The organism is Romboutsia sp. 1001216sp1 (genome assembly GCF_039841805.1).
Classification (GTDB): domain Bacteria; phylum Bacillota; class Clostridia; order Peptostreptococcales; family Peptostreptococcaceae; genus Romboutsia_C; species Romboutsia_C hominis.
Genome location: NZ_JBDPHA010000005.1, coordinates 57,672 through 173,014 on the forward strand (window position 1 = coordinate 57,672; position 115,343 = coordinate 173,014).

The following is a 115,343-nucleotide window of genomic DNA, read 5'->3' on the forward strand; positions in this document are numbered from 1 at the left end:
TACAACGGTTATAAGGTGTATGGTCCAGATGGTGGACAAGTTTGTATAGATATGGCAAATGATATAATAGCTGAAGTCAACAAAATAGAAGATTATAGCACTATAAAAGCTATGGATTTTGATAAAGCTGTAAATGAAAAATTAATAGTAGAACTAAATGGTGATGTAGATACTGCTTTTATAGATGCAGTTAAAAAGCAAGTTTTAAGACAAGACATAATAAATGAATATGGAAAAGATTTAAAAGTAATATTTACACCAATACACGGTACAGGAAACAAACCAGTAAGAAGAGCTTTAAAAGAAGTTGGCTTTGAAAATGTTAAAGTGGTAAAGGAACAAGAAAATCCAGATTCTAATTTCTCTACAGTAACATATCCAAATCCAGAAGAAAAATCAGTATTTAATATAGCAATAGAAATGGCTAAAAAAGATGGTGCTGATTTAATACTTGGAACAGACCCAGACTGCGATAGAGTTGGGGTAGTAGTTAAAGATGCTAATGGAAAGTATTTTGTATTAAATGGTAACCAAACAGGTTCATTATTAGTTAGATATATAATTGAAAGTTTAGTTGATAAAAACAAATTACCATCTAATCCAACAATAATAAAAACAATAGTAACATCAGAACTTGGAGCAGAAATAGCTAAGCATTACAATGTTGATTGTTTAAATACATTAACAGGATTCAAATTCATAGGAGAAAAAATGAGTGAATTTGAACAAACTAATGAAAAGACATTCATAATGGGATATGAAGAAAGTTATGGATACTTAATAGGAACTCATGCAAGAGATAAAGATGCAGTTGTAGCGTCTCTTATAATATGTGAAATGGCAGCTTATTATAAGTCAAAGGAAATGAGTTTATATGAAGCTTTAGTAGATACATACGAAAAGTTTGGATACTATAAAGAAGATTTAAAATCTCTAACTTTAAAAGGGATAGAAGGTATAGAGAAGATTAAAGAAATAATGAACTATTTCAGAACTAGCAATATAAAAGAAATAGCTAATATAAAGATAGACAAAATTCTAGATTACAAAGAAGGTATAGATGATTTACCAAAAGCTGATGTACTTAAGTTTATATTAGAAGATAAAACATGGATAGCAGTAAGACCATCAGGAACAGAGCCTAAAATTAAGTTCTATGTTGGAGTAAATTCAGATAGCCATAAAAAATCAGATAAGAAAATTGAAGATATAATGAATGCTATAAGCACATTAGTGGAATCGATATAATTTAATAAAATAAAAACTTAAAATGTTAGGGATTAATCTCTAACATTTTAAGTGTATAAAAGGAGTGATAGAATTGATACCAAAGAAAATCCATTATGTTTGGATAGGTGGACCTAAAGGAAACATAGAGAATATATGTATAAATTCTTGGAGAGAAAAAATGCCAGACTATGAAATAGTAGAATGGAATGAGCATAATGTTGATATAGAAAAAGCCATAAAAGGGAAAAAATTCTTAGAAATATGTTATGAAAAGAAATTATGGGCTTTTATATCAGATTATTTAAGAATAAAGGCTCTTTATGAACAAGGAGGTCTTTATATGGATACTGATATGCAAGTATTAAAAGATATAACGCCTTTACTTGAAAAGAGTGATATATTACTTGGGTATGAGTGCGAAAAATATATAAATGGAGCAATAATAGGTTCTACAAAAGGACACAAGTTCTTAAAAGAATTGCTTGATTTCTATGAAGAAGATATTATGAATGTAGATTTTTATACAATTCCTAGAATAATAACTTACATATTAGAGAATAAATATGAAAAAATAGATAGAAATAAATTTAGTGATAATATAGCAGTATACAATGAAGAATTTTTCTATCCATTTAGTTATAAAGAAGATTTTTATTATGACTGTATAACAGAAAATACTTATAGTATACATTGGTGGGGAAAAAGTTGGGCTAAGAAAAGAAGTTACTTCTTAGAGAGTAAACACTTAAAAGGAGTAGACAAACTTGTTAAGTGTGCAAAAATATTTGCAAGTAATACTTTACTAAGTATTAAAAGGAGAAGATAATTATGCTTGAAAGATTAGAGAAATTTCATATAAAGGAGATATTATTTACTTTAGCTTTAATAGCTATAATATCTAGAAAATATATAATGACATTTGCAAATAGAGTAGTAAATACAGGTCCATTAGGTTCACTTTTATTTTATGGTTCTATGGCTATACTAGGGCTTATGTTTTTTATGGATTTTAAGAAAAATATAACAGAAATAATCTTAGTGCTAATATCATCAGTAATATATGTATTTAATGGAGAAGGAGCTATATTGGTGCTAGTGCTTCTAGCAATAGCTGGAAAGAAAATATGTGATAAATATATAGCTAAGAATTATTTAATTATATCGACTATATTATTGATAATTACTCTTATTGTATTTAATGCATTTCCATGGCTACAAACTAATAGTGAAGTTCACTATAAATATATAAAGTTTTTAAATATATTCATACCTAGATTAGATTTTGGTCTTGGAAATCCTAACTTCTTATACTTATTTATGGTTCCAATATACGTGGCATATATATTTTTAAGATTTAAAAATTATAATAATATTGATAGAATAATTATGTTTGGTTCTATACTTTTTATATACTCTATAACTTATAGTAGAACAGGATGCTACTCATTATTAGGAGGGCTAATATTTGTTGAGATAATGAAAAGAATTGATATACAAAACAATAAGATATTATCAAATCTTTTTAAGGTTACTCCAATTTTATTAACTATTATAAGTGTAGCAATAGGTACTATACTTACAGACAATGTTTTATTAAATAAATTATTATCAAGTAGACCAAAACTTTGGAATGTATATTTACATCAACAAGGTAATTTCTTAAGTTTATTTGGTAATAAATATAGCAAAACTACCATAGCATTAAATGCTCTAGATAGTTCATATGTGTATATATTATGTACACTTGGAGTTATAGGATGTGCATTTTTAATGTTTTTATTATATCATGGTATAGACAGTTTTATAAAAAAATCTAAAAAAGAGTACTTAGTAGTAGTATTTATATTCTTAATGTATGGATTTACAGAAAATATGCTTGTAAACTCAGCATTTAGTTTTGGGATAGTGCTTTTAGTAAAGGAACTTATATTAGAAGACAAATTTAGATTTATATTTGACAAAATAAGGAGATAGGAGAATTTAATATGCTAGTATCATTAATAATGCCAACTTTAAATAGATATGATGAAATATATTTATTAATGGATAGTTTAAAAAGACAAACTTATAAAAATTTTGAATTGATAGTAATAGACCAAAATAAAAATGATAAAGTTAAAGAAATAATAGATAACTATGTTAATGACATGGATATAAAATATGTAAAAAGTGATAAGCCAGGATTAAGCTTAAATAGAAATATAGGTATTGATATGGCTAAGGGTCAAGTAATAGGATTTCCAGATGATGACTGTGCCTATGAAGATGACACTTTAGAAACAGTAGTAAACTTTTTCAAAGAAAACGAAGACTATAGATTATTTAGTTGCAAAACTATGGACTTTAATAAAGTTGATTATTTTAAAAAGATGTATGATGGTGAGTGTGAAATAACAACTACTAATATAATGGATACATTAACATCTATAACATTTTTTATAAACTTTAAAAATGATAAGTATACTAAATTTGATGAAAAGCTAGGTGTAGGTGGGATATTTGGTTCAGGAGAAGAAATAGACTATGTACTAGATCTAATGAACAAAGGATATAAAGGAAGATATTTTGGTGAGAAGATAATATTCCACCCAGCAAAAAAGCATTCTAAATCTAAGGAAAAATACCAAAGAGACTTTAACTATGGTAGAGGATTTGGAGCACTTTGTAAAAAGGAAATAGTTTATAGAAAAAACTATAAATTTATAAAAGTAATGGGATATAAAATAATAAGAAATATTGGTGGTATCATATTAAATAAAGATAGAGACTATCATGATGCTACTATAAAGGGCAGAATAGAAGGATTTAGACAATACAAATTGTAAAAATACGATGAGGTAAATTTATGAACAAAATAAAGATACTAATGAACATGGTTGTGGCTGCAGCAATATACCCATTTAAAAAATCTAATTTCAAAGGAAAAAATATTTGGTTAATTGGTGGACATGCAGGTGATATATATGATGATAACTCAAAGTTTTTATATGAATATATACTAAAAAATCATAAAGAAATAGATATTTATTGGGTGATAGATGAAAGTAGTAAGGTAAAGAATAAAATACCAGGCAAAAAGCTTATAAAAGGAAGCGTAGAAAATTATTTATATTATTACAATGCACAAGCAATAATATTCTCGCATGCACCATCAGCAGATATAGCACCATATAATTTTGCAGTACCTGTGTTAAATAGATTCCACAAAAAAACATTTAAAGTGTTTTTAAATCATGGAGCTATAAGTTTTAAAAAGAGAAAACCTATGAAAGCAAAGCTTAAAAAATTAATAGATGAATTAATGAAAAGCTACAATATGGCAACAGCAATATCTGATTTTGAAAGAAACATAATGGTAAATGAGTGGATGATGGATGATGAAGCTGTTTGTGTTTTAGGTAGCGCAAGACAGGACAACCTTCCACTAAATAAAGAAGCTAAAAGTAAAGACATATTGTATATGCCAACTTGGAGAGATTGGATAAAATTTGGTGAAGGTAAATTTACTGACACAGAATATTTTAAAAATATAATGATGTTTTTAAATGATGAAAGATTAAACAATGTGCTTGATGAAAAAAATGTAAATATTAAGTTTTATATGCACCATTTAATGCACGAATTTATAGATGATGTAAAATCCAATATAACAGGTAAAAGAATAGTATTTTTAGATAAAGATGTAACAGTAGCAGATGAAATAACATCTTCAATAGCTAATATAACAGATTATTCTGGAGTGGCGATGGACTTTTTATATATGAATAGACCGATACTTTTCTACCAATTTGATGTAGATAAGTATAAAAAAGAAGTAGATTCATATATAGACTTAGAAAATGAAATGTTTGGATACCTAGCATACAATAAGAATCAAGCAGTTGATGAATTAATAAAATTAATAGAAAGTAATTTTGAAGTTAAAAAAGACCAAGAAGATGCTAGAAATAAATTCTTTGCATATAATGATAACCAAAATTGTGAAAGAATTTATAACTGTATAATAAAGAAATTAAACAAATAATATAAAAGTATGAGGAAGATGATATGAAAAAAAGTTTAGTATCTATAATTACTCCCATGTACAATTCAGGAAAGTTTATAAAATATACAATAGAATCTGTTTTAAATCAAACTTATGATTATTGGGAAATGCTAATAATAGATGATTGTTCGACTGACAATGGTCCAGAAATTGTAAAACAATATATGGAAAAAGACTCAAGAATAAAATATATAAGAGTAGAAACTAACCAAGGAGTTTCTAATGCAAGAAATATAGGATTAAGTCAAATGCAAGGACAATTTATAGCATTTTTAGATAGTGATGACATATGGGAAAAAAATAAATTAGAAAAGCAAATATCATTTATGAAGAAAAATAATTGTGTAATATCTTTTACATCTTACGAACTTATAAATGAAGAAAATCAAAAACTAGATAAGGTTGTTAGAGTACCGAAAAGTGTAGATTACAAAACCCTACTAAAAGGAAATATACTAGGTTGTTTGACAGTTGTAATAGACAGATCAAAATTAGATTTTAAGGTAAAAATGAGTGGTGCTAAACATGAAGATTATGTACTATGGTTATCTATACTTAAAAAAGGATATTTAGCTTACGGAATAGATGAAGTTTTAGCACAATACAGAAAATCAGCAACATCTCTTAGTGGAAATAAAGTAAAATCAGCAATGTGGACTTGGAACATATACAGAAATATAGAAAAAATACCACTACATAAATCTATATACTACTTTATAAACTACGGAATAAATGGAATTAAAAAAAGTTAGGAAGGACATAAGATAAATGTATAAATATAAATTTACTATTTTTACACCAACTTATAATAGAGGGTATATATTAGCTAACCTTTATGAAGACTTAAAAAAGCAAACATATAAAGACTTTGAATGGCTAATAGTAGATGATGGTAGTACAGATAACACTAAAGAATTAGTTGAAGAATTTAAAAATGAAGGAATATTAAATATAAGATATATAAAGAAAGAAAACGGTGGAAAGCATACAGCTATAAATACAGGGGTAAGAGAAGCTAATGGAGAGTTTTTCTTTATAGTAGATAGTGATGATGGATTAATGCCTGATTCTATGGAATTAGTAGAAAAAGAATGGGAAAAGTTAGATAACAAGGAAGAGTTTTGTGGTGTAGTAGGTCTTTGCGCTAGAAAAGAAGATGGACAAACTCTAGGTACAGAGATTCCAAAAGAGCATAAAATAAGTCATTTTGCTCAGTTATATTATAAATTTGGAGTAAAGGGAGATAAAACTATAGTATTTGTAACTGATATATTAAAGAAGTATCCATTTCCTGAAAGAGAAGGAATAAAATTCCTACCAGAAAGTGTTGTATGGTATGAAATTTCTAAATATTATAAAGTAACATGTATAAACAAACACATGATAATAAGAGAATATTTAGAAGATGGATTAACTAAAAATATCCTTAAAAAAAGCGCCTTAAAAGGAAGAGCTTTAGAGTATTTATATTTAACAAATCAAAATACTTATCCAATAAAAGATTTTCCATACATGTGGATTAAGAATTATATAAACTTAGCTAGATATTCATTATTATCAGATAGCAAGTATTTTAAAGAAATAAATAAAATAGGGGATAAAATAATGTATATACTATGCTTCCCTTTAGGTTATTACAAATATTTAAAGCAAAGAAAATTTGTAAAGGAGTAACTTATTAATAGCAAATAAGATTGCTACTAGATAAGGAGAGTATAAAATATGAACGAACCATTAGTATCGATAATAACTCCTGTATATAATGCAGAAAGATTTCTAGGTGATACAATAAAATCGATACAAAACCAAACATATAAGAATTGGGAACTTGTATTAGTTGATGATTGTTCAAAAGATAAATCTTCTGATATGATAAAAGAATTTCAAGCTAATGATGACAGAATAAGATATATAAAGCTTGAGAAAAACTCAGGAGCATCTGTATCGAGAAATACAGGAATAAAAAATGCAAAAGGAAGATTTATTGCATTTGTAGATAGTGATGATATATGGCAACCAGAGAAGTTAAAAATACAAATAGAATATATGCTAGAAAATAAATTAGGGTTTACATTTACATCATATAGATATATGAAAGAAGACGGGAGATTAACAAAGAAGGTTGCAAAGGCACCTAAAAAAATAAACTACAAAGGACTATTAAAAAATACAATAATAGGATGTTCAACTGTAGTTATAGATAAAGAAATAGTTGGTGAGTTTAGTATGCCATTAGTAAGAAGAGGTCAAGATACGGCAACTTGGTTACAAATACTTAAAACACAAGATTATGCTTATGGTATAGAAAAAGATTTAGTAAACTATAGGCTAGTGGGAGATTCTTTATCAAGTAATAAAATAAAAGCACTTAAAAGAACATGGAATACTTATAGAAACGTAGAAAAATTAAGTGTACTTAAAAGTTCTTATGTATTTTGTTTTTATGTAATTAATGCAATTAGGAAAAGATTATAAAATATACACAAATTATATTTATAAAGAAATTTGAAATTTTCCTCCCTTAAACAAACTTAAGTGAAGGAAATTTTATATACATTTTGGAGGAGAAAGTCATGAAAATTGCAATAGCTGGAACAGGATATGTTGGTTTAGTGACAGGAGTATGTCTAGCTGAAGTAGGACATGAAAATGTAGTATGTGTTGATGTTGATGAAAAAAAGGTAAATCTTATGAAGTCAGGTATAGCACCAATATATGAAAAAGACTTAGAAGGTTTAATGAAGAAAAATTATAAAGAAGGAAAAATAGATTATACTACTAACTACAAAGAAGCATATAAAGATGCCGATGTAATAATGATAGCAGTTGGAACTCCAGAAAGAAGAGATGGCTCTGCAAATTTAGATTATATAAAGAAGGTATCTAAACAAATTGCAAACTCAATAAAAAAAGACACTTTAGTAGTTATAAAATCTACAGTTCCAATAGGGACTAATGAAAAAATAGAAAAGTTTATAAAAAATAACTTAAAAAATAATGTAAAAGTAGAAGTAGCATCAAATCCTGAGTTTTTAGCACAAGGAACTGCTGTAAGAGATACTTTACATGCATCTAGAATCGTAATAGGTGTAGAAAGTGATTGGGCTAAAGACAGATTAGAAAGTGTATATAGTCCATTTAATCAACCAATAGTAGTCACTAATAGAAATAGTGCAGAAATGATAAAATATGCATCTAATGACTTTTTAGCGCTTAAAATATCTTTTATGAATGATATAGCAAACCTTTGTGAAATAGTAGGAGCAAATATAGAAGATGTAGCTAAAGGAATGAGCCTAGATGAAAGAATAGGAGATAAATTCTTAAAAGCTGGTATAGGATATGGTGGTTCTTGTTTTCCAAAAGATACAAAAGCGCTTCACTGGCTGTCTACTCATAATGGATATGAGCTAAAAACTGTTAAAGCTGCAATAGAAGTAAATGAAGCTCAAAAACTTAGATTAGTAAAAAAATCAGCAGAGTTAATTGATAACTTTGAAAATCTAAAGGTAGCTGTATTAGGTCTTACATTTAAGCCAGGAACAGATGATTTAAGAGAAGCACCATCTATAGTAAATATTGAATATTTATTAGAAAGAGGTGCCAAGATAACAGCTTATGACCCTGTTGGTATAAATAATGCTAAGAAGATATTTAAAGATAATATATCTTATTCTACAAGTATAGATGAAGCAATAGAAGAAGCAGATGTTTGTTTCATAATGACTGAATGGAAAGATATTCTAAATTATGATATATCTAAATACAAAGAAAAAATGAATAAACCTTTAATACTTGATGGAAGAAATTGCTACAAAATGGAAGATATGAAAAGCTTAGGTATAGAATACTACTCTATAGGTCGTTAAGTAGAGATATTCAAATATTAGTATAAATCAAGAAAGGTAAATAATATGAAAACTATATGTTACTTAGCAGATGGGTCAAATCCACACACTATTAAATGGTGTGATTACTTTAAAACAAGAGGATATAATATACATGTTATATCCTTAAATGGTGGAAAAATAGATGGGGTTAAGGTACATGACTTTAGCGCTAATGTAGAAGAATTAAGAAATGAAAGTATATTAAAAAAATCAGGCTATATAAAGTATATAGGTGAAATTAAAAAGCTTGTACATGAGATAAAGCCAGGTATACTACATGCACAATATGCAAGTAGCTATGGATTTATAGGAAGTTTTTTAGGATATCATCCATACATAATATCTGTATGGGGAACAGATATATATGATTTCCCTAACAATGGAATAATACAAAAGCAAATTATAAAGCATAATTTTAGAAAATGTGATTATATATTTTCAAATAGTAGAGATATGGCAAAGGAAGCAAATAAATACACAAACAAACATGTAGATGTAACTTTCTTTGGTGTAGACATGGATAGATTTAAGCCTATAGATGTTAAAAAAGATGACACATTTACAATAGGAATAATAAAAAGCCTTGAGAAAAAGTATGGAATAGAATATCTTATAAAAGCATTTAAAGAATTAAAAGATGAATATCCAAATAAAAAACTAGCATTAAAAATAGGTGGTTCAGGAAAAAATGAAGAAAACCTAAGAAATTTAACTAAAGAATTAAAGTTAGAAGACAGTGTTGAATTTTTAGGGAGAATAGCACCTGATAATATTGCTAAGACTTTCTCATCTTTTGATGTTACAGTATTCCCATCATTAAGAGAAGGATTTGGAGTTGCAGCTATAGAATCTCAAGCTTGTGAAGTTCCTGTAATAGTTACTAATGTAGGGGGACACCCTGAATCATTAGACAACAATAAAACAGGATTTATAGTTGAGCCTAAAAGCCCTACACAAATAAAAGAAGCTATAATAAAGTTTATGAATGATGAAGATTTAAGAATAAAAATGGGAAAAGAAGGCCGCAAATTTGTTAAAAATAACTATGAAATAAATCTAAACTTTGGAGATATAGCTAAGATATATGAGAATATATTAAATAAATCTAAATAAATTATACATTTTTTATTATTAATGATATAATAAGCATAGTTAGTGGCTTAGTCTTAAATAAACGCTGTTTATAGGGGGCTAAGCCTTATTTTGTAATTTCTTTGCAAAATTTGTAGTATGGAGGGGATTTATTTGAGCAGTATGAATTTATCAAAAGATAATATATCAAGAGTCTTAATTATTGGTGGAGGATGTGCTGGTGAGATGGTAATACATGAACTAGAAAGAAATCCACAATTAAACAAAAAGGCTATAGCAATAATAGATGATGATTTATCTAAAATAGGCAAAAAAATTAATAATATAGAAATAGTTGGAACAAGGGATGATATAGATAAGGTTATAGAAGAATACAATATAGATGAAATTATATTTTCAATAGCAAATATATCAAAAAAAGAGAAAAAAGAAATAATGAACATCTGTAAAAATACAGAATGTAAAATAAAAACAATACCGGGGATTTATGAAATAATAGATGGAAAAGTTGATATAAAACAAGTTAGAGATGTAGATATAACGGATTTACTGGGAAGAACACCTATAGAAGTAGATTTTAAGATAATGGGTCAATATATACAAGATAGTACTGTATTAGTTACAGGAGGGGGAGGTTCAATAGGTTCAGAGCTTTGTAGACAAATATCTCGTTTAAGACCTAAAGAACTTATAATAGTAGATATATACGAAAATAACCTATACAATATCCAACAAGAGCTATTAAGAGCTTATGGAGATACCTTAAAAGTAAAAGCAATAGTAGCATCTGTAAGAGAAGAAAAAAGAATGGAAAAAATATTTGAAAAGTATAGACCAAATGTAGTATTTCATGCAGCAGCACATAAGCATGTTCCTTTAATGGAATTTAGCAAAGGAGAAGCTATAAAAAACAATATATTTGGTACTTTAAATGTAGCTATGCTTGCTAGCAAATATAATGTTAAGAGATTTTTACTAATATCTACAGATAAAGCAGTAAACCCAACTAATATTATGGGTGCTACAAAAAGAGCTGCCGAGATGATAATACAAACTCTAGATGAAAAAAGTGATACAGAGTTTGTTGCAGTTAGATTTGGAAATGTGTTAGGAAGTAATGGAAGTGTTATACCATTATTCAAAAAACAAATAGAAGAAGGCGGACCAGTTACTGTAACTCATCCAGAAATAATAAGATACTTTATGACAATAGAAGAAGCAGTAGGTCTTGTTATACAAGCAGGTGGTATGGCAAAAGGAGGAGAAATATTTGTACTTGATATGGGAGAACAAGTAAAAATATTAGACCTTGCTAAAAACTTAATAAAGCTTAGCGGACTAGAACCAGATATAGATATTGAAATAAAGTTTACAGGATTAAGACCAGGTGAAAAGTTATATGAAGAACTTTTACTAGAAGAAGAAGGGTTAAGTGATACAAGACATAAAAAAATATTTATAGGAAGTAGAATAGAATTTGATACAATGCAGCTATTTGAAGGATTGGACAAGCTTTATCATTTAGTTAAAGAAGAAGATGAAGATGGATTAGAAGAGGCTATGAAAGAGCTAGTATCAACATATAAAAATCCAGAAGAAGTAAATGTATTATAAAAAAGTAACAAAATTGTTACCATATATTTGAAAAAAATGTAAAATAGTGATACAATTAATTTATAAAAAATAATGAGGGGTGAATTATGGGGATAAGAAAAGAGAAGAGAAGCTTAATAACAAAGGCTACAAGTATGATGATACTTTCAGGTAGCTTACTTATAACTGCTAATAATCAAGAAGCTTATGCTGATACAGCATCGAGCCAATCATATATAAAAAGTACTATACAAAAAGGAACAGTATACAACTGTGGTTCATTAAATGTAAGAAAAGGACCAGGAACATCAAATTCGATTATAACAAAGGTATACTCAGGAAACACTGTTGAGATACAAGAGAAAAATAGCAATGGATGGTATAAAATAAAGACTCCAAATGGTCAAATAGGTTGGGTTAGTGGTGCTTATATAAGATTAGCATCAAATAATAACCAGGGTAGTAGTGTAGCTAGCAGCCAACCTACTCAAGCTATAAATAAAAATGGAGTGGTATATAACTGCGATTCATTAAATGTAAGAAAAGGACCAGGAGCATCAAATTCGATTATAACAAAGGTATACTCAGGAAATAGTGTTTATATACAAGAAAAACACAGTAATGGTTGGTACAAAGTAAAAACTTCAAACGGCCAAGTAGGTTGGGTAAGTGGATCTTATGTAAAAATACAAGAATCAAATAATAACCAAAACAACAATCAAAACAATCAAGTAACAAATAATAATAAAGCTAAGAAAATAGTAGATTTAGCTCATAAGCAATTAGGAAAGCCATATGTATGGGGTGCAGAAGGCCCAAGTAGCTTTGATTGTTCAGGATTAACATCATATGTATACAAAAATGGTGCAGGTGTAAAATTACCTAGAACATCTAAATCTCAAGGTACTGTTGGAAGATATGTTAGCAAAGCTAACTTAAAGCCAGGTGATTTAGTATTCTTTGCATCAAATGGAAAGACTATAAATCATGTTGGTATATATATAGGAAATTCGAAAATGATACATTCTCCTAAGCCAGGTCAGAATGTTAGAATAGATAGTATAAGTTCTGGATATTATGCGAAAAACTACTTTACAGCAAGAGCTGTATTATAGAATATAATAAACTTATATTAACTAAAGATAATATCAAAAAAATATTAGGGTATTTTATTAGGGCTAAAGCTCTGATAGAATACTCTTTTTTAGTAAAAATAAGCTATAAAAATATTAATTAAAATAAATATAGTAAATAAATTTTAAACTAATAGAAATTTTTGTGACATAGTATATAAATTGACTGGATAAATGTGTTTCTATATACTATAAATTAAGTTTAAAATTTGGATTTTATATAATAGGGGGAAGAAATGAAGAAACTAAAAGCATTTATAGTATCTTTTTTAATGATACTATCAGCATCAACTGTCAATGCATCAGCAAGTGACAAAGAGATGAGAGCAGCTTGGATATCAACAGTTTACAACATGGACTGGCCTAGTAGTAAAAATAATGAAACTGCTCAAAAAAGAGAGTACATAGAATTATTAGATAAGCTAAAATCTGTGGGAATAAACACAGCAGTAGTTCAAGTTAGACCAAAGGCAGATGCTATTTATAAATCAAGCATAAATCCTTGGTCAGAATACTTAACAGGTACACAAGGTAAAGACCCGGGTTATGACCCATTACCATTTTTAATAGATGAGGCGCATAAAAGAGGCATGGAGTTTCATGCATGGTTTAATCCATATAGAGTAACAACTAGCGGAACTGATTTAAGTAAACTAGCAAGTAGCAATCCAGCAAGGTTACATCCAGACTGGGTACTTAAGTGTAAAAATGGAAGAAATGAAGCGCTTATATACAATCCAGGGCTTCCTGAAGTTAGAAAGCATGTAGTGGATTCTGTTAATGAGGTTGTTAAAAATTACAATATAGATGGAGTTCACTTTGATGACTACTTCTATAGAAGTGGTATAGATGATAGTGACACTTATAATAAATATAAAAAGCCAGGACAAAGTATAGAGGACTGGAGAAGAGAAAATGTAAATACTTTATTAAAAGAAGTTAAAAATTCCATAAAAGAAATAAAGCAAAATGTAGAGTTTGGAGTAAGCCCAAAAGGTATTTGGAGAAATAAAGATAGTGATCCAACAGGTTCAGATACAAGAGGAGCCGAAAGTTATTCAGATGACTTTGCAGATACAAGAACTTGGATAAGACAAGGCCTAGTAGATTATGTAGTTCCTCAGCTTTATTGGCCTATAGGATACTCTGCAGCTGATTATTCAAAACTAGTTAGCTGGTGGGCAAATGAAGTAAGAGGATACGATGTAGATTTATATATAGGACAAGGTGTATACAAAAATGGTACAGGAGATTACCCAGGTCAAGATGTAGCAGGAGAAATTAAAGAACAAATAAACTTAAATAGACAATACAGTGATATAAAAGGAAGTATGTATTTCTCAGCACGTGATATAGTAAAAAATTCTAAACTTCAAAGTGACATGAAAGACCTTTATGTAAATAATATAAAAATAACAGAGCTTAAAGGAGAAGATAGATACGAAACAGCGTGTAAAATAAGCAAAGAAGGATGGAAAGAAGGAGCAAAAACTGTAATACTTACAAATGGTAATTCAGTAGTAGATGGAGTAACAGCTACACCACTTGCATCAGTAAATGATGCTCCAATATTACTAGTTCAAAAAGACGGTATACCAACTTCTACAAAAGATGAAATCAAAAGATTAAATCCCAGTAATATAATAGTTATAGGTGGAGAAGGTTCTGTAAATAATAAAGCAATGGATGAATTAAAATCTATATTACCAAGTGTGTCATTAACTAGAATAGGTGGCATAGATAGATATGAAACATCTCTTCAAATAGCTAAAAGAATATCAGAAAAAGTTGATATAAATAAGGTATATTTAGCAGGTGGATATGGTGAGGTAGATGCATTATCTATAGCATCACAAGCTGGTATAGATAAACAACCTATAATATTATCTGGAAAAGATAGTTTAAGCGAAAATGTATATAATTGGTTAAAGTCACAAGGTATACAAGAGGCTTATTTTGTAGGAGGAAAAACTGTATTATCTGATGAAGTTATAAAACAAGTAAATAAAATAACTTTAAATAATGTATTAAATAATAGAATATCTGGTGATGATAGACAAGAAACTAATGCAAAGATAATAGGAAAGTTTTATCCTCAAAATAAATACAACACATTACTAGTAACAAAAAGCAACCCACTAGTAGATGCACTAACAGCAGGACCATTAGCTGCAAAACTTAATTCTCCTATTGTTATCTTAGGAGATACTATTAGTGAAACTCAAAAGACTGTATTAGGTGTAAAAAATACACAAAGCATACACAAAATAGGTGGGGGAATAAATGATACTGCCTTTAATAATGTAGTAAATTTAGTTAAATAATAGTAGATTGTTAATAAAAAAGAGTTATTCTATTTAACTAGAATAACTCTTTTATTTATATAATTATAATAAAAACACCCTATAAAAGTTTATAGGGTGTTTTTAATTAAAAATCTATTTCATATTAGGATTATCTTTAGGCATTATATCCTTGAAGATAAAGTCATGTAGTATATCTAAACTATCTGGAGTAAATTCAAGTACCCATCCAGTTTGATGACTTATAATATGACCTGTACTGTGAACACCATCATCTATAGGGAATTCCATTTGCTTTAACTCTAAATTACCCATACTTAAAACTTTAGTACCTAATCCTATTATTTCAGTAGGACTCATGTTAGTTCTAACATAAGGAAGTATAGTATTTAATAACTCAGGGTATTTAGTTACAGGTAAATTCTTAACTCCGTTTATTAGACCTTGTATAACATTTCTTTGTCTTCTATCTCTTTCAAAAGCAGAGTCATTCTTTCTTATACGAGAGTAAGAAAGTAATTGGTATCCATTAAGTTTTTGGTTACCAGCATGTTCTATATACTTAATTTCACCTTTATTAGGGTCATTATCCCACTTATAAGTTTCTGGTATAAACTTATTCATTTCTTTTATTTCATTTTCTTTAACATCTACTTCAACGCCACCTAATGCATCAACTATATCCATAAATGAATAGAAGTTAACAGTAGCATAGTCTTGAATATCAACTTCGAAGTTTTTCTCAATAGTTTCTATAAGTAAGCTTTCTTTTCCATATGCATAAGCATGTGTAAGTTTTTGTTTTCCATGTCCAGGAATATCAACATATGCGTCACGAGCTAGTGATGTAAGTTTTAAACTCTTATTCTTGTTATCAATAGTAAGTATCATCATCGTATCAGATCTTGATGTTTTTTCACCAGGTCTTTCATCAGTACCTATTAATAGTATATTAGTAATTCCTTTTTCATTTTTATATTGATTGTTGTTCAATATATCTGAGTTTACACTAGAATCATGAATACTATTTAGTTTAAAGTATAGATATCCAAAGGCTGCTAAAGGAAAAGCAACAACTAGTACAGCCAAGAATATAACGAACTTTGCCAAAGGTGAAAGCCTTTTTTTATTCTTCTTTCTCGACAAAATAATCCCTTCTTTCTTTATCATTTTCCAACAATATACTTATTATATTAAAGTATAGCAATATATTCAATAGTATATATGTAACAAAAAATATACAAATATAACTTTATATATAATATATATCAAAATAAAGAACCTATTCATATAAAGTAATAAAGGTAAAAATAAAGAGGTGGAAGTAAATGTTATATGTTGATAAAAACCAAATCAACGAAGTGCATAAAGGAATATCTTATAACTTGAACTATCCAATTATACAAACTGAAGGTATAAACCATAATAAAGTAAATAAACTTAACAAAGATATGTATGAAGATGTAGAAACATTTAAAGAAGTTATAGAATTACAAAATGAATTTGACTATATAAACATAAATAAAAACATAATGTCAGAGTATAGTGTACATTTAAATACTGAAGATATGATAAGTATAGTTATAGAGTTTTCTCAAATAGCTGGACTATATGGAATAAGTTATATAAATTCATATAACTATGATTTAAAAGAAGGTAAATATATAACATTAGATGATTTATTTAAAAAAGACAGCTACTATATAAAAAGGATAAATGAAAAGATAATAGATAATATAGACTCTATACTAGAGAGGTATTGTTATGATGAAGAAGATATTGAAGGTTTTTTAGGAATAACAAAAGACCAATCTTTTTATATAGAAGAAAATGCAGTGGTCATATGTTTTTCTAGTTATGAGTTTGATAAATTAATATCTACACCGATAGAATTTAAGATTAGTTTTTATGAATTTGAAGATTATTTAAGTGATTATGCAAAGAAAAAAATATGCAGAAAATAATTTTTAGGGGGATAATATGCTAAAAGAATATGATAGAGAAAAAGCAGTAGCTTATGCTAGAAAATGGGCACTAGATCATAATCCTGATTATGCAAACTATGAACTTTATGGAGGTGACTGCACAAATTATATATCGCAGTGCCTAAGGGCTGGGAATATTCCTTTTGATAATATTGGAGAACATGTACTTAAAAAATGGTATTGGTATAGTGAATATTCAAGAACTCCAACTTGGACAGCAGCAGAGCCTTTTTATAAATATGTAGTAGGTAATAATAGCATCTCAACTGAAAACTATGGAGTATATGCAAGAGATGCAGTATATAATGAATTAGAGCTAGGAGATATAGTGCAACTTGTATATGATAATGTAGCATATCATGCAATGATAGTTACAGACATAATATTAGAAGGTGAATATTTATTAGATTACCTTATATGTCAACATACTTATGATTTACTCGATTATCCCCTTAGTTTAAAAGAGGGAGAGAGAAGATATATAAAAATATTAGGATATTACCAATAATATGAAATATATTGTTGAAATAAAAGTGTTCTCTAGCTATAATATTACAGAGAACATTTTTATTTTAAAATATTAATTTATAAAAAAATTAAAATATATAAAAAGGGAATATAAATGATTAGAGAAAAAATAAGAAGTTTTACAGAAGATGTTTGTGATCATAATGGATACACAAACGAAGTAAAAGAGGAAATTGAGTATACATTAAGTATATTTTTATTTGAAATAACAAAAATATTTATTGTTATATTATTATTTTCTTTATTAGGTCTTTTTAAAGAGATATCTTTAGTAATGATTGTCATGGGACTTACAAAACCATTTACAGGTGGATATCATGAAAGTACACAAATTAAATGCCTAGTAGCAACAATTATTCTATCAGGGATTATTATTATTTTATCTATAAATAATAATTTAAATTTTATTAGTATTATACTATTAAATTTAATAAATATATTTAGTGTATATCATCAAGCACCAATAATTAATGAAGATATGCCACTTACTAGGGAAGATTTAATAAGAAAAAATAGAATTATTGCAACAATAAGTTGTACTATATTCTTTATAATAGCTTTAATATTAAGCTCAAAAGGAATTTATAGTAGTATTATAACATGGACATTAGTTATAGACTCATGTCTTATGTTTAATAAAAAATATAAAATCAAAATTAAGGGGGACTAGCAAAATGAAAAAAATAATGGGTGGATTAATGTGTTTATTATCAGTGGTTGTTATGAATACAGGAGCAGCTTCTCTTTTATTAGTAGGAACTGAAAAAATGCCTGAATCGATGAAAAACAAGAGGTAATATGTTAACTATAGCAGATAACATGGACATTAGTTATAGACTCATGTCTTATGTTTAATAAAAAATATAAAATCAAAATTAAGGGGGACTAGCAAAATGAAAAAAATAATAGGTGGGTTAATGTGTTTATTATCAATAGTTGTTATGAATACAGGAGCAGCTTCTCTTTTATTAGTAGGGACTGAGAAAATGCCTGAATCAATGAAAAACAAGAGGTAGTATGTTAAATATAGCAGACATAACAAATTCTATAATACAGTCTATATTAATAAGTTATTTTCCGTACTACTGTTTGAAAAAAGAAGGACTAATTAGCAAAAAGGATGGAACTATTAAATTTATACTTACAGCTATAGTTATATTTGCAAATATAATTATAGTAACTAAATTAATAGGAGGAACATCTTTATCTATAATTATAATGAATATACTTAACATGGTTATAATAGCATGTTCTTATTTTAACCATTATAGTAAAGCAATAACTTCATATTTTATAATATACATTATAATGCAAATGTCTGTGATAATAGCTGGGAATATACATTGGTCATATACACAAGATCTATTAAATAATCCTGAATTATCTACAATATTGACTATGTATTTACCAATGTATACAATAGAAATACTTATATTGGTATTTAAAAATAAAATATATTCAATATATAATATTTTTAGTAGATATAAATATTGCTTTGAAGTTGGAGTATTTTTCGTACTTTCTTTTGACTATATACTTTCTTTATCATTAATCATACATGGAAATGATAGTGTTGTTTTTAAGAATTTAATAATAATTAGTTGTATTGTATTTTTAATATCACTATTTATGTATGTTTTAAGTATAAACAAAAAAATTAATGAAATAGAAAAGTTAAATATAGCATTAAGTAATAAAAATAATGAACTTAAAAAAATAAAGCATGACTATGGTTCACAAATCTCTTACATAAATGGACTATATATAATGGAACAATATGAAAGATTAGGTGATCTTCTAAAACATATAATAAATGGAAATAATCAAGTATCAGGTAATATAAAAATTATATCAAATGAAAATTCTATAATTACATGTATAGTTAATTCTTTCGATTTTAAAGATATAAACATAATAGTAGAAGAGGAAAGCGACATCCAAAACTTAAATATATCAGAGTATGATCTGCAAAAAATACTATCAAATATAATAAGTAATTCTATAACAGCATTAGGCAATAATGGTTTAATCATTATAAAGACATATAAAATATTTAATAATATATACATAAGTATTAAAAATAATGGACCTAAAATAGAAGATAAAATAATTGATAAAATTTTTGATGAAGGTTTTACAACGAAAACAGATATGAATAAAAAAGAAAATGGGTTTGGATTAGCAATAGTAAAAGAATTAGTGGAAAAGAACAAAGGAAAGATTTATGTAGATAGCAATGTTGATTATACAGAATTTAAAATATTATTTTCAGTATAAAATATAGTTGTCATAAATTTTTACAGACGGTATTTTATCATCAGGGGTACTATAGCAAAACATAAAGGGAATATTTTAAATATATAAATAAATATTTAAGATAGTATAAAAGCTATGAACTGTATAGATTAAACTATACATTTCATAGCTTTTTTAATAATGTTTATTTTAAAGTATATTTCTATAGAGATTATAAGTATTTATACTTTGTAGATTATGTATATAAAGAATTTTATCAATATTATTTTCACTTAAGTACTTATCTATATCTACCTTATAATATCTAGGGTCAATAACATGTATCTTAGCATAATCATAAGCTAAAAAGGGGATAAAGTTATGAGCATAAGAATCTTTAAATATTAAAATTTCACCATATCCACTACCATCTATAAGACATATACCAGGATCTCCATGAAGAAAGTATTGATATTTATTTTTTCCACTTAGCTTATCTTTATCATACAAAGTATTGTATTTTTTATTAAAATCAATAGTTATATTAAAATTGTTATATTTATCATAAGAGTATATATCATCACCTTTTATCATAGGTAGCATTGCCCTTGAGTAATAGGTACCATAAAAGTTATTAGATACTTTATTATAATCTTTTGAAATATTATCTATATTAAGTGTATTATTCATATCATCATAAGCTATTTTTGCCCCAAGCTGAGTCCAATGATGGTCTGTATTAAAGTATATTGGTAATTGTTTATACTTATTTAAAACACTATAAGGAGTATAAAAATTAATAAAACTATTACCATTAGATAGCTCTATGTCTTTAGAAATAGAGATTATATTATTATTTATATAATTTAGGGTATCATATTGATTATCAGTTATAGCCCAAGAAGGAAGTTCATCTTTATAAAAGGCTATAGAATTAGGTACTATCATTAAGGTAGAAGATATATTATATTTATCGTAAACATATTTTGACATATTTATGACCTGGGAAATATTTTTATCTATTATATCCTTATTAAATACAAACTTTTGCATAAGTCTATGTTTTTTTCCTAGATATATTTCTCTAAATTCTCTTTGCCCTACTAAATAACTAAAAGAATTTTTTATTTCTAAAAAATTAGCTCTAAGCGGAAATTGATCAGAAGTATAGTTATCAAAATCCTTAAAGAATCTTTTACTATAAATATCTTCTAGAGAAATTTGTGGAAACTGAGTAAGTATTTTATTTTCTATTTCACTAATTTTTTTATCTTGAGTAAATAATGTACTTAAAGGTACTATAAATATAAAAGCAAAGAAAAAAATTAAAGTCATAAGTTTTAAAATATTATAATTCTTTTTCAAAGCTTACCTCCTAAAATCTAAAATATAGAAATGGATTGAAAGAGGAGTCTACTAAAAATGAAGTCGCCACTATAAATCCAACAATTAAAGTTATAAATCTTAAAATTTCATATTTATCTAGAATTATTTTTATAATAGGAGTAGATGCTATTATAGAAAAAGCTATTAAAATTATATTAGGTATAAAATAATAATAAAAAGTACTATCTACAAAGGTATTATTAAAACTAAACATAGAGCTTAAATAGATTAAAATATTATTAATATCTGTTATCTCAAATATAACAAATCCTATAATAACTAAAAACATAACATATATATGACTTAAAAACTTAGGTAGTTTTTTAAAAATTTCTAATAATAATAATTTTTCAATTATTAGAATAATACCAAAGTAAAGTCCCCACAATATAAAGTTAAAGCTAGCCCCATGCCAAAGCCCAGTTAAAAACCAAACTATAAAAATATTAAAAATCCATCTACTCTTACTACATCTATTACCGCCAAGAGGAATATATAAATAATCTCTAAACCATATACCAAGACTTATATGCCATCTTCTCCAAAATTCAGTTATAGATTTTGAAATGTAAGGAAAATTAAAATTCTCTAAAAGGTCAAAACCAAATATTTTACCAAGACCTATTGCCATATCAGAATAACCTGAAAAGTCAAAGTATATCTGAAGAGTAAAGCAGATTATTCCAAGCCAAGCTGTTAAATTAGATAAATCATTAAAAGGTATAGATTTAACACTAAACCATATAGCACCTAGATTATTTGCAATTATTACCTTTTTTAATATACCTATTATAAATCTATAAACGCCCTCATAAATTTTATCAAAACTAATACATCTATTAATAAGTTGATGTGATATATCGTGATATCTAACTATAGGTCCTGCAACTAGCTGTGGAAATAGTGTTATAAAAGTACCTAAGTTTATTATATTTTTTTGAACAGGAGAATCATTTCTATAAATATCTATACTATAAGACATAGTTTGAAATGTATAAAAACTAATACCAATAGGAAGACTAAGATTTAATAAAGGTATATTTAAATTGATTAAACTATTTAGTATAGATATAAAAAAATCACTATACTTAAAAAAAACAAGTAAGCTTAAATTAATAATAATAGAAGATATTAAAGCTAACTTAGATTTAAAAGTTCCTCTGTATTTATCAATTATTAGAGCATGTACATAGTCAACTATACAAGAAAACAACATTATAAAAATATATACAGGTTCTCCCCATGCATAAAATATTAAACTAAAAACCAAAAGTACTAAATTTTTTATCTTATTAGGAGATATAAAATAAAAAAATAAAACTAATGGTAAAAAATAAAATAAAAATGTTATACTGCTAAAAACCAAATTAATAAACCTCCTAAAGTTTATATAAAAAGAGCTGTCACAATTTATTTTGAGACAGCTTTTATATTTTTATTTTTCTATTACTTTTAATATTTTAGATTCTACATCTGCTGCATTATTAGTAGCTATAAAGTAAACATAATTCCCTTTATTTTTTAATATTGAATTAGCTGCAGCAGTTATATTATTTTCCCCACCATAACCATCTGCAAACATTTTAAATGAATCACCATTTTTATATTCATCAATAGCACTTTTAATCTTTTCAACGTTGTCAGTCTTAACCACAAAAACATCTTGAAGATTGACATTCATCATAGACTGTAATACAAAGCCCTCTTGTATATTATCTTTTACAGATTCAAATATATAGAAGTCTTTTGCATCTACATCAGCTACTGGTTGAACAGGTAAAGTGGCTTCATTATTTATAGCATCTTTTATATCATTTACAGGGACATCTTTAACTTCAGCTTTAGATGAACATCCAACTAAGCCTAAAGAAAAAATAAGTGTAAATAGTGCTAAAAATTTTTTCATGAAAACCTCCCAAATTTATCCATATTAAATATAGTCTACTATATGTAATAGTTAAAATCAATTAATTTAATATTAAAATTATTGGTAGATATTACCATTTAAATTTAAAATATACACAATTAAATGTAAAAGTAAGGAACATTAAATTTAATATATAAGGAGTAATTTTTAGAAAAATTGTAAATAATTCCAATAGAGAGGTGAAGCATATGAGAATACCAAAACATGTTGGGATAATACCAGATGGTAATAGAAGATGGGCACAAGATAAAGGAATGGGAAAAGATAAAGGATATGAAAATGGATTAGATCCTGGTATTGAAAGTTATAGACAGTTAAGAGATTTAGGAGTTGAAGAAGTAACCTTTTATGGATTTACTACAGATAACACAAGAAGACCTAGTTATCAGACAGAGTCATTTACTAAAGCGTGTATTGAGGCAGCTAATAGGCTTTTAGATGAAGGAGCATCTTTATTAGTAATAGGAAATTCCGACTCTAAAATGTTTCCCAAAGAACTTTTACCATATACTACAAGAACTAAAGAAAAGCCAGGTCAGATAAGAGCTAATTTATTAGTTAATTATGGTTGGTATTGGGATTTAAATACACTAGCTAATGCAAAAGGAGTAAATAAAAATAATATACATAACAATATACAATCTAATGATGTATCTAGGTTAGATTTAATTATTAGATGGGGTGGTAGAAGACGTTTAAGTGGATTTTTGCCAGTACAATCTATATATGCAGATTTTTATGTAGTAGATGATTATTGGCCTGACTTTAACAAAAATCATATAAATGAAGCATTAGCTTGGTATGATCAACAAGATATAACCCTTGGAGGATAAAATCATCAATTAAATAAGGACATTAAGTTGCAATTTAACCTTCTTAAATGTTAAAATACATTAGAGAAATTCAAAATGATTTCAGGAAGGGATAGCAATGTCAAAAAGAAGGAATATAAGAAAGCAAAGTGTGAGAAAAACTAAAACAAGAAGAATCAACAAGAAAAAGCTAATCTTTGTAATTTGTATATTCATAGCACTAATATTTGGGATAAGTAAAGTTGCTGCATCTACTTCTAAACTTATAGGGAATATAAAAGAAGCTAAATCACAAGAAATACAAAAACAAAAGGAAATAGAGGAAAATAAGCAATTTGATTTAGAGTCAGAATCTAGTACACCTCTAGAAGCAAAACATACTGTGGTAATAGACCCAGGTCACGGTGGAGATGACACAGGAAATGTTGGAATTAAGTCACCAGGAGACAATGAAGCAGTATATGAAAAAGATCTAGCTCTAGACATATCAAAGAAGGTAGCTGCTGTTTTATCAAATCAAAATGATATACAAGTAATACTAACAAGAACTGATGATAAAACTTTAAATACTTCAGATAGAGCAATACTTGCAAATTCTCAAAATGCAGATGCATTTATATCTATACAAATGAATGCAGAAACAGGTGGTAATACTGCAAATGGGGTAGAAACTTATTATAGACAAGATGCAGACCCTAGCGATAAATCTAAGCAATTAGCAGAAACTATACAAAACACTATGAAAGCATATGTAACTATGAAAGATAGAGGCGTAAAGCAACAGCATATACAAGTATTACAACAAACATATATGCCATCAGTAGTAGTGGAATGTGGATTTATAAGTAATAAAGAAGAGAGAGATAAACTTTTAGATAATACTTATCAAAATAGATTATCAGAGGGAATTGCTCAAGGAATACTATCATTTTTAGATAAAAATAGTAAAAAGTAGTTAACTATTAGTTAGCTACTTTTTTATTATAAGATACTATAATTAAGTTTCATAGCTATTTAGATAGGTATATGTCGATTTAGGTTGATTTGAGTTTAAAATTAATTTACAATATTATAGTAATGAATTAAAAAAATAGGGGAAAGTAGATGAAAATAAGAGGGAATTATAAAAGGTATATTTGTAGTAATATTATATTGTTTATATTGATTGCTTTACTAATTGGATTTTCTTGGATATTGCACTCAGAAAAAGGTATAGAAAACAGTATTAAAAAAGAATTGGCAATAGAAAAATTAGACGAAGCCGTTAGAGATAATAATCATATATTCTCTTTAAAAATAAATGATGTAGATGGAAATTATATAAAATATAGTTACTTAGATAAAAGTAATATTATAAAAATAGGAATAATAAGAATAATTATTTTTTTAATAATAATTTACATAATTATAATCATAAATAAGAAAATAAAAACATTTTTAGGTAAAAAATCTTATAAGAAAATGCATGAGTTCGTAAGATATAATGAAATTTTAATTGAAGGTAAAAAATATTTATCAGATAATAAAAATGAAAATCTAATAGCTATAAATTTTGATATAGATAAATTTAAAATAATAAATGATGTATATGGATATAAAGCCGGCGATGAAGTATTAAACTCCATTGCTATTAACATAGATAAATACTTCAAAGATAGAGGAATCTACGGTCGAATTACAGGAGATATATTTATAATAATTACTAAGATAAAATCAAAAGAAGATATAAAGGATATATTAGAACTAATAAAAACTAAAATTATAAATGTAAATCTTAAAGATTTTAATATAAGTGTAAATGTCTCTATTGGGTTATGTGAAGTAGAACAAGGTGAAGATGATATAGAAAAAATTATAAGTAATGCAGATATGGCTAGAATTAAATCTAAGGAGATAAATAATATAAGTCATGTAATCTTTGATGAAAAGTTAAAACAAGAAAAGAAAAAGTTGATAGAGTTAGAAAGGGATTTATTTAAATCTATAGATAATAATCAACTTAGATTATATTATCAGCCAAAGTTTAATATACACACAAAAGATATAGTAGGGGCAGAAGCTCTAATAAGATGGGAACACCCAACAAGAGGTATGATAAGTCCGATGGTATTTATACCTTTAGCAGAAAAAACTAGATTTATAAATAAAATAGGTCGTTGGGTATTAGAAGAAGCTTGTAAAATTATAAAGAAACAAGAAAATGAAGGATTAGATGTAGTTCCAATAGCAATAAATTTATCTAGGGTAGAGTTATACCAAAAGGATTTAGTAGATTTTATTGAAGAAATGTTAAAAAAATATAAAATAAATCCAAATTTAATAGAGATAGAAGTAACAGAAACTACAGCTTTAAAGGATTTAAAGTTTATAAACAAGAAATTAAGTGATATAAAGTCTTTAGGTATAAAGATAGCTATGGATGACTTTGGTACTGGAAATTCAAACTTAAGTGGCCTTAAAGATATATGTATAGATGTTTTAAAATTAGATAAATCACTTTTAAATGATATAGAAAAAGATTTAAAAACTCAAGTTATGGTAAAGTCTATATTAAATTTATCAAAGGATTTAGAATTAATGACTATATGCGAAGGTGTAGAAAATACAAGTCAAGTAGAGATATTAAAAAATATAAATGCAGAGGTCGTGCAAGGCTATGTATATTCAAAGCCATTAGAAGAAGAAAAGTTTAATAGGTTGATTAAAGATAAATCATTATATAAAGATAAATAGGATGGTACCATCCTATTTATTTTTGCATAATTTACATTAAAGTAAATTTTAATGGGGGAAAATATGAACAAATCTACTTTTAATATGCTTACATTTGATGGTGGTGGTCTTAGGGGATCTTTAAGTATAAGACTATTTGACAAAATACAAAAAGAGTACCCAAATATATTAAAAGAAACTAATTTATTAGGGGGAACTTCAACAGGTAGCTTAATAGCTCTAGGTCTTTCTTATGGATTAAGTTGTGAAAGTATAAAAAAACTATATTCATTAGAATATGCTAAATATATATTTAAAAATCCTCAACAAGAAATATTTAGACCAAAATATAATAATGATAATTTAAAAAAAGTACTACTTAGTATATTTCCAGAGGATTTAAGATTGAAGGACTTAAAAAAACTCGTTGTAATTCCTACTTTTTATATAGGGGATGACAATAATTCTTGGAGAGCTATATATTACAACAATCTACCAAATTCAGAAACAGAAAATGCAAGAGTTGTAGATGTTGCTATGTCAAGCTGTGCAGCTTTAATTTTTTTCCCAACCTATAAAAATCATATAGATGGCGGGATAATGGCAAATAACCCAAGTTTAGCTTGTTTGATATATGCAATGTCAAAAGAGATTGATAAAAGTATAAACGATATGAGGATACTATCAATAGGTACAGGATATAAATTTGATAAAATAATAGAAGATACTAGTGAATGGGGAGCACTAGATTGGATATTAAGCAATGAACCTGATTTTCCAATAATATCTGTAGTACTAGAAAGTAGTTTAAGTACTAGCAACGAGTTTTGCAAAAAGCTATTAGAAGATAATTATTTTAGAGTAAACCCTAAGACAGATATAGATATAGGCATGGATAATTATAATGCTCTAGATTATTTAAATAAAGTTTCTAATGATTACGATGTAAAAGATATTATTAACTGGCTAAACACAAAATGGAAGTAAATAAATTATATGTGCTACAATAAAAAGGGGGATATTAAAATTTGGAGGGGAAGATGGAAAAACACACTAAGGGGGATAATTTTGTAGTATCTAAAAACTATGAAAATAGCTTAGATACATTAAAAAAACAAGAAAAGGGAATTTACTATACACCAAGAGAAATAGTAGATTATATACTTGAAAATACATTAAAAAAACATGATATAATAGATAACCCGTGTCCAAAGGTATTAGATATATCTTGTGGATGCGGTAATTTTTTGTTAAAAGCTTATGATGTACTATATGAATTAATAGAAAATAACATAGAAAAATTAAATGAACTATATGGAGATAAATTTATATTGGAAAATATTCATAGTCATATATTAAGTAATTGTATATATGGATACGATATAGATAAAGATGCAATAGATATACTAATAGAGTGTCTAAATAAAAAGAGCGATAGCATATTGGTTAAAAATTTAAATATATACTGTACTGATAGCTTAAAGCATAACTTTAATGAAAAATTTGATTACATAATAGGAAATCCTCCATATATAGGTCATAAAAAGTTAGATAAAGAATATAAAAAATTCCTACTTAAAGAATATAAAAATACATATAGAGATAAATCTGATTTATATTTTTGTTTTTATGAAAAGTGCATAAATTTACTAGAAAAAGGTGGAGTATGTAGCTTAATAACTCCTAGGTACTTTATAGAAAGCCCGTCAGGAAAACATTTAAGAAAATATATATCAAAAAATACATACATAAAAGAAATTATAGATTTTCTAGGAGTTTCTGTATTTAAAAATATAGGAATTTGTAGTTGTATACTAACTTTAGTTAAAGATTTAAATAAAAATAGCAAAATAGATATATTAAAACCAGTAAATGAAAATATGCAAATAGAAGATTTAAGATATCTACTAAAAAATAATAAATTCGAAAAATTTTACATAGACCAAGAAAACCTAGATGAAAATTGGATTATATTAAATGAAAATGATAAAAAACTATATAATAAAATACAAAGTAATTGTAATTATACTCTAGAAGATATAGTTACAAGCTTTCAAGGGATAATCACAGGATGTGACAAAGCTTTTGTACTAGATATAAAAGATGAAAAAATAAACAAGGTAGATAAGAAATTATTAAGAAACTGGATAAAAAATAAAAATATAAATAAATACACAATTTCAAGTAGCAACTATAAACTAATATATTCAGATGATATAAAAGACGAAAATGATTATAAGTTAGAAATAGGGGAAATAATAGGAAAATATAAAGATAAACTATGCAAAAGAAGAGAATGTGTAAACAACACAAGAAAGTGGTATAAACTTCAATGGGGAAGAGATAAAAATTTATTTGAACAAATAAAAATAATGTATCCTTATAAATCTTCTCAAAATAAATTTGCAATAGATTACAATAATAGTTTTTGTAGTGCAGATGTATACTCATTTTTTATAAAAGAAGAATATAAAAAGGAGTTTTCAGAAGAGTATATAGTTGGCATATTAAACTCAAATATATATGATAGATATTATAAAATAAATGCTAAAAAGATAAGTAAAAATATTTATGATTATTATCCAAATAAAGTAATGAAAATAAAAATATTTAAAGATGATAATTATCATAAAATAGAAAATTTATCAAAATTAATAATACATAATATAAATAACAATAAGGAAATAGATAGCTTACAACTAGAAATAGATAATCTTATAAAAGACTCATTAGACATAAAATCACTAATGTAGTTTGAAATTCATATAGTGTATAAAACTTAATTTTAAGGAGGGGACTATATGATAAAAGCTAATATAGATGAGACGAGGCAAATTGTTCATATAGAAGTTAGTGGGTATATAAGTAGCCGTGAAGCTAAAGATTTTTTAAATAATTATAAACAAATGACAAGAGAATTAAGGGGAAGTAAATATAGCTTAGTTGTTGAGCCATATATATTTGAATGTGAAGAAGATGATGATATAAAAAAAATATGTATATCGTTTTTTAAGAGTGGTTATAAGAGAATATATTTAATAGATTCAAATAATTATATAATGGATAAAGTAAGTTTATCTAAAATAGAAGAGCGAATGTTTAACAAGCATGTAAAGACAATAGGTTCAATAAGTGAAGTAAGATAAAATATTTGAAAGATATATACTTTTCTATTATTTTTATGATAAAATGTAATTACTAAAAGTATATATCTTTCTTTATAAAATAGGTGATATAATGAAGGGTTTAATTTTAGAAGGTGGAGGTACCAAAGGTGCCTACCAAATAGGAGCTTACAAAGCTTTAATAGACTTAGGTATTGAATTTAATGGTGTAGCAGGTACATCAATAGGAGCTTTAAATGGAGCCTATATACTTCAAAATGACATAGAAGTAATGGAGGAAATTTGGTTGAAATACGACTATACTCATTTTATGAATATAGACGAAGAAACATATGAAAAATATAAAAATGTAGATTTTACAACCAAAAGTTTTAATACTGTAATTGAGCTTATGAATAAAGCTAGAAAAAATGAAGGTATTGATATAAGTCCACTTAAAAAACTACTCCAAGATACCTTAAACGAAGATGCAATTAGAAACTCTAAACGTGACTTTGGATTAGTTACAGTTACTTGGGATAAAAAAATAAATCCTCATCCTATGTACTTAGAACAAATACCAAAAGGTAGATTAGTAGATTACTTAATAGCAAGTGCAAGTTTACCTATATTTAAATTAGATAAAATAGATGATAAGCTTTATTTAGATGGTATGTTTTTTGATAATATGCCAATAAGCCTTTTAGTAGATAAAGGATATGAAGATTTAGTTGTAATAAGATTATTAGATGACTTTTTGGGTAAGAAAAATTTAAACAAGCATCAAGATATAAATATAAAAACAATAATACCATCAGAGTATTTAGGAGGCTCTTTAAATAAAGATAAGGATAGTGTAAAGAGAAATATAGATTTAGGATATTTAGACACTATGAAAGCCTACAATAGATATGAAGGTATTAAATACTATTTTAATGCAGATTATAAGTATGATGAAGAATATTGTTTTTATAAATTAAAACATATAGATAAAGAAACTATAGAAAACCTTTGTACAGTACTAGGTATAAAAAGAGAGGCAAGTACTAGATGCCTATTAGAAAGTGTTATACCTAGAGTTGGGGAGCTACTTAATTTAGAAAAAGAATTCTCATATCAAGATTTATTTTATGCTATATATGAAAAGAAACTTGAAGAAAATAATATAAGCAGAGTAAAATTATATGATTTTAATAAATTAGTAGAAACTGTTAATAAAAATATAACAGATAATAATAGCCATAAATTAAATGCAGAAACATTAGCTATAATTTCTTTACAAAAAAATAAATTGGCAAAAATAATTACCAATTATTTCTTGAAAGATTTTAAAACACAAGGTTAGTTAAATTTTCTCAGGGTGGGACATAAAAAGTACCATTGGACAAAATCGTTCCATTGTTGTAAAATAATAAAGTACCATTAAAGAGAATTTTTAATAAATATACTATTAATTAAAAAACTAAAAAGTCTTTATTAAAAATTTTAGTAGGTAGGCTTTTAGGGCATATAAAATAATTATATGCATAACAAATAATTATTAAGGATTATAGCAAAAATTAGCTATAAACAATATTTAAAGAAGAAATTTATTGGAGGTTTCACAATGGAAAAATTAGTAACTATAACAAATGCAAGTGGATTACACGCTAGACCAGCAGGAATGTTTGTAAAGAAAGCTGCTGAGTTCAAATCTACAGTAGAAGTTAACGCTAAAGGAAAGACAGTTAACGCTAAGTCAATAATGGGTATAATGAGTTTAGGATTAGCTCAAGGAGACGAGTTAACAATCGTTGCTAATGGTGAAGATCAAGAAGCTGCAGTAAATGCATTAGCTGAATTAATAGAAAGTGGATTTGGGGAGTAGTTAAATAAACCTCGGGAACTTGCCGAGGTTTTCTTTGGTATAGAAAATAAATAATATATAAATTTCAAAATGCATCGTTAGGAGGATTACCTATGTATAAAGGAACAGGAGCATCTCCTGGAATCGCTCTAGGAAAAGCACTAATAGTAGAACATAGTGAATTAGTTATAGAAAAAAAGTCGATAGATAATGTAGAAGAGGAAGTACTAAAGTTACAAAAGGCTGTAGAAATTTCAAAAGAGGAATTAACTAAGGTCAAGGAAAAGGCTTTTGAGGAATTAGGGGAGCATGAAGCCCAAATATTTGAATCTCATTTATTAGTTTTAGAAGATCCAGAATTAGTAGATTCTGCAGCTAATAAAATAAGAGATGAAAAAGTAAATGCTGATTTTGCATTAAATGAAATAAAAGAAATGTTTGTAGCTATGTTTGAATCTATGGACAATGAGTACATGAGAGAAAGAGCAGCAGACATAAAAGACGTTACAAATAGAGTACTTAGACATATATTAGGTGTAAAAGTAGTTGATTTAGCAGGTCTTGAAGAAGAAGTTATATTAATAGCTCACGATTTAACACCTTCAGATACTGCCACTATGAACAAAAAAATGGTATTAGGTTTTTTAACAGATATTGGAGGAAGAACTTCTCATACTGCTATAATGGCTAGAACATTAGAAATAGCAGCAGTTGTAGGACTTAATGATGCAACACAAACTATAAAAGATGGAGATTTTGTAGTATTTAATGGAGATACTGGTGAAGTTATAGTTAATCCAGATGAAGAAACTATAGAAAAATATACTAAACTTAAAAAAGAATTTGAAGATTATAAAAGAGAGTTACAACAATTAAAAGGAAAAGCATCTATAACTTTAGATGAAAGACATGTAGAGCTTGCTGGAAATATAGGAAGCCCTAAGGATGTTGAAGGTCTTATAAATAACGATGCTGAAGGTGTTGGACTATACAGAACAGAGTTCTTATATATGGACAAGGAAGATGCTTTCCCAACTGAAGAAGAGCAATACGAAGCTTATAAAGCAGTTTTAGAAGGAATGGATAATAAGCCTATAGTTATAAGAACATTAGATATAGGTGGAGATAAAGAACTTCCATACTTTAAAATGGATGAAGAAATGAATCCATTCTTAGGATATAGAGCTATAAGAATATGTTTAGATAAAACTGAAATATTTAAGACTCAATTAAGAGCATTATATAGAGCAAGTGTACACGGAAGATTAAGAATAATGTTCCCTATGATATCTTCATTAGGAGAATTATTATCAGCTAAAGAAATTATAAAAGAAGTACTAGCTGAATTAGATAAAGAAGGTATAGCTTATTCTAAAGATGTAGAAGTAGGTATGATGATAGAAATACCATCAGCTGCTGTTATATCTGATATATTAGCTAAGCATGTAGACTTCTTCTCAATAGGAACTAATGACCTTATACAATACACTTGTGCAGTAGATAGAATGAACCAAAAGATAAGTCACTTATACAACCAATTCAACCCAGCTGTACTTAGACTTATAAAAATGGTTATAGATAATGCACACAAAGAAGGAAAATGGGTTGGAATGTGCGGAGAATCTGCAGGAGATAAAAGAATGATACCAATACTTTTAGGTATGGGACTTGATGAATTCTCGATGAGTCCAATATCAATACTTCCTGCTAGAAAATTCATAACTTCAGTTAAATATGAAGATATGAAAAAATTTGCTGATGAAGTATTATCATTATCAACAGCAGAAGAAATAAAAAATCATGTAGATAAGACTTTTAATTTCTAATTTTAATATTAAAGCTAAAATTTAAAGGATATCTCAATTTAAGAGATATCCTTTTACATGTGAAAATAAAATGGATATACAAATGGTAGCTGTTCCTATAGTTTTAATTTGCTTTGCTATAATCATAGGTATTTTAGGATTAGTATTATACGCACTTATATTACTTATAAAATTATTAAAAATATATATAAAGAAAAATTCTTAAGCAACTCATATATGAGTTGTTTTTATTTACTTTAAAATTAATTACTAGAAAGAGGAATAAGTAATAAAATAATGTAAAAACTAAACTAAGAAAAAAGACAGCTTAGGAGGCAAATAATATGATGGAAATATTAATGGGTACTGGATTACTTTTAGTAGTCCTTGCACTATTTACTCTATTTAGCTACAAAGCACCATATGGTATGAAAGCCATGGGAGCATTAGCTAGTGCTGCTTGCGCAAGTTTCTTAGTTGAAGCATTCCACTTCTCATTTTTTGGAGAAGTATTAGGATTTAAGTTTTTAGAAAGTGTAGGATCTGCAAATGGTTCTATGGGAGGAGTAGCAGCTGCAATACTTGTTCCTCTAGCTTTAGGAGTATCACCAGTATATTCTGTACTTGTAGGTTTATCTGTATCAGGATTTGGTATACTTCCAGGGTTTATAGCAGGTTACTTAACATCTTTTGTGGTTAGATTCTTTGAGAAAAAAGTACCAGCAGGACTTGATTTAATAGTAATCATAGTTATAGGAGCGCCACTTTGTAGAGCTATAGCTATGGGAATGGACCCTATAGTAAATAATACTTTACTTCAAATAGGTCAAGTTTTAATAAAGGCAGCAGATACATCACCAATAATAATGGGTATTATACTTGGTGGACTTATAACAGTTGTTGCAACAGCACCACTTAGTTCTATGGCACTTACATCTATAATAGGTCTTACAGGACTTCCAATGGCCATAGGTGCATTAGCAGTATTTGGTTCTTCATTTATGAATTTTATTTTCTTCTCAAAGATGAAATTTGGTTCTAAAAAAGATACAATATCAGTAGCAATAGAGCCACTTACACAGTCAGATATAATATCTGCAAATCCAATACCAGTATATACGACAAACTTTATAGGAGGGGCAATGTCTGGTGTTATAGTAGCTTTAATGCAACTAGTAAATAATACTCCAGGTACAGCAACACCAATAGCTGGGTTTGCTATAATGTTTGCTTACAATCCACCAATACAAGTTTTAATAGCAGCAGCAGGATGTATAGTAGTGAGTATTTTAGGTGGATATATAGGATATGCTTTATTCAAAAACTACAAGATAGTAAGAGCTGACAAAATAAGAGGAGATGTCATAAATGATAATGATTAAATTAAGTTAATAATAAATTTATTAAATAAAGTATGAAACTTTTTACAATATTATCATAGTATATAATAAGAAATAATTTAAACTTTTGTGTTTATTAGTATATAAATTAGTATAAAAATATTAATTAAAAAAATCATTAATTTACATTTTATATTAGTTTTCTAATTAAATATAAGGTTAAATAAATAATTACTATAAAAATAAAGCTATTATTAATATAATACTTAAAAATAAAAAGTAGTAAAAAAATATATATAAAAAAAAGATTTGACAGAAAATTTATAATAATATATCATTAACAATAACATAACAAAGACTATGAAAGGAAGAGTAGATATAGTACGTAGTCAAAGCGAGTTGGTGGCGGTGAGAGTCCAACACGAAGGCTATATTGAAGAACATCCTGGAGTTGCTAACCGAAACAAAAGTAGGCTTAGACGGAACCAACCCGTTATCGAATTGGAATGTACTAAGATTATTCTTGCTACATTATTAAGGTGAGCTTATTATTAAGCTAATCAGGGTGGTACCGCGGAAGATATGCCTTTCGTCCCTATATTTTATATATAGTGGATGAAGGGCTTTTTTATATGCCGAATTTCATAGATTTGTATGTAGCCAAGGCCAGGCTATGGATAAAAATAACTAAACTTAAGTATAGTTAATTAAGTTTTAAAGTAAGTATGACGTCATACTCCTTAAATAAAAAAATAAAAGGAGATAATAAAAATGAGTTTAATAATACCAACACAATATAAAACAAAACTAAGTATAATACAAACGCAAGAAGCTATAAAAGATTTAAAGGACTTTTTTGAACATAGATTAGGTGAAGAGCTAAGGTTAACTAGAGTATCATCGCCATTATTTGTATTACCTGAAACTGGTACAAATGATAACTTAAATGGAATAGAAAAGGCTGTAAGCTTTGAGGTACCTGATATAGGTAAAAAGGCAGAAATAGTTCAATCATTAGCTAAATGGAAAAGAATGGCTCTTAAAAAGTATGGATTACCTACAGGAAGAGGAATCTATACAGATATGAATGCTATTAGAAAAGATGAAGAATTAGATAACATACATTCTATATATGTAGACCAATGGGATTGGGAACTTATAATAGATAAAAAACAAAGAAGTAGAGAAACATTAGAAGAAGTGGTTAAAAAGATTTACAAAGTATTTAAAGAAACTGAAGAACATGTACAAAGTATATATCCAGAAATACAAAAAATACTTCCTGAGGAGATAACATTTATAACATCTCAAGAATTATTAGATTTATATCCAGAGTTAACTCCAAAAGAAAGAGAAGATAAAATAGTAAAAGATAAAGGGGCAGTATTTTTAATGCAAATAGGAAAAGTACTTTCAAATGGTGAAAAACATGATGGAAGAAGTCCTGATTATGATGATTGGGAATTAAACGGAGATATATTATTCTATAACCCTGTATTAGGTAGAGCATTAGAATTATCGTCTATGGGAATAAGAGTAGATGAAGAAAGTTTAGATAGACAATTAAGAGAAAGTGGATGCGATGATAGAAGAAGCTTAGATTATCATCAAGCATTACTAAAAGGAGAACTACCATATACTATAGGTGGAGGAATTGGTCAATCTAGAATATGCATGTATTTCTTAAACAAAGCTCATATAGGAGAAGTACAAGTTGGAGTTTGGCCAAAAGAAATGATAGAAGAATGTTACGAAGCTGGAATAAGTTTACTATAGTACAAATTGAGTCTAATATATTTATATAAAATATCATATAAGTTATAATAATGCTAATATATAGATAATAAATATTTTTTATAACTTAGGAGTGATAATATTATGAATATTATAGATAAAATATTAAATTTTTTAAAGGTAACATTAGTAAGATTTAGAAAAGCTAAATTTGGTTTTATGTTTTTTATAAATATATTTAAATTACCAGATTTATTAAAAGAAAGTAGAGTTAGTATAATGAGTAAAGCAAAGGTAATATTTGCATTAATAGTAGGACTACTTTACTTAATATTAGGTATAGATTTTATACCAGAGATTATACTTGGGTTATTTGGTTTTATTGATGATTTATTTATTTTAATATGGAGTTTGGGAATAATAAATGAAGAAATAGAAAAATATAAAGTTATCATCAAAACAGATAAGAATTCAAATATCATAGAAGATGTCAATTTTAATATAAAAGATTAAGAAACGGCTATTATGCCGTTTCTTTTAATTTATACAAAAACTTGTGAAAATAGTATTATATATATTTTTGAGTACAAGTTTCGACAAAAAAATATAAATGCAGATGATATAATAAAGTATCATAAGTCGAAAAAATATAAATTAACAAAACATATAGTTAATATATATAAATTAAAATTTTGGCAAAAGTAGGTGATAATCATGAGGAAGTGTAAATACCTAAGTTTCATTTTTATTACTATTTTGATATTGGGAATATATACAAAAGATATATATTCAGAAGGAAAAAGAAATATTTTATTTATTAGTTCAGGAAATCCTAATTTTTTAAACTTTGATGAATATATGAGTGGAATAGCAGGTGGGTTAGGCCATGATATAAATTTACAAACGGAGTATATGAATTCAAAATATAACTATAACCCAAAGCATGAATTAGAATTTTATGAGTTGCTAAGCCATAGAATAAGAAACTATAAAAATTTTGATGGAATTATTGTAGAAAATGATGATGCATTAGAATTTGCTATAAAATATAGAGAAGATTTATTTAAAGATATTCCTATTGTATTCTTCGCAATAGAAAATGAAGAACTTATAAAAAAGGCTTTGTCTTATGATATGGTTTCAGGGGTAAAGGAAGTATCATCAATAGATAAAAATATAGAGCTAATATCTAAATTTCACAAAGGTGTAAAAAATATTTACTTTATGTCTGGATATAAAAGTGAATTAACAAAAGAAGATATATCTTATTATGAAAATAAATATAAAAAAAATAATATTAATTTACATGAGGTAGTTACTCGCAATATAGATGTTAATGATTTTAAGAAAAAGTTAAAAAAACTAGAAAGTAGTGATGCAATTATAACTTTTTATCCAGGGTATTTTGAAAATATTAATTTAGGACACGAAGATACAATTGGGCTTATAAAATCATTAACTAAAGATGTTCCTATATATAGTTCATTTGAACATAGTATAGGGAAAGGTACTATAGGTGGTAAGGTTGTAAGTCCATATAATCAGGCTAAAAAAGCTGGGGAAATAGTAAATTCAATTTTATCTGGGAAAAGTGATAAAAAAATTTATATAGGTGATGACAATGCAAATAAGTATATATTTGATTATGAGGTAATGAAAGAATTTGGTATAAAAAAGCATGATTTACCAGACGGATCTGTAATAGTAAATGATCCAATAGAAATTTATAAAAAACATGAAAATTATATACTAGTAGTAATTTCTATTATTTTAGTTCTAGTAGCTATGGTAATAGCCTTAATATCTTATACTAACTATAAAATGAAATATGAAAAAGAACTTTTAAGATTAATTGATGAAGGCGAGGAATTAAGCAGATTAAAGGCACACTTTACATCTAATATTAGTCATGAACTAAGAACGCCAATTACTGTTATCTCATCAGTAATGCAGCTTTCAAAATCAAAATCTAAAAACAATGAATTCATAATAAGTAATAATAATTATGAAATTATAGAAAGTAATTGTAATAGATTGCTAAGGTTGATAAATAATTTAATTGATATTCAAAAATTTAAATGTGTAGATACAAAACCATATTTACAAAATGTAAATATAGTAGAGTTAATCGAAGATATAACTTTATCTGTAATACCATATACAAAATCTAAAAATTTAGATATTATATTTGATACTACTGACGAGGAAATTATAACAGCTGTTGATATTGATAAAATGGAAAGGGCAATACTTAATTTATTGTCAAATGCAATTAAATTTTCATACAATGGTGGAACTTTAAATGTCAATGTATCAACGTTAGAAGATAATGTTGAGATTGAAATAAAAGATAAAGGAATAGGTATGAATGAGGAAGAGTTAGAGCATATATTTGATATATTTTACCAAATAGATAATACCATGACTAGAAAGAATGAAGGAAGTGGGGTAGGATTATCTATTGTTAAGCTATTTGTAGAAGCACATGGAGGAAAAATTGATATAAAATCAAAATTAAATGAAGGCACAACCTTTAAAATAAAAATACCTATAATTAAAATAAGTGAAAATAGATGTGATAAATATATAATAGAAGATGAATTAAAAGAAAAGGTAAAATTAGAGTTATCAGATATATATATGTAGATATAAAATAAAAATTATTTAAAATTATAAAGAATAAGTGAAAAGAATAAAAAAGATAGTTTCTATTTTATGAAATTATCTTTTTTTATTATAAAAAATTTAAAAGTAAATTTAAAAAAATAATATTGAAATTAACACTATATAGAAAGAAAATTAAGAAAATTTCAATTATAAAGAAAAGCGATTTAATAAAAAAAGTATAAAAAGTTAGAAATAAAATAAAATAAAGAAAAAATCAAAAAAAACAAAAAAATATCTAGGAAAACGTTGACTAGAATAGAAAAATGTTTTATTATAAGTTTGCAAGGGGAAAAAAATGACAGGGGGAGAAAGATCGTATGAAAAAAATAGGATTAGTTCCTAAACTTATTATGGGTATCATAGCCGGTATATTAATCGGACAATTCGCACCAGAAGTTATAGTTAAAACTCTGGTAACTGCAAGTAGTTTATTCTCTGCATTCTTAAAATTCGTTATACCATTTATAATAATAGGATTTGTTACAGCAGGTATAGCAGATTTAGCAACAGGTGCAGGAAAATTATTAGGGATAACAACAGGAATAGCATATGGGTCTACAATAGTAGCCGGAACATTAGCATTTGCTGTAGCATCGTTAATATTCCCATCTTTTATAGATGCAAGTGTTGCTTCACAAATAGGTGATCCTGAAGCAGGTATGTTATCACCATTCTTTAGTATACCTTTATCACCAATGGTAGATGTAACTGCTGCAATAGTATTTGCATTTACAATGGGTCTAGGTATATCTGCTCTTAGAAACAATGGTAAAGGGCAAACTTTACATAATATATTCCAAGAGTTCCAAGAAATCGTAACGAAAGTATTATCAACAATAATAATACCTTTATTACCAATATATATAGCAGGAACATTTGCTAATATAACTTTTGCTGGACAAGTTTGGTCTATATTAGGAGTATTCTGGAGAGTTTACTTAATAGTAATACCTCTACATTTAATATACTTAACAATACAATTTACAGCAGCAGGAATAGTTACAGGGAAGAATCCTTTCAAAATGTTAAAAAACCAAATACCTGGTTACTTAACAGCAGTAGGAACTCAATCTTCAGCAGCTACTATACCAGTAAATGTAGAATGTGCTAAAAACAATGGAGTAAGCAAAGAAATAAGAGAATTCTGTGTACCTTTATGTGCAACAATTCACTTATCAGGAAGTATAATATCAGTTACATCATTTGCTGTTGCAGTACTTATGATGAACAATATGGATCATAGCTTTACTACTTTATTCCCATTCATATTAATGTTAGGAATAGCAATGGTTGCAGCACCAGGAGCACCAGGTGGAGCTATAATGAGTGCATTACCTTTCTTACCAATGATAGGTATACCATCAGATGGTGGACTTGCAAGTTTAATGATAGCTTTATACTTAACTCAAGATAGTTTCGGAACAGCTGCAAACGTATCTGGAGATAACGCTATAGCAGCAGTTGTTGATCATATAAACACTAAAATGTCTAAAAAGGCAAATAAAGTTGCTTAAGCAATTAAAAAAAATAGCTACCTCTTATGAGGTAGCCTTTTTTATTTAATAAAACATTTCACTTAAAAATCATAAAATATAAACCTAACAAATTAATATTGTATGAAAAGTCATAAATATTTTTATATTTAAACTAATTATATTATAAAAATAAACCTTATAATTAAAAATTCTTTAATTTACATATTGAAAATATTAAAAATCATCAATTTAAATATTTATTTGTTTAAAACAAGCTAAACTTAGCTTTTGCAATGTTAAACTTAAATTTAAATTTGAAAAATATTAAAAAAACTAAATAAATTATTTGTCTATATTCTTATAATTAAAAATTATGAAATGCTTAACAAAAGAGACATTTGACAGAAGAAGACTACTTTGCTAGACTAAGTCCATTATCAAGGTATAGTCATAACATATTAAATTAATAACAAAGATATGAGAGCCTTATTATAGGTTATTTTTAATAACTTGTAATAGATGAAACTAGCGGATTGTGATTATGAAAGAAGGTAAATCAATTATGAAAAGCAAAAAAGTAAGTATAGCATCGTTATTAGTAGCATTAGGTATCGTATATGGAGATATAGGTACATCACCTTTATATGTTATGAATTCAATATTATCAACTAATAAAGGACAGGTTTCTACGGATTTAGTATTAGGAGGAATATCACTTGTTATTTGGACATTAACACTTCAAACAACTATAAAATATGTAATATTAACTCTTAAAGCGGATAATAACGGAGAAGGTGGAATATTTTCATTATATACTTTAGTAAGAAAAAGAGCTAAATGGGCAATTGTACCAGCGGTTATAGGCGGAGCATCACTTTTAGCAGATGGGATAATAACACCTCCAGTAACTGTTACATCATCTGTTGAAGGGTTACAAATGATATTTCCACTAAGTCTTAATATGATATTAATTATAGTAGTATCAATATTAATATTATTATTTTCTTTTCAAAACTGTGGAACTATGAAGATAGGAAAGCTTTTTGGTCCTATTATGTTTTTATGGTTTTCTATGTTAGCTATACTTGGTATATCTCAAATAATTAATAATCCACAAATAATAAAAGCTATAAATCCTTATTATGGAATAAAATTATTAATTGAAAATCCCAAAAGTACTTATATTTTAGGAGCAGTATTTCTTTGTACAACAGGTGCAGAAGCGTTATATTCTGATCTTGGACATTGTGGAAGAAAAAATATATACTATACATGGTTTTTTGTAAAGGTATGTTTAATACTTAATTACTTAGGACAAGGAGCATGGCTTATGTTAAGAGAAGGAGATGTAGTAATAAATAATCCATTTTTCTTAATAATGCCAAAGTGGTTTATTGTACCAGGGGTCATAATAGCGACAATAGCAGCAATTATCGCAAGTCAGGCACTTATTTCTGGGGCATTTTCATTAATATCAGAGGCAATAAAATTAAATCTTTTTCCTAGATTATTAATTAAATATCCAAATGAGGAAAAAGGTCAAATATATATACCAGTAATTAATTTTACATTAGGAATAGGCTGTATATTGTTAGTTTTATACTTTAAAAAATCTGAGAATATGGAAGCTGCATATGGACTTGCTATCACAGTTACTATGCTTATGACAACCATATTATTATCTCAGTATGAAAAATATAACAATAGAAAAGCTACAAGATCTGTATTAGTTTTAATTGTTTTTGGAATAATCGAATTAAGTTTTTTATATGCAAATTTATCTAAGTTTTTTAGAGGAGGATATATAACTGTATTAATAGGATTTATTATAATGTTTGTTATGTATTCATGGGTATATGGATTAAAGATAAAGGAAAGATACAATCATTTTACCAAGCTATCTAAATATAAAGATAGATTTAAATCTATAATAGAAGATACAACATTGCCCCTATATTCAACACATCTAGTGTATTTAACTCAAACTAGCACTAGGGGGTATATAGAAGATAATATATTATATTCTATATTTAATAAATCACCAAAACGCGCTAAATTCTATTGGTTTGTTAACGTAAGAGTAACTGACGAGCCGTATACTATGAGTTATAAGGTTCATACTATAATACCTAATCAAATATTTAAGATAGAATTTGAACTAGGATTTAAAGTAAATCAAACAGTAAATATATTTTTAAGAGAAGTAATAGAAGAATTAATATCTACAGAAGAATTAAAAATTACACTAAAGGAATATATGATAGATAACAATTTAGAGAAAAATGTTGGAGATTTTAAATTTGTATTGTTAGAAGAAAATTTATCTAATGAAAGTAACCTTTCAAAATGGGATAGTTTTATAATAGGTTTTAAGATACTTATAAAAAAAATAACAGTATCTCCAGCTAAGAGGTTTGGTATAGATACTAGTATTGTTGAAGTTGAGAAAGTTCCTATTATAATAGGAAAAAGGAAAAAGGTAAAATTAACTAGAATAAAATAAAATAAAAGTTATCTCTTACTTTGAGATAACTTTTATTTTTTTATTAAAATATATTATTTAAAGAATTTATTAAAAGTCTATTATCTTTAGGTTTTAAAATACAAACTCTAAAGAAATACTCGTTAAGTCCATCAAAAGAAGCACAATCTCTTATAATTATTTTATGTGGAATAAGCTTATCTCTTAATTCACTTGCAGTTAATTTTTTTGATTTTATTTCACATAATATAAAATTACCTTGGCTATCATAAACATTTAAATCATCTATATTTCTTAAATTATCAAATAAATAATCTCTTTCTTTAGTCATAACATTAATAGTATTTTCTATGAAGTGTGTATCTTTAAACATAACCTCACCCATTAATGTAGCAAATATATTTATATTCCATAAATCAAGATGAGATGATATACTATCTTTTACACTAGTATTAGATATAAGCCCATATCCTAGTCTAATACCAGGGGTTGAGAAGAACTTAGAAGTACCTCTTATAACAAATATATTATTATAATCATCAACTAAAGATGTTGAAGAAAAAGCTTTAGTATCTGTAAATTCTATGTAAGTTTCATCAATCATAAAGAAAGTATTAGTACTTTCAAGTAAAGTTTTTATCTCAGCTTTTGAGAAAGTAAAACCAGTTGGATTATTAGGGTTACAGATAATAATCAAATTATATTTATTACTATTTATGTGATTTATTAATTTATCAATATCAATCTTAAAGTCATTTTCATGTTTTGAGTAATATTTGTCTATATTACAGTTTATCTTTTTTAATTCTTTTTCATACTCAGAATAAGCAGGTGATAAAAGTAGAGCTTTAGTAGGATTTATAGTTTTTATAAATGAAGAAATAAGCTCTGTTGCACCACTTCCTAATACTATGTTTTCTTTATTACAATGACAATAAGAAGAAATAGAATTTTTTAAATTTGTGTAATCAGGGTCTGGATATATAGAAACCTGATCTATATTTTTAATCACAATGTCTTTAGCAGCATTAGATGCACCTAAAGGATTTATATTAGAACTAAAATCTAGAAATTCTTCTTTTGAAAATCCATATTTTTTCGATAAGTCATATAAATTAGCACCATGGTTTAAACTCAAGTAAAACACCTCCGTAGTTAATAGTTACAATTTAATTATAATATAAAAATCGATTATTAGTAGCTTTTATAAAAATATTAAATAATAATATCTAACCAAAAAATCATATTTAGGAAAAGATGTATAGCAAGAAATTTTAAGAAAATAATAAAAATATACTTAAAAATTTAAATAATAAAAAAATATTGAACAATTACTAAAAAAAATATAAAAATGTTCTAATATTTGTGCTTATATGGTATAATGTTTTTATTATAATATACGTAAACAACAGGAGGACTGAAATGTTCAAAATTACAGAAGTATTATTAACAGAAGAACAAATAGCTAAAAAAGTAGAAGAGATAGCAAAACAAATAGAAAAAGACTTCAAAGGTGAAGAATTATTAGTAGTAGGGATACTAAAGGGTGCTAGTGTATTTGTTTCTGATTTAATAAGAAAAATAGACTTAGATGTTAATATAGATTTTATGAGTGTATCAAGTTATGGAAAATCAACTGAAAGTTCAGGTGTTGTAAAAATACTAAAGGACTTAGATGTTAATATAGAAGGAAAAAATGTATTAGTAGTAGAAGATATAATAGATTCAGGATTAACATTAAGCAAATTAGTTGATGTACTACAAACTAGAAATCCAAAAACATTAAAATTATGTACACTATTAGATAAGCCTGAAAGAAGAAAAGCTAATATACCAGTAGACTATGTAGGGTTTACTATAGAAGACAATTTTATAGTAGGATATGGAATAGACTGGGCAGAAAAATACAGAAACTTACCTTATATAGGAATAGTTGGAGAAGAATAATATAGAAGACTTAGCAATGTTGCTAAGTCTATTTTTGTGTAAAGGGTATAAATAAATAAGAAAGTTAGGTATAATTACATAAAAGATAAGTACTTAGGAGGGGGAAATAAAATGGATATTCAATTAAGTATACTACAATTTTTTCAGTCTTTAAGATCTGGCGTATTAGATACTTTATTTTTAATACTTACTATAAGTACAGAAATACCTGTAATAGTTTTATTAACAACAATAATGTATTGGTGTATAAATAAAAAGTATGGTCAAAAGATATTATTTTCATTAGTAGGAAACGTGGCCATAAATTCAGGAATAAAAGATGTAATAAAGGCTAAAAGGCCAATAGGAATAGAAGGGATAACGTCTCAAAGAGTATCAACAGCAACAGGATATTCATTTCCAAGTGGACATACTCAAACTGCAACTTCATTTTGGACAAGTATAATAATTATATTCAAAAATACATGGATTAGTATAATAGGAGCTATTATAATTTTAGGAGTAGGCATATCTAGACTATACCTAGGAGTTCATTGGCCTATAGATGTAATATTTGGATGGGGATTTGGGATAATATTTACTGTAATATTTAGTAAATTTTTTGATTATGTAGATAATGAAAAAAAATATCTAAGTCTTATTTTAATGTTAATACCATTTGCATTAGTTGCATTTTTAGTAAATAGTTCGTCTTATATAAAATCATTTGGATTATTAACTGGATTTGTACTAGGGTATATAGTAGAAGATAGATATATACAGTTTGAAACAGTATCAAAAAATAAAAATAAAATAAACTTTAGTAACAAAAAAGATAATAAAATAGCTAAAAATATATGTAGATTTTTACTTGGAATAATAACTTTAGGATTAGTTTACTTAGGCTTAAAATATACTATGCCAAGTAACAACTTATTTGATTATATAAGATATACAATAGTAGTATTTTATGGAGTTTGTGGAGTGCCATTTCTGTTTAAGATATTTAAGCTATAGTAAGTTTTATTATTTATTGAATAAGATTAATTAAAACATGCATATGAGTATATATTAATTAGATGCAAAGTAAGTTACTTAAAGCTATTAAAAAGTTAAGCTTACTTAAAATAGAAGAGGTGTAAATTTGAAAAAAGTAGTAGTAATAGGAGCTGGAGCAGCTGGTATGATGGCAGCGGCAACTGCAGCAGATAGAGGATTAGACGTAACATTAGTAGAGAAAAATCATAGAGTAGGGCGAAAAATATTAATAACAGGAAAAGGTAGATGTAATATAACTAATAACTGTGATATAGAAGAATTAATAGAAAATGTACCTACAAATGGTAAATTTTTATATAGTGCATTTTATACATTTACAAACGAAGATGTTATAAATATGTTTGAAAGTTTAGGTGTAAAAACTAAGACAGAAAGAGGAAATAGAGTATTTCCAGAAAGTGATAAGGCACATGATATAGCTAATGCACTTCATAAACAAGTAATAGATAAAAAAGTAAAATTGTTATTAAATACTAAAGTAGAAGAAATAATAGCAAAAGATAAAAAAATAGAAAAAGTAATATTAGACAACAAAAAAGAAATACAATGCGATGTTGTAATAGTTGCTACTGGAGGAGTTAGTTATCCTCTAACGGGTTCTACTGGAGATGGATATAAATTTGCTAAAAAATATGGACATACTATAATAGATCCTAAACCTTCTTTAATAGGGCTTGAAATATGTGAAAGTTTTGTAAGTGAATTAGAAAAATTATCTCTTAGAAATATAAAAATAGAGTTATATAACGGAAAAAATAAGAAAATATACGATGACTTTGGAGAATTAGAATTTACAAAGTATGGTATAGATGGACCGGTTGTAAAGTCAGCTAGTTGTATGATGAAAGATTTATCAAAAAATACTTATAAGATAGTTCTAGATTTAAAACCAGCACTAGATGAAGAAAAATTAGATAAAAGAATACAAAGAGATTTCCAAAAGTATACTAACAAGGCCTTTAAAAACTCTTTAGATGACTTATTGCCAAAAAAATTAATACCAGTAATAATAAAGTTAAGTGGCATAGATGAAAATACTGTAGTTCATCAAATATCTAGAGAACAAAGAAAAGCATTAGTACATTTATTAAAAAATATTAATTTAACAGTAAAAAGATATAGACCAATAGAAGAGGCTATAATAACTTCAGGTGGAGTTAAAGTTGGGGAGATAAATGCAAGTACAATGGAATCAAAGCTAATAGATGGATTATTTTTTGCAGGAGAAGTAATTGATGTTGATGCTTATACTGGAGGATTTAATCTTCAAATAGCATTTTCAACAGGTTATTTAGCCGGATATTATTGTTAGCAAGAATTTAGATATTGTTACAAATATTACCTAGAATTAAAAAACTATAAATTCATATAATACTACCAAGAAACAAAATCAAAAGAAAGAAGGTAGTCAACAATGTCAAACAACAACAATAACAACAAAACAGTAGTTCCAGGAGCTAAACAAGCATTAAATCAAATGAAATTAGAAATAGCTAATGAGCTTGGAATGACAAATTACCAACAAATGGACAAAGGAAATCTTACTGCAAGAGAAAATGGTTATGTAGGTGGATACATGACTAAAAAGTTAGTTGAAATGGCAGAACAACAAATGTCAGGACAACAACAACAATAATATATTATTTTAATATATTAAGGAGCATCTTTTAGATGCTCCTTTAGTTTTATATAAAATTAAAAAATACATGACTTATATATTGGATAAAAAATTTTTGAATGGATAAAATAACAATAAAATACATTACATAAGGAGAAATATAAATGTCGACTGTTAATTTTGAAGAAATAAAAACTAAATTTATAAATGCAGATTTAGATGAAAAAATACGTATTTATACAACAACAGAAGGTCTTACAGTAGAACAGTTTAGAGAGCTTCTTAGATATTATCCAATACAGCATTTATCTAAGCTAGAAAAAGCATTAGGATAAATAATAAAAAGTCTTCACTTAATATTTAGGTGAAGACTTTTTATTATTTAAAAAATATCAAAATAATTTATATATGATATTAGATTAATTTACTTTCTCTGGTTTATGTACATAATTATAAATTCTTTCATTACCTAAATCTATAATACCAGTGCTTATGAATTTTATTAAATTATCAACATCACAAGCATTTAGGTATTCTATAGGAATTGACAATGTATATTCACTAGAGCTTAGCAAATTCTTTAATTTTAGTTTTTGAGAAATACTTGGTTTTTCAGGGATAGATTTATTTTTATGTTTTTTGCCTTTTGATAAATTAGCATTTTGCATACTTATTAATTTATCTATATAGTCTATATAAGATAATTTGAAGGTTTCATCTGATAAAAGATTTTCATCTAAAATGTCATTAATAGATTCATTAGATAGTATATTTTCAGCAAACTTATCAGCTGTAAGCTTACCAGTTATAATACCTTTTTGATATTTTCTGAGGACTTTTTTTGTGTGGCTATAGATTTTACTACGTGTTTCTAAATCAAGATTAGCCATTTGCATTAAAACCACTCCTTTTAAAGTGTATATTAGTCTATATATTTTATTATTGACAAGTATAAAAAATATTATAATTGTAAAAATTACAAATATATGGATGAAATATAGATTATATAAAAATAAGTAACTTGATAAGGAGAATTTATATGATAAATGGAATAATAAAGCTATTTTATTCTGAAATAGTAAAAACTAAGATGAAATCTATGCCTTCATCAGACTATACTTACAGAGAAGAGTGTAGAGAAATAAGAAATATGACATTAAAGTTAGATAGTGTATTTTTAAAGATTACAAAGCTACTATTAGCAATAATTATTTTATATATATCTTTTAATATAGAGATTTTATTTGGAATGGGGATGTTGCTAGTAGAATTGACTTATTTAATATATAAGATAAAGTTAGAAGCTCAAGTGAGAGAAAGTATTGAAAATATAAAAAATAATATAGAAATGCCTAAAATACCAACTATAGATGAGAGAGGAAAATCAGGATTAAATGTGTTAGTTACTTTGCTTATAATTGGATTATTAACAGGGTTTAATGCCATTATAATAGCAACTTTTATAATAGTTTTTATATTTACTATAAATAACATATATAGTAATATAAAGTAGACTATATAAAATTAGGGGGTAAGTAGTGATATGCAAAATTTTAATACTGATAGCCATAGAATGAAAAACTTAGTAGACATATCAGCTATGGTAACTAGTTCAACAGATTTTTATTCTATAAAAGATAAGATAGTAGACAAGATGTTAGAAGTTGTTCATCCAACTAAGGCTTGTGTTAATTTATTTTATCGAAATGACTATAAATACGCATACTTGGTGTGTTCTCAGACTTTAGAGTATATACCACAAGTATTCCCTATGGATCATGTACCACCAGTAAAATCTATGAGTAATCCAATAGGTATTAAAATAGATTTTAATGAATATCCTAAATATGTTCATGAAGCTGTAGAAGAAAAGAAAATAATATATATAGAAAATGTCTTTGAAGAGGAAAGGGCAAAAGACGAAAGAGACTTAGCTATAAAAGAAGGTTATACGGGAAGGATAGTATTTCCTTTTATAATAAACGATAAAGTAGTTGGATTTATGACTTGCTTTTTATCAAAAAATGATAGTATCTGTGAACAAGATATAGACTTTATATCATCTGTTGCATCATTGCTTAGTTTATCAATAGAAATAACTACTAAAAACAATAATATGCAATTTTTAGTACATAAATTAAGAGGTGCTATAAATTCAATAAATGCTGCAACTAAAAAGCTTTATTCAAGTAATAATATAACAGTATTCTTAGAGCAATTAAGTAAACAAGCTTGTAATATGACAAACAGCAAAGAAGCTTTGATATTAGTAGATGATAATGATTATAAAGATAGAGCATTTAACTATTACAATGTTGAAGATAAAAATAAAATAAACCTATATCCAATGTTAGAAAGTATCCAAGCGAGAAAATCAATTGGGGAATATCACAATAATGTAAATATAAAATCTGAGTCAGAAGATACTATAAAAAGTTATATATATTATAAGTTAAGATATAGAAATAAAGTTATCGGATGTATAGTATGCGCTAATAGTCAAAACTATACAAAAGATGATTTGAATATATTAAGTATATTAGCAAAACAAGTATCAGTAGGTATGCAACTGTATAAATATAATTTAGAAGAAGTAAAGCATAAAGTACTTGATAATGAATTAAACCTTTTAAATAAACAGCAAAAGTTAATAATGGATGATGCTAAATTAGAATTAAGTAACAATAAAGAGTTAGATTACTATCATAGACCAGCAAGAGTAGTTGGAGGGGACTTCTACTATGCTATGAAGGTAGATGATGATAATACAGTTTATATTTTGGCAGATGTTATGGGTCATGGTATGATTTCAAACTATATGGTTGCTATGATAAAAGGTGCCTTTAAAGTGTTAGCAAATCATTATAAAACACCTGGAGAAATACTTACAAAGTTAAATAAAATGTTATATGATGAATTTGATAAAATGGACGTATTTGCTACATGTTTAGTAAGTGTTATAAATTCAAAAGAAAATAAAATAACAATATCCAACGCAGGACATTATAGTCCTATAATAATAAAGAATAATGGAGAAATAGAAGGAAATTTAAACTGTAAAAAAGGTATACCAATAGGAATAATGGATGAAGCTGAATATGCAAACAACTCTTTTGATATATCAAACTATTCACTATTATGCATGTACACAGATGGAATATTAGAAATAAAAAATGAGTCAAAAGAAGAATATGGGGTATCTAGATTAGAGAAATTCCTTCAAGATAATTACCAAATAGGTCATGAAGTTTTACAAGGAAAGCTAGAAGAAGAGTTAATAGACTTTGCAGGTAAAGATAACTTTGATGATGATATATTAGTAGTTATGTTAAAGGATAAATAGTATTTATTATAACTAAAAGATAAAGGGGGATAATTAATGTTTAAAGAAATATTAATAATAAATGGAAGCCCAAGAAAAAATAAAAATTGTTTTTCGATATCTAAGGAAATAAGTTCTAAACTAGAAGAAAATAATATAACTTACGAAATATTTAACATATATGATATGAATATTGAGTATTGTACTGCTTGTGGATTTTGCGAAAAAACAGGTTATTGCAAATTTAATGATGATATGACCCCTATGTATAAAATGTTTGATAAAGCCAAAGGAGTTATAGTAATAAGCCCTGTACATTTTGATTGCGTATCTGCTAAATTAAAAACAGTAGTAGATAGAACTCAGGCTATATATGCAAGTAAGTATATTCTTAATAAGCCATCAATAGATAGAGATAAGACTCGTATAGGAATGTACATAGCTGTTGGAGGTTCAACACCATATGAAACTCAATTTATGGGTGGCCAAATAGTCATGGATTTTTTCTTTAAAAGTGTAAACAATAAATTAAAATATAATATTTACTTAAATAGTACAGATAAATTAGGGTATAGTGAAAATCAACACTTTAAAAATGAACTAGATAAGGCAATAAAAAATTATATATGTGATGTAAAGAAGCTTGATTAATCAAGCTTCTTTTGATTGTAAATATATTTAGAAAATCAAATAATAAAAATATAAAATTAGAAATCTAATTATATATATACCAAAAAAAGTTAGAATAAAACATAATATAAAAAAATATTTAAATTAGAGTATTTTACTTAAATAATATTATACAATATATATAATAAATGAAGTTTAACAAGGAGAATGATATGCTAAGGTATTTAACAAGTGGAGAATCTCATGGGCAAAGCTTAATATCTATACTAGATGGAGTACCAGCTAATATAGAACTTGATTTTGAAGAAATAAACAAGGAGCTTAAAAAAAGACAAGGTGGCTACGGTCGTGGCGGCAGAATGCAAATAGAAAGAGATAAAATAAATATACTAGGTGGAGTTAGAGGTAAAAAAACCCTAGGTGGACCTATATCTATAGAAATAAAAAATAAAGATTATGAAAATTGGACAAAGTACATGAATCCAATGGAGGAAGTTGATTTAGAGACTAGAAAAGTAAGTAATGTAAGACCAGGACATGCAGACCTGGTAGGTTGCTTAAAATACGACTTTAAAGATGCTAGAAATGTACTTGAAAGGTCTAGTGCCAGAGAAACTGCAAGTAGAGTAGCCGTAGGTGCTATATGCAAGCAAATACTTAAAAATTTTAATGTAGAATTTACATCTCATGTAGTAAATATTGGTGGTGTAGAAGATAAAAATTTATATGAATTTGATTATATAAAGGAAAATGTAGATACTAGTCAAATAAGATGTGTAAATAAAAACCTAGAAGAAAAAATCATAGAAAGAATAGATAAAGCGAAATCAGAAGGTGATACATTAGGTGGAGTTGTAGAAATAAGAGTGAAAAATATTATTCCTGGGCTAGGTTCATATACTCAGTTTGATAAGAAAATAGATGGACAACTTGCTATGCATTTAATGGCTACTCAAGCCATAAAAGGAGTAGAAATAGGAATTGGATTTGATGTTAGCTCTTTAGCAGGGTCTTGTGTTATGGATGAAATAAGCTATGACAAAAATGAAGGTATAAAAAGAGCTACAAATAGACTAGGTGGAATAGAAGGTGGAATGACTACAGGAGAAGAGATTATAATAAGATGTGCAATGAAGCCAATACCTACATTATATAAGCCATTAAATTCTATAAATATAAATACACTGGAAAGTTATAGTGCAAGTATTGAACGTTCAGATAATTGTGCTGTTCCTGCTTGCAGTGTAGTTTGTGAAAATGTAGTAGCTTTTGTTATATGTAATCACTTCCTAGAAAAAATAGGTGGAGACAATTTAAATGACTTAAAATCAAATTATAATTCATACATAAAAAGGTTAGGTGAAAGAGGATGGAAAAGATAGAAACTGCTATTTGTAGTGTAGTAATAGATAAAGATTATAAATCCTTTAATGAAGCTGTAAAATTAGTAAACTCAAATGATATAAATAAAGGTTTAATAAAAGATGATATAGATTTAAATGATATATACGACAAAGTACTTATAATAAGTGATGATAATGTATATAAACATATGATGAAAGAATTTACAAGTTCTATAAAAGCTAAGTACATATATGAATATATAGTGTCACCAGGAGAACAATCTAAATCTTTAGATGTTTATGAGGAAATAATGAACTACTGTATAAGAATAAATTTATCTAGAAAATCTTTAATATTAGCCTTAGGAGGTGGAGTAGTAGGAGACCTTGCAGGGTTTATAGCATCTACTTATATGAGAGGAATTGACATTATACAAGTTCCTACAAGTTTACTTGCTCAAGTCGACTCTTCTATAGGTGGAAAAACAGGTATAAATTTAGGCAATTTTAAAAATATAATGGGAAGTTTTTATCAACCAAAACTTACTTATATAAATGTGAATTCTTTAAAAAGTTTAAGTGAAGAAGAATTTATAAGTGGTATGGCAGAGGTTATAAAGTATAGTGCAATATATGATTATGAATTTCTAGATTATCTAATAGAAAATAGTGAAGCTATATTAAATAAGGAAGAGAAATACTTATACTATATAGTAAAAAAATGCGCAGGTATAAAGGTAGAAGTAGTATCTAATGATGAAAAAGAAGGTGGACTTAGAAAAATACTAAATTTTGGACATACCTTTGGACATGGAGTAGAAAAACTATTAAAAATTAGCCATGGTAAGGCTGTAAGTATAGGTATGGCTATGGCATTTAAACTTTCATTAGATGAAAAATTAATATCCAAAGAGTATTATGATAAATTTATAAGAGTTATAAATTTATACAAACTACCTTTAAAATATGATTTAAATGAAAATATGGATAAAGATCATATTGCAAAAGAGATACTATACATAATGAAGAGTGATAAGAAAAATAGCTTTGGTAAAATAAACTTAATACTTCCAACAGAACTAGGAAAAGTAAGTTTAATGGATAATATAGATGAAGAAAAAATACTTAATATAATAAGGGAGAGTCAGAATGCTTAGAGGAAGTTTTGAACTTATAGGGGATAAATCTATATCACATAGAGCCATAATGTTTTCATCAATATCAAAAGGACATAATAAAATAAGCAACTTTTTAATGGGCCAAGACTGCTTAAGCACAATATCTTGCTTTAAGAAAATGGGAGTAGACATAGACATAAAAGGAAATGAAGTTTTTGTAAAAGGAAATGGTCTATATGGTCTAAAGCCACCTAAAGATTTACTAGACGTAGGAAACTCTGGAACTACAATAAGACTATTAAGTGGAATACTAGCAGGAAATAACTTTGATGCAACACTTATTGGAGATGAATCAATAGGAAAAAGACCTATGAAAAGAGTTACAGATCCTTTAAGAATGATGGGATGCAAAATAGAAGGAAAAGACGATGCAAACTATACTCCTATAAAAATATATGGAGGGAACTTAAAAGGAATAGATTATAATATGCCAGTAGCATCAGCACAAGTTAAATCAGCTTTGATACTGGCAAGCTTATATGCAGATTCAAAAAGTATAATAAGAGAAAAAGTTAAAAGTAGAAACCATACAGAAATAATGCTTAAATCATTTGGAGCTGACATAAATGTAAATGATTTAGATATAACTATAAATCCAGTTAAAGAGTTATTTAATCAAGATATATATGTACCAGGAGATATATCTTCAGCAGCATTTATAATAGTAGGAGCTTTAATAACTAAAGGATCAGAGGTTTTAATTAAAAATGTTGGACTAAACAAAACTAGAACTGGAATAATAGATGTTGTTAAAAATATGAATGGAAATATAGAAATAATAAATCAAAGATTCGTTGGAGGAGAGCTAGTTGGAGATTTATTAGTAAAGTACAGCAAAGATTTAAATGCTACAACAATAGATAAAACTATAATACCAAGGCTTATAGATGAAATACCAGTTATAGCAGTACTTGCAACGCAAGCAGAAGGAACAACTATAATAAAAGATGCAAAAGAATTAAAAGTAAAAGAGAGTAACAGAATAAAATCTGTAGTAGATAACTTAAAATTAATGGGTGCAGATATAGAAGAACTAGAAGATGGAATGGTTATAAAAGGAAAAACTAAGCTAAATGGAGCTAGTATAACTACTTTTAAAGACCATAGAATAGCCATGGCATTTTCAATAGCTAATTTAATCTGTGATACAGATATAGTATTAGATGACAAAGAGTGTATAGATATATCTTTCCCTGGTTACTTTGACTTATTAAAAAAACTATCAATATAAAATTTTTATATAAACTAATATTTAAAGTTAATATTAATATGGTTAAAATAAATAAAAAATTATAATAAGATAAGTAAAAGTTGAAATACTAATTATGAATGAAAATAAAAGGGTTTTCTAATATTTCAGTAGAAATAATATTAAGAAAATTATCAAATTTTGAGAAAAGAATTTGATTTAATTAAAAAATTTATGTATAATTGGATGTTGTATACAAAATTTATGTAGGAGGGTTTTTTATGAAATTACCAATAGCTTTATCAAACAGACACGTTCATTTAAGTCAAGCTGATATAGAAACATTATTCGGAGCAGGACATGAGTTAACTCATTTCAAGCCATTATCTCAGCCAGGACAATATGCATGTGAAGAAAAGGTTGATTTAGTAGGACCAAAAGGAACTATAAAAGGAGTTAGAGTTTTAGGACCAGCTAGACCTAGCACTCAAGTTGAAATATCTTTAGCAGATGGATTTGCTTTAGGTGTAAAAGCTCCAATAAAAGAATCTGGAGATATAGCAGGAACTCCTGGTGTTAAATTAGTAGGACCAGCTGGAGAAGTTGAATTACAAGAAGGTGTTATAGTAGCATCTAGACATATACATATGAGCTTAGAAGATGCTAAAAACTTCGGTGTAGAAGATAAGCAAATAGTAAAAGTTAGAACTTTCGGACCAAGAGCTGTTGTATTTGAAAATGTATTAGTAAGAGCTAATGCAAACTTCGCTTTAGAAATGCACGTAGACGTTGAAGAAGGAAACGCTGCAGCAGTTAGAAACGGAGATATGGTAGAATTAATAGCTGAATAATTTTAGTTTATATTATAAATAAAAGGTAATCTCAAAATTGAGATTACCTTTTTAGTTATATAGTTTATTATTTATGTATTTATTAAAAATCTACTTAGTAGCAGATATTTTCATAGCTTTTGAATATTCCACTCCATATTCGTACATCTGCTCAAGAAGGGGAAGTAATTTTTCTCCAAGTTCTGTTAAACTATACTCAACCTTGGGGGGGATAACAGGATACACCTCTCTATGAACTAGGCCATCATCTTCTAAACTTCTAAGTTGATTTGTAAGCATTTTTTGAGTAACATCAGGAAGCTTTCTTTTTATTTCACTAAACCTAAGTGGGCCACTACTTAGATACCAAAGTATTAAAATTTTCCATTTACCAGAAACTAATTTATGAAATAAAGTCATAGGGCAAGTTTCAAATTTTGCACATCTATGACTCATGTGACATTGAGTATGAATCATATATACACCTCTTTCTATATAAATAGCATAGAAAAACTTCTAAAAAATATTAAAATATAGTCATATAGACTTATCATAAAGTATTTCTATGAAATATCTAACTTAAGACTTTTTATATCAAATAAGAAATTACATTCATTTTAAATGGGGGAGATATAATTCCTATATATGATCTCTAAAAAGTATTCCTTCAAAATTTTAAAAATGAAGACCTATTTATTATATCATAAATAAATTATTGTAAAAACCTTACAGTATATTTTTTGATACCATATATATTTTTAGGTACTGTATATATTTTTTGAAACTATATGTAAATAAAGTGCCTACTTGTTAAACAAAAAATATACAGATATGATTATATATGTGAGCTGGATACAAAATACAAATTGAAATTAAAGAGCTATGAATTTTAAATTGTTCTAAGGAAAAAATAAGTTTATATGATGCTCATAATATGCTAACATAATATGGAATAATATAAATATTTGTGTAGAAAAAAGGAGAATTTGAAATGAGTAAAATAGCAAAAATGATAGACCATACAGTATTAAAAGCTGTAACTACAAAAGAAGAAGTAATAAAGGTTTGTAATGAAGCAAAAGAATATGGATTCTTTTCAGTTTGTATAAATCCAACTAACATAGAGCTTGCTAAAAAAGAATTAGAAGGAAGCGATGTAAAAGTTTGTACAGTAATAGGTTTCCCTTTAGGAGCTAACACTAAAGAAGTTAAAGCGTTTGAAACAAGAGATGCTATAGCTAAAGGTGCAGACGAAGTAGATATGGTTATAAATATAGGTGCATTAAAAGATAAAAACTACGACTTAGTATATGAAGATATAAAAGCAGTAGTAGATGCAGCTAATAAAGAAGCTTTAGTTAAAGTAATAATAGAAACTTGTTACTTAACAGATGAAGAAAAAGTTAAAGCTTGTGAACTTGCAGTTAAAGCAGGAACTGACTATGTAAAAACTTCAACAGGATTTGGAACAGGTGGATCAACTCCAGCTGACATAAAACTTATGAGAGAAACTGTTGGAGAAAATATAGGAGTTAAAGCATCAGGTGGTGTTAGAACTGCTGAAGATGCAAAAGCTGTAATAGAAGCTGGGGCATCAAGAATAGGTGCAAGTGCATCAATAGCCATAGTTACTGGGGAAGACTCTATAAAAAGCGATTATTAGAAAAAATACAAATTTCTTGTTTAATCTACAAAATCGTGGGTATAAATGAAAGAGTAGAAGAAACTTATAATTAAACATATGGATATTATTTTAATAAACATATAGATTTTTCCTTTAATCAAATTAAGCAAAATAAAGGAATTTTACAAAACATAAAGAATATTTTGTTTATTATGTAATATTTAGAATTATGTAATAATATAGTATTGGGGGGAAACAATGTGCAATGTTGTATAACCTTGTACATTGTTTCTACAATACAAAATACTTATAAAGATAAGTACATAAGAGTAATATACGAGGAGGATACAATTATGGCTAAATTTATGAAAACAGTTGACGGAAATACAGCTGCTGCTCATGTTGCTTATGCATTCACTGATGTTGCTGCTATATATCCAATAACTCCGTCTTCAAACATGGCTGAAGTAGTTGACGAATGGTCGGCACAAGGCAGAAAGAATATGTTCGGACAAAAAGTAAGTGTTGTAGAAATGCAATCAGAAGCAGGAGCTGCTGGAGCATTCCACGGTTCATTACAAGCTGGTGCATTAACAACAACTTTCACTGCATCTCAAGGTTTATTATTAATGATACCTAATATGTATAAAGTTGCTGGGGAATTACTTCCAGGGGTATTCCACGTAAGTGCTCGTGCATTAGCAGCTCAAGCATTATCTATATTTGGGGATCATCAAGACGTTATGTCAGCTAGACAAACTGGATGTGTAATGTTAGCATCAGGTTCTGTTCAAGAAGTTGCTGATATAGCACCAGTTGCACACTTAGCTGCAATAGAAGGAAGATTACCTTTCATACATTTCTTCGATGGATTCAGAACATCTCACGAAATACAAAAAGTTGAGTTATTAGACACTGAAGATTATGAAAAATTAATAAACAAAGAAGCAGTAGAAGAGTTCAGAAACAGAGCTTTATCTCCAAATCATCCTGTTACTCGTGGTACTGCTCAAAACCCTGATATATACTTCCAAACAAGAGAAGCTTCAAATAAATATTACAACAACATAGTTGGAATAGTTGAAAAATACATGAAGCAAATGAGCGAATTAACTGGAAGAGAACATGGACTATTTGATTACTACGGAGCACAAGATGCTAAGTATGTATTAATAGCTATGGGATCTGCTACAGAGGCTATAGAAGAAACAATAGATTACTTAAATGCTCAAGGTGGAAAATACGGTTTAGTTAAGGTTCACTTATTCAGACCATTCTCTACTAAGCATTTATTAGAAAAAATACCAGCAACTGCTGAAAGAATATGTGTAATGGATAGAACTAAAGAGCCAGGTGCTATAGGAGAGCCATTATACTTAGACGTACGTAGTGCATTCTACGGAGCCGAAAATGCTCCAATGATAATAGGTGGAAGATACGGATTAGGATCAAAAGATGTTACTCCATCAGATATAAAAACTATATTTGATAACTTAACTTCTGAAAATCCTAAGAACAACTTCACTGTAGGTATAGTAGATGACGTTACTAATACTTCATTAGAGCCATCTGAACCTATCAAAATAGCTACACCAGGAACTATAAGATGTAAGTTCTGGGGATTAGGATCTGACGGTACAGTTGGGGCTAACAAACAAGCTATAAAAATAATAGGAGACAACACTGAAAAGTATGCTCAAGCTTACTTTGCTTATGACTCTAAGAAGTCTGGTGGTATAACAATGTCTCACTTAAGATTTGGAGATGCTCCAATAAGATCTACTTACTTAATAGATGAAGCTGACTACATAGCTTGTCATAACCAATCATATGTTAACCAATATGATTTATTAAAAGGACTTAAAAAAGGTGGAACATTCGTATTAAATACAATATGGTCACCAGAAGAGTTAGAAACTCATTTACCAGCAAAAATGAAGAGATTCATAGCTGAAAATGAAATAAACTTCTACACTGTAAATGCTACTAAGATAGCTCAAGAAATAGGTCTTGGAAATAGAATAAACATGATAATGCAATCAGCATTCTTCAAGTTAGCTGAGATAATACCTCAAGAAGAAGCTAGCCAATACCTAAAAGATTCTATAAAGAAAGCTTACGGTAAAAAAGGTGAAAAAGTCGTTAACATGAACTTTGAAGCTGTTGAAGCTGGTATGAATGCATTAGTTAAAATAGAAGTTCCAGCTGCTTGGAATCAAGCTGTTGAAAGTGCAGAAACAACAAACTGCGACGAACCAGAATTCATAAAAAATATAGTAAGACCAATGAATGCTCAAGAAGGTGATAGTTTACCAATAAGTGCATTTGATGGAATAGAAGATGGTACATTCCCATGTGGTACTGCAGCTTACGAAAAACGTGGAGTAGCAGTAAATGTTCCTGAGTGGGATGTAAACAACTGTATACAATGTAACCAATGTGCTTATGTATGTCCTCATGCATGTATAAGACCAGTATTAGTAACTGAAGAAGAAATGGCTAATGCTCCAGAAAACTTCAATACTAAAAAAGCAATTGGTAAAGGATTTGAAGGATTACAATACAGAATGCAAGTAAGTCCACTTGACTGTACAGGATGTGGAAACTGTGCTGACATATGTCCAGCTAAAGGTAAAGCATTATTCATGAAACCTCTTGATACTCAAGAAGTTGAAATAGAAAACTGGGCATTCGCTGTAGATACTACAAAGGTTGCTCCTAAAGATGATGTAATGGCTCCTAACACTGTTAAAGGAAGTCAATTCAGACAACCATTAATGGAATTCTCAGGTGCTTGTGCTGGATGTGGAGAAACTCCATACATCAAGTTAGTTACTCAATTATTCGGAGATAGAATGATGATAGCAAATGCTACTGGATGTTCATCAATCTGGGGAGGATCAGCTCCATCAACTCCATACACTGTTAACCATGAAGGTAAAGGTCCATCTTGGGCAAACTCATTATTCGAAGACAATGCTGAATTCGGATACGGAATGATGTTAGCAGTTAAACAAATGAGAAACAAAATAGCTGAAAACATGGAAACATTATTAACAATGGATATATGTGATGCAGCTAGAGAAGCATTTACTGCTTGGTTAGATGCTAAAGAAGATGGAGAAGCTTCAAAAGTAGCAAGCCAAAAAGTATTAGATGTATTAGCTAATGCTCACAATATAGAAAATGCTGAAATAAAAGCTTTAGTTAATGAAATAGAAGAAAGAAAAGATTACCTAGTTAAGAGATCTCAATGGATCCTTGGAGGAGACGGATGGGCTTATGACATCGGTTACGGTGGACTTGACCACGTACTTGCTTCAGGAGAAAATGTAAACGTACTAGTATTTGATACAGAAATATATTCAAATACAGGAGGTCAAGCTTCTAAATCTACTCCAATATCTGCAATGGCTAAGTTCGCTGCAGCTGGTAAGAGATCTAAGAAGAAAGACTTAGGTATGATGGCAATGAGTTACGGAAACGTATATGTTGCACAAGTTGGTATGGGTGCAGATAAGAACCAATTAATGAAGGCTGTAATAGAAGCAGAAGCTTATGATGGACCATCATTAATAATAGCTTACTCTCCATGTATATCTCATGGTATAAAAGAAGGTATGGGTAGAGCTCAAGCTAACATAGAAAAAGCTGTTAAAGCTGGTTACTGGCACTTATACAGATTCAACCCAACATTAAAAGCTCAAGGTAAGAATCCATTCACATTAGATTCTAAAGAGCCAACTGAAAGCTTCAGAGAGTTCTTAATGGGTCAAGTAAGATACGCTGCAATAGCTAAGCAATTCCCAGACGTAGCTGATGAATTATTTACTATGGCTGAAGAAAATGCTAATGAAAGATACAACAACTATAAGAGATTAGCTGAACAATGCTAATAAATATAGTTTAATATAAAGGATGTACTTTTAGAGTACATCCTTTTTTATATAATAGTGTTTTATTACACATAACTTAAGTGAATTTTTTAGTTTAAATATATATTTATAGCTTATTAAATACAAAAAAGCATAAAAATATAAAACATTCATAAAATATTCATAAAGTTAGGCTATAGTAAATGTAAATGAGCATACTCCATAAAATAGATTGAAATATATAAAAAGATAGGATAAGTTTTGTTGAGAGCTTGTCCTATCTTTTTATTAAGCTTTACTAAATTAATACGTATATTAAAATATAGATTATAAATAAGATTTGCGATATAATGTGTAAGCTAATAATTCAAGAAAGTGAGAGTTTAATGAAAAAGAAAATAATTATAGGAATGCTATTAATAATAGCTATAATTATAGCAATAATTATAGCGAGTAAAAAAGATGAAAAAGATGGAGTTTATTTTACAGATAAAACTTACAATAAAGAGATTAACCCAATATCAAAGGAAACTGCTGTGAATATAATAAAAGCAGAATATGGAGATCTTGTAACTGTAAATAAAGATGATATAAAAAAAGTTGGAGACAAGTACAAGGTTGAACTTTTTATAACTATAAATGATGAAGAACACAGTCATAAAAAAAGTATAGGAGTTCATGAAATAGATATTTATACAGGAGATATGAAGATAGTTAATTAAGTATTTGACTTATTATGTGATAATAATAAACTTAAATAGTGTATACTAATTATAAATGTGATACAATAAATATATAATTATTTAAGTTTGGAGGATTAGAAGTTGAGACCATTAGAAAATGAGTTAAAATATTTAAAACTACTATCAAAACAATATCCAAGCATATCAAAAGCAAGTACTGAAATAATAAACCTAGAGGCAATACTTAACTTGCCTAAAGGAACGGAACACTTTATAACAGATATACATGGAGAATATGAGCCTTTTGTTCATGTTTTAAAAAATGGCTCTGGAGTTATAAAAAGAAAGATAGAAGAACTATTTTCAAATACTATGAGAGAAAATGAGAAAAAAGCATTAGCTACTTTAGTATACTATCCAGAGCAAAAACTAGATTTGATAATAAAGAAAGAAGAAAATCTAGAAGATTTTTATAGAATAAATATATATAGATTAGTTGAACTTTGTAAATATGCATCTAGTAAATACACTAGATCAAAAGTAAGGAAATTATTACCAGAAGATTTTAAGTATATAATAGAAGAATTACTTCATGAATCTATAGATATAAAGCATAAACAATGTTATTACCAAAGTATTGTAGATACAATAATAGAAACTGATAGAGCAAAAGAATTTATAATAGCTATATCTAAAGTTATACAAAAACTAGTAGTAGATAGACTTCATATATTAGGAGATATATACGATAGAGGACCAAGACCAGACGTAGTAATAGATACTTTAATGGATTATCATTCAGTGGATATACAATGGGGAAATCATGATATACTTTGGATGGGTGCTGCAAGTGGAGAAAAAACTTGTATAGCAAATGCTCTTAGGATATCAGCTAGATATGCAAATCTAGATATAATAGAAGATATATATGGAATAAATTTACTTCCTCTTGCTACTTTTGCTATGGAAACTTATAAGGATGACCCTTGCCATTGTTTTATTCCAAAAATTAGTGATCAAAATGTATCAACAAAAGAAAAATCATTAATAGCTAAAATGCACAAGGCAATAAGTATTATACAGTTTAAGTTAGAAGGAGAAGTTATAAATAGAAGGCCTGAGTTTGAAATGCAGCATAGACTTTTACTTAATAATATAAACTATGAAGAAAATACTATTAAATTAAAGGGTAAAGTATATAAATTAAAGGATTCTAATTTCCCAACTATAAACAAAAATAACCCATATGAGTTAAGCAAAGAAGAAAATGAAGTTATAGAAAAATTAGTATCATCTTTTAAAAATAGCGAAAAACTTCAAAAACATATTTCTTTTTTATTCTCAAAAGGAAGTATATACTTAACAGCAAACTCTAACTTACTAATACATGGATGTGTACCTTTAAATGAAGACAAGAGCTTTATGTCTATGAAAATACAAGGTAAAGAATATAAGGGTAAAGCTTTAATGGATAAGATGGAAGCTATATCTAGAGAAGGATATTTCTTTAAAGAAAATACAACTCAAAAGCAATATGGAATGGACATGATGTGGTATCTTTGGACAGGAAAGTGTTCATCATTATTTGGTAAAGATGACATGACTACTTTTGAAAGATATTTTATAGCGGAGAAAGAAAGTCACAAGGAAAATAAAAATCCATATTTCAAATTAAGAGAAGATGAAAAGATGTGTGAAAAGATATTTGAAGAATTTAACTTAGACCTAACAGATAGCCATATTATAAATGGTCATGTTCCTGTAGAAAGTAAAAATGGTGAGAGTCCTATAAAGGCAAACGGAAAAATACTAGTCATAGATGGTGGCTTTTCAAGGGCATACCAAAATAAAACAGGACTTGCAGGTTATACTTTAATATATAATTCTCATAGTTTACAATTAGTTTCACACCAACCTTTTACATCAGCAGAAGATGCTATAAAAAAAGAAAGTGATATACTATCAACTACAGAAGTAGTAGAACATAAAGCAAAACGTAAAACAGTAAGAGATACTGATGCAGGTAAAATATTAGAACAAGAAGTAAAAGACTTAAAGTTACTTTTATTAGCTTATAGAAAAGGATTAATTAAAGAAAAATAAATGTTTTCCTAAAATTCTTGACAGAATTAAATACCTATTATAAAATTATAATATAAATAAAACTTGAATAAAAATATACAAATATTTACTTATCAATATTTTGGATTGTTACTGATAGAGCAGGCAATACCTAAGTTGAGACTTTATTTTAGTGTCTTAATTTAGGTATTTTGTATTTATACATATATTTTGTTAAAAAATAATTAAGGTAAAAATATATATAAAAAACAACTAAAATTTAAACTAAGTTTATTTAAAAATGATTGATCTAAAGAATAGAGGTGAGTATATATGCTAATTCAAAAAATATACAATAACAATGTAGTATTGGTTGTAGATGATGAAACTAATAAAGAACTAGTACTCACTGGATGTGGAATTGGATTTAAAAAAAAGGTTGGAGAAAAAGTAGACCAAGATAAAATTGAAAAGAAATTTGTTATGGAAGATGAAAACTTAGCTAAAAAGATAACTAGGATAGCTACTGAAGTGGATGAAGATATATTTAATGTAACTTCTAAGATAATAGAATATGCAAAGCAAAATTTAAATGCAGAACTAGATGATTATATATATGTAGCATTAGCAGATCATATATCATTTGCAATTAAAAGGTATAATCAAAATATAGAAATTAAAAATGATTTACTTTATGAAATAAAAAGGATTCATAAAAAAGAATTCCAAATAGGAATATGGGCAATAGATTATATAAACAAAGAATTTAATGTAAATTTCACAAAGGATGAAGCAGCATTTATAGCTATGCATATTATAAATGCCAATTATAAAGAAAGTACTAAAGAATCATTTTTAATGACTAAGATAGTAAAAGAAATACTAAATATTATAAGATATTATTATTCAGTAGAATTTAAAGAAGATGATTTTAACTATGATAGGTTAGTAACTCATTTAAAATTCTTTGCAAAACGACTTATAAAAAAAGAACAAGTAGAAAATAATGACAATGAACTTTTAGAAATTATAAAAATTCAATATGAAAAACCATATAATTGTTCTTGTAAGATTAAAAAATATATAGAAGATAATCATGAGTATATAGTTACAGAAGATGAGCTTTTATATCTTACACTACATATAAATAGAGTAATAGCAGCTATAAAGTAAAATATTATAAGGTTAAACCTTTAATAATATATATATTAAATAGAAGTATAAACAATAAGATTGTTACTGGTTGAGCAGGCAAGACTTAAGTTTATAAAAGTAATAATAAGTTAAATTTATGTAATAATTACAATCAATATATACATAATAATATTGATTGGATTTGCAATAATTTATCTTTAAGTTATTTTTATAGATTTAAGTCTTTTTTATTTAATCAATGAAAATTAAAACTTTCTAAAATTAAAAATATAAAGGAGAGGTATTATGAAAAAGATATTTGGTGTCTTACAAAAAGTAGGGAAAGCTTTAATGCTACCAGTTGCATTACTTCCAGCAGCAGGTATATTACTAGGTGTAAGTAATGCATTAGCTAACCCGGCATTAGTTGAAAAAATGCCGTTTTTATCAACGGGAGCTTTTCCACTTATAATAAATATAATGGAAAGATCTGGAGGAATAATATTTGATAACTTACCTTTACTATTTGCCGTTGGGGTGGCAGTTGGATTAACTGAAGGTGAAGGTGTTGCAGGACTAGCTGCAATAGTTGGTTTCTTAATAATGAATACATCTATGGGTATAATGACTGGTGTAACACCAGATATGATGGGTAACCCAATGTATACAACAACTGTTGGTATACCAACTCTTCAAACAGGAGTTTTTGGTGGTATCATAATTGGTATAATTGCAGCAGGACTTTATAAGAAGTTCTACAAAATAGAATTACCTCAATACTTAGGATTCTTTGCAGGTAAGAGATTTGTTCCAATAGTTACAGCAGCATCAGCTATATTAATAGGTATAGCCTTATCATTTATATGGCCACCTATACAAAATGCATTATTAAACTTCTCAAGAACAGTAATAGAAGCTAACATAACATTAGCAGCATTTGTATTTGGTATAATAGAAAGAGCATTAATACCTTTTGGATTACATCACGTGTTCTATAATCCTTTCTGGTATCAATTTGGTGAATACATAGATAAAGCAGGAAACTTAGTAATGGGTGACCAAAGTATATTCTTTGCTCAACTTAAAGATGGTGTAGCATTTACAGCAGGTACATTTATGACAGGTAAGTTCCCATTTATGATGTTTGGACTTCCAGCAGCTGCACTTGCAATGATTCATACAGCTAAGCCAGAAAAGAGAAAGTATGTTGCAGGTATAATGGCATCAGCAGCACTTACATCTTTCTTAACAGGTATAACTGAACCATTAGAGTTTGCATTTTTATTCGTTGCACCAGGATTATTTGCAGTACACTGCTTATTTGCTGGTTTATCATTTGCCGTAATGCAAATACTAAATGTTAAAATAGGTATGACATTCTCAGGTGGGTTATTTGACTTCTTACTATTTGGAGTATTACCAAATAGAACGCCATGGTATTTAGTAATACTAGTTGGTGCAGTATTTGCAGTAGTTTACTATTTCGGATTTAGATTCTTAATAACTAAGTTTAATTTAAAGACTCCAGGTAGAGAAGATGAGAGTGAAGACAGCACAAATACAACATTAAACAACAGTGAATTAGCAGTAGGTATACTAGAAGCATTAGGAAACAAAGAAAACTTAAAAAGTTTAGATGCTTGTATAACAAGACTTAGAGTAGCTGTTGAAGATATAAATAAAGTAGACCAAGCAAGACTTAAAGAACTTGGAGCTGCAGGTGTTATGGTAGTTGGTAACAATGTACAAGCTATATTTGGGCCAAAATCAGATACATTAAAATCAGAAATAAACGAAATAATATCTGGAAAAGTAAAAGTTAATGCACCTAAAAAAGGTGAAATCAAAAAGGCTGAAGTAAAAGAAGATAAGCCTAAGGCTAAAGATGAAGTAGAATTAACTTCTACAGGTGAAGAAATAATATCTTTAGTAAATGGTGAATTAATGGATATATCACAAGTTCCAGATGAAGTATTCTCAACTAGATTAATGGGAGATGGATTTGCTATAAAATCTAATGATGGAGAAATATATTCTCCAGTAAATGGTACAGTAGGAGTCGTATTCCCAACGAAACATGCTGTGATAATAGAATCAGAAAATGGAAGAGAAGTGCTTATACATTTAGGAATAGAAACCGTTAAATTAGAAGGTAAAGGCTTTGAAGTATTTGTTGAAGTTGGACAAAAAGTTAAAGCTGGAGATAAACTAGTAAAAATGGATTTAGATTATATCGAGAAAAATGCAACATCAACAATAAGTCCAGTAGTATTTACTAATTTAGGACCAGATGAAAAGATATCTATAAAAGAAGGTCCTATAAAAGCTAAGGAAAAAAATAGAGTAAGTATAGTTAAATAGTTAATAAAAAAGCTAGTTATAAAATTTTATAACTAGCTTTTTATACTAAAATGATATTCTTAAATATTTAAGCTAAATTTGACAATATTAAGAAAAAAATAAGTAAAACGACATTTGAAATAAAATTTAGTATGGTATTTTTTGCAAATAGATTGAAGTAACTAGAATTTTGACATAATAATGTAAATCAAGTATAATTAATAAGATGAATTTAACTACAAATGAAATTCTTAAACGAGGTGGAAAGTGTGGATAATATAATAATACAACCAGTATTGGTTGGTGGTGATATAAATTGCTACTCAGTAGCAAGAGCATACCATGAAGCTTATGGAGTTAAGTCTATAGCTTTTGGTAGATATGCATTAGGGGCGACAAAAGATAGTAACATAATAGATTTTAGAATAGACGAAAGAATAACAGAAGAAAAAGAGTTTATAGATGTATTACTTAAAACTGCAGATGAATTAGCTGCACCTAATAAAAAGCTAATAATAATGGGATGTACTGATGAATATGCAGAATTAATAATAGACCATAGAGATATACTTAAAGAAAAGTACATAGTTCCATATATAGGCAAGGAATTAAAAGATAAGTTAATAGAAAAAGAATTATTCTATAAAATGTGTGAAGAAAAAGGATTAGACTATCCTAAGACTTTCATATATTCAAAAGGTGATGAAATAAAAGACTTTGGATTTAAGTATCCAGTTATAATAAAACCTTCTGACAGTGTATTATATTGGCAATTCCCATTTGAAGGAATGAAAAAAGCTTATATAGCACAAAATGAAACAGAGTTCAAAGAAATAACGAACTCAATATATGCTGGTAAGTATGACAAAAACTTAATAATACAAGACTTTATACCAGGTGATGATTCACATATGAGAGTTTTAACTTGCTACTCTGATCAACATGGTAAAGTTAAAATGATGTGCTTAGGACATGTATTATTAGAAGAGCATACTCCAAAAGGAATAGGAAATCATGCTGCTATAATAACAGAATATGATAAAGACTTAATGGAAAAGTTTAAGGCATTTTTAGAGGATATAAATTATACAGGATTCTCTAACTTTGATATAAAGTTTGATAGTAGAGATAACACTTATAAAGTGTTTGAAATAAACTTAAGACAAGGTAGAAGTAACTACTATGTAACTAGTTCAGGAAACAACATAGCTAGATATGTTGTAGAAGACAGAGTATATAACAAAGAATTAGATTTAAAAATACAAAAAGATCCATTCTTCTGGCATGTTATACCAAAGAATGTAGTTTATAAATATGTTAAAGATCAAGCTTTAGTAAATAAAGCTAAATCATTAGTAGCACAAGGAAAAAGTGCAACTTCATTTGGATATGACAAAGACTTAAAAGGAAACTTTAAAAGAAGTTTATATATATTATTATATAACATAAACCAAATGAGAAAGTTCAAAAAATATTGTAAATAGATTGGTGAGATTATTATGAACAAGACAGTTGGAGTTATTGGTGGATTAGGACCTATGGCCACGGTTTACTTTTTTGACATGGTAGTGAGATTAACAGATGCAAAGTCTGATCAAGATCATGTTGATATGATAATAACTAACCGAGCTACTACTCCTGATAGAACCGCATACATAATAGGAGAAAGTGAAGATTCTCCAGTAGATGTTCTTATAAAAGACAGTAAAAGGTTAGAGGCATGTGGCTCAGATTTTATAGTGATAACTTGTAATACAGCACATTATTTCTATAAAGAAATTTCAGAAAGTGTAAATATACCTGTTGTAAATATAATAGAAGAGACTGTAAAACATGCTAAAGAAAATGGACACAAAAAATTAGGTATATTAGCTACAACTGGAAATATAAAAACTAAGTTATATCAGAATATGTGTGAAAAATATGAAATAGACTATTTAACACTAGATGAAGATAGACAAAGTGATGTAATGAGTATAATCTACAATGATATAAAAAGTGGAAAGCCTGCAAATATGAATAAATTCGATGCTATTATTGACTATCTAAAGTCAAATGATTGTGATGGAGTTATACTAGGATGTACAGAGCTTTCAATACTTAAAAATGACAACAATTTAGATAGTAAATTTTATATAGATTCGCTAGAAGTTTTAGCTAGAAAGTCTATAGAAAATAGTGGTAAAAAAGTTAAGGAAGCTTAAAATAAGCTTTATATATAATTTAAAGACTAAAAACAAAGAAAGCAGAGTGGTATATACTACTCTGCTTTTATAAAGATAATAAAAATTAGTATCTTAAATCATTAAAGTCTTATAAAAGGTATAAAATTATATAAAAAGTTATATGTATAACAATAATTTTTTTTATCAAAAAACTCAATATTGTGCTATACTTACATAGATAAGAAGACTTATTAGGAGGGCTAAAGATGAAATTATTAGAAGTTATGAATGGGGTAGAATTTACCTCTCAAAAGCCTTGGAATGAAATAGAAAATACAGAAATAAAAGACATAGCATACAACTCTTCCAAATGTGAAGACGGATATATATTTGTAGCGATAAAGGGTGAGACTGTAGATGGTCACAAATATGCTAAAGATGCATATAAAAAAGGAACAAGAGTATTTATACTACAAGATGATGTAGAATTAGGAGAAGATGCTATAAAGCTATTTGTAAAAGATAGTAGGATAGCACTATCAAATATGTCATCAAATTACTTTGGTAATCCATCAAGAGAATTAAAAGTAATAGGTGTGACAGGAACTAAAGGAAAGACAACTATAACTAATTATATAAGTGAAGTATTAAACCAAGCTGGAATAAACACAGGGGTTATAGGAACTAATGGAACTTTCTACAATGGTAAGAGTGAAAAAACAGTTAATACAACTCCTGAAAGTTATGAATTACACCGAATATTTAGAACTATGCTAGATGAAGGTGTTAAATGTGTATCTATGGAAGTTTCTTCTGGTGGAATAATGATGAATAGAGTTGAAGATGTAAACTTTGATATAGGAATATTCTCGAATTTATCTCCAGACCATATAGGGCCAAAAGAACATCCAACATTTGAACATTACTTAGAGTGTAAGGCTAAATTATTTACATTATGTGACCATGGAATAATAAATATAGATGATAAGCATGCTAAGGACATAATAAAACATGCAACTTGTCATATAGAAACTTTTGGGATAGAGAAAGATGCAGATTTAAAAGCTAAAAATATAAAGTATTCTAGAGAACTAGATTCATTAGGGACAAGCTTTGATGTAGAAACTAAAGATGATATATTTAATGCATATATATGTTCGCCAGGTACTTTTAGTATATACAATGCACTAGCAGTTATATCAGTTTGTAGATATTTAAAGATAGACCAAAGATTAATGTTAGATGCCCTTAAAAATGCTAAAGTAAAAGGTAGAGTTGAAGTACTTCCTGTACTTGATTATGCAACGGTAATAATAGATTATGCTCATAATGGAGTTAGTTTAGAAAATATACTTCAAACTCTTAAAAAATATGATCACAATAGATTGATATGTTTATTTGGATCAGTTGGAGGAAGAACTAAGTTAAGAAGAAAAGAACTTGGAGATGTTGCATCCAGAGAATGTGACTTATGTATATTAACAGGAGATAACCCAGATTTTGAAGATCCAATGGATGTAATAAATGATATAGCTAAGTCATTTGAAGGTTCAAAATGTGAGTATATAAAAGTGCCAGATAGAGAAGAGGCCATAATAAAAGCTATAGAGATAGCTAAAGAAGGAGATATGATAGTCTTTGCAGGAAAAGGACATGAAGAATATCAACTTATAAAAGGTGAAAGAGTACCTTTTAGTGAAACAGAAATAGCTAAAAAAGCAGCAGCTAAGTTAATGGAAAGCAGAAAAATTATGGTAGAATCCTTATAATTAAAGAGACTAAAAAGGGAAGTTTAATACTTCTCTTTTTAGTGTCTATACTAATATTAAAAAAATGGAGAAATTTCATGAATGAAGGGAAAATATTTTTATCATTACTAGAAAAATCAAGCTTAATAATAGTTTTATTTATAATGATAACTAAGATAAAGGGGTTTAAGTACATATTTCAAAAAGAAAAATATAAAGCTAAAGATTTAATGATAATATCTATTATATTTAGTTTATTAGCAATACTTGGTACTTACAATGGAATAAGTGTACAAGGTTCTCTTGCAAATACTCGAATAATAGCCATAGTATCTGGAGGTGTATTATTTGGACCTTTAGTTGGTATAGTATCGGGTGTAATATCAGGAGTTCATAGATATATAATAGATATACATGGCATAACCTCTTTTCCATGTTTTATATCTAGTATATTTGCAGGAATTATATCGGGATATTTTTACAAAAGAATAGATGATAAATATAGATGGATATATGGTATTTTATGTGGTGTAATATCAGAAAGTTTTACTATGTTGTTAATATATTTGATTTCGAAGCCACATAATGTAGCAGTAAATATTATACATAAAATATATATACCAATGATAGTAGGTCAAATTGGTATAGGTTTTTTAGTATCTATTGTACAAGCTATAAAAAAAGAAAAGGATGAAGTAGCAGCATTTCAATCAAAGTTAGCACTAGATATAGCAAATAAGACACTACCTTACTTTAGATCTATAAATAAAGATTCCTTAAGAATTATATGTCAAATAATAAAAGATGAAATTAACTCAGATTCAGTAGCAATAACAGATAGAGAAAAAGTATTAGCCTATGTAGGAATAGGAGAAGAAATATTTAATAGATCTACAGGTCTTAGTGATATAACCAAAGAATCTATGGAAAAAAATAAAATATTAAATATAAAAGTAGAAAATGAAGGGTATTCTGTAAGTGAGAAAGTAAATTTAAAAACAGTCATGATAATACCTTTAACTGAATCCAATAAAGTAATAGGAAGTCTAAAAATATATTATACAGAGCAATATGATATGAGCCATTCAAAAAAAGCGCTAGCCATAGGATTATCTCAAATGATATCTACATTAATGGAAGTATCAAAGATTGAAAAAATGAAAGAGGCTAAAAATAAAGCAGAAATAAAAGCTCTACAAACCCAAATAAATCCTCACTTTTTATTTAATGCATTAAATACTATAACATCTTTTATAAGAATTGATCCAGATAAAGCAAGAAAGCTTATTATAAATCTTTCTACTTATATGAGATATAATCTAGAAGTTACAGACAATCTTATTGATATAAATAAAGAATTAGAACAAGTAAAAGCTTATGTAGAAATAGAAAAAGCACGATTTGGAGATAAACTAAATGTTATTTATGATATAGATGATGATATACAAGTGAAGATACCAAGCCTTATAATACAACCTCTAGTAGAAAATGCAATTATACATGGAATAAGAAAAAATGGAGGACATGGCGTAGTAGTAATAGGAGTTAAAAAGAAAAAAGAAAAAGTTAACATATGGGTAGAAAATGACGGATTAACTATAGATCAAGAGATAATTAATAGAGTTTATAATAATAATATGCCAGAAAATAAGATAGGTCTTTATAATGTTCACTTAAGACTTAAGTTAATATATGGACATGGCTTAGATATAAAGAGGTTAAACCCAGGAACTAAGATAGAATTTAAAGTATAGAAAGGGGATGCTAGATGAAAGCTATAATAGTTGAAGATGAGTTTCCAGCAAGAGAAGAACTAAAATATTTTATAAATAATTTTAGCAATATAGAAGTGATAAATGAGTTTGATAATGGAGTAGATGTACTAAAATTTATACAAGAAAATAGTGTAGATGTAATATTTTTAGATATAAATATACCTATGCTAGATGGTATGCTACTGGCAAAAACAGTAAGACAATTTAAAAAAAGCCCAAAAATAGTTTTTATAACAGCTTACAAAGAACATGCAGTAGATGCATTTGAATTAGAAGCTTTTGATTATATATTAAAGCCATACTCAGATGATAGAATTGTATCTATGTTAAAAAAACTTGAAAAGAGTGATATAGCAGATGAAAGTATTGATGTGTCTAAAAAAGTAAAAAATGAAAACAAGAAAAATCTATCTAGTGTTAGCTTATGGAAAAATGATAAGTTAATAGTAGTTAATATAGATGATATATATTATTGTGAGGCAAGAGAAAGAGAAACTATAGTATTTACAAAAGATAATGAATACATAGTAAAGGGATGTATAAAAGATTTTGAAAAAAACCTAGGAAAAGAATTATTCTTTAAGACGCATAGATCTTTTATTGTAAATGTACATAAGATAAAAGAAATAATACCATGGTTTAATAGTACATATAAGTTAAAACTAAAAGATATAGATACAGAGATACCTGTGAGCAGAAGTAATATAAAAGAATTTAGAAAAATTATGCATATATAATTGTATTTTATGTTATTATTTATGCATTTCATGTAAAAATATATCTTTAAAAGTCAAAAAAACGTTATTATATCCTTGGAATAATTAATACAAAAACTTAAAAAATAAAGTTTTAAAAAGGAGAAAAGGTATGATAACATTTTTAGTATGCTTAGCAATACTTATCGTTGGATACTTCACTTACGGAACTTATGTAGACAAAATGGTTAAGTTAAGTGATAATAATCAAACTCCAGCAGTAAGATTACAAGATGGAATAGACTATATTCCAATGCCTTGGTACAAGGTATTTTTAATACAATTTTTAAATATAGCAGGAACAGGTCCTATATTTGGTGCTATAATGGGGGCATTATTTGGTCCAGTAGCATTTTTATGGATAACGTTTGGTACTATATTTGCAGGAGGAGTTCACGATTTCTTCTCAGGGGTTATATCAATGAAGCATGATGGTATGTCAGTTTCTGAAATAGTTGGTATATACTTAGGTGGAAAGATGAAAACAGTAATGAGAGTATTCTCAGTAATACTTCTTATATTAGTTGGTACAGTTTTCGTTACATCACCAGCAGGTCTTTTAAAATCTATGACAGGTGTAGATCAAATAGTATGGATAGTACTAATAATAATATACTATATAGCTGCGACTGTTTTACCAGTTGATAAGGTTATAGGTAAGATATACCCATTATTTGGAGCAGCTTTATTATTTATGGCTATAGGATTAGCAGGAGCTATGATAATAGGTAACATGAATGGAACTATGGTAATGCCAGAATTAACTTTACAAAATATGCATCCAGATGGATTATCTTTATTCCCATTCTTATTCGTAACAATAGCTTGTGGGGCGATATCAGGATTCCATGCGACTCAGTCACCTATGATGGCTAGATGTATAAACAACGAAAGAGAAAGTAAAAAAGTATTCTATGGAGCAATGGTTGTTGAAGGTATAGTTGCATTAGTATGGTGTGCAGTTTCAATAGCATTCTTTGGAGATAGTTTATCGCTACAAGCAGCATTAGCTGAATTTGGTGGTCAGTCAGGAGTTGTTGGATTAATATCTAAGTCATTATTAGGTCAAGTTGGTTCAATACTTGCAGTACTTGGGGTTGTCGCTTGTCCTATAACAAGTGGAGATACAGCATTTAGAAGTGCAAGACTTACAATAGCAGATTCATTTAATATAAAGCAAGATACATTTATGAGTAGATTTAAGATAGCTATACCATTATTCATAGTATGTATATTCTTAACTACAATAGACTTTAACATAATATGGAGATATTTTGCTTGGTCTAACCAAACATTAGCTACAATATTCTTATGGACAGCTACAGTGTATTTAATAAAGAACAATGTTAATTACTGGATAACTTTAGTACCAGCAACATTTATGACATCAGTATGTATGTCATATATATTACAAGCTCCAGAAGGATTTAGATTAAATGCTACATTATCAAATGGAGTAGGAGTAGTAGTTGCATTAGTATTATTTGGATTATTCTTAGTAAATAAACAAAAATTTGCTAATATGGATATAAAGAAAAATGCTTAATAAAATATAAAAAAGAGTTACCTTAATTGGTAGCTCTTTTTTATATTTTAGATTACTTGATTTACCTATTTAATTAAAGTAAATTAATTATTTTGCTTAGAAAGTTACTGGCAATAAAAAATTCGCTTAGCTTATGTCGTCAACGATTTTATCTATTACCCCAAAATTCTTTTTTACTTTTACCAAATATGTTATTGTCATTTTAATCTATAGATTATAATCAATTATTAAGTAAAAAAGTATCTATAAATATAAAAATTTATAGATACTTAAAATTATTTATTATACGTTAAATCTAAATAATATAACATCTCCATCTTTAACTACATAATCTTTACCTTCAAGTCTAACTAATCCTTTTTCTTTAGCAGCAGTCATAGTTCCAACTTGAGCTAGATCTTCAAATGCTATAGTTTCTGCACGTATGAATCCTCTTTCTATATCAGAGTGTATCTTTCCACCAGCTTGAGGTGCTTTAGTACCAACTTTTATAGTCCAAGCTCTAACTTCTTGAGGACCAGCAGTTAAGTAAGAAACAAGTCCAAGTAAAGCATAAGAAGATTTTATTAATTTATCTAGACCAGATTGTTCTAAACCTAAAGTTTCTAAGAATTCTTTCTTTTCTTCATCAGTGTCAAGTTCAGATATTTCTGCTTCTATTTGAGCACAAACAACAACAACTTCAGCATTTTCAGTAGCAGCAAATTCTCTAACTTTATTTACGTATGGATTGTTTGCAGCTTCATCAGCTAAATCATCTTCACTTACGTTTGTAGCATATATTACTGGCTTTGAAGTAAGTAAGTTTAATGAGTTAACAAAAGTTTGCTCATCTTCAGTGAAATCCATAGTTCTAACACACTTACCATCTTCTAAAGTTGCTTTTATAGCATTTAAAAACTCTAATTCAGAAACTAAAGACTTATCTGCTTTAGCAGCTTTTTGAGTTTTTTGTATTCTTCTATCTAATATTTCTATATCAGAGAATATTAACTCTAAGTTTATAGTTTCTATATCTCTAAGTGGATCAACGCTTCCATCAACGTGAACAACGTTAGGATCTTCAAAACATCTAACAACGTGAACTATAGCATCAACTTCTCTTATATGAGATAAAAATTTATTTCCAAGTCCTTCACCTTTAGAAGCTCCTCTAACAAGACCTGCTATATCACAGAATTCTATTGCAGTAGGAACTATTTTTTTAGAATCATATAACTCTTTTAATTTATCTAATCTTTCATCTGGAACAGCCACAACACCAACATTTGGCTCTATTGTACAGAAAGGGTAGTTTGCAGATTCTGCACCTGCTTGAGTTATTGCGTTAAATAGTGTACTTTTACCAACATTTGGTAAACCAACTATACCTAATTTCATATTCATCGTCCTCTCTTTTATGATAATTTAAACAACCTGCATGTTGTAAATATCAGATTATTGAATTTATTATACTATTTTAACAAAGTCATATTATGGGTTATTAAGTTAGACTTTGTTATTTTAGACATACATATTAATTATACATCATATATATAACAGATGTAAACTAGGCATGTACATCAAAAACCACTTTTGGAGTTGATAGTATGTTAATTTTGATTACCTTATTTATAACCATAGGATTAAGTTTAATACTAAAAGGCTACATGGAAAATATATTTATAATTATAAGTGCCATAATATTTTATAGACAGATAATAATATATAAAGAATATAAAAATCTACCTTATGCTTTTTTAATTTCCTTTATAGTATTAAACTCATTTATTTTTTTTATTAAAGAAAGTGTAAACATAAAAGAAGTACAACCTATAGGTGAAAAAGAAGAAACTTTAGTGTTATTAGTATCTGAGGGTGAAGATAGAAATTATAATATAAGAGAAAGAACTACTCAAATATATTATGAAAATGGGTATAAATCATTTATAACGGGTATAAGTGATTTATATAAATATAAATCTTATTACACAGACTTAGGAGATAGCAATTTTAAAAGGAAGACAAAAGAAATCGAAGAAAAGTTAAAACTTCATTTAGGAGAAGGATATGAGGTAGTAAATACGTATATGTACTCAAAACCATATTTTGAAAAAAGTATAGAAAATATAGTAGAAAGTAGGTATAAAAAAATAATAGTATGTCCTTTGTTTATGACAGAAGGAAAAGACTACAAAATATTTAAAGAAAGATATGAAAAATTAACACTAGTTCATCATGATTTATTTAATGTAGAAATATTAGAACCACTTTATAAATCGAATAATTTAGCTATGGTTTATAAAAATGAAGTAATAAGAAAAATAAATGAAATAGATGATGATGCTGGAGTACTATTAATAGGATTTGAGGATAAAAACAATTTAGAACAAGATATATTATTTAGAGAAAAAATAAAAACATACATAGAATATGAAGATAAAGATGATAGAATTCAAATAAAAATGCCTCTTTTAGAAAATAATAAAGACGATATAATAAAAGATGGGGAAGAATTGTTAGAATATGGAATAAACACATTGTATGTTGTTTTTCCTACATGCGCAATAGATAGTATATACACAAGGTATTTAGTAGATAGTATACTTAAAAATCTTGATATGGGAAATACTAAATTTTACTATATAGACCCTGAAAAAAAGATAGATTCTATAGTTGATGAACTTTTTACAAGAATATCATTAATGAATACGTAGGAGGATAAGATGGAAAAAGACGTAAAAAAAATAAGCTTAGGTCAAAATATTAATTTAACATTAATACCTGCAAGTAAGTTTAAGTCTAATTTAGTTAGTATATATATACAAAGACTATTAGACAGAGAAGAAGTAACAAAAAATGCATTATTACCTGCTATAATAACTAGTGGATGCGAGAAATATCAAAGTTCAAGAGAAATATCACATAAGTTAGATGATTTATATGGTTCATCTGTTATGGGAGATGTATCTAAAAGAGGAGAACGTCAAGTAATAAGTTTTAAAATAATAAGTACTAATCAAAAATATTTAGATGAAAAGATATTTAAAGATGTAATTGAGTTTTTTAATGAAGTATTAAATAAACCTTTAGTAATAGATAATGGATTTAAAAAAGATTACGTAGATATAGAAAAAAGAAACTTAAAAGATAGAATACAAGCAAAAATCAATGATAAAGGTAGATATGCACTTGAAAGATGTTTTGAGGAAATGTGCAAAGATGAAAGATATAGTATAAGTGAATATGGATACGAAGAAGATTTAGAAAAAATAAACGAAAAAGACTTATACGAACATTACAAGAAAATAATAAAAACATCTCCAATAGACATAGTTGTAGAAGGAGATTTTGATGAGGAAGAAGTAAAAGAAACAATAACTAAAAACTTTACTTTTGAAAGAGATGAAATAATAGATATACCAAGAGCTACTTATGAAAAGAAAGTAGAAAAAGTAAAAACTATTGAAGAAAAAATGGATATAACTCAAGGTAAATTAGTAATGGGATATAGAGCAAATATAGACTATAGTGATGAAAATAAATACTATCCACTAATAGTTGGTTCTAATGTATTAGGTGGTGGACCACATTCTAAGATGTTTGTAAATATAAGAGAGAAAGAAAGCTTATGTTACTATATATATTCATCAGTTGAAAAATACAAATCTATATTATTTGTATCTTCTGGAATAGAATCTCAAAACTATGAAAAAACAGTGGAATTAGTAGGTAAGCAATTAGATAGTGTTAAAAAAGGAGAAATATCTAAAGAAGAAATTGAAAACAGTAAAAGTGCTTTAATAAACTCTATGAAATCATTAGGAGATAGCATAGGAGGAATGTCTGATTTTTATTTTGCACAGGGAATGAGTAAAACAAATTCTACAGTAGAAGAAATAATAAACAAAGTGGCAAGCGTAGAAATTGAAGATATAGTTAAAGCATTTGAAAATATAGAACTTGATACTATATATTTCTTAAGAAATTAGTGAGGTGATAGATATGGATAAAATAGTTAATGATATACTAAATGAAGAAATGTACTATGAAAAGTTAGAAAATGGACTTGATGTTTACTTTATGCCTAAAAAAGGATTTACTAAAAAATATGCAGTATTAGCTACAAACTATGGTTCTAATGAACTAGAATTTGTACCTATTGGAGAAAATGAAAAAATAAGGGTAAATGAAGGAATAGCACATTTTTTAGAACACAAAATGTTTGAACAACCAGATGGCGGAAATGCTTTTGATAAATTTTCTAAATGGGGAGCAAGTGCAAATGCATTTACTAACTTTACTATGACAGCATATTTATTCTCATGTACTGAAAATTTCTATGAGAGTTTAGAACATTTAATAGACTATGTACAAACTCCTTATTTTACAGATGAAAATGTAGAAAAAGAAAAGGGAATAATAGAACAAGAAATTAAAATGTATAATGATGATCCAGATTGGAATGTATACTTTAACTGTCTTAAAGCATTATATGTTAATTATCCAGTAAGAGTAGACATTGCAGGTACAGTTGATAGTATATATAAAATAACAAAAGAAGAATTATACAAATGCTATAATACTTTTTATAACCCAGGAAATATGGCACTATTTGTTGTTGGTGACTTAGAGGTAGATAAGGTTATGGATGTTGTTAAAAAATCTAATAACTACGATGTAGACAAGTTATCTCATAAAATAGAAAAATTTTATCCAAATGAACCTAAAGAAGTAAATCTAAAGGAAGTAGTTGCGAAGTTCCCTATATCTATGCCAATGTTTAATATAGCATTTAAGGATGATAATGTAGGTATAAAGGGAAATGAACTACTTAAAAAAGAAATAGCTACTGAAATATTGATAGATATAATATTTAAAAAAGGTAGCAGACTATATGAAGATTTATATATGAGTGGATTAATAAATGAAAACTTTGGAGCAGGATTCTCATCTCAAATCGATTATGCCTTTACAATAATAGGTGGAGATTCGAATAATCCAAGAGAAGTAAAGAATAAAATATTAGAATATGTAGAAAAATATAAAAAAGAAGGCTTAGATGAAAAAGAGTTTGAAAGAATAAAGAAAAAGAAAATAGGAAACTTTTTAAAATACTTTGACTCTGTAAACTTTATAGCTAATAACTTTATATCTTATAAATTTAAGGATATAAATTTACTAGACTATCTAGATGTACTAAAATCAATAGAATTTAGTGAAGTAGAAAAAAGATTGCACAGTCACTTAAAAGAAGAATATTGTGTAATATCTATAGTTGAACCAAGTGGAAAATAAAAAATAGCTAACTCATGAGAGTTAGCTATTTTTTATAGTGAAAAGTCAATAGAAAAATAAAAAAAATAAAAAAATTATAAATGAATACAAGTACTGGAATTTCAATGTATTTAAATTGTATAAATTAAGAGAAAACAGAGGTCTTTTGTTGACACAAGATACAACTTGACAATATAATGAAGTTGTAGGTTATAAAAACTTTTGATTAAGTCACCTAAATAAATGAAGAATTAGGGGGAATTAATTTGAACAGCATATACAACAAAAATAAAACGAATTATGTATTTTTATTATCGTTGATACTGTCAATATCAGTAGTCTTTTCTGGTATAGCATTTCCAGATAAATTCAAAGAAATATCTAATAACATGTTTAATGTCATAATACAAAATTTCAGTTGGGTTTACATAATAACCATGTTAATATTAGTAGGTTTTGCAATATTTTTAGTTTGCAGCAAATACGGAGATATAAAACTTGGTAAAGATAATGATAAACCAGAGTTTAGTAAACTATCTTGGTTCTCTATGCTATTTGGAGCAGGAATGGGAATAGGATTAATATTTTTCGGTACAATAGAACCAATGAAACATTTTATAGCACCAATAGGGGCTACACCTGCTTCTAACGAGGCAGTAACATTTGCAATGCAACAGTCTTATATACACTGGGGACTTCATCCATGGGCAGCATATTCTATAATGGGACTAGCGCTTGCATACTTCCAATTTAGAAAAGATTCACCAGGGCTTATAAGTAGCATATTCTTACCTATACTTGGAGAAGATGGAGTAAGAGGTCCAATAGGAAAAACAATAGATATACTAGCAGTATTTACAACAGTAACAGGTATAGCAACATCTTTAGGTATGGGAACTATGCAAATAGCAGGTGGACTTGAATATGTATTTAACATAGAAAACACTTTAAAGTTACAAATAATAATAATAGCTATAGCAACTGTTTTATATATATTAAGTTCAACTAGTGGGCTTGATAAAGGAATAAAGATATTATCTAATGTAAACTTAAGTTTAGCAGTATTTATATTAGTTGGAGCAATAATAATAGGACCTAAATTAGAGATGATAGATAATCTTCGAAATGGAACACAAGCATACTTAACAGAGTTTATATCTCAAAGTATATACATGGATCCAAGCAAAGAATGGATAGGTCAGTGGAGAGTATTTTACTGGGCGCTATGGATAGCTTGGATACCATTTGTTGGGGTATTCATAGCAAGAATATCAAAAGGTAGAACAATAAGAGAATTTATCGTAGGTGTAACTTTAGCACCAGCCCTAGTTTGTATAGTATGGTTTACAGTGTTTGGAACCTTAGGTATACACTTAGGCCCAGCGTTTGTACAAGGTGCAACAAAGGTCACGGAATTAGCCTTATTTGAAGTATTTTCTCAATATCAATTTGGAGGAATGCTATCAATAGTAGCTATGGTACTTTTATGTACATTCTTTATATCATCAGCAGATTCAGCAACATATGTATTAGGAATGTTTACATCAAATGGAGATTTAAATCCTAAAGGAAGTAAAAAGATAGCATGGGGATTAATACAAGCTCTTCTTGCAATAGCACTTTTACTTTCAGGAGGATTAGATACACTACAAATGGTGTCTATAGTATCAGCATTTCCATTCACTATAATAGTTTTATTAAGCATTGTATCTATTATTAAGGCTCTTAGAGAAGAAGTTAAACAAGAAAATATATATGTAGTAAGCAAAAAATCAAGCTTATATAAAGATAGAAAGTCAGCAAAATACAATATAGAAAAAATAAACAATTAATTTATATAATAAAAGCAGATTATCACAGGACATAATCTGCTTTTATTTGTGCTTAAACATCATTTTTAGTGTCATCCTCATATAAAAATGAAGGAACTGAATGGTGGATACTGCTATCCCCAACAACTAATAATATATCATTTTCCATAAATTCTATGTAGGGTCCAGGTGAAATCATAAGTTCTCCATTCCTTTTAACACCAACTATTGTAGCGCCAGTATGCTGCCAAAACTTAGTTTCTCCAGAAGTCATACCTATAACTCTACATTCTTTAGTTATCTCAAATTCAAAAGGAACTAAAGGGTTTATATTGGCTAGCCTACTAGAGTAGTCTATTATTTTATTTATATTATCAAGTATTTCATTTTCTAACTTAGTTTTTGATGCTAAAAGTTTATTTAAATTAGATTTGTATGATGATACATTTGTAATATTTTGGTTCTTATTTAGAAAAGAAAGTGCTTTATCCGATGATAAAACTAAAATACCTTTTCCTTTAACGCTAGAAACTACGCCTAAATCTTCTAGTATTTTCATAGCTCTTCTAATTGTCTCAGGAGAAACATTATAGGTAGCAGCAAGAGAAGATCTTCCCTTTAGTAAACTACCTTCTTTAATTTCTCCAAGGTGAATTTTATTAGCTATATCTAGAGCGATTTTATGATATATAGGCATTGAATATTTTTTTTCCATATCTTCACCTCAAGTATATACTTATCTATAATATTTTACTTCCAAGTAACTAATATGTCTATATAAATAAAATTAGCTAAATATTAAATATAATACTATTAACATTGAATAATTAGCATATATAAGATATATTAATATTATTAAAATATTACAGAGAAATTCATAATTTATACAAGTTTTATATTTACAATTAAATAAAAAACAAATTCAAGAGGTGAAAAATATGGACAGAGTAGCATTTAACATATTTGGGATAGATGTTATGTGGTATGGGATACTAATGGCTACAGGAATGATTTTAGGAACTATAATAGCTTTAAGGGAAGCTAAAAGAGTTGGAATTAAAGAAGATGATGTACTAGATTTAGCCATAGTTGCTATACCAACAGGTTTATTATGTGCAAGGTTGTATTATGTAATATTTAATTGGGAATATTATTCTCAATATCCTTCTCAAATACTAAACTTTAGAGGTGGAGGAATGGCTATACATGGAGCCTTAATAGGTGGAGTATTAGCTGGGTACATATTTACAAAAATAAGAAAAATAAATTTCTTAAAAATGGCAGATACAGTTATAATAGGTATGCCTTTAGCTCAATCTATAGGTAGATGGGGCAATTTTATAAATGGAGAAGCTCATGGAGGACCAACAACGCTACCTTGGGGCATAATGGTAGATGGTGTAAAGGTTCATCCAACATTTTTATATGAATCTATTTGGGATTTAGGTATATTTTTATTCCTATGGTTATTTAGAAAGAAAAAGAAATATGAAGGGCAAATAATAGTATATTATATTATATTATATTCAACAGGAAGATTCTTTATAGAAGGTCTTAGAACGGATAGTTTAATGCTAGGGCCTATAAGAATGGCACAAGCTATTAGTTTAATAGGAATTATAGGTGGTATTATTTGTCATATATACTTATCAAAAAAATCAAAAAAAGAAAACACAGAAGAATAAAGTTAGGTTAAGGAGAATATCAAAATGGAATTTCATCACGTATCAGTACTCTTAAATGAGTGTATAGATAATTTAAATATAAAACCAGATGGAGTGTATGTAGACTGTACAATGGGTGGTGCTGGACACTCAAAGGAAATAGTAAAAAGATTATCAGATAAAGGATTATTTATAGGATTTGACCAAGATAAAAATGCTATAGCTACAGCAAAAGAAAGATTAAGTGAATATAGCGATAGAGTAAGATTTGTTCATAGTAACTTTGAAAATATAAAAGAAGAATTAGAAAAAATCGGTGTAAATAAAATAGATGGAGTTTTAGCTGATTTAGGAGTATCATCTCATCAATTAGATGAAGCTGATAGAGGATTTTCATATATGCAAGATGCACCACTTGATATGAGAATGGACGTAAGATGTGATTTTTCTGCATATGATGTTGTAAATACATATAGTGAAGATGAATTACACAAAATAATAAAAGAATACGGAGAAGAAAATTGGTCAAAGCGTATTGCTAAGTTTATAGTTGAAGAAAGAAAAGAAAAACCTATAGAAACAACAGGTGAACTTGTAGAAGTAATAAAAAAGGCAATACCTAAAAAAGCTAGAATAGATGGACCACATCCAGCTAAAAGAACTTTCCAAGCTATAAGAATAGAAGTAAATAATGAATTAGGTGTAATAACTAAAATGATAGATGATGCAGTATCTATAATGAATAAAGGTGGAAGAGTTTGTATAATAACATTCCATTCATTAGAAGATAGAATAGTAAAAAATGAATTTAGAGACTTAGCATTAGATTGTGTATGTCCATCTCATATACCAATGTGTCAATGTGACAAAGAATCACTTGTAAAAGTAATAACAAGAAAACCAATATTACCAAGTGATGAAGAAATAGAAGTTAACCCAAGAAGTAGAAGTGCAAAACTAAGAGTATGTGAAAGAATATAATATAAAAAGAGTGTGTTGTGATTATAAAATCATAAAACACTCTTTTTTATTTTCATAAAGACAAAATTTTATTAAATAGATTATGTAAATTAATGTAATAAGAAAAAATTATTTTGTTATATATAATCATTTCCTAGTTTTTTTGTTTGTTATTGTATTTATTTTACGATGAAAGTTTAAAGGAAGGTAGTGCATAAACTTGAAATATATAAATAATTTACAAATTTAAACTTAGAAAGAATTTTATATAAAATAAATCAGAAGATAAAGTGAAGGTGGATTAATGGAAAAAAATAATAAAATCAAGGATATAAACGAATATAAAAAGAGAAAAAAGAATAAACATAAAATTATAAGAGTAAAAAAAATAAAAAAAATGATTTTTATTCTCTCATTATCAGTAGGAGTTTTTATGACATTAATAATAAATATATGTGGCTATTCAGTAATAGGGGAACTTAAATATAGCATAGGTAATCTTAAAAAAGAATTGAGAAAAGAAGAAATAAGGCTAGAGGAAGCAAAAGCTAATGCAGATACTAAAACCTCAATACAGGAAATAGAAAAAAGAGCTAGAGAAGAACTTAATATGGATTATCCTACAAAGAATCAAATAAGATACATACAGATTAAGTAGTAAGGGGGGAAACAATTGAGTAAAAAAGTAAAAAGAATAAGCAAAAAGAGGTTAGTGCTTGTTCTTATGTTAGCATGTATTCTTTTTTTGGGACTAACATTTAGAACAGGATATCTTCAACTCGTAAAAGGGGAGTGGTTAAGTACTAAGGCAATTGAACAACAAACTAGAGAAATTCCTATAGAGCCTAAAAGAGGAACTATATATGATAGAAACATGAAAGAACTAGCCGTAAGTGTTACAAAATACACTGTGTGGTGTAAGCCTGTAGAAGTCAAAGACAAAAAAAGTGCAGCAACACAAGTAGCTGAAATTTTAGACAAAGAATATGAAGACGTATATAAGCAAGTAAATAAAAAAAATATGGCATTAGTTAAAATAGAAAGATGGATAGATGATGAAAAAGCAACAAAAATAAGAGAAGCTAAAATACCTGGTATATGGGTAGCAGAAGACAATCAAAGGTACTATCCATATGGAAACTTTGCTTCTTATGTATTAGGGCATACATCAAGTGATTCCCAAGGAATAGCAGGTATTGAGATGCAATATGATAAGTATTTAAAAGGTCAGGCAGGAAAATTAATAGTAAGTACTGATGCATCAGGAAGAGAAATACCAAGAGGAATGGAACAATACTATGAACCTGTTCAAGGTAAGGGGTTAGTACTTACAATAGATGAAGTAATACAACATTATACTGAAAAAGCTGTTCAAAAAGCTTATGAAATTAATAATGCTAAAAGGGTAACAGTTGTAGCAATGGATCCTAAAACAGGAGATATATTATCTCTAGCATCTAAGCCAGATTATGACCCAAATGACCCAAGAACTCCAATATATCCATACTATCAAGAAGAATTAGATAAATACAGTGAAAAAGATAAGATACAAGGATATTATAAAATGTGGAGAAATCCAGCTATAAGTGATACATATGAACCAGGTTCAACATTTAAACTTATAACATCATCATCAGGATTAGAAGAAAATGTAATAAAAGAAAATGATAAGTTCACATGTACAGGTGGAGTAACTATCAAAGGTCAAAGAATAAAATGTTGGAGACATTATAGACCTCATGGAGAGCAAAGTTTTAAAGAAGGAGTGCAAAATTCTTGCAACCCTGTATTTATAGAAGTTGGTAATAGATTAGGAGTATCAAAGTTATATGATTACATAGAAGGATTTGGATTTATGGATAAAACAAATATAGATCTTCCAGGAGAAGCAAAAGGTATACTATATAATGAAAAAAATGTTGGTCCAGTAGAGTTAGCTACTATATCTTTTGGCCAATCTATATCTGTAACTCCAATACAACTAATAACTGCAATATCATCTATAGCTAATGATGGTAATAGAATGGAGCCTAGATTTGTAAAAGCTTATACAGACAATCAAGGGAATGTAATTGAGGAAATAAAACCTACGAAAGTTAAACAAGTAATATCAGAAGAAACATCAAAGAAGATGATGGACATAGTAGAATCTGTTGTAAGCCAAGGATCAGGTAAAGCTGCATATATCCCAGGGTATAGAATAGGTGGAAAAACAGGTACTGCTCAAAAAGTTATAGATGGAAGGTATGCACAAGGAAAATATATATGTTCATTTATAGGCATAGCTCCAACTGATGATCCACAAATAGTAGTACTTGCAATAGTTGATGAACCAACAGGGGTAAGTGCTTTTGGTAGTACAACAGCAGGACCTATAGTAAAAGAAATAATGAATGATGCACTACCTTATTTAGGAGTAGAGCCAAAATATAGTGAAGAAGAAAAAGAAGAATTTGAAAAAAATAAAGTTACAGTTCCAGACGTAAGGGACTTAGCTATAGAAGATGCTGTTAAGGCATTAGAAGATGTTAACTTAATACCTAACTTAGACACAGATATAGAAATTCCTAAAGGGACTAAGGTTATTGATATGTTTCCAAAACCTGGTATAAAGGTAGATGAAGAATCTAGTATAGCACTTTATTTTAAATAATTAATAGATATAAAAGAACTATAATACTTCTGGAGGGAAATGTAAAAATTTGTAATTGAAAAGCAAAAGATTATTAACATCTGTTAGAAATACCTTCAAAAAAACAATAATATATTATATAATTATAAAGTTAAGAGTAGAAGGGGGGCAATGTATAACACATACATTGCCCTTTATTCAGAAAATTAAGTTAAATTTAATAACTTAAAGGAGGTTGAAAGATGAAAAGTCTAACAGTAGCTGATATAGTTATTGCAACGAAAGGTAAATTAATACTAGGCGATGAAAATTTCTGTATTGAAGATATAGTTATAGACAGTAGAAATGCAAATGACAAAAATGCATTTGTTGCTATAGTAGGTGAAAACTTAGATGGACATAAGTTTATGTGCTCAGCATATGAAAATGGATGCAAAACTTTTATAAAAAATGAAAGTAGTAGCATAAAATTAGATAGTTCGGACATAAATTTAATAGAAGTCAAAGATACTGAGGTAGCACTTGGTGATATAGCGAAATATTATAAAGAGCAATTTGATATACCATATATAGGAATAACAGGTAGTGTTGGTAAAACAACTACAAGGGATATGGTATACTCAGCAGTATCATCAAAGTTTAATACTTTAAAAAACGAAGGTAATTTAAATAATCAATTAGGAGTTCCATTAACATTATTTAAATTAGATGACAGTCATGAATGTGCAGTTATAGAGATGGGGATGTCAGGTTTCAATGAAATAGAATACCTAGCTAATATAGTTAATCCCAAAATAGGAGTAATATCTAATATAGGGTTATCTCATATAGAAAATTTAGGATCTCAAGAAGGTATATTAAAAGCTAAACTTGAAATAGCCACAAATTTTGATTCTTCATGCACATTAATAGTTAATGGAGATGATAAGTTTTTATCAACCTTAAAAAACAAAGAACTTAACTATAATCTAAAAACTTTTGGATTTACAAAAGACAATGATATATATTGTGAGAGCTATGAAATGAATGAAGATAGTATAACATTTACATGTATAATAAATGGTTCTAAAGAAGAAATATTTATACCTACAGTAGGTGAACACAATATATACAATGCAATGGCAGCAGTTTTAGTTGGAATGAGTTTAAATATTTCACTAGATAAGATAAAAGAAGGGTTAAAAAACTTCAAAGCTACAAAAATGAGACTAGACATAATAAAAAATGAAAACCTAACAATTATAAATGATGCATATAATGCTAGTCCAGATTCTATGAAAGCAGCTCTAAAAATATTAGGAAGATATAATAAAAGAAGAGTAGCTATACTTGGAGACATGTTTGAAATGGGTGAACATGCAGAGTATGGACATAGATTAGTAGGAGAAGAAGCAGTTAAAAATACTGACTTATTAATAACTATAGGTAATGATTCAAAGTTTATAAAAGATGAGGCAGTAAAATTAGGATTTAATAGCCAAAATGCATATCATTTTGAAACTAAAGAAGAAGCTATAAGTAAAATAGATAGTTTAGTAAATAAAGAAGATGTAGTTTTAGTTAAAGCATCTAGAGGTATGAAATTAGAAGAAATAGTAGAACATCTTAATAAGTAATTAACAAAAGAAATAGCCAGCAAGGGAGAGGAGATATATTATGTTAGGAATAACAGAACTTACGTATACATCATTGATTTCATTTCTAATAGTAATAATATTAGGACCAATTTTTATACCAATGTTAACAAAATTTAAGTTTGGGCAGACGGTTAGAGATGATGGTCCTCAAACACATTTAGCAAAAAATGGAACACCTACTATGGGTGGAATATTAATGATGGTAGCAATACTAATAACAGGGCTTACTAGAAGTCAAATTGGAAATGATTTAATAATAGGTCTTATATCAATAATAGGATTTGGTATGGTAGGATTTTTAGATGACTTTATAATAATAAAGAAAAGAAGATCTTTAGGTTTAAAGCCTTGGCAAAAAATAGTGCTTCAATTTGCACTTGCTATATATATATCATATTATCAATATAGTGCATCGCCAAGTGCAGCGCAGCTTATAATACCATTTACAGATGCATATATAAACTTAGGACCATTATACGTACCTATAATGACATTTATAATAATAGGTATAGTAAATGCAGTAAACTTAACTGATGGATTAGATGGGTTAGCATCAGGAATAACTTTAATAGTTTCAATATTCTTTATGTTACTTGCATCATACACTACAGTTGCAAATCCTGATGTTGCAGTATTAGCAGCAGCTACAGTAGGAGCATGTTTAGGATTTTTAGGATTTAACTCATACCCAGCTAGAATATTTATGGGTGATACTGGTTCTATGGCATTAGGTGGAGCAGTTGCGGCATTTGCAGTGTTAACTAATTCAATATTATTAATACCATTAGTTGGAGGAGTATACTTTGCAGAAGCATTATCAGTAATACTTCAAGTAGGATCTTTCAAACTAAGAGGAAAAAGAATATTCAAAATGGCACCTATACATCACCACTTTGAACAATGTGGATGGCCTGAAACTAGAGTGGTATTTACATTCTGGATAGTTACTGTAGTTTTAGCATGGATAGGAATAATAGCAATATTCTAATTGTGGGGGTAATAAAATGAACCTTAATGGAAAAAAAGTTCTATTAGTAGGGCTTGCAAAAACTGGTATATCAACAATAAAGCATTTAAATAAATTAGGTGCTAATATAATAGTAAATGATATAAAAGAAAAAGAAAAACTAGAAGATATATTAAATGAATTAAAAGACTTAGACAATATAGAATATATCTTAGGATATCATCCAGAAAATATAGATGATATAGAATTAGTAGTGGTATCTCCTGGAGTTCCTCTAGATTTACCATTTATACTAAAGATAAAAGAGAAAAATATAGAACTAATTGGAGAAGTAGAATTAGCTTATAGACTATCTACTAATAATCCAGTATTTATAGGTATAACAGGAACAAATGGAAAAACTACTACAACAAGTTTAGTAGGAGAAATATTTAAAGCTAATAGCAATGATACATATATCGTTGGAAATATAGGTAATCCTGTTATAGATACAGTGGAGGTTACTACTAAGGATTCTGTATTAGTAACAGAGCTAAGTAGCTTCCAATTAGAAAGTATAGACACTTTTAAACCACGTGTTAGTGCTATATTAAACTTTACAGAAGATCATTTAAATAGACACCATACGATGAAAAACTATATACAAGCAAAATCTAGAATATTTATGAATCAAGGTGAAGAAGACTTTGCTATACTAAATTACGATGATGAAAATGTAAGAGCATTAGAAGATAAAGTTAAAGCTAAGAAAATATTCTTCTCAAGAACTACAGAATTAAAAGAAGGAATATTCTTAGATAAGAATAACAATATAGTTATAAGATTAGATAAAGAAATAGTACTTTTAAACAAAGATGAGCTAAGTTTACCAGGAAATCATAACTTAGAAAACTGTATGGCAGCAGCAATGATTGCATATGTTCTAAAAGTTGACATAGAAGTTATAAGAAAAGTACTAAAAACATTTAAAGCGGTAGAACATAGACAAGAATATGTTAAAACGCTAAATGGAGTAACATTTGTAAATGACTCTAAAGCTACTAATCCAGATTCATCTATAAAGGCAGTACAGTCTTACAAGGAGCCTATAATATTAATAGCAGGTGGTATGGATAAGAAAAGTACTTTTGATGAATTTTTAGAAGTAGCTAAAGAAAATGTAAAAGCATTAGTTCTTTTAGGGGAAACAGCAAATTTAATAAAAGAATGTGCAATTAAAAAAGGATTTAAAGAAATATATCTAGTAAAAGATATGGAAGAAGCAGTTAATACATCTTATAAAATAGCAAAAGAAAATGATGTAGTACTTCTTTCTCCTGCTTGTGCAAGCTGGGATATGTATAAGAGTTATGAAGTAAGGGGTAATGACTTCAAGGATAATGTAAACAAATTAAAGTAACCTCTTAGTCTTGGGAATGGAGGTAAGTCTTTAATGACTAAGGAAGCTTTAAAAAAACAAATTGAAAAAAATGTTAAAACAGAGTTTGATAGTGTGATATTTTACACTACAATGACTTTAGTATTTATAGGAATCATCATGGTGTTTAGTGCGAGCTTTGTTCAATCCTCCTTTAAGCATCATGATGCTTATTATTTTCTAAAGAGAAATGTAATTTATGCAATACTAGGATTTATTTGTATGATTACTATTTCAAATGTAGATTATAAGGTCTGGAAAAAGAATACAAAGCCTATAGGTATAGTATCTATAATACTACTTATATTAGTACTTACTCCACTTGGAATAAAAGCAAACGGAGCTAGAAGATGGTTAGGGGTAGGTGCATTTACAATACAACCTGCTGAAATAGCTAAATTTGCAACTATAATAATTACAGCTAAATTAATAGAGAAAAAATATGAAAATATAAAGTCTTTTAGAAAAGGGCTTATACCACTAATGTTAGTACCACTTTTATTTTTTACACTTATAATGGGTCAACCAAACATGTCAACAGCAGGAACTATAATATTAGTAACATTTGTTATGATATTTGTTGCAGGGATGAGTATGAAAATAGTTGGATTTATGTTTGGTAGTGGTATTGCATTATTCTTAGCACTTGGATTAACTTCAGAGTATAGATTAAAGCGTATATTATCATTTCTAGACCCTTTCCAAGACCCATTAGGTAATGGGTATCAAGTCATTCAAGGGCTTTATGCATTAGGCTCTGGAGGACTATTTGGCATGGGACTAGGAAAGAGCCAGCAAAAGTGGTTTTACATACCAGAGCCCCAAAATGACTTTATATTTGCTATAATAGGAGAAGAGCTAGGTCTTATAGGTTGTGCAGTAGTTATAATGTTATTTGTTATACTAGTGTATAGATGCGTAAGAATAGCATTAAAATGCGACAATATATTTGCTTGTATGGTAGTTATAGGAATTGGTGCACAAATAGGAATACAGGCAGCTTTAAATATTGCTGTAGCAACATCATCAATGCCAGTTACAGGAGTTGCATTACCATTTATAAGTTATGGGGGAACTTCCCTTGTAATATTTATGAGTGCTATAGGAATAGTCCTAAATATCTCAAAACATGTCAAAATTAATTAACAGGAGAGGATAAAATGAGAGTTTTATTATCAGGCGGTGGAACTGGGGGACACGTTTATCCAGCCATAGCCATAGCAAATAAAATAAAAGAGGAGCATCCAGAAGCAGAAATACTTTTTGTAGGAACTCAAAAGGGTATAGAATCAGAAATAGTACCTAAATATGGATATAGATTAGAAACAGTAACAGTACAAGGATTTAAAAGAAAAATAGATTTGGATAATGTAAAAAGAGTATTTAAGTTATTTAAAGGATTAGAGCAATCAAGAAGAGTTGTTAAAAAATTTAAGCCAGATGTTGTAATAGGAACTGGTGGATATGTAAGTGGTCCAGTTTTATTTAACTCAGCTATAAACAAAGTTCCAACAGTAGTACATGAACAAAACTCTTTCCCAGGCGTTACTAATAAAATACTTTCTAAGATGGTTACAAAAGTATTAACAAGCTTTGAAGATTCTCATCAAAGATTCCCTGAAGATAGTAGAGAAAAATTAACACTTACAGGAAATCCAGTAAGAAAAGAAATACTAAATGCTAGAAAAAATATAGCAAGAAGAAATTTAGGGATAACTGAAGATAAGAAAATGGTACTTTGCTACGGAGGTAGTGGAGGAAGTGAAGATATAAACAATGCAATGAGATTAGTCATAGATAATATGGTAAAAGAAGACGTAGCATTTATATTTGCTACAGGAAAGTATTACTATGAAGAATTCTCTCAGACTATAAGTCACTTAAATTTAAAGCCATACCAAAAAGTAGTACCATATTTAGAAGATATGGCTAATGCATTAGCAGCAAGTGATTTAGTTATAGGAAGCGCAGGGGCTATATCTTTAGCTGAAATAACAGCACTTGGAAAACCATCAATAATTATACCAAAAGCATATACAGCTGAAAATCATCAAGAGTATAATGCTAAAAGTATAGAAAATCAAGGTGCTGGAATAGCGATACTTGAAAAAGACTTAACTCCTGAAAAATTAAATGAAACAGTGTTTAGGCTTTTAGGAGATAAAGAAAAATTAATAGATATGGCAAATGCAAGTAAAGAAATAGGAAAGCCTGAGGCTATTGAAATAATATATGATGAAATACTAAAAATTTATAATGCTAATAACAAGCAAAAATCACCATCTAAAAAAGAAAATAAAAAGATAAAAACAAATAATCAAGCAGAAGAAGTACAAAATGCTTGTAATAAAGATACAGAACAAGAACAACCAAAAGTAATTGGAATAAAGAAAAAGTAACATATATCCCCTCTAGTACATAATATTTAAATTATAGACCTTATGATTTAACATACAGCACTAGGGGGGATAATTTTGTCTAAGTATATAATTAAAGGTGGCAACAAAATAGAAGGAAAGCTTAGTATAAGAGGAGCTAAAAATGCTATATTACCAATAATGGCAGCCACCATACTTAATGAAAGTGTGAGTATTATCCATAATGTACCTGATATATCAGATGTACATTTTATGATAAAAATATTAGAAAGCATTGGATGTAAAGTAAGTTATAGCGATGGTACACTTATTGTAGATAGCTCATTTGCTGATCAAGTGGAGATAGAGGAGTGCTACGTTAGAAAAATGAGATCTTCCATAATTATAATGGGAGCAATGATTGGTAGATTTGATTATACTAAAATAAGTTACCCAGGAGGATGTGCAATTGGTTCAAGACCAATAGATTTACACCTTAAGGCTTTAAAAAAATTAGGTATAAGGATAGAAGAGGACGAAGGTTTTATAAAGTGTTATAAGGATAGTTTAGAGGGAAATATAATAAACTTTGAGTTTCCAAGTGTTGGAGCTACCGAAAATGCAATTCTAGCTGCAGTTAAAGCAACAGGAATAACAAAAATATATAATGCAGCTAGAGAACCTGAAATAGAAGATTTACAAAATTTTTTAAATAAAATGGGTGCCAAGGTAAAGGGAGCCGGAACTAATTATATAGAAATTGAAGGTGTAAAAAAGCTTCGCAGAGTAGAACATGATGTCATACCAGATAGGATAGCAATAGGAACATATATGATAGCATCGGCATTAACTAATGGTAAACTTGAAGTAGATAATGTAGTAATATCACATATGGAGCCTATAAGTGATAAGCTAAGAAGTGCAGGGTGTGAAATAGAGTATAAAAATGGTGGGTTATTACTTAAACCACCAAGTAAAATAAAATCAATAGATTTAGTTAGGACTTCACCTCATCCAGGATTTCCAACAGATATGCAAGCTCAACTTATGACATTTATGACCCTTTCGGATGGGATAAGTGTATTTCATGAGACTATTTTTGAAAATAGGTTTATGCATTGTGCTGAATTAACTAGGTTAGGAGCTAATATTAAATATATAACAGAAAATATATGTATGATAAAGGGTGTAGAAAAGTTAAGAAGTGCAAAAGTTAAATCTCCAGACCTAAGAGGAGGGGCAGCTTTAGTATTAGCGGCATTGACTATTCCACAGGAAACAGAAATAAGTAATATATATCATATTGAGAGAGGTTATGAAAATATAGAAGATATCCTAACAAGATTAGGTGCAAATATATTAAAAATAGAGGAAATAGAAAAATAAAAGGCTTTTAAGCCTTTTTTTCATGAAGATTATATTGTATAAAGGATAAATTATATTATTAGTTGTATTAATATTATATACGATTTTTAAGGAGATATATTTTATGAAAAGATTAAAAAAGGGAGCTTTAATAAATATTCTAATATTAATACTAATAATTATAGTAATTTTATACACACTACTGAATAGCAAGATTTTCAATAGTAATCAAATAAGAATTGAAGGAAATGAGAAAATTTCAAAGGACTATATAGTTAGAATTCTAGATCTAAGAGAAGATAAAAATATATTTATGTACAACTTAAAAGATATGGAAAAAGAACTTGAGGAAAATAAGTACATAGAAGATGTAAGGGTAAAAAGGGAATTTCCAAATAAGCTACATATAATAATTATAGAAAAAGAAATATCAGGAATAATTCAAGATGATGGTTTAAAATGTTATATTGATAATAAAGGTAAGTTTATAGATAAAGTTAAGAAAGATGAAGAAATAGATAATTATCTTATGATAGATATTGGATATAAGCTAGATAAGAATAATAATATAAAGTTTAAAAAAGAAAGATATAAAAATAATTTATTGGAAGTATTAAAAAATATAAAAAGTTGCACTTTATACAAAAAAATAAATAAGGTTAAAATAGAAGAAGATTCTATAAGAATGTACACTCCAAAAGGTTTAGAAATTATATTTTTAAACAATAAAGAGATAGAAAAAAATATAAAAAAAACAGAAGCAATCTTAATAGATTTACAAAGTAGTAAAATAAGTAAAGGAACAGTTGATTTTAGACAGGGTAAAAATCCAATTTACATGCCATAGGTATGAGTGATTTTACCAAAAATAATATAAAAAGGCATAGTGATTTTTAATATGCAATTAAAAGTTATGAATGAGGAAAATAATATAACAAAAAATTCCTACAAAAAATATAAATAAAAAGTATTAAAAAACTTGAAAAATATAAGTGTTTCAAAGTAAAATAAAGAGGGTAAGCATTTATGATATGGATATTAATAAGATTAGCCTTATGTATAGTAGATTGATATTATATAACGTTTACTTATCCTATAGATTATTTTTTATATATCTGTAGAAATACTTATAAGTAAGGATTTTATATTTGGTGCAATAAAGTCTTGGTTTTAAGGTAAATATGTCACTAAACTAGTGTTTAGGTCGAGATTATATGACAACTTATCAGTTATTAGAAGACATATTGTTACAAATTTAAGAAATAAAAAAAGAGGAAATTGAATATTTTTGTGGAATAACTTAGTTAATTATTAACAAAAACAAGAATTAAATGATATAATTAATACATACATTTACTTATAATCATAAAATAGGGAGGTTACGCGATGCTAAACTTTGACGTTGAAACAGATGGACTTGCACAAATCAAAGTAATAGGTGCAGGTGGCGGTGGAAACAATGCTGTTAATAGAATGGTTGAAGCACAGCTTCAAGGTGTTGAGTTTATAGCTGTTAATACTGATAAACAAGCTTTACTTACATCAAAAGCAGAATATAAAATTCAAATAGGTGAAAAATTAACAAGAGGGCTTGGAGCGGGAGCAAATCCTGAAGTAGGAAAAAGAGCCGCTGAAGAAAGTAAGGATGAAATAGTAAAGGTACTTCAAGGTGCTGATATGGTATTCGTTACAGCTGGTATGGGTGGAGGAACAGGAACAGGTGCTGCTCCAGTTATAGCTCAACTTGCTAAAGAAATGGGAATACTTACAGTAGGAGTAGTTACAAAGCCGTTCTTATTTGAAGGTAAAGTAAGAATGAAAAATGCAGAAAATGGGATAGCTGAATTAAAGTCAAAAGTTGATACATTAATAACTATACCTAATGATAGACTTTTACAAATAGTACAAAAGAATACATCTATGCTAGACGCATTCTCTATAGCAGATGACGTATTAAAGCAAGGTATACAATCTATATCTGATTTAATAGCTGTACCAGGACTTATAAACTTAGACTTTGCTGACGTTACTTCTGTAATGAAAGAACAAGGACTAGCTCATATGGGTCTAGGAAGTGCTTCAGGTGAAAATAGAGCTATAGAAGCAGCTAGACTAGCTATACAATCACCACTTCTTGAAACATCAATAAGAGGTGCTAGAGGAGTCTTACTTAACATAACAGGAGGACCTAACCTAGGATTACTTGAAATAAATGAAGCATCAACTCTAGTTAATGAGTCATGTGACCCAGAAGCAAACATAATATTCGGTGCATCTATAAGAGAAGACTTAGGTGAAGAAATAATGATTACTGTTATAGCGACTGGTTTTGATGAAAATAATCATGACTTAGGTTACAAGATAGCTGAAAAACCAAAGGCTACTTCAAGACCTACTTTAAATACACAACCAACACAACCAGCGCCACAAATGCAAAAAACATCAATAATAGAAGAGAAAGAAGATATCATAGCTCCAAAAGAAGAACCTAAAAGATCTAGCTTTATGGAAGAGGATGAAATGGAGATACCAACTTTCTTAAGAAGAAGAAGATAAAGAAGTCTAAATGACTTCTTTTTTTGTATATAAAAAATTTTTATTAAGCTTAAAATATTAAAAAATATATAGATAGCATATATAAATCTAAAAAATACTTGAGAAATTAGCAAATTAAGTAGAGATATGAATAAAGTAAAATTTTTATATAAAAAATTAGTTATTATAATTTTAAGAATAAAGATAGATAACTTTGAATAAATATTAGTATAGAGAATAACAAAGTTAATTAAATAAAAACAATATAACAATACTATATAAATATTAAATAGAAAAGAAAGCAGAATGCTTTCTTTTTTTGTGAATTTTTACACTAAAATAAATGGGTTTCGACCATTAAAAATGACATAAAATTATAAACTATCTAACTTATAATATACACAAAGGTTAAAGGAGGTTAGCTTAATGTATATAGAGTACTACATTATAGAAAACCTATTAATAAATTATATTATTATAAGTTGTACATCTATACTAACAAAAAAATATAATAACAATAAAAAAAAATGGATATGTGCATCTGTAGGTACATTGTATTCAATTGCGTACATTTTTCCACAACTAGATATATTATTTACGCTACCACTAAAGATTATTATCATAGGACTAATAACATTATTTTTATTTGATTATAAAAATAAAAAAGAATACTTTAGAGTATTGTTGGTATTTTTATTAGTTAATATATTTATTTCTGGAACTACATTTTTTATAATTTATTTCACAGGTATAAGTCATTTAAAGATATCATTTTTAATCATTTGTGCATATACAAGTTGTGAACTTTTAAAATATATCTATAATGATATAAGTTTAATGAGGCAAATAAAGGAGAGTACAAAAGAAATTGAAATAACATTGCTTAATAAGACATGTAGTTGCAAGGCATTATTAGATACTGGAAATTTATTAAAAGATCCTTTAAGTAATAATGACATAGTAATAGTAAAATCCAAAGCTTTGAGAAATATAATTCCAAGCTATCTATACGATTATGAATACGATGATATAGATATAGTTGAGATTGAAAGTATAATAGATAATTTAGAAAGTGATATTGCATCTAGGGTAAGAGTTATACCTTATAAGCATGGTGGAAGTAGCAAAAATAATATAATGCTTGGTATAAAAGCTGATTATATAGAAATTGATAAAACAAAAATAGGTAATATAGTGGTTGGAATATCAGATTTTGATGATGATAAATACAATGCTATACTAAATCCTAGTATATTATCGTAAATAAAACAAACAAAAGGGGGAGATTATTATGAAGTCATTAATTGCAAAGTTATCTATCAGAATTAAGAAAATACTAATTAAATTTAAAATCTTAAAACCAAAAGGTGTGTATTACATGGGGGGCGTAAATGTATTACCACCACCATTAAATTCAGATGAAGAAAGTGAGCTATTACAAAGGTTAGAAAAAGATGAAGAAGTAAAAACAATTTTAATAGAGAGAAATTTAAGATTAGTAGTATATATATCTAGAAAATTTGAAAACACTGGAATTGATATTGAGGATTTAATATCAATTGGCACGATAGGACTTATTAAAGCTGTAAATACATTTAAGTTAAATAAAAATATAAAATTAGCTACTTACGCATCAAGATGTATCGAAAATGAAATCCTAATGTATCTTAGAAAAAATAATAAAAAGAAGGTAGAAGTATCCTTTGATGAACCTTTAAATATAGATTTAGATGGAAATGAACTACTACTTTCAGATGTATTAGGAACAGAAAATGATGAAATCTATAAAATAATAGAAGAAGAGATAGATAAAGATTTATTGGTTATGGCTTTAGATAGATTATCAGATAGAGAAAAGCAAATTATGGAATTAAGGTTTGGGTTAATAAATAGGGGAAGGGAGAAAACTCAAAAAGAAGTAGCTAATATACTTGGAATATCTCAATCTTATATATCTAGATTAGAAAAAAAAATAATATCAAGATTAAAAAAAGAAATGAAAAAATTTATATAATTATCTCTTAAAAGTATAAAAAAATATGATGTGTAAATAATTTCATATAGATAAAACTTTTAAGAGAGGACTGAAATTTATGCAAATTAATAAAGTTGAAATCTGTGGTGTAAATACATCTGAACTTCCAGTACTTAAAAATAATCAGATGACCGAACTTCTTCACAAGATAAAAGATGGGGATGAAGAAGCAAGACAGCAATTTGTAAGAGGTAATTTAAGACTAGTTTTAAGTGTAATACAAAAATTCAACAATAGAGGGGAAAATATAGACGATTTATTTCAAATTGGATGTATAGGACTTATAAAGGCTATTGATAACTTCGACTTAAGTCAAAATGTAAGATTCTCAACTTATGCAGTCCCTATGATTATAGGTGAGATAAGAAGATATTTAAGAGATAACAATCCAATAAGAGTAAGTAGGTCATTAAAAGATATTGCATATAAGGCCTTACAAGTAAGAGAAAGACTTGTTAGATCAAATTCAAAGGAACCTACAGTATCTGAGATATCTAAGGAATTAGAATTACCTATTGAAGATGTTGTAATGGCATTAGATGCAATACAGGATCCTATATCATTATTTGATCCAGTTTATCAGGATAATGGAGATGCAATATTTGTTGTGGATCAAGTTCAAGATAAAAAAGATACAGATGAAAATTGGTTACAAGAAATTGCCTTAAAAGAGGCCATAAAAAAATTAAATAGCAGAGAAAGGTTAGTTTTAGATCTTAGGTTTTATAAAGGAAGAACTCAAATAGAAGTAGCTGATGAGATAGGTATATCGCAAGCGCAAGTATCGAGAATAGAAAAAAACGCATTGAAAAATATGAGAAAATATATATAATATATAGTATAAGAAAAATCGTTGGTATATAATGCCAACGATTTTTCTTAGAACTGAGAAAACATTTTTAAAAATTGAAAAATTTTTCTTAATATGTGATAAGAATAGGAGTTAGACCATGTTAACATCATCAATAGGATATATGATCTTGCGTACATTTCCAGAAAGTCTAGTAACTATATTTTGTGGGATGTTGCTTATGGGAATAAAATTAGATAATAAAGAAATATTAAAAAAAGGATTTTTATTAGGTGTGATAGTAATAGCGATAAGATCTTTACCTATAAATTTTGGAGTACATACAATATTATCTATGATAGCTTTAGGAATAATGTTATACAAAATGTCAAATGGTGATTTATTAAGAACAGTAATATCAACATGCTTATTTTTTATAGCACTTGCCATGAGTGAAGGGATATATATTTTTATAGCAACAAGTTTATTAAATATACCAATAGAAATTTTAACTAATCAAGACGGACCAATTTCAGCTATAAGAACGTTACCGTCACTTTTAATAGCTATAGGAATTGTATTTTTACTAAAAAAAATAGTTATGGAAAATGTGAACCAATATATTAAGAGGGGATAATTATGGGGATAATAGAGGAGTTATCGTTAAAAGCGTCGAATAAGTTAGGGAAGAAGCTTGATAAAAATGATGAAGAAATAGCAGTTATAAACTATGGGCTATTTACAATATTACATACTAGTTTAGCAATAGTTGTAACGATAATAGTAGGTTTATTAACTAAAACATTAATTGAAATTATGACAATATCTATAACATCCGCTATTTTAAAAAGGTATTCTGGAGGTGTGCATGCAACTAGCCCAGAGAGATGCACTTTAATAGGAGTTATATTAGCATACATACTATCTTATATATCAATAAGTATAATGGATATTGATATGAGTATTACTATATTAATGATAATATCTATAATAGGATTTTCTTATTATATTTTATATAAAAAATGTCCAGTACCATCAAAGAATAAACCTTTGAAAAAAGAAAGTACTAGAAAAAAATTAAGAAAAAAAGCCTTTAATCTAATTAATATATATGTAGTTTTAATTATAATATTACTTAGTATATATTCAATAAACAATGTTACAATTGCAAAAAGTATAGCCTTATCAATGGTACTAGGAATAGGACTTCAAGTGTTTGTATTAACTAGCCTAGGGGGCAGACTTATCAACTTGTTAGATAATTTTTTTAATATAAATAAGTTTTTATCTAAAAATATGTCTTAAATATATTTAGGGCAAAATAAAATGTAAGGGGGAAATAAGATGGATTTCTTATTAGGTTCAGTATCTGATTTATTAACTAAAGTTGCAGAAGGAGCATCAACATATTGTATGCTTATATTCTTTGAACCAGAAGTACCAAAGTCATTAAGAGAAGAATAATAAAAAATCATGAGGATTTACTCCTCATGATTTTAATTTAATAAAGACAGTTCTAGGTGAAATCTATGCAAAATTTTGATAAAAAAAGAAATAAAAAAGTTTTTGAGATAATAGTTATACTAAAGGTTATATACGTTATATCAAGTTTATTAGCTATAGCAAGTTTTGTAACTTTTGAAGAACAAGCAAAGGATGCAATAACTATTACAATATCAATAAGTATAATATTAACAATATTAATGGGTTACTTTTTATGGATATCTATTTATACTAAAAATAGAATAGATAAGTCTCCTAAATTTTTAGATTACTTAGAAACATCTATACTGATAGGAATGTTTATAATAGTAGTATTTTTCACAGGAAAAGCAGAAAGTGGATATAAATTACTTAGTATATTTATAGTTATAATATCCTCAATACAGTTTGGGAAAAATTATGGTGTAGCATCTTCTATTATTCAAATAGTAGCAATACTAGCTATTAGTATAATGTTTACAAGTGGAAATGAAGAAATGTTAAGGTTATATTTTGAAAGAGATTTAGTTCTTAGTGCAGCCTTATTTGTTATAGCTATTATACTAGGTATGTATGTTGATACAGAAAGAGAACATAGTAAGGAATTAAGAGAATTAGCAAATAAAGATGAATTAACTGGATTATACAATCATAGGTATTTTCAAGAATATCTTAATAATACACTAATAGAAGCAGATAAAAATGATAAAGAAGTTTCTTTATTATTTATGGATATAGATTACTTTAAAAATTATAATGATGTAAATGGGCATCAAGCTGGGGATTTATTACTTGAAAAGATTGGGAAAATATTAAATGAAAATATGAGAGAAAATGATATAGTTGCAAGGTATGGTGGAGAAGAATTTGCAGCAGTACTTCCTGACACAACAGAAGAGGATGCTATAAAAATTGGTGAAAATATAAGAAATGCAATACAACAGACTGAGTTTGAAGGTCAAGAAAATCAACCAAACAAAAATATTACTATATCAATAGGTGTATCATCTTATCCAAATAGTGCTATTAATAAACATCAGCTTATAAACACAGCAGATGATGCCTTATATAGAGCAAAATCTTTTAATAAAAATAGAGTAGAGTCATACCACAGTATATTATATGACTTATGCAGAGAAATAAATATACCAGAAGAAACAATAAAATCATTAAAAACATTTATAAATATGATAAATATAAAAGATAGATATACATATGGCCATACAGAGAGAGTGGTTATTTATTGTAAGTGGTTTGCACAGTCTATTGGATTAAGTGAACACGACCAAGCACAAATACAGATAGCAGCATATTTACATGATATTGGTAAGCTAGAAATTCCTGAAGAAGTTTTAAATAAAAAAGGTAGACTTACAGACGAAGAATTTAATATGCTTAGAAATCATCCTCAAGCAGGAGTTGACCTTATACACCATATAGTGCCACTAAAGGATTTTAGATCTATAATAAGACACCATCATGAAAGGTATGATGGGAAAGGTTATCCAGATAAACTTCAAAAAGAGGAGATTCCATATTTGGCAAGAATGATTACTATTGCAGATAGTTTTGACGCAATGACATCTAATAGACCATATAACACAAGGAAGAGCCATGAAGAAGGAATACAAGAATTGAGAGCTAATGCTGGTACTCAATTTGATCCATATTTAGTTGAGAAGTTTATAGAGATGTTAGAAAAATATAAAGATAATTTTTAAAAAATAGCCTATAAAGGTTATTTTTTTTTGTACAAGTACATATTTATTTTTGTAAGGGAGGGGATTATAATGTTAAGAGTATCTGATATAATGGAAAAGGAAATCATAAACATTAAAAATGGAAAAAGAATGGGATTTATAACTGATATAAATTTAGATATAAATGAGGGAAAAATAATGTCTTTTACAGTTAGTGGAGATGGAGGAAGAAGTCTATTTTCAAGAGGTGATGAAGGACAAGTTATATTTTTTAATGATATACTAAAGATAGGTTGTGATACTATAATAGTAAATATAGGTTCAGAACTAAATATAGACGATTTTAATATATAGCCAACAAAGGAGGATATAGATATGCAATGCCCTTACTGCAACTATAAAGAATCTAAAGTAGTAGATTCAAGACATACAGACAGAAAGTCTATAAGAAGAAGAAGAGAGTGTGAATCTTGTAAAAAAAGGTTTACTACTTATGAGAAAATAGAGATGACACCTGTAATGGTAGTTAAAAAAGATAATAACAGAGAATATTTTGATAGAGAAAAGTTAAAAAATGGAATACTAAAGTCTTGTGAAAAAAGACCTGTATCAGTAGAGCAAATAGATGACATAGTATACTATATAGAAAACGAAATAAATAAGCTTTATATATCTGAAATAGAAACTGGGGAAATCGGAGAAATGGTAATGGATAGGCTAAAAGAGGTTGACGAAGTAGCTTATGTTAGATTTGCATCTGTATATAGACAATTCAAGGATATAAATACTTTTGTAGCAGAGCTAAAAAATATATTAACAGAGAAAGGTAACTAGCATGGAAAAATTCATAAGAGTAAATGAAATAGATAAAAATTTAGACTTTGTAAATTTAGCTGTAACTCTTAAAAATGTAGATGCAAAGTCAAAAGATGATATGTTAACTGTTTGTAAAGAAGGGAACTTTAATTTTAAAAACTTAACAAGTAATGTACAAATACATTCAGATATAGTTAATGTAGTTGAAAAGTTTGATATAGGATTAAAGAAGGATGGAGATGCACTTATAACAAACTTAACAAATACTCCACTATTAATATTTACAGCAGATTGTGTTCCAATAGCTTTAATAGACAAGAAAAATAAAGCTATTGGGCTTATCCATGCTGGATGGAGAGGGACTTATTCAAAAATAGTTAAAAATACTATAGATAAAATGATAGAAAAATATAACACTAATCCAAAAGATATAGTAAGTGTTATAGGACCATCTATAGGTAGATGTTGTTATGAAGTTTCAGAAGAGCTTATAGAAAAATTTAACACAATTCTTACAAACAAAGATGAAAAATTTTATATAATAAAAGAAGGGAAGTATCATTTAGATTTATGGAATGTTAATGAACAAATATTAAAAGAATGTGATGTTAAAAAAGAAAACATAATAAACTTAAATATTTGCACAAGTTGTGAAAGTGATAGATTCCATTCTTACAGAAAACATGATAAAACAAATGAAAGAATAGGTATGATACTAGAGATAAAATAAAGAGGTGAATTAATACCATGAAAGTAAAAGTACTTGTTATAGATGATGAAATGCATATAGTAGAGCTTTTAAAGTTCAATTTAGAAATGTCAAACTATGAAGTTGACTATGCATACGACGGAATAGATGGATATATAAAGGCAAGAGAATTAAAGCCTGATTTAATATTATTAGACTGGATGTTACCTAATATAAGTGGTATTGATGTACTTAGAAAGATAAGAAGTGACAAAGAATTAGCTAATACACCAGTTATAATGCTTACTGCTAAAAATATGGAAAATGATAAAGTAGAAGGGCTTGAATTTGGTGCTGATGATTATATGACAAAGCCATTTAGTATAAAAGAACTACTTGCTAGAATAGGTACTGTACTTAGGAGGTGTAATATAAAAGTAAAGACTAAAGAATCTACATTATCTACTGGAGACTTAAAAGTTGATTTAAGTAAACATGAGGTATATAAAGGAAGCGAAAAAATAGAACTTACTCTTAAGGAATTTGAATTATTAAAACTTTTACTAGAAAATAAAGGAAAGGTTCTTTCTAGAAATTATTTATTAGATAAAATATGGGGATATGAGTATTATGGTGAGACAAGAACAGTAGATGTTCATATAAGATATCTTAGAAAAAAAATTGAAAGTGAAAATGAATCGGACAAGTATATTCAGACAATTAGAGGTGTTGGATATAAAATAGATTAAAATATAACTTAGGAGATAACAACATGGAACAGTTAAGTACACTAGGGTATTCTATTTTATTAATATCTATAATAATCTCTATATTGTCAATACGATATACTTTAAGATTAAGAAAGTATTTAGAAGAATTTATATATGTTTCTAAAAAAATAAGTAATAAAGAATTTCATTCAAGAATAAGTAGTACAGCTAAAGGTGATTTAGGTGAATTAAGCAGAAACTTTAATGAAATGATAGAAATAATGGACAAAACCATAAGTGATTTGGACTATAGCAATTTACAAAAAACTTCTATACTAAAAAGTATATCTCATGGAATTTTGGCTATAGATATAGATGGAAATATAATGCTTATAAATGAAGAAGCTAAAAGAATGTTAAAATGTGATAATGGTATATTGGTAGAAGGAAAAAATATAAAAAATGTAATAAAAGAAGAAAAGTTATTAGAAGAAATAAATACGTTTAAAGGTTGGAAGCAAAATAAAACCGATGAACTAAAAATTAATGATGATTTAGTATATAAGGTTAGCATAGACCCAATATATCTTGAAAGTATAAAGCACATAATAATAGGTTCTATAATAAATATACAAGATATAACTGAAAAAGTTAAATTAGAACATATGAGAAGTGATTTTGTAGCAAATGTTAGCCATGAATTAAAAACACCTTTAACATCAATAAGTGGTTTTGTAGAGACCTTAAGGCTAAATGAAAATATTGATGTACAAACTAGAAATCGATTTTTAAGTATAATCGAAACTGAATCAGATAGATTAAAAAGATTGATTGATGATATATTATTACTTTCATTTATCGAAAATAATGAAAAGATAGTTTACGAAGGTGTATCCTTATATAATGTCTTTTTAGAAGTATATGAAATGACTAATTATATAGCGAAATCTAAAAATATAAACTTAACTTATGAGTTTGATGATAAATCGATTGTAGTATTTGCAAATAGAGATTATATAAAACAAGTATTTTTAAATCTAATAGATAATGCAATAAAGTATACTCCAGAAAATCAAGGTAAGACAGTAAAGGTAAGTGTAGGTACAAAACAAGATAAAATCATAATAAAAGTAAAAGATGAAGGTATAGGTATACCTAAAGAAGATATAAATCGTATATTTGAGAGATTTTATAGAGTTGATAAAGCAAGAAGTAAAGAAGTAGGCGGTACAGGTTTAGGTCTTGCTATAATAAAGCATATAGTTAAGTCTTTAGGTGGAACAATAGAAGTAAAAAGTGAATTAAGACATGGTAGTGAATTCATAGTTAATATACCTGAGAAAATTTCCTTTAAATAAAGGAAATTTTTTTTTGTTTTTGCACAAACTATTATCATGATATTTTAAATTAGGAACAATAGTTGTAAAAACAAAGGAGTTGATATGATGGAAGAGAGTGTATTAAGGGAAGGTGTTTTTAGACATTCGTTTATGGTAGCATCTATTCTAGGTATATTATGCAGAGCATTAGTTCTTAGGGTTGTAGATAAACAATATCCAAGAAGGCCTCAGGATTATCTAGAACAAATAATAACATCAGCACTAGCTGCATTTTTAGGAGCAATAGCCCTTCCGGCTCTTTTAGAAAATGAATTCTCTGCATTAACATTTTTTGCAATAGCAATACAACAATTTCAAGGCCTGGCAGAGCAAGAAAGAATAACCTTAAAAAATATTGACGAAGCAGAGATAGTGCCAAAAGGATCAGCTTATGTAGAAGAGATAGCTTCGACTTATGAATCTAGATGTTATATAAGTTTACTATCATCATTAATGGCATCAGGCTTATTTATACTATTTAATAACTATTTATTATATGGATTTTTAGTATCAACGATAGCAGCAGCTATAGGTGCTGGAATTATAGGGCTTATAATAAGAAGATATTTAAGAAGAGATAGTATAGCAGATGTAGCAGAAGTTAGAGAAGCTAAGATTCATTTTGATAAATCAGTTCTTAAAGTAAATGGAGTTTATATAGGGAACATAGGTTTAGAAGATACTAGAAATAGATATTTAAATGAAGGATTGGCAATAGAAATAATTCCTAAAAGCTTAGGTGATTTTGGTATAGTAAGTGATATAGGACAAAGACAAGCTATAATACATAATATATTTATTCATATGGGTGTAGATAAAGATGTAGATGAAAAAGACATATTAACTATATCAGAAACAGATTTTGATAAACGTTCAGTAGTAATACCTTTTATTCCAATAATGAAGGATATAGAAACTATGATTGAAATAGCAAGAAGTACTCCTATTATAGAAACAGCAAAAGGCAAAAATAGTGATTACAAAAAAACTATATAAAAATAAAGAGGTGGTATTATGGATACAGCATTTGTAGTGGCCTTATCAATAGGTGTGCTATCTAGGTTAATAATGTTAAATGTAGATAAAAAACAATACCCTACACAACCAAACGTGCTTTTAACACAACTTGTGTTAGCATTTGTAGCTTCAGCATTAGGAGCATTAGTTGTTCCTGCTTTACTAGAGAAGTCATATACATCAATTACATTTTTATCATTGGCAGCAGAACAGTTTAGAAAAGTAAGAGAAAGTAGAAGAAATACACTTCAAAACTTAGAAGATATTCAATTAGTTAAAAGAGGAAGTGCGTTTATAGAAGAAATAGCAAGAACATATGAAGTAAGAAATTATATGTGTATAGTAACATCTTTTTCAACTATATCTTTGTATCATTTTATGATAAAAGAATTTAATATATCTCAAAATAGTAGCTTACTTATAAGTGGGGTATTTGGACTTATATTAGCTATAATACTTAAAAAATTATTAAAAAGAAAGTCTATTGAAGACATAGCAGATGTTCGACAAGTAGAAATAAAATTTGTTGATGAATCAATTCTTCAAGTAGGAGATTTAAAGGGAATAACAAATGTAGGTCTTGAAAGTGATAGACAAAGATATTTAGAAAATGGAATAGGTATAGAAATTATCCCAAAAGACAACAATTATATAAATGCAAGTGTATTATACGATGCAGGACAAAGGCAAGCTATAGTATATAATATATATTCAAGAGTAGGACTTTTTAGAGATGATAATGAACCGGCATTTGTACCTCTTCCAAGAAGACATCCTCAGAAACAAAGTATAATGATAGCTTATGTACCAATAGAGAGAGATGTAGAAAAAGTATTAGAGGCTGTTAGGTCTTGTCCGATATTATCTAGTTCAAAAGGTAGAAATCTATCTATTAATTATAAAATAGGCGAGAAAGGAAGTGTATAATATGGGAGAAAATATGGGTTTAACAGAATATACATTAGCAGTAATAACTACAGATAAAAATATGAAATTTGGTGGAGGATGTCCTATATTTTATGCAGAGGATGATAAAGATCTTCAACATAAAGCAATGCTTATGGCAAAGAGCGTTGGAGGAATGGTTCATGATATGACAAATGGAACATTAATCGTAGTTAAACATTAAAGGTACCTTTTAGGGTACCTTTTAACTTATTGCAAATATTGACTAATTTCAGCAAACCGTGGTATTATAAAACGATGTAATCATATGGAGAAAAGTGGTGAAAGTTCATGGAAGTAAACGTAAAGAAAATGAATAACGTAGTTAGCAAAGTTTATAATAATAGTATTGCAGAGGAACTAGGAATAGAGGTAGGAGACATACTTATTTCTATAAATGGCCAACCAATACAAGATATAATAGAATATAGATTTTTATTAAGTGATGAATACTTAGAAGTTGAGATACAAAAAATAAATGGTGAAATATATGTATATGAGATAGAAAAAGAATATGATGATGATTTAGGTATAGAATTTTCTAACCCTATAATAGACAAAGCTAAAAGTTGTAGAAATAAATGTGTATTTTGCTTTATAGATCAACTTCCAAAAGGAATGAGAGAAACTCTTTATTTTAAAGATGATGACTCAAGATTATCATTTTTACAAGGTAACTTTGTAACTCTTACAAATATGAGTGAAGAAGATATAGATAAAATAATAAGATACAGAATAAGTCCAATAAATATATCAGTTCATACTACAAACCCAGAACTTAGACAGAAGATGATAAAAAATAAGTTTGCAGGTAAATTATATGATATAATGAAAAGATTAGCAGATGCACAGATACAAATGAACTGTCAAATAGTTTTATGTCCTGGATATAATGATAAAGAAGAATTAGAAAGAACAGTATCTGATTTATCTAAATTATATCCATATGTAAATAGTGCAGCAGCAGTTCCAGTAGGTATAACTAAGCATAGGGATCATTTACCTAACTTAGAGATATTTAACGAGAAAACTGCAAGAGAGACTATAGAACAAGTTGAAAAATTACATGAAAAATATCTAAAGGAATTAGGAACAAGATTTATATTCTTATCAGATGAATTTTATGTAATGGCTAATAAAAAATTATTAGACTATGATGAATATGAAGGATTTATACAATTTGAAAATGGAGTAGGAATGATTAGTAAGCTTGAAAGAGAAATACAAGATCAACTAACTACTTTATCTGAAGAAAAGATAAATATAAAAAAGAAAGTTTCTATAGCAACAGGGCATTCTGCATATGAATTTATATGTAAAATGGCAAAAGAAATAATGGATAAGTGTCCTAATATGGAGATTAACGTTTATAAGATAATAAATAATTTCTTTGGAGAGACAATAACTGTTTCTGGACTTATAACAGCAACAGATATAATGGATCAATTAAAAGGTATAGATTTAGGAGAGACTCTTTATATACCAAGAAGTATGCTAAAAGCAGATGAAGATATATTCTTAGATAATATAACTTTAGAAGAATTAAACAATAAAATGGGAATTGAAGTAATACCTTGCTTAAATGAAGGTAAAGACTTTGTTGATAAAATATTAAAGTAGAGAAGGGAGATTATTATGAGCAATAGCAATAATAGACCGATAGTTGCAGTAGTAGGAAGACCTAATGTTGGTAAATCAACATTATTTAATAAACTAGCAGGAAAAAGAATATCTATAGTAGAAGATACTCCAGGAGTAACTAGAGATAGAATATTCACTGAAGTTGAGTGGTTAGACAGATACTTCACATTAATAGATACAGGTGGTATAGAGCCAGATAATGGAGATATAATACTATCTAAAATGAGAAATCAAGCAATGCTTGCTATGGACATGGCTCACGTTATAATGTTTGTAGTTGATGGAAAGGCAGGACTTACAGCAGCAGATAAAGAAGTTGCACAAATACTTAGAAAGACTAGTAAACCAGTTATATTAGTAGTTAACAAAATAGATAATATAAATCAATTTGATAACATATATGACTTTTATGAATTAGGATTAGGAACTCCATTTGCAATATCTAGTGCTAATGGAATGGGACTTGGAGACTTACTAGATGAAGTAATAGCATTTTTCCCTAAAGGATTAAATACAGAGTATGACGAAGATATAATAAAGATAGCTATAACAGGAAAGCCTAATGCAGGAAAGAGTTCTATAGTTAACAAGATGTTAGGAGAAGAAAGAGTTATAGTAAGTCCAATAGCTGGAACTACTAGAGATGCTGTAGATACTTATCTAGAAAGAGATGGACAACAGTTCATGCTTATAGATACGGCAGGTATAAGAAAGAAAAGTAAGATATATGAAACAGTAGAAAAATATAGTGTTATAAGATCTATGGCAGCAGTAGATAGAGCAGATGTTGTAATGATAGTAATAGATGCAGCAGAAGGTATAACTGAACAAGATACAAAAGTTGCAGGTATAGCACATGATGAAGGTAAAGGATGTATATTCGTTGTTAATAAGTGGGACTTAATAGAAAAAGACAACAAGACTTTAGGAAATTACACAAAAGAAATAAGAGAAAAGTTCCCATTTATGATGTATGCACCAGTGCTATTTGTTTCTGCTAAAACTAATCAAAGAATGAATAAAATATTAGAAACTGCAGAATTTGTAGCAAACGAAAATGCTAAGAGAGTATCAACATCAGCATTAAACGATGTAATAGGTGAAGCTGTAATGTTAAATCAACCACCATCAGACAAAGGAAAGAGATTAAAAATATACTATGGTTCTCAAACAGGAGTTAAGCCACCTAAGTTTACGTTATTTATAAATGACAAGCAGTTAACTCACTTCTCATATCAAAGATATCTTGAAAATAAGATAAGAGAGAACTTTGGATTTGAAGGAACTCCTATACACTTTGAATACAGAGAAAAAAGAAGGTAATAAAATTACTTAAGGGGGATTAGTATGCTTAACTATTTAATAATTTTTATAATTGCTTATCTTTTAGGAAATATATCAACATCATATATTATTGCTAGAAGATTAGCAGGAGTGGACATAAGAACTCAGGGATCGGGAAATGCAGGTTCTACTAATGTACTTAGAACTCTTGGAAAAAAGGCAGGTCTTATGACATTTGTAGGAGACTTATTAAAAGGAATAATAGCCGTATTATTAGCAGGTATAATTGCTAAATATATTGGACTAGACCCACTTACAGCTAAGTATATAGCTGTTGTAGGAGTTGTTAGTGGTCATAACTGGCCAGCATTTTTAGGATTTAAAGGTGGAAAAGGAGTTGCTACATCTTTAGGTTCTATGATAGCAGTTAATCCTATAATGGCCTTAAGCTGCTTTTTAGTATTTTTAATAATAGTTTATATAACTAAATACGTATCACTAGGATCAGTACTTAGTATATCACTTTCTCCAGTAATAATGATATTTAGTCAAAATACAAAAGGTGTACTAGTTACATTATTTTTAACTCTATCAGTTATATATACTCATAGAGAAAATATAAAAAGACTTATAAATAAAACAGAAAGAAAAATTGGAGAAAAAAAATAAAATAGTATCTAGGTGGTGTTTTTAATGGAAAAAGTATGTATTTTAGGAGCTGGAAGTTGGGGAAGTGCATTAGGTTTAGTACTAGCTAAAAAAGGCTATGAAGTAAGCATATGGACTTTAAGTCAAGAACAAGCTGATAAAATAAATAAGACAAAAGAAAATATAGATTATTTACCAGGGGTTTTATTCCCAAATAACATAACACTTACAACATCTTTAGAAGAAGCAGTACTAGACAGTAAAATTATAGTATTAGCAGTACCTTCTCAAGCTATAAGAAGTGTTTCAAGTAGCCTAAAGCCATTTGTAAAAGATGAACAAATAGTAGTAGATGTTGCAAAAGGATTAGAAAGAGGAACTGGGCTTAGACTATCAGAGGTTGTAGCTGAGGAGCTTCCAAATAATCCTTATGTAACTTTATCAGGTCCATCTCATGCAGAAGAAGTTGCAAGAGATATACCTACTACAGTAGTAGTTGCATCAGAAAATTTAGAAGTGGCTCAAATAGTTCAAGATATGTTTATGACACCTAAATTTAGAGTGTATACTAACCCTGACATAGTAGGAGTTGAACTTGGTGGAGCTCTTAAAAATATAATTGCATTTGGTGCAGGTATATGTGATGGTTTAGGATATGGAGATAATGCAAAAGCTGCACTTATGACTAGAGGTATAAGAGAAATAGGAAGATTAGGAGTTAAAATGGGTGCTAATTTATCTACTTTCTCAGGACTATCAGGTATAGGTGATTTAATAGTTACTTGTACAAGTATGCATAGTAGAAATAGAAGAGCAGGAATTCTTATAGGGCAAGGAAAAAGTTTAGAAGAAACTCTTGCTGAAGTTAAAATGGTAGTAGAAGGTATAACTGCTACAGAAGTTGCTTATGATGTTTCTAAAAAGCTAGGTATAGATATGCCAATTACAAGTGCAATATATTCTGTACTTCACGAAGGTGCAAATCCAAATGAAGTAGTAGCAGATTTAATGATGAGAAACAAAACACATGAAATAGAAGAAGTAGTGGAAGATAAGCTAGGATTTTAATCCTAGCTTTTTTATTTTAAAAATTAAAAATGACAAGCATGATTTATATATAAATTTAGAAATTATTAGTAATAATAGGGGACAAATAAAAATATACTTTATTAAGAAACTATATGCAGGAGGGGAAAATTAATGAATAACATATATGAAGACATAGCTAAGAGGACTCAAGGAGATATATATATAGGTGTAGTAGGTCCTGTTAGAACGGGTAAATCTACATTTATAAGAAAGTTTATGGAAAAGTTAGTAATACCGAATATAGAAAATGAATTTAAAAAGGAAAGAACAAAGGATGAAATACCTCAAAGTGGTTCAGGTAAGACAATAATGACAGTAGAACCAAAATTTGTTCCAGCAGATGGAGTGGAGATAAAGGTTAGAGATACTGTAAATTTAAAAGTTAGAATGGTT

General features: G+C 27.7%; 104 protein-coding genes and 1 other annotated feature (2 of these 105 cut by a window edge). Of the genes, 95 read left to right on the forward strand and 9 right to left on the reverse strand.

Annotated elements, in window-relative coordinates; all coding sequences use genetic code 11:
- From ABHC41_RS06705 to ABHC41_RS06765, 13 genes are all read left to right on the forward strand, one after another.
- Positions 1 to 1,248: the 3' portion of a phospho-sugar mutase gene (locus ABHC41_RS06705; RefSeq protein ID WP_092923939.1), read on the forward strand. Its footprint begins 456 nt before the window's first position; 1,248 of the gene's 1,704 nt are visible here — the last part of the coding sequence; the start codon falls outside the window, past its left edge; it ends in the stop codon at positions 1,246 to 1,248.
- 64 nt (positions 1,249 to 1,312) lie between these two features.
- Entirely contained in the window at positions 1,313 to 2,056 is a 744-nt protein-coding gene (locus tag ABHC41_RS06710; RefSeq protein WP_242871295.1) for a glycosyltransferase, read from the forward strand.
- A gap of 2 nt (positions 2,057 to 2,058) precedes the next feature.
- Positions 2,059 to 3,204, forward strand: a complete 1,146-nt coding sequence (locus ABHC41_RS06715; RefSeq protein ID WP_092923945.1) for a polysaccharide polymerase — start codon at positions 2,059 to 2,061, stop codon at positions 3,202 to 3,204.
- 11 nt (positions 3,205 to 3,215) lie between these two features.
- The gene (locus ABHC41_RS06720) at positions 3,216 to 4,055 is read left to right on the forward strand and encodes a glycosyltransferase (RefSeq protein ID WP_092923948.1); all 840 of its coding nucleotides are present in this window, start codon (positions 3,216 to 3,218) and stop codon (positions 4,053 to 4,055) included.
- Between the two features lie 20 nt (positions 4,056 to 4,075).
- Positions 4,076 to 5,254: a CDP-glycerol glycerophosphotransferase family protein gene (locus ABHC41_RS06725; RefSeq protein ID WP_271892588.1), complete on the forward strand. Its 1,179-nt coding sequence runs from the start codon at positions 4,076 to 4,078 to the stop codon at positions 5,252 to 5,254.
- Positions 5,255 to 5,277: 23 nt separating this feature from the next.
- Positions 5,278 to 6,027 carry a glycosyltransferase family 2 protein gene (locus ABHC41_RS06730; protein WP_195237168.1) on the forward strand — a complete coding sequence of 250 codons (750 nt, stop codon included), beginning with the start codon at positions 5,278 to 5,280 and terminating at the stop codon, positions 6,025 to 6,027.
- Between the two features lie 16 nt (positions 6,028 to 6,043).
- Entirely contained in the window at positions 6,044 to 6,949 is a 906-nt protein-coding gene (locus ABHC41_RS06735) for a glycosyltransferase family 2 protein (RefSeq protein ID WP_092923957.1), read from the forward strand.
- A gap of 48 nt (positions 6,950 to 6,997) precedes the next feature.
- Positions 6,998 to 7,750, forward strand: a complete 753-nt coding sequence (locus ABHC41_RS06740) for a glycosyltransferase family 2 protein (RefSeq protein WP_092923960.1) — start codon at positions 6,998 to 7,000, stop codon at positions 7,748 to 7,750.
- Between the two features lie 98 nt (positions 7,751 to 7,848).
- Complete coding sequence (locus ABHC41_RS06745) at positions 7,849 to 9,144, forward strand: UDP-glucose/GDP-mannose dehydrogenase family protein (protein ID WP_271892583.1); 1,296 nt, start codon at positions 7,849 to 7,851, stop codon at positions 9,142 to 9,144.
- 45 nt (positions 9,145 to 9,189) lie between these two features.
- The gene (locus ABHC41_RS06750; protein ID WP_271892580.1) at positions 9,190 to 10,278 is read left to right on the forward strand and encodes a glycosyltransferase family 4 protein; all 1,089 of its coding nucleotides are present in this window, start codon (positions 9,190 to 9,192) and stop codon (positions 10,276 to 10,278) included.
- 141 nt (positions 10,279 to 10,419) lie between these two features.
- Positions 10,420 to 11,871 (forward strand): nucleoside-diphosphate sugar epimerase/dehydratase, encoded by a 1,452-nt coding sequence (locus ABHC41_RS06755; protein WP_330383784.1) that lies wholly within the window; start codon positions 10,420 to 10,422, stop codon positions 11,869 to 11,871.
- A gap of 86 nt (positions 11,872 to 11,957) precedes the next feature.
- The gene (locus tag ABHC41_RS06760; RefSeq protein ID WP_271892577.1) at positions 11,958 to 12,965 is read left to right on the forward strand and encodes a C40 family peptidase; all 1,008 of its coding nucleotides are present in this window, start codon (positions 11,958 to 11,960) and stop codon (positions 12,963 to 12,965) included.
- 254 nt (positions 12,966 to 13,219) lie between these two features.
- Positions 13,220 to 15,307: a family 10 glycosylhydrolase gene (locus ABHC41_RS06765; protein ID WP_271892575.1), complete on the forward strand. Its 2,088-nt coding sequence runs from the start codon at positions 13,220 to 13,222 to the stop codon at positions 15,305 to 15,307.
- Between the two features lie 114 nt (positions 15,308 to 15,421).
- On the opposite strand, the gene ABHC41_RS06770 is transcribed toward ABHC41_RS06765, so the two are convergent.
- Positions 15,422 to 16,432, reverse strand: a complete 1,011-nt coding sequence (locus ABHC41_RS06770; RefSeq protein ID WP_240275591.1) for an LCP family protein — start codon at positions 16,430 to 16,432, stop codon at positions 15,422 to 15,424.
- A 182-nt stretch (positions 16,433 to 16,614) separates the two neighbouring features.
- Here ABHC41_RS06770 and ABHC41_RS06775 point away from each other — a divergent pair, with 182 nt between their 5' ends.
- The 6 genes from ABHC41_RS06775 (at position 16,615) to ABHC41_RS06800 (ending at position 20,076) form a co-directional block, all read left to right on the forward strand.
- Positions 16,615 to 17,250 (forward strand): RsiV family protein, encoded by a 636-nt coding sequence (locus ABHC41_RS06775; protein WP_092923981.1) that lies wholly within the window; start codon positions 16,615 to 16,617, stop codon positions 17,248 to 17,250.
- Between the two features lie 16 nt (positions 17,251 to 17,266).
- Positions 17,267 to 17,779 carry an amidase domain-containing protein gene (locus ABHC41_RS06780; protein ID WP_166505935.1) on the forward strand — a complete coding sequence of 171 codons (513 nt, stop codon included), beginning with the start codon at positions 17,267 to 17,269 and terminating at the stop codon, positions 17,777 to 17,779.
- 114 nt (positions 17,780 to 17,893) lie between these two features.
- On the forward strand, positions 17,894 to 18,469 hold the full coding sequence (locus ABHC41_RS06785) for an accessory gene regulator B family protein (protein ID WP_092923990.1): 576 nt from the start codon (positions 17,894 to 17,896) through the stop codon (positions 18,467 to 18,469).
- 4 nt (positions 18,470 to 18,473) lie between these two features.
- The gene (locus ABHC41_RS06790; RefSeq protein WP_195581402.1) at positions 18,474 to 18,596 is read left to right on the forward strand and encodes a cyclic lactone autoinducer peptide; all 123 of its coding nucleotides are present in this window, start codon (positions 18,474 to 18,476) and stop codon (positions 18,594 to 18,596) included.
- Positions 18,597 to 18,692: 96 nt separating this feature from the next.
- Positions 18,693 to 18,815, forward strand: coding sequence for a cyclic lactone autoinducer peptide (locus ABHC41_RS06795; RefSeq protein WP_195928487.1), 123 nt, complete (start codon positions 18,693 to 18,695; stop codon positions 18,813 to 18,815).
- 1 nt (position 18,816) lies between these two features.
- Positions 18,817 to 20,076: an ATP-binding protein gene (locus ABHC41_RS06800; RefSeq protein WP_166505933.1), complete on the forward strand. Its 1,260-nt coding sequence runs from the start codon at positions 18,817 to 18,819 to the stop codon at positions 20,074 to 20,076.
- Positions 20,077 to 20,244: 168 nt separating this feature from the next.
- On the opposite strand, the gene ABHC41_RS06805 is transcribed toward ABHC41_RS06800, so the two are convergent.
- From ABHC41_RS06805 to ABHC41_RS06815, 3 genes are all read right to left on the reverse strand, one after another.
- Positions 20,245 to 21,399, reverse strand: a complete 1,155-nt coding sequence (locus ABHC41_RS06805) for a DHHW family protein (RefSeq protein ID WP_271892564.1) — start codon at positions 21,397 to 21,399, stop codon at positions 20,245 to 20,247.
- A gap of 10 nt (positions 21,400 to 21,409) precedes the next feature.
- On the reverse strand, positions 21,410 to 22,636 hold the full coding sequence (locus tag ABHC41_RS06810; RefSeq protein WP_330678263.1) for an MBOAT family O-acyltransferase: 1,227 nt from the start codon (positions 22,634 to 22,636) through the stop codon (positions 21,410 to 21,412).
- A 219-nt stretch (positions 22,637 to 22,855) separates the two neighbouring features.
- Positions 22,856 to 23,326 carry a DUF4358 domain-containing protein gene (locus ABHC41_RS06815; RefSeq protein ID WP_271892559.1) on the reverse strand — a complete coding sequence of 157 codons (471 nt, stop codon included), beginning with the start codon at positions 23,324 to 23,326 and terminating at the stop codon, positions 22,856 to 22,858.
- A 209-nt stretch (positions 23,327 to 23,535) separates the two neighbouring features.
- Here ABHC41_RS06815 and ABHC41_RS06820 point away from each other — a divergent pair, with 209 nt between their 5' ends.
- From ABHC41_RS06820 to ABHC41_RS06895, 16 genes are all read left to right on the forward strand, one after another.
- Positions 23,536 to 24,180 (forward strand): undecaprenyl diphosphate synthase family protein, encoded by a 645-nt coding sequence (locus tag ABHC41_RS06820; protein WP_092924005.1) that lies wholly within the window; start codon positions 23,536 to 23,538, stop codon positions 24,178 to 24,180.
- A gap of 97 nt (positions 24,181 to 24,277) precedes the next feature.
- Positions 24,278 to 25,114 carry an N-acetylmuramoyl-L-alanine amidase gene (locus ABHC41_RS06825; protein WP_092924008.1) on the forward strand — a complete coding sequence of 279 codons (837 nt, stop codon included), beginning with the start codon at positions 24,278 to 24,280 and terminating at the stop codon, positions 25,112 to 25,114.
- A 149-nt stretch (positions 25,115 to 25,263) separates the two neighbouring features.
- Positions 25,264 to 26,892: a bifunctional diguanylate cyclase/phosphodiesterase gene (locus ABHC41_RS06830; RefSeq protein WP_166505929.1), complete on the forward strand. Its 1,629-nt coding sequence runs from the start codon at positions 25,264 to 25,266 to the stop codon at positions 26,890 to 26,892.
- A 63-nt stretch (positions 26,893 to 26,955) separates the two neighbouring features.
- Positions 26,956 to 27,858 (forward strand): patatin-like phospholipase family protein, encoded by a 903-nt coding sequence (locus ABHC41_RS06835; protein ID WP_271892556.1) that lies wholly within the window; start codon positions 26,956 to 26,958, stop codon positions 27,856 to 27,858.
- Positions 27,859 to 27,899: 41 nt separating this feature from the next.
- Positions 27,900 to 29,624 (forward strand): Eco57I restriction-modification methylase domain-containing protein, encoded by a 1,725-nt coding sequence (locus ABHC41_RS06840; RefSeq protein WP_240275595.1) that lies wholly within the window; start codon positions 27,900 to 27,902, stop codon positions 29,622 to 29,624.
- A gap of 48 nt (positions 29,625 to 29,672) precedes the next feature.
- Positions 29,673 to 30,017: a hypothetical protein gene (locus tag ABHC41_RS06845; protein ID WP_092924019.1), complete on the forward strand. Its 345-nt coding sequence runs from the start codon at positions 29,673 to 29,675 to the stop codon at positions 30,015 to 30,017.
- Positions 30,018 to 30,108: 91 nt separating this feature from the next.
- Positions 30,109 to 31,320, forward strand: a complete 1,212-nt coding sequence (locus ABHC41_RS06850; protein WP_092924022.1) for a patatin-like phospholipase family protein — start codon at positions 30,109 to 30,111, stop codon at positions 31,318 to 31,320.
- A gap of 261 nt (positions 31,321 to 31,581) precedes the next feature.
- On the forward strand, positions 31,582 to 31,842 hold the full coding sequence (locus ABHC41_RS06855) for an HPr family phosphocarrier protein (protein ID WP_092924026.1): 261 nt from the start codon (positions 31,582 to 31,584) through the stop codon (positions 31,840 to 31,842).
- A 92-nt stretch (positions 31,843 to 31,934) separates the two neighbouring features.
- Positions 31,935 to 33,647 (forward strand): phosphoenolpyruvate--protein phosphotransferase, encoded by a 1,713-nt coding sequence (ptsP, locus tag ABHC41_RS06860; RefSeq protein WP_092924029.1) that lies wholly within the window; start codon positions 31,935 to 31,937, stop codon positions 33,645 to 33,647.
- 70 nt (positions 33,648 to 33,717) lie between these two features.
- Positions 33,718 to 33,852: a hypothetical protein gene (locus ABHC41_RS06865; protein ID WP_271892550.1), complete on the forward strand. Its 135-nt coding sequence runs from the start codon at positions 33,718 to 33,720 to the stop codon at positions 33,850 to 33,852.
- Between the two features lie 118 nt (positions 33,853 to 33,970).
- On the forward strand, positions 33,971 to 35,008 hold the full coding sequence (locus ABHC41_RS06870) for a PTS sugar transporter subunit IIC (RefSeq protein ID WP_330615163.1): 1,038 nt from the start codon (positions 33,971 to 33,973) through the stop codon (positions 35,006 to 35,008).
- A gap of 309 nt (positions 35,009 to 35,317) precedes the next feature.
- Positions 35,318 to 35,566: a binding site (T-box leader), on the forward strand.
- A 171-nt stretch (positions 35,567 to 35,737) separates the two neighbouring features.
- A complete protein-coding gene (asnA, locus tag ABHC41_RS06875) occupies positions 35,738 to 36,742 on the forward strand; it encodes an aspartate--ammonia ligase (protein ID WP_166505926.1) in 1,005 nt (334 codons plus the stop codon).
- Between the two features lie 102 nt (positions 36,743 to 36,844).
- Complete coding sequence (locus tag ABHC41_RS06880; RefSeq protein ID WP_166505925.1) at positions 36,845 to 37,213, forward strand: DUF1232 domain-containing protein; 369 nt, start codon at positions 36,845 to 36,847, stop codon at positions 37,211 to 37,213.
- A gap of 243 nt (positions 37,214 to 37,456) precedes the next feature.
- Entirely contained in the window at positions 37,457 to 39,346 is a 1,890-nt protein-coding gene (locus ABHC41_RS06885; protein WP_195581396.1) for an ABC transporter substrate binding protein, read from the forward strand.
- Between the two features lie 338 nt (positions 39,347 to 39,684).
- Complete coding sequence (locus ABHC41_RS06890; RefSeq protein WP_092924044.1) at positions 39,685 to 40,881, forward strand: dicarboxylate/amino acid:cation symporter; 1,197 nt, start codon at positions 39,685 to 39,687, stop codon at positions 40,879 to 40,881.
- 502 nt (positions 40,882 to 41,383) lie between these two features.
- Positions 41,384 to 43,345 carry a KUP/HAK/KT family potassium transporter gene (locus ABHC41_RS06895; RefSeq protein WP_195581395.1) on the forward strand — a complete coding sequence of 654 codons (1,962 nt, stop codon included), beginning with the start codon at positions 41,384 to 41,386 and terminating at the stop codon, positions 43,343 to 43,345.
- Between the two features lie 43 nt (positions 43,346 to 43,388).
- Here the strand turns inward: ABHC41_RS06895 and ABHC41_RS06900 are convergent, their stop codons facing one another.
- Entirely contained in the window at positions 43,389 to 44,462 is a 1,074-nt protein-coding gene (locus ABHC41_RS06900) for a histidinol-phosphate transaminase (RefSeq protein ID WP_195581394.1), read from the reverse strand.
- Positions 44,463 to 44,746: 284 nt separating this feature from the next.
- On the opposite strand from ABHC41_RS06900, the gene hpt reads away from it, so the two are divergent.
- From hpt to ABHC41_RS06925, 5 genes are all read left to right on the forward strand, one after another.
- The gene (gene hpt, locus ABHC41_RS06905; RefSeq protein WP_166505921.1) at positions 44,747 to 45,271 is read left to right on the forward strand and encodes a hypoxanthine phosphoribosyltransferase; all 525 of its coding nucleotides are present in this window, start codon (positions 44,747 to 44,749) and stop codon (positions 45,269 to 45,271) included.
- Positions 45,272 to 45,382: 111 nt separating this feature from the next.
- Positions 45,383 to 46,267, forward strand: a complete 885-nt coding sequence (locus ABHC41_RS06910; RefSeq protein ID WP_092924056.1) for a phosphatase PAP2 family protein — start codon at positions 45,383 to 45,385, stop codon at positions 46,265 to 46,267.
- Positions 46,268 to 46,394: 127 nt separating this feature from the next.
- Positions 46,395 to 47,621 carry an NAD(P)/FAD-dependent oxidoreductase gene (locus ABHC41_RS06915; RefSeq protein WP_092924059.1) on the forward strand — a complete coding sequence of 409 codons (1,227 nt, stop codon included), beginning with the start codon at positions 46,395 to 46,397 and terminating at the stop codon, positions 47,619 to 47,621.
- Positions 47,622 to 47,723: 102 nt separating this feature from the next.
- The gene (locus ABHC41_RS06920) at positions 47,724 to 47,945 is read left to right on the forward strand and encodes an alpha/beta-type small acid-soluble spore protein (protein WP_166505919.1); all 222 of its coding nucleotides are present in this window, start codon (positions 47,724 to 47,726) and stop codon (positions 47,943 to 47,945) included.
- Positions 47,946 to 48,091: 146 nt separating this feature from the next.
- A complete protein-coding gene (locus ABHC41_RS06925) occupies positions 48,092 to 48,262 on the forward strand; it encodes a hypothetical protein (RefSeq protein WP_092924065.1) in 171 nt (56 codons plus the stop codon).
- An 84-nt stretch (positions 48,263 to 48,346) separates the two neighbouring features.
- On the opposite strand, the gene ABHC41_RS06930 is transcribed toward ABHC41_RS06925, so the two are convergent.
- Positions 48,347 to 48,823 carry a hypothetical protein gene (locus ABHC41_RS06930; protein ID WP_092924068.1) on the reverse strand — a complete coding sequence of 159 codons (477 nt, stop codon included), beginning with the start codon at positions 48,821 to 48,823 and terminating at the stop codon, positions 48,347 to 48,349.
- Positions 48,824 to 48,966: 143 nt separating this feature from the next.
- Here ABHC41_RS06930 and ABHC41_RS06935 point away from each other — a divergent pair, with 143 nt between their 5' ends.
- The 7 genes from ABHC41_RS06935 to ABHC41_RS06965 all read left to right on the forward strand — a co-directional run bounded on the left by ABHC41_RS06935 (position 48,967) and on the right by ABHC41_RS06965 (position 56,440).
- Positions 48,967 to 49,440, forward strand: coding sequence for a hypothetical protein (locus ABHC41_RS06935; RefSeq protein ID WP_092924071.1), 474 nt, complete (start codon positions 48,967 to 48,969; stop codon positions 49,438 to 49,440).
- Positions 49,441 to 49,470: 30 nt separating this feature from the next.
- On the forward strand, positions 49,471 to 51,270 hold the full coding sequence (locus tag ABHC41_RS06940; protein ID WP_092924074.1) for a GAF domain-containing SpoIIE family protein phosphatase: 1,800 nt from the start codon (positions 49,471 to 49,473) through the stop codon (positions 51,268 to 51,270).
- A 36-nt stretch (positions 51,271 to 51,306) separates the two neighbouring features.
- On the forward strand, positions 51,307 to 51,900 hold the full coding sequence (locus ABHC41_RS06945; protein WP_092924077.1) for a flavodoxin family protein: 594 nt from the start codon (positions 51,307 to 51,309) through the stop codon (positions 51,898 to 51,900).
- Positions 51,901 to 52,091: 191 nt separating this feature from the next.
- Positions 52,092 to 53,261, forward strand: a complete 1,170-nt coding sequence (aroC, locus tag ABHC41_RS06950; RefSeq protein ID WP_195581393.1) for a chorismate synthase — start codon at positions 52,092 to 52,094, stop codon at positions 53,259 to 53,261.
- Entirely contained in the window at positions 53,249 to 54,379 is a 1,131-nt protein-coding gene (aroB, locus tag ABHC41_RS06955) for a 3-dehydroquinate synthase (RefSeq protein ID WP_195581392.1), read from the forward strand. The genes aroC and aroB overlap by 13 nt, the downstream gene beginning before the upstream one ends.
- A complete protein-coding gene (aroA, locus tag ABHC41_RS06960) occupies positions 54,372 to 55,631 on the forward strand; it encodes a 3-phosphoshikimate 1-carboxyvinyltransferase (RefSeq protein WP_195581391.1) in 1,260 nt (419 codons plus the stop codon). The genes aroB and aroA overlap by 8 nt, the downstream gene beginning before the upstream one ends.
- A gap of 239 nt (positions 55,632 to 55,870) precedes the next feature.
- Positions 55,871 to 56,440, forward strand: coding sequence for a phosphate propanoyltransferase (locus tag ABHC41_RS06965; protein ID WP_092924088.1), 570 nt, complete (start codon positions 55,871 to 55,873; stop codon positions 56,438 to 56,440).
- A 90-nt stretch (positions 56,441 to 56,530) separates the two neighbouring features.
- On the opposite strand, the gene ABHC41_RS06970 is transcribed toward ABHC41_RS06965, so the two are convergent.
- Positions 56,531 to 56,875: a helix-turn-helix domain-containing protein gene (locus ABHC41_RS06970; protein ID WP_092927399.1), complete on the reverse strand. Its 345-nt coding sequence runs from the start codon at positions 56,873 to 56,875 to the stop codon at positions 56,531 to 56,533.
- A gap of 535 nt (positions 56,876 to 57,410) precedes the next feature.
- Between ABHC41_RS06970 and deoC the strand changes: the two genes are divergently transcribed.
- The 12 genes from deoC (at position 57,411) to ABHC41_RS07030 (ending at position 76,125) form a co-directional block, all read left to right on the forward strand.
- Positions 57,411 to 58,082, forward strand: a complete 672-nt coding sequence (deoC, locus tag ABHC41_RS06975; RefSeq protein ID WP_166505916.1) for a deoxyribose-phosphate aldolase — start codon at positions 57,411 to 57,413, stop codon at positions 58,080 to 58,082.
- 314 nt (positions 58,083 to 58,396) lie between these two features.
- Positions 58,397 to 61,939, forward strand: a complete 3,543-nt coding sequence (nifJ, locus tag ABHC41_RS06980) for a pyruvate:ferredoxin (flavodoxin) oxidoreductase (protein ID WP_092924094.1) — start codon at positions 58,397 to 58,399, stop codon at positions 61,937 to 61,939.
- Between the two features lie 365 nt (positions 61,940 to 62,304).
- Positions 62,305 to 62,640, forward strand: coding sequence for a hypothetical protein (locus tag ABHC41_RS06985; RefSeq protein ID WP_092924097.1), 336 nt, complete (start codon positions 62,305 to 62,307; stop codon positions 62,638 to 62,640).
- A 102-nt stretch (positions 62,641 to 62,742) separates the two neighbouring features.
- Positions 62,743 to 64,704 carry a fructose-1,6-bisphosphatase gene (locus ABHC41_RS06990; RefSeq protein ID WP_092924100.1) on the forward strand — a complete coding sequence of 654 codons (1,962 nt, stop codon included), beginning with the start codon at positions 62,743 to 62,745 and terminating at the stop codon, positions 64,702 to 64,704.
- Positions 64,705 to 64,995: 291 nt separating this feature from the next.
- Positions 64,996 to 65,835, forward strand: coding sequence for a PRD domain-containing protein (locus tag ABHC41_RS06995; RefSeq protein WP_271892525.1), 840 nt, complete (start codon positions 64,996 to 64,998; stop codon positions 65,833 to 65,835).
- A 267-nt stretch (positions 65,836 to 66,102) separates the two neighbouring features.
- Positions 66,103 to 68,157: a glucose-specific PTS transporter subunit IIBC gene (ptsG, locus tag ABHC41_RS07000; RefSeq protein WP_207743614.1), complete on the forward strand. Its 2,055-nt coding sequence runs from the start codon at positions 66,103 to 66,105 to the stop codon at positions 68,155 to 68,157.
- A 248-nt stretch (positions 68,158 to 68,405) separates the two neighbouring features.
- Positions 68,406 to 69,620, forward strand: coding sequence for a carboxylate--amine ligase (locus ABHC41_RS07005; RefSeq protein WP_092924108.1), 1,215 nt, complete (start codon positions 68,406 to 68,408; stop codon positions 69,618 to 69,620).
- 15 nt (positions 69,621 to 69,635) lie between these two features.
- The gene (locus ABHC41_RS07010; protein WP_271892517.1) at positions 69,636 to 70,340 is read left to right on the forward strand and encodes an amino acid racemase; all 705 of its coding nucleotides are present in this window, start codon (positions 69,636 to 69,638) and stop codon (positions 70,338 to 70,340) included.
- A 227-nt stretch (positions 70,341 to 70,567) separates the two neighbouring features.
- Entirely contained in the window at positions 70,568 to 72,070 is a 1,503-nt protein-coding gene (locus tag ABHC41_RS07015) for a UDP-N-acetylmuramoyl-L-alanyl-D-glutamate--2,6-diaminopimelate ligase (RefSeq protein WP_271892514.1), read from the forward strand.
- A gap of 77 nt (positions 72,071 to 72,147) precedes the next feature.
- On the forward strand, positions 72,148 to 73,803 hold the full coding sequence (locus tag ABHC41_RS07020; protein ID WP_240275601.1) for a LytS/YhcK type 5TM receptor domain-containing protein: 1,656 nt from the start codon (positions 72,148 to 72,150) through the stop codon (positions 73,801 to 73,803).
- Positions 73,804 to 73,817: 14 nt separating this feature from the next.
- Entirely contained in the window at positions 73,818 to 74,561 is a 744-nt protein-coding gene (locus tag ABHC41_RS07025) for a LytTR family DNA-binding domain-containing protein (protein WP_195581387.1), read from the forward strand.
- A gap of 130 nt (positions 74,562 to 74,691) precedes the next feature.
- Complete coding sequence (locus ABHC41_RS07030; RefSeq protein WP_092924123.1) at positions 74,692 to 76,125, forward strand: carbon starvation protein A; 1,434 nt, start codon at positions 74,692 to 74,694, stop codon at positions 76,123 to 76,125.
- Between the two features lie 282 nt (positions 76,126 to 76,407).
- Here the strand turns inward: ABHC41_RS07030 and ychF are convergent, their stop codons facing one another.
- Positions 76,408 to 77,505, reverse strand: coding sequence for a redox-regulated ATPase YchF (gene ychF / locus ABHC41_RS07035; RefSeq protein ID WP_092924126.1), 1,098 nt, complete (start codon positions 77,503 to 77,505; stop codon positions 76,408 to 76,410).
- Between the two features lie 209 nt (positions 77,506 to 77,714).
- On the opposite strand from ychF, the gene ABHC41_RS07040 reads away from it, so the two are divergent.
- The 4 genes from ABHC41_RS07040 to ABHC41_RS07055 all read left to right on the forward strand — a co-directional run bounded on the left by ABHC41_RS07040 (position 77,715) and on the right by ABHC41_RS07055 (position 83,213).
- A complete protein-coding gene (locus ABHC41_RS07040) occupies positions 77,715 to 78,821 on the forward strand; it encodes a CbiX/SirB N-terminal domain-containing protein (protein WP_271892505.1) in 1,107 nt (368 codons plus the stop codon).
- A gap of 9 nt (positions 78,822 to 78,830) precedes the next feature.
- The gene (locus ABHC41_RS07045; RefSeq protein ID WP_092924132.1) at positions 78,831 to 80,096 is read left to right on the forward strand and encodes a pitrilysin family protein; all 1,266 of its coding nucleotides are present in this window, start codon (positions 78,831 to 78,833) and stop codon (positions 80,094 to 80,096) included.
- A gap of 13 nt (positions 80,097 to 80,109) precedes the next feature.
- Positions 80,110 to 81,402 carry a pitrilysin family protein gene (locus tag ABHC41_RS07050; protein ID WP_092924135.1) on the forward strand — a complete coding sequence of 431 codons (1,293 nt, stop codon included), beginning with the start codon at positions 80,110 to 80,112 and terminating at the stop codon, positions 81,400 to 81,402.
- Between the two features lie 245 nt (positions 81,403 to 81,647).
- Positions 81,648 to 83,213 carry a BCCT family transporter gene (locus tag ABHC41_RS07055; protein WP_271892502.1) on the forward strand — a complete coding sequence of 522 codons (1,566 nt, stop codon included), beginning with the start codon at positions 81,648 to 81,650 and terminating at the stop codon, positions 83,211 to 83,213.
- 52 nt (positions 83,214 to 83,265) lie between these two features.
- Here ABHC41_RS07055 and ABHC41_RS07060 read toward each other — a convergent pair whose 3' ends face one another.
- A complete protein-coding gene (locus ABHC41_RS07060; protein WP_092924138.1) occupies positions 83,266 to 83,907 on the reverse strand; it encodes a TrkA C-terminal domain-containing protein in 642 nt (213 codons plus the stop codon).
- Between the two features lie 205 nt (positions 83,908 to 84,112).
- Here ABHC41_RS07060 and lgt point away from each other — a divergent pair, with 205 nt between their 5' ends.
- The 32 genes from lgt to spoIVA all read left to right on the forward strand — a co-directional run.
- Entirely contained in the window at positions 84,113 to 84,877 is a 765-nt protein-coding gene (lgt, locus tag ABHC41_RS07065; RefSeq protein ID WP_271892706.1) for a prolipoprotein diacylglyceryl transferase, read from the forward strand.
- 24 nt (positions 84,878 to 84,901) lie between these two features.
- Positions 84,902 to 85,837 carry a 16S rRNA (cytosine(1402)-N(4))-methyltransferase RsmH gene (gene rsmH / locus ABHC41_RS07070; protein ID WP_092924144.1) on the forward strand — a complete coding sequence of 312 codons (936 nt, stop codon included), beginning with the start codon at positions 84,902 to 84,904 and terminating at the stop codon, positions 85,835 to 85,837.
- Between the two features lie 412 nt (positions 85,838 to 86,249).
- A complete protein-coding gene (locus ABHC41_RS07075) occupies positions 86,250 to 86,474 on the forward strand; it encodes a hypothetical protein (RefSeq protein ID WP_240275605.1) in 225 nt (74 codons plus the stop codon).
- A gap of 15 nt (positions 86,475 to 86,489) precedes the next feature.
- Positions 86,490 to 88,469 (forward strand): stage V sporulation protein D, encoded by a 1,980-nt coding sequence (locus ABHC41_RS07080; protein ID WP_240275606.1) that lies wholly within the window; start codon positions 86,490 to 86,492, stop codon positions 88,467 to 88,469.
- A 221-nt stretch (positions 88,470 to 88,690) separates the two neighbouring features.
- Positions 88,691 to 90,064: a UDP-N-acetylmuramoyl-tripeptide--D-alanyl-D-alanine ligase gene (gene murF / locus ABHC41_RS07085; RefSeq protein WP_271892495.1), complete on the forward strand. Its 1,374-nt coding sequence runs from the start codon at positions 88,691 to 88,693 to the stop codon at positions 90,062 to 90,064.
- A gap of 37 nt (positions 90,065 to 90,101) precedes the next feature.
- Positions 90,102 to 91,073, forward strand: coding sequence for a phospho-N-acetylmuramoyl-pentapeptide-transferase (mraY, locus tag ABHC41_RS07090; protein ID WP_092924153.1), 972 nt, complete (start codon positions 90,102 to 90,104; stop codon positions 91,071 to 91,073).
- Between the two features lie 16 nt (positions 91,074 to 91,089).
- Entirely contained in the window at positions 91,090 to 92,451 is a 1,362-nt protein-coding gene (gene murD, locus ABHC41_RS07095) for a UDP-N-acetylmuramoyl-L-alanine--D-glutamate ligase (protein ID WP_195581381.1), read from the forward strand.
- Positions 92,452 to 92,484: 33 nt separating this feature from the next.
- Entirely contained in the window at positions 92,485 to 93,615 is a 1,131-nt protein-coding gene (gene spoVE / locus ABHC41_RS07100) for a stage V sporulation protein E (protein WP_092924157.1), read from the forward strand.
- Between the two features lie 14 nt (positions 93,616 to 93,629).
- Complete coding sequence (gene murG, locus ABHC41_RS07105; protein WP_092924160.1) at positions 93,630 to 94,868, forward strand: undecaprenyldiphospho-muramoylpentapeptide beta-N-acetylglucosaminyltransferase; 1,239 nt, start codon at positions 93,630 to 93,632, stop codon at positions 94,866 to 94,868.
- A 75-nt stretch (positions 94,869 to 94,943) separates the two neighbouring features.
- Entirely contained in the window at positions 94,944 to 96,212 is a 1,269-nt protein-coding gene (murA, locus tag ABHC41_RS07110) for a UDP-N-acetylglucosamine 1-carboxyvinyltransferase (protein WP_166505899.1), read from the forward strand.
- A gap of 103 nt (positions 96,213 to 96,315) precedes the next feature.
- On the forward strand, positions 96,316 to 97,038 hold the full coding sequence (locus ABHC41_RS07115; RefSeq protein WP_092924166.1) for an FtsQ-type POTRA domain-containing protein: 723 nt from the start codon (positions 96,316 to 96,318) through the stop codon (positions 97,036 to 97,038).
- Positions 97,039 to 97,577: 539 nt separating this feature from the next.
- The gene (gene ftsZ, locus ABHC41_RS07120; protein WP_271892486.1) at positions 97,578 to 98,747 is read left to right on the forward strand and encodes a cell division protein FtsZ; all 1,170 of its coding nucleotides are present in this window, start codon (positions 97,578 to 97,580) and stop codon (positions 98,745 to 98,747) included.
- 405 nt (positions 98,748 to 99,152) lie between these two features.
- Entirely contained in the window at positions 99,153 to 99,989 is an 837-nt protein-coding gene (locus ABHC41_RS07125; RefSeq protein ID WP_092924172.1) for a sigma-E processing peptidase SpoIIGA, read from the forward strand.
- Between the two features lie 28 nt (positions 99,990 to 100,017).
- On the forward strand, positions 100,018 to 100,740 hold the full coding sequence (gene sigE, locus ABHC41_RS07130) for an RNA polymerase sporulation sigma factor SigE (protein WP_092924175.1): 723 nt from the start codon (positions 100,018 to 100,020) through the stop codon (positions 100,738 to 100,740).
- 79 nt (positions 100,741 to 100,819) lie between these two features.
- Positions 100,820 to 101,593 (forward strand): RNA polymerase sporulation sigma factor SigG, encoded by a 774-nt coding sequence (gene sigG, locus ABHC41_RS07135; protein ID WP_092924178.1) that lies wholly within the window; start codon positions 100,820 to 100,822, stop codon positions 101,591 to 101,593.
- Between the two features lie 118 nt (positions 101,594 to 101,711).
- Entirely contained in the window at positions 101,712 to 102,188 is a 477-nt protein-coding gene (locus ABHC41_RS07140; RefSeq protein WP_092924181.1) for a hypothetical protein, read from the forward strand.
- A gap of 2 nt (positions 102,189 to 102,190) precedes the next feature.
- Positions 102,191 to 102,856 carry an accessory gene regulator B family protein gene (locus tag ABHC41_RS07145; protein WP_092924184.1) on the forward strand — a complete coding sequence of 222 codons (666 nt, stop codon included), beginning with the start codon at positions 102,191 to 102,193 and terminating at the stop codon, positions 102,854 to 102,856.
- Between the two features lie 39 nt (positions 102,857 to 102,895).
- The gene (locus ABHC41_RS07150) at positions 102,896 to 103,015 is read left to right on the forward strand and encodes a cyclic lactone autoinducer peptide (protein ID WP_092924187.1); all 120 of its coding nucleotides are present in this window, start codon (positions 102,896 to 102,898) and stop codon (positions 103,013 to 103,015) included.
- A gap of 65 nt (positions 103,016 to 103,080) precedes the next feature.
- On the forward strand, positions 103,081 to 104,754 hold the full coding sequence (locus tag ABHC41_RS07155; protein ID WP_195237220.1) for a diguanylate cyclase: 1,674 nt from the start codon (positions 103,081 to 103,083) through the stop codon (positions 104,752 to 104,754).
- A 69-nt stretch (positions 104,755 to 104,823) separates the two neighbouring features.
- A complete protein-coding gene (locus ABHC41_RS07160) occupies positions 104,824 to 105,087 on the forward strand; it encodes a YlmC/YmxH family sporulation protein (RefSeq protein WP_092924192.1) in 264 nt (87 codons plus the stop codon).
- Positions 105,088 to 105,108: 21 nt separating this feature from the next.
- Positions 105,109 to 105,567: a transcriptional regulator NrdR gene (gene nrdR, locus ABHC41_RS07165; protein WP_092924195.1), complete on the forward strand. Its 459-nt coding sequence runs from the start codon at positions 105,109 to 105,111 to the stop codon at positions 105,565 to 105,567.
- 1 nt (position 105,568) lies between these two features.
- Positions 105,569 to 106,279: a peptidoglycan editing factor PgeF gene (gene pgeF, locus ABHC41_RS07170; protein ID WP_271892475.1), complete on the forward strand. Its 711-nt coding sequence runs from the start codon at positions 105,569 to 105,571 to the stop codon at positions 106,277 to 106,279.
- 17 nt (positions 106,280 to 106,296) lie between these two features.
- Positions 106,297 to 106,986, forward strand: a complete 690-nt coding sequence (locus ABHC41_RS07175) for a response regulator transcription factor (protein ID WP_092924201.1) — start codon at positions 106,297 to 106,299, stop codon at positions 106,984 to 106,986.
- A gap of 23 nt (positions 106,987 to 107,009) precedes the next feature.
- Positions 107,010 to 108,305, forward strand: coding sequence for a HAMP domain-containing sensor histidine kinase (locus ABHC41_RS07180; protein WP_092924204.1), 1,296 nt, complete (start codon positions 107,010 to 107,012; stop codon positions 108,303 to 108,305).
- An 87-nt stretch (positions 108,306 to 108,392) separates the two neighbouring features.
- Positions 108,393 to 109,322, forward strand: coding sequence for a YIEGIA domain-containing protein (locus ABHC41_RS07185; protein ID WP_092924207.1), 930 nt, complete (start codon positions 108,393 to 108,395; stop codon positions 109,320 to 109,322).
- Between the two features lie 18 nt (positions 109,323 to 109,340).
- The gene (locus ABHC41_RS07190) at positions 109,341 to 110,270 is read left to right on the forward strand and encodes a YIEGIA family protein (RefSeq protein WP_092924210.1); all 930 of its coding nucleotides are present in this window, start codon (positions 109,341 to 109,343) and stop codon (positions 110,268 to 110,270) included.
- A 1-nt stretch (position 110,271) separates the two neighbouring features.
- Positions 110,272 to 110,472 (forward strand): hypothetical protein, encoded by a 201-nt coding sequence (locus ABHC41_RS07195; protein ID WP_092924213.1) that lies wholly within the window; start codon positions 110,272 to 110,274, stop codon positions 110,470 to 110,472.
- A gap of 107 nt (positions 110,473 to 110,579) precedes the next feature.
- A complete protein-coding gene (locus tag ABHC41_RS07200; RefSeq protein ID WP_092924216.1) occupies positions 110,580 to 111,908 on the forward strand; it encodes a DUF512 domain-containing protein in 1,329 nt (442 codons plus the stop codon).
- Between the two features lie 15 nt (positions 111,909 to 111,923).
- Positions 111,924 to 113,252 (forward strand): ribosome biogenesis GTPase Der, encoded by a 1,329-nt coding sequence (der, locus tag ABHC41_RS07205; protein ID WP_092924219.1) that lies wholly within the window; start codon positions 111,924 to 111,926, stop codon positions 113,250 to 113,252.
- Between the two features lie 24 nt (positions 113,253 to 113,276).
- Entirely contained in the window at positions 113,277 to 113,882 is a 606-nt protein-coding gene (gene plsY, locus ABHC41_RS07210; protein ID WP_166505897.1) for a glycerol-3-phosphate 1-O-acyltransferase PlsY, read from the forward strand.
- 24 nt (positions 113,883 to 113,906) lie between these two features.
- Positions 113,907 to 114,929 (forward strand): NAD(P)H-dependent glycerol-3-phosphate dehydrogenase, encoded by a 1,023-nt coding sequence (locus ABHC41_RS07215; RefSeq protein ID WP_166505896.1) that lies wholly within the window; start codon positions 113,907 to 113,909, stop codon positions 114,927 to 114,929.
- A 132-nt stretch (positions 114,930 to 115,061) separates the two neighbouring features.
- Positions 115,062 to 115,343, forward strand: partial view of a stage IV sporulation protein A gene (gene spoIVA, locus ABHC41_RS07220; protein WP_092924228.1) — the 5' end (the start) only. Its footprint extends 1,191 nt past the window's final position; 282 of the gene's 1,473 nt are visible here — the first part of the coding sequence; the start codon lies at positions 115,062 to 115,064; the stop codon falls past the right edge of the window.

Bases quoted from the DNA above. Each gene is read 5' to 3' on its own strand.
- ABHC41_RS06715 (WP_092923945.1), top strand. From the start codon at position 2,059: ATGCTTGAAAGATTAGAGAAATTTCATATAAAGGAGATATTATTTACT.
- ABHC41_RS06720 (WP_092923948.1), top strand. From the start codon at position 3,216: ATGCTAGTATCATTAATAATGCCAACTTTAAATAGATATGATGAAATA.
- ABHC41_RS06725 (WP_271892588.1), top strand. From the start codon at position 4,076: ATGAACAAAATAAAGATACTAATGAACATGGTTGTGGCTGCAGCAATA.
- ABHC41_RS06730 (WP_195237168.1), top strand. From the start codon at position 5,278: ATGAAAAAAAGTTTAGTATCTATAATTACTCCCATGTACAATTCAGGA.
- ABHC41_RS06735 (WP_092923957.1), top strand. From the start codon at position 6,044: ATGTATAAATATAAATTTACTATTTTTACACCAACTTATAATAGAGGG.
- ABHC41_RS06740 (WP_092923960.1), top strand. From the start codon at position 6,998: ATGAACGAACCATTAGTATCGATAATAACTCCTGTATATAATGCAGAA.
- ABHC41_RS06745 (WP_271892583.1), top strand. From the start codon at position 7,849: ATGAAAATTGCAATAGCTGGAACAGGATATGTTGGTTTAGTGACAGGA.
- ABHC41_RS06750 (WP_271892580.1), top strand. From the start codon at position 9,190: ATGAAAACTATATGTTACTTAGCAGATGGGTCAAATCCACACACTATT.
- ABHC41_RS06755 (WP_330383784.1), top strand. From the start codon at position 10,420: ATGAATTTATCAAAAGATAATATATCAAGAGTCTTAATTATTGGTGGA.
- ABHC41_RS06760 (WP_271892577.1), top strand. From the start codon at position 11,958: ATGGGGATAAGAAAAGAGAAGAGAAGCTTAATAACAAAGGCTACAAGT.
- ABHC41_RS06765 (WP_271892575.1), top strand. From the start codon at position 13,220: ATGAAGAAACTAAAAGCATTTATAGTATCTTTTTTAATGATACTATCA.
- ABHC41_RS06775 (WP_092923981.1), top strand. From the start codon at position 16,615: ATGTTATATGTTGATAAAAACCAAATCAACGAAGTGCATAAAGGAATA.
- ABHC41_RS06780 (WP_166505935.1), top strand. From the start codon at position 17,267: ATGCTAAAAGAATATGATAGAGAAAAAGCAGTAGCTTATGCTAGAAAA.
- ABHC41_RS06785 (WP_092923990.1), top strand. From the start codon at position 17,894: ATGATTAGAGAAAAAATAAGAAGTTTTACAGAAGATGTTTGTGATCAT.
- ABHC41_RS06790 (WP_195581402.1), top strand. From the start codon at position 18,474: ATGAAAAAAATAATGGGTGGATTAATGTGTTTATTATCAGTGGTTGTT.
- ABHC41_RS06795 (WP_195928487.1), top strand. From the start codon at position 18,693: ATGAAAAAAATAATAGGTGGGTTAATGTGTTTATTATCAATAGTTGTT.
- ABHC41_RS06800 (WP_166505933.1), top strand. From the start codon at position 18,817: ATGTTAAATATAGCAGACATAACAAATTCTATAATACAGTCTATATTA.
- ABHC41_RS06810 (WP_330678263.1), bottom strand. From the start codon at position 22,636: ATGTTGTTTTCTTGTATAGTTGACTATGTACATGCTCTAATAATTGAT.
- ABHC41_RS06815 (WP_271892559.1), bottom strand. From the start codon at position 23,326: ATGAAAAAATTTTTAGCACTATTTACACTTATTTTTTCTTTAGGCTTA.
- ABHC41_RS06820 (WP_092924005.1), top strand. From the start codon at position 23,536: ATGAGAATACCAAAACATGTTGGGATAATACCAGATGGTAATAGAAGA.
- ABHC41_RS06825 (WP_092924008.1), top strand. From the start codon at position 24,278: ATGTCAAAAAGAAGGAATATAAGAAAGCAAAGTGTGAGAAAAACTAAA.
- ABHC41_RS06830 (WP_166505929.1), top strand. From the start codon at position 25,264: ATGAAAATAAGAGGGAATTATAAAAGGTATATTTGTAGTAATATTATA.
- ABHC41_RS06835 (WP_271892556.1), top strand. From the start codon at position 26,956: ATGAACAAATCTACTTTTAATATGCTTACATTTGATGGTGGTGGTCTT.
- ABHC41_RS06845 (WP_092924019.1), top strand. From the start codon at position 29,673: ATGATAAAAGCTAATATAGATGAGACGAGGCAAATTGTTCATATAGAA.
- ABHC41_RS06850 (WP_092924022.1), top strand. From the start codon at position 30,109: ATGAAGGGTTTAATTTTAGAAGGTGGAGGTACCAAAGGTGCCTACCAA.
- ABHC41_RS06855 (WP_092924026.1), top strand. From the start codon at position 31,582: ATGGAAAAATTAGTAACTATAACAAATGCAAGTGGATTACACGCTAGA.
- ptsP (WP_092924029.1), top strand. From the start codon at position 31,935: ATGTATAAAGGAACAGGAGCATCTCCTGGAATCGCTCTAGGAAAAGCA.
- ABHC41_RS06865 (WP_271892550.1), top strand. From the start codon at position 33,718: ATGGATATACAAATGGTAGCTGTTCCTATAGTTTTAATTTGCTTTGCT.
- ABHC41_RS06870 (WP_330615163.1), top strand. From the start codon at position 33,971: ATGATGGAAATATTAATGGGTACTGGATTACTTTTAGTAGTCCTTGCA.
- asnA (WP_166505926.1), top strand. From the start codon at position 35,738: ATGAGTTTAATAATACCAACACAATATAAAACAAAACTAAGTATAATA.
- ABHC41_RS06880 (WP_166505925.1), top strand. From the start codon at position 36,845: ATGAATATTATAGATAAAATATTAAATTTTTTAAAGGTAACATTAGTA.
- ABHC41_RS06890 (WP_092924044.1), top strand. From the start codon at position 39,685: ATGAAAAAAATAGGATTAGTTCCTAAACTTATTATGGGTATCATAGCC.
- ABHC41_RS06895 (WP_195581395.1), top strand. From the start codon at position 41,384: ATGAAAGAAGGTAAATCAATTATGAAAAGCAAAAAAGTAAGTATAGCA.
- hpt (WP_166505921.1), top strand. From the start codon at position 44,747: ATGTTCAAAATTACAGAAGTATTATTAACAGAAGAACAAATAGCTAAA.
- ABHC41_RS06910 (WP_092924056.1), top strand. From the start codon at position 45,383: ATGGATATTCAATTAAGTATACTACAATTTTTTCAGTCTTTAAGATCT.
- ABHC41_RS06920 (WP_166505919.1), top strand. From the start codon at position 47,724: ATGTCAAACAACAACAATAACAACAAAACAGTAGTTCCAGGAGCTAAA.
- ABHC41_RS06925 (WP_092924065.1), top strand. From the start codon at position 48,092: ATGTCGACTGTTAATTTTGAAGAAATAAAAACTAAATTTATAAATGCA.
- ABHC41_RS06930 (WP_092924068.1), bottom strand. From the start codon at position 48,823: ATGCAAATGGCTAATCTTGATTTAGAAACACGTAGTAAAATCTATAGC.
- ABHC41_RS06935 (WP_092924071.1), top strand. From the start codon at position 48,967: ATGATAAATGGAATAATAAAGCTATTTTATTCTGAAATAGTAAAAACT.
- ABHC41_RS06940 (WP_092924074.1), top strand. From the start codon at position 49,471: ATGCAAAATTTTAATACTGATAGCCATAGAATGAAAAACTTAGTAGAC.
- ABHC41_RS06945 (WP_092924077.1), top strand. From the start codon at position 51,307: ATGTTTAAAGAAATATTAATAATAAATGGAAGCCCAAGAAAAAATAAA.
- aroC (WP_195581393.1), top strand. From the start codon at position 52,092: ATGCTAAGGTATTTAACAAGTGGAGAATCTCATGGGCAAAGCTTAATA.
- aroB (WP_195581392.1), top strand. From the start codon at position 53,249: ATGGAAAAGATAGAAACTGCTATTTGTAGTGTAGTAATAGATAAAGAT.
- aroA (WP_195581391.1), top strand. From the start codon at position 54,372: ATGCTTAGAGGAAGTTTTGAACTTATAGGGGATAAATCTATATCACAT.
- ABHC41_RS06965 (WP_092924088.1), top strand. From the start codon at position 55,871: ATGAAATTACCAATAGCTTTATCAAACAGACACGTTCATTTAAGTCAA.
- ABHC41_RS06970 (WP_092927399.1), bottom strand. From the start codon at position 56,875: ATGAGTCATAGATGTGCAAAATTTGAAACTTGCCCTATGACTTTATTT.
- deoC (WP_166505916.1), top strand. From the start codon at position 57,411: ATGAGTAAAATAGCAAAAATGATAGACCATACAGTATTAAAAGCTGTA.
- nifJ (WP_092924094.1), top strand. From the start codon at position 58,397: ATGGCTAAATTTATGAAAACAGTTGACGGAAATACAGCTGCTGCTCAT.
- ABHC41_RS06985 (WP_092924097.1), top strand. From the start codon at position 62,305: ATGAAAAAGAAAATAATTATAGGAATGCTATTAATAATAGCTATAATT.
- ABHC41_RS06995 (WP_271892525.1), top strand. From the start codon at position 64,996: ATGCTAATTCAAAAAATATACAATAACAATGTAGTATTGGTTGTAGAT.
- ptsG (WP_207743614.1), top strand. From the start codon at position 66,103: ATGAAAAAGATATTTGGTGTCTTACAAAAAGTAGGGAAAGCTTTAATG.
- ABHC41_RS07010 (WP_271892517.1), top strand. From the start codon at position 69,636: ATGAACAAGACAGTTGGAGTTATTGGTGGATTAGGACCTATGGCCACG.
- ABHC41_RS07015 (WP_271892514.1), top strand. From the start codon at position 70,568: ATGAAATTATTAGAAGTTATGAATGGGGTAGAATTTACCTCTCAAAAG.
- ABHC41_RS07020 (WP_240275601.1), top strand. From the start codon at position 72,148: ATGAATGAAGGGAAAATATTTTTATCATTACTAGAAAAATCAAGCTTA.
- ABHC41_RS07025 (WP_195581387.1), top strand. From the start codon at position 73,818: ATGAAAGCTATAATAGTTGAAGATGAGTTTCCAGCAAGAGAAGAACTA.
- ABHC41_RS07030 (WP_092924123.1), top strand. From the start codon at position 74,692: ATGATAACATTTTTAGTATGCTTAGCAATACTTATCGTTGGATACTTC.
- ychF (WP_092924126.1), bottom strand. From the start codon at position 77,505: ATGAAATTAGGTATAGTTGGTTTACCAAATGTTGGTAAAAGTACACTA.
- ABHC41_RS07040 (WP_271892505.1), top strand. From the start codon at position 77,715: ATGTTAATTTTGATTACCTTATTTATAACCATAGGATTAAGTTTAATA.
- ABHC41_RS07045 (WP_092924132.1), top strand. From the start codon at position 78,831: ATGGAAAAAGACGTAAAAAAAATAAGCTTAGGTCAAAATATTAATTTA.
- ABHC41_RS07050 (WP_092924135.1), top strand. From the start codon at position 80,110: ATGGATAAAATAGTTAATGATATACTAAATGAAGAAATGTACTATGAA.
- ABHC41_RS07060 (WP_092924138.1), bottom strand. From the start codon at position 83,907: ATGGAAAAAAAATATTCAATGCCTATATATCATAAAATCGCTCTAGAT.
- rsmH (WP_092924144.1), top strand. From the start codon at position 84,902: ATGGAATTTCATCACGTATCAGTACTCTTAAATGAGTGTATAGATAAT.
- ABHC41_RS07075 (WP_240275605.1), top strand. From the start codon at position 86,250: ATGACATTAATAATAAATATATGTGGCTATTCAGTAATAGGGGAACTT.
- murF (WP_271892495.1), top strand. From the start codon at position 88,691: ATGAAAAGTCTAACAGTAGCTGATATAGTTATTGCAACGAAAGGTAAA.
- murD (WP_195581381.1), top strand. From the start codon at position 91,090: ATGAACCTTAATGGAAAAAAAGTTCTATTAGTAGGGCTTGCAAAAACT.
- spoVE (WP_092924157.1), top strand. From the start codon at position 92,485: ATGACTAAGGAAGCTTTAAAAAAACAAATTGAAAAAAATGTTAAAACA.
- murG (WP_092924160.1), top strand. From the start codon at position 93,630: ATGAGAGTTTTATTATCAGGCGGTGGAACTGGGGGACACGTTTATCCA.
- ABHC41_RS07115 (WP_092924166.1), top strand. From the start codon at position 96,316: ATGAAAAGATTAAAAAAGGGAGCTTTAATAAATATTCTAATATTAATA.
- ftsZ (WP_271892486.1), top strand. From the start codon at position 97,578: ATGCTAAACTTTGACGTTGAAACAGATGGACTTGCACAAATCAAAGTA.
- ABHC41_RS07125 (WP_092924172.1), top strand. From the start codon at position 99,153: ATGTATATAGAGTACTACATTATAGAAAACCTATTAATAAATTATATT.
- sigE (WP_092924175.1), top strand. From the start codon at position 100,018: ATGAAGTCATTAATTGCAAAGTTATCTATCAGAATTAAGAAAATACTA.
- sigG (WP_092924178.1), top strand. From the start codon at position 100,820: ATGCAAATTAATAAAGTTGAAATCTGTGGTGTAAATACATCTGAACTT.
- ABHC41_RS07140 (WP_092924181.1), top strand. From the start codon at position 101,712: ATGTTAACATCATCAATAGGATATATGATCTTGCGTACATTTCCAGAA.
- ABHC41_RS07145 (WP_092924184.1), top strand. From the start codon at position 102,191: ATGGGGATAATAGAGGAGTTATCGTTAAAAGCGTCGAATAAGTTAGGG.
- ABHC41_RS07150 (WP_092924187.1), top strand. From the start codon at position 102,896: ATGGATTTCTTATTAGGTTCAGTATCTGATTTATTAACTAAAGTTGCA.
- ABHC41_RS07155 (WP_195237220.1), top strand. From the start codon at position 103,081: ATGCAAAATTTTGATAAAAAAAGAAATAAAAAAGTTTTTGAGATAATA.
- ABHC41_RS07160 (WP_092924192.1), top strand. From the start codon at position 104,824: ATGTTAAGAGTATCTGATATAATGGAAAAGGAAATCATAAACATTAAA.
- nrdR (WP_092924195.1), top strand. From the start codon at position 105,109: ATGCAATGCCCTTACTGCAACTATAAAGAATCTAAAGTAGTAGATTCA.
- pgeF (WP_271892475.1), top strand. From the start codon at position 105,569: ATGGAAAAATTCATAAGAGTAAATGAAATAGATAAAAATTTAGACTTT.
- ABHC41_RS07175 (WP_092924201.1), top strand. From the start codon at position 106,297: ATGAAAGTAAAAGTACTTGTTATAGATGATGAAATGCATATAGTAGAG.
- ABHC41_RS07180 (WP_092924204.1), top strand. From the start codon at position 107,010: ATGGAACAGTTAAGTACACTAGGGTATTCTATTTTATTAATATCTATA.
- ABHC41_RS07185 (WP_092924207.1), top strand. From the start codon at position 108,393: ATGGAAGAGAGTGTATTAAGGGAAGGTGTTTTTAGACATTCGTTTATG.
- ABHC41_RS07190 (WP_092924210.1), top strand. From the start codon at position 109,341: ATGGATACAGCATTTGTAGTGGCCTTATCAATAGGTGTGCTATCTAGG.
- ABHC41_RS07195 (WP_092924213.1), top strand. From the start codon at position 110,272: ATGGGAGAAAATATGGGTTTAACAGAATATACATTAGCAGTAATAACT.
- ABHC41_RS07200 (WP_092924216.1), top strand. From the start codon at position 110,580: ATGGAAGTAAACGTAAAGAAAATGAATAACGTAGTTAGCAAAGTTTAT.
- der (WP_092924219.1), top strand. From the start codon at position 111,924: ATGAGCAATAGCAATAATAGACCGATAGTTGCAGTAGTAGGAAGACCT.
- plsY (WP_166505897.1), top strand. From the start codon at position 113,277: ATGCTTAACTATTTAATAATTTTTATAATTGCTTATCTTTTAGGAAAT.
- ABHC41_RS07215 (WP_166505896.1), top strand. From the start codon at position 113,907: ATGGAAAAAGTATGTATTTTAGGAGCTGGAAGTTGGGGAAGTGCATTA.